The 111,808-nt window shown below is 73.6% G+C and carries 97 protein-coding genes (1 of these 97 cut by a window edge); 37 read left to right on the forward strand and 60 right to left on the reverse strand.

Translation table 11 applies throughout. The features are described 5' to 3' along the window. Positions 1–1,828, reverse strand: a 1,828-nt coding sequence (locus ABFY07_RS20005; protein ID WP_346175804.1) for a type I polyketide synthase, incomplete at its 3' end; no start/stop codon positions are given. 96 nt (positions 1,829–1,924) lie between these two features. Next, positions 1,925–3,121 carry a cytochrome P450 gene (locus ABFY07_RS20010; RefSeq protein WP_346175805.1) on the reverse strand — a complete coding sequence of 399 codons (1,197 nt, stop codon included), beginning with the start codon at positions 3,119–3,121 and terminating at the stop codon, positions 1,925–1,927. Between the two features lie 199 nt (positions 3,122–3,320). Here ABFY07_RS20010 and ABFY07_RS20015 point away from each other — a divergent pair, with 199 nt between their 5' ends. Further along, positions 3,321–4,262, forward strand: a complete 942-nt coding sequence (locus ABFY07_RS20015) for an AraC family transcriptional regulator (protein WP_346175922.1) — start codon at positions 3,321–3,323, stop codon at positions 4,260–4,262. On the opposite strand, the gene ABFY07_RS20020 is transcribed toward ABFY07_RS20015, so the two are convergent. After that, positions 4,222–5,406 (reverse strand): glycosyltransferase, encoded by a 1,185-nt coding sequence (locus tag ABFY07_RS20020; protein WP_346175806.1) that lies wholly within the window; start codon positions 5,404–5,406, stop codon positions 4,222–4,224. The genes ABFY07_RS20015 and ABFY07_RS20020 overlap by 41 nt on opposite strands. Before the next feature lie 365 nt (positions 5,407–5,771). On the opposite strand from ABFY07_RS20020, the gene ABFY07_RS20025 reads away from it, so the two are divergent. Beyond that, positions 5,772–7,628: a glycosyltransferase family 2 protein gene (locus tag ABFY07_RS20025; protein ID WP_346175807.1), complete on the forward strand. Its 1,857-nt coding sequence runs from the start codon at positions 5,772–5,774 to the stop codon at positions 7,626–7,628. Positions 7,629–7,692: 64 nt separating this feature from the next. Here the strand turns inward: ABFY07_RS20025 and ABFY07_RS20030 are convergent, their stop codons facing one another. The 4 genes from ABFY07_RS20030 to ABFY07_RS20045 all read right to left on the reverse strand — a co-directional run bounded on the left by ABFY07_RS20030 (position 7,693) and on the right by ABFY07_RS20045 (position 12,028). Beyond that, positions 7,693–8,739, reverse strand: coding sequence for a glycoside hydrolase family 6 protein (locus ABFY07_RS20030; RefSeq protein WP_346175808.1), 1,047 nt, complete (start codon positions 8,737–8,739; stop codon positions 7,693–7,695). Positions 8,740–8,823: 84 nt separating this feature from the next. Continuing rightward, on the reverse strand, positions 8,824–9,513 hold the full coding sequence (locus tag ABFY07_RS20035) for a cytochrome b/b6 domain-containing protein (protein WP_079150710.1): 690 nt from the start codon (positions 9,511–9,513) through the stop codon (positions 8,824–8,826). Further along, the gene (locus ABFY07_RS20040; RefSeq protein ID WP_428836966.1) at positions 9,497–10,285 is read right to left on the reverse strand and encodes a molybdopterin-dependent oxidoreductase; all 789 of its coding nucleotides are present in this window, start codon (positions 10,283–10,285) and stop codon (positions 9,497–9,499) included. The genes ABFY07_RS20035 and ABFY07_RS20040 overlap by 17 nt, the downstream gene beginning before the upstream one ends. Positions 10,286–10,372: 87 nt before the next feature. Continuing rightward, on the reverse strand, positions 10,373–12,028 hold the full coding sequence (locus ABFY07_RS20045) for an FAD-binding dehydrogenase (protein ID WP_346175809.1): 1,656 nt from the start codon (positions 12,026–12,028) through the stop codon (positions 10,373–10,375). Positions 12,029–12,236: 208 nt separating this feature from the next. Here ABFY07_RS20045 and ABFY07_RS20050 point away from each other — a divergent pair, with 208 nt between their 5' ends. The 4 genes from ABFY07_RS20050 to ABFY07_RS20065 are packed head-to-tail and all read left to right on the forward strand — an operon-like array spanning position 12,237 to position 14,335. Beyond that, complete coding sequence (locus ABFY07_RS20050; protein ID WP_346175810.1) at positions 12,237–12,998, forward strand: hypothetical protein; 762 nt, start codon at positions 12,237–12,239, stop codon at positions 12,996–12,998. Positions 12,999–13,029: 31 nt separating this feature from the next. Beyond that, positions 13,030–13,566: an NUDIX domain-containing protein gene (locus ABFY07_RS20055; protein ID WP_346175811.1), complete on the forward strand. Its 537-nt coding sequence runs from the start codon at positions 13,030–13,032 to the stop codon at positions 13,564–13,566. 9 nt (positions 13,567–13,575) lie between these two features. Continuing rightward, on the forward strand, positions 13,576–14,004 hold the full coding sequence (locus ABFY07_RS20060; RefSeq protein WP_346175812.1) for a YidH family protein: 429 nt from the start codon (positions 13,576–13,578) through the stop codon (positions 14,002–14,004). A gap of 4 nt (positions 14,005–14,008) precedes the next feature. Then, on the forward strand, positions 14,009–14,335 hold the full coding sequence (locus ABFY07_RS20065) for a DUF202 domain-containing protein (RefSeq protein WP_346175813.1): 327 nt from the start codon (positions 14,009–14,011) through the stop codon (positions 14,333–14,335). A gap of 103 nt (positions 14,336–14,438) precedes the next feature. Here the strand turns inward: ABFY07_RS20065 and ABFY07_RS20070 are convergent, their stop codons facing one another. Further along, positions 14,439–15,374, reverse strand: a complete 936-nt coding sequence (locus ABFY07_RS20070) for an NADP-dependent oxidoreductase (protein ID WP_346175814.1) — start codon at positions 15,372–15,374, stop codon at positions 14,439–14,441. A gap of 274 nt (positions 15,375–15,648) precedes the next feature. On the opposite strand from ABFY07_RS20070, the gene ABFY07_RS20075 reads away from it, so the two are divergent. Continuing rightward, positions 15,649–16,671: a phosphotransferase family protein gene (locus ABFY07_RS20075; RefSeq protein ID WP_346175815.1), complete on the forward strand. Its 1,023-nt coding sequence runs from the start codon at positions 15,649–15,651 to the stop codon at positions 16,669–16,671. 7 nt (positions 16,672–16,678) lie between these two features. Beyond that, positions 16,679–17,893, forward strand: coding sequence for an acyl-CoA dehydrogenase family protein (locus ABFY07_RS20080; protein ID WP_346175816.1), 1,215 nt, complete (start codon positions 16,679–16,681; stop codon positions 17,891–17,893). Positions 17,894–17,984: 91 nt separating this feature from the next. Here ABFY07_RS20080 and ABFY07_RS20085 read toward each other — a convergent pair whose 3' ends face one another. The 5 genes from ABFY07_RS20085 to ABFY07_RS20105 form a co-directional block, all read right to left on the reverse strand. Continuing rightward, positions 17,985–18,578, reverse strand: coding sequence for a TetR/AcrR family transcriptional regulator (locus ABFY07_RS20085; protein WP_346175817.1), 594 nt, complete (start codon positions 18,576–18,578; stop codon positions 17,985–17,987). A 33-nt stretch (positions 18,579–18,611) separates the two neighbouring features. After that, positions 18,612–20,279, reverse strand: coding sequence for an AMP-binding protein (locus ABFY07_RS20090; protein ID WP_346175818.1), 1,668 nt, complete (start codon positions 20,277–20,279; stop codon positions 18,612–18,614). Positions 20,280–20,381: 102 nt separating this feature from the next. Further along, positions 20,382–21,146 carry an SDR family oxidoreductase gene (locus ABFY07_RS20095; protein WP_346175819.1) on the reverse strand — a complete coding sequence of 255 codons (765 nt, stop codon included), beginning with the start codon at positions 21,144–21,146 and terminating at the stop codon, positions 20,382–20,384. A 124-nt stretch (positions 21,147–21,270) separates the two neighbouring features. Next, the gene (locus tag ABFY07_RS20100; RefSeq protein WP_346175820.1) at positions 21,271–22,305 is read right to left on the reverse strand and encodes a LysR family transcriptional regulator; all 1,035 of its coding nucleotides are present in this window, start codon (positions 22,303–22,305) and stop codon (positions 21,271–21,273) included. A gap of 220 nt (positions 22,306–22,525) precedes the next feature. Further along, the gene (locus ABFY07_RS20105; RefSeq protein WP_346175821.1) at positions 22,526–25,342 is read right to left on the reverse strand and encodes a penicillin acylase family protein; all 2,817 of its coding nucleotides are present in this window, start codon (positions 25,340–25,342) and stop codon (positions 22,526–22,528) included. Between the two features lie 198 nt (positions 25,343–25,540). Between ABFY07_RS20105 and ABFY07_RS20110 the strand changes: the two genes are divergently transcribed. Together ABFY07_RS20110 and ABFY07_RS20115 are read left to right on the forward strand one after the other, a co-directional pair. After that, positions 25,541–26,200 carry a hypothetical protein gene (locus tag ABFY07_RS20110; protein ID WP_346175822.1) on the forward strand — a complete coding sequence of 220 codons (660 nt, stop codon included), beginning with the start codon at positions 25,541–25,543 and terminating at the stop codon, positions 26,198–26,200. 151 nt (positions 26,201–26,351) lie between these two features. Continuing rightward, positions 26,352–26,816: a MaoC family dehydratase gene (locus ABFY07_RS20115; protein WP_346175823.1), complete on the forward strand. Its 465-nt coding sequence runs from the start codon at positions 26,352–26,354 to the stop codon at positions 26,814–26,816. A 56-nt stretch (positions 26,817–26,872) separates the two neighbouring features. Here the strand turns inward: ABFY07_RS20115 and ABFY07_RS20120 are convergent, their stop codons facing one another. The 5 genes from ABFY07_RS20120 to ABFY07_RS20140 all read right to left on the reverse strand — a co-directional run bounded on the left by ABFY07_RS20120 (position 26,873) and on the right by ABFY07_RS20140 (position 33,401). Continuing rightward, positions 26,873–27,508 carry a TetR/AcrR family transcriptional regulator gene (locus tag ABFY07_RS20120; RefSeq protein WP_346175824.1) on the reverse strand — a complete coding sequence of 212 codons (636 nt, stop codon included), beginning with the start codon at positions 27,506–27,508 and terminating at the stop codon, positions 26,873–26,875. 51 nt (positions 27,509–27,559) lie between these two features. Beyond that, positions 27,560–28,756, reverse strand: a complete 1,197-nt coding sequence (locus tag ABFY07_RS20125; protein WP_428836971.1) for an MFS transporter — start codon at positions 28,754–28,756, stop codon at positions 27,560–27,562. 99 nt (positions 28,757–28,855) lie between these two features. Then, entirely contained in the window at positions 28,856–30,280 is a 1,425-nt protein-coding gene (locus ABFY07_RS20130; protein ID WP_346175826.1) for a CitMHS family transporter, read from the reverse strand. 141 nt (positions 30,281–30,421) lie between these two features. Further along, complete coding sequence (locus tag ABFY07_RS20135) at positions 30,422–32,659, reverse strand: molybdopterin oxidoreductase family protein (RefSeq protein WP_346175827.1); 2,238 nt, start codon at positions 32,657–32,659, stop codon at positions 30,422–30,424. Positions 32,660–32,747: 88 nt separating this feature from the next. Next, positions 32,748–33,401, reverse strand: coding sequence for a TetR/AcrR family transcriptional regulator (locus ABFY07_RS20140; RefSeq protein WP_346175828.1), 654 nt, complete (start codon positions 33,399–33,401; stop codon positions 32,748–32,750). Positions 33,402–33,518: 117 nt separating this feature from the next. Between ABFY07_RS20140 and hmgA the strand changes: the two genes are divergently transcribed. The 3 genes from hmgA to ABFY07_RS20155 all read left to right on the forward strand — a co-directional run bounded on the left by hmgA (position 33,519) and on the right by ABFY07_RS20155 (position 36,947). After that, positions 33,519–34,868: a homogentisate 1,2-dioxygenase gene (hmgA, locus tag ABFY07_RS20145; RefSeq protein WP_065957957.1), complete on the forward strand. Its 1,350-nt coding sequence runs from the start codon at positions 33,519–33,521 to the stop codon at positions 34,866–34,868. Continuing rightward, entirely contained in the window at positions 34,865–35,614 is a 750-nt protein-coding gene (locus ABFY07_RS20150) for a GntR family transcriptional regulator (protein ID WP_346175829.1), read from the forward strand. Before hmgA ends, ABFY07_RS20150 begins: the two co-directional genes overlap by 4 nt. Positions 35,615–35,705: 91 nt before the next feature. Continuing rightward, a complete protein-coding gene (locus ABFY07_RS20155) occupies positions 35,706–36,947 on the forward strand; it encodes a type ISP restriction/modification enzyme (protein WP_428836967.1) in 1,242 nt (413 codons plus the stop codon). 175 nt (positions 36,948–37,122) lie between these two features. Here ABFY07_RS20155 and ABFY07_RS20160 read toward each other — a convergent pair whose 3' ends face one another. The 3 genes from ABFY07_RS20160 to ABFY07_RS20170 all read right to left on the reverse strand — a co-directional run bounded on the left by ABFY07_RS20160 (position 37,123) and on the right by ABFY07_RS20170 (position 39,154). Beyond that, entirely contained in the window at positions 37,123–37,386 is a 264-nt protein-coding gene (locus ABFY07_RS20160; RefSeq protein WP_065957963.1) for a hypothetical protein, read from the reverse strand. Between the two features lie 128 nt (positions 37,387–37,514). Then, positions 37,515–38,570 (reverse strand): anti-sigma factor, encoded by a 1,056-nt coding sequence (locus ABFY07_RS20165; RefSeq protein ID WP_346175830.1) that lies wholly within the window; start codon positions 38,568–38,570, stop codon positions 37,515–37,517. Next, on the reverse strand, positions 38,567–39,154 hold the full coding sequence (locus ABFY07_RS20170) for a sigma-70 family RNA polymerase sigma factor (RefSeq protein WP_346175925.1): 588 nt from the start codon (positions 39,152–39,154) through the stop codon (positions 38,567–38,569). The genes ABFY07_RS20165 and ABFY07_RS20170 overlap by 4 nt, the downstream gene beginning before the upstream one ends. Positions 39,155–39,345: 191 nt before the next feature. Here ABFY07_RS20170 and ABFY07_RS20175 point away from each other — a divergent pair, with 191 nt between their 5' ends. The 3 genes from ABFY07_RS20175 (at position 39,346) to ABFY07_RS20185 (ending at position 43,995) form a co-directional block, all read left to right on the forward strand. After that, positions 39,346–40,890 carry a DUF4331 domain-containing protein gene (locus ABFY07_RS20175; RefSeq protein ID WP_346175831.1) on the forward strand — a complete coding sequence of 515 codons (1,545 nt, stop codon included), beginning with the start codon at positions 39,346–39,348 and terminating at the stop codon, positions 40,888–40,890. Positions 40,891–41,077: 187 nt separating this feature from the next. Continuing rightward, a complete protein-coding gene (locus ABFY07_RS20180; protein WP_346175832.1) occupies positions 41,078–42,424 on the forward strand; it encodes a tetratricopeptide repeat protein in 1,347 nt (448 codons plus the stop codon). 20 nt (positions 42,425–42,444) lie between these two features. Continuing rightward, entirely contained in the window at positions 42,445–43,995 is a 1,551-nt protein-coding gene (locus ABFY07_RS20185; protein WP_346175833.1) for an urease accessory protein UreH domain-containing protein, read from the forward strand. A gap of 96 nt (positions 43,996–44,091) precedes the next feature. On the opposite strand, the gene ABFY07_RS20190 is transcribed toward ABFY07_RS20185, so the two are convergent. Together ABFY07_RS20190 and ABFY07_RS20195 are read right to left on the reverse strand one after the other, a co-directional pair. Further along, positions 44,092–44,904, reverse strand: a complete 813-nt coding sequence (locus ABFY07_RS20190; protein WP_346175834.1) for an SGNH/GDSL hydrolase family protein — start codon at positions 44,902–44,904, stop codon at positions 44,092–44,094. Positions 44,905–45,132: 228 nt separating this feature from the next. Further along, positions 45,133–46,122, reverse strand: a complete 990-nt coding sequence (locus ABFY07_RS20195) for a BtrH N-terminal domain-containing protein (RefSeq protein WP_346175835.1) — start codon at positions 46,120–46,122, stop codon at positions 45,133–45,135. A gap of 217 nt (positions 46,123–46,339) precedes the next feature. On the opposite strand from ABFY07_RS20195, the gene ABFY07_RS20200 reads away from it, so the two are divergent. Further along, positions 46,340–47,515 carry a DUF5925 domain-containing protein gene (locus tag ABFY07_RS20200; protein WP_428836968.1) on the forward strand — a complete coding sequence of 392 codons (1,176 nt, stop codon included), beginning with the start codon at positions 46,340–46,342 and terminating at the stop codon, positions 47,513–47,515. 36 nt (positions 47,516–47,551) lie between these two features. Here ABFY07_RS20200 and ddaH read toward each other — a convergent pair whose 3' ends face one another. From ddaH to ABFY07_RS20225, 5 genes are all read right to left on the reverse strand, one after another. After that, the gene (ddaH, locus tag ABFY07_RS20205) at positions 47,552–48,358 is read right to left on the reverse strand and encodes a dimethylargininase (RefSeq protein WP_346175836.1); all 807 of its coding nucleotides are present in this window, start codon (positions 48,356–48,358) and stop codon (positions 47,552–47,554) included. A gap of 62 nt (positions 48,359–48,420) precedes the next feature. After that, positions 48,421–48,798: a GntR family transcriptional regulator gene (locus ABFY07_RS20210; protein ID WP_346175837.1), complete on the reverse strand. Its 378-nt coding sequence runs from the start codon at positions 48,796–48,798 to the stop codon at positions 48,421–48,423. A gap of 70 nt (positions 48,799–48,868) precedes the next feature. Then, positions 48,869–50,365, reverse strand: coding sequence for a tripartite tricarboxylate transporter permease (locus ABFY07_RS20215; RefSeq protein WP_346175838.1), 1,497 nt, complete (start codon positions 50,363–50,365; stop codon positions 48,869–48,871). A gap of 4 nt (positions 50,366–50,369) precedes the next feature. After that, entirely contained in the window at positions 50,370–51,002 is a 633-nt protein-coding gene (locus tag ABFY07_RS20220) for a tripartite tricarboxylate transporter TctB family protein (protein WP_428836969.1), read from the reverse strand. Beyond that, the gene (locus tag ABFY07_RS20225; RefSeq protein WP_346175839.1) at positions 50,999–51,994 is read right to left on the reverse strand and encodes a Bug family tripartite tricarboxylate transporter substrate binding protein; all 996 of its coding nucleotides are present in this window, start codon (positions 51,992–51,994) and stop codon (positions 50,999–51,001) included. Before ABFY07_RS20225 ends, ABFY07_RS20220 begins: the two co-directional genes overlap by 4 nt. Positions 51,995–52,141: 147 nt before the next feature. On the opposite strand from ABFY07_RS20225, the gene ABFY07_RS20230 reads away from it, so the two are divergent. Together ABFY07_RS20230 and ABFY07_RS20235 are read left to right on the forward strand one after the other, a co-directional pair. Next, complete coding sequence (locus ABFY07_RS20230; protein WP_346175840.1) at positions 52,142–52,822, forward strand: response regulator; 681 nt, start codon at positions 52,142–52,144, stop codon at positions 52,820–52,822. A 150-nt stretch (positions 52,823–52,972) separates the two neighbouring features. Further along, entirely contained in the window at positions 52,973–53,422 is a 450-nt protein-coding gene (locus tag ABFY07_RS20235) for a hypothetical protein (RefSeq protein ID WP_346175841.1), read from the forward strand. A 206-nt stretch (positions 53,423–53,628) separates the two neighbouring features. Here ABFY07_RS20235 and ABFY07_RS20240 read toward each other — a convergent pair whose 3' ends face one another. Then, positions 53,629–57,153, reverse strand: coding sequence for an AfsR/SARP family transcriptional regulator (locus tag ABFY07_RS20240; protein ID WP_346175842.1), 3,525 nt, complete (start codon positions 57,151–57,153; stop codon positions 53,629–53,631). Positions 57,154–57,517: 364 nt separating this feature from the next. Next, the gene (locus tag ABFY07_RS20245; RefSeq protein WP_346175843.1) at positions 57,518–58,315 is read right to left on the reverse strand and encodes a putative protein N(5)-glutamine methyltransferase; all 798 of its coding nucleotides are present in this window, start codon (positions 58,313–58,315) and stop codon (positions 57,518–57,520) included. 306 nt (positions 58,316–58,621) lie between these two features. Here ABFY07_RS20245 and ABFY07_RS20250 point away from each other — a divergent pair, with 306 nt between their 5' ends. The 3 genes from ABFY07_RS20250 to ABFY07_RS20260 all read left to right on the forward strand — a co-directional run bounded on the left by ABFY07_RS20250 (position 58,622) and on the right by ABFY07_RS20260 (position 61,610). After that, entirely contained in the window at positions 58,622–59,962 is a 1,341-nt protein-coding gene (locus ABFY07_RS20250) for an MFS transporter (RefSeq protein ID WP_346175844.1), read from the forward strand. A gap of 63 nt (positions 59,963–60,025) precedes the next feature. Next, positions 60,026–61,078 carry a LacI family DNA-binding transcriptional regulator gene (locus ABFY07_RS20255; RefSeq protein WP_346175845.1) on the forward strand — a complete coding sequence of 351 codons (1,053 nt, stop codon included), beginning with the start codon at positions 60,026–60,028 and terminating at the stop codon, positions 61,076–61,078. Positions 61,079–61,118: 40 nt separating this feature from the next. Then, the gene (locus tag ABFY07_RS20260) at positions 61,119–61,610 is read left to right on the forward strand and encodes a GNAT family N-acetyltransferase (RefSeq protein WP_346175846.1); all 492 of its coding nucleotides are present in this window, start codon (positions 61,119–61,121) and stop codon (positions 61,608–61,610) included. A 102-nt stretch (positions 61,611–61,712) separates the two neighbouring features. On the opposite strand, the gene ABFY07_RS20265 is transcribed toward ABFY07_RS20260, so the two are convergent. Then, positions 61,713–63,947, reverse strand: a complete 2,235-nt coding sequence (locus ABFY07_RS20265; RefSeq protein WP_346175928.1) for an ATP-binding cassette domain-containing protein — start codon at positions 63,945–63,947, stop codon at positions 61,713–61,715. A 137-nt stretch (positions 63,948–64,084) separates the two neighbouring features. On the opposite strand from ABFY07_RS20265, the gene ABFY07_RS20270 reads away from it, so the two are divergent. Beyond that, positions 64,085–64,864, forward strand: coding sequence for a TetR/AcrR family transcriptional regulator (locus ABFY07_RS20270; RefSeq protein WP_346175847.1), 780 nt, complete (start codon positions 64,085–64,087; stop codon positions 64,862–64,864). 75 nt (positions 64,865–64,939) lie between these two features. Here the strand turns inward: ABFY07_RS20270 and ABFY07_RS20275 are convergent, their stop codons facing one another. The 3 genes from ABFY07_RS20275 to ABFY07_RS20285 form a co-directional block, all read right to left on the reverse strand. After that, positions 64,940–65,878, reverse strand: coding sequence for a sigma-70 family RNA polymerase sigma factor (locus tag ABFY07_RS20275; RefSeq protein ID WP_346175848.1), 939 nt, complete (start codon positions 65,876–65,878; stop codon positions 64,940–64,942). A gap of 11 nt (positions 65,879–65,889) precedes the next feature. Continuing rightward, entirely contained in the window at positions 65,890–67,080 is a 1,191-nt protein-coding gene (locus ABFY07_RS20280) for an NAD(P)/FAD-dependent oxidoreductase (protein WP_346175849.1), read from the reverse strand. 157 nt (positions 67,081–67,237) lie between these two features. Then, the gene (locus ABFY07_RS20285) at positions 67,238–68,035 is read right to left on the reverse strand and encodes a sulfite exporter TauE/SafE family protein (protein WP_346175850.1); all 798 of its coding nucleotides are present in this window, start codon (positions 68,033–68,035) and stop codon (positions 67,238–67,240) included. 341 nt (positions 68,036–68,376) lie between these two features. Here ABFY07_RS20285 and ABFY07_RS20290 point away from each other — a divergent pair, with 341 nt between their 5' ends. Continuing rightward, entirely contained in the window at positions 68,377–70,077 is a 1,701-nt protein-coding gene (locus ABFY07_RS20290; RefSeq protein WP_346175851.1) for a TlrC/CarA/OleB/SrmB family ABC-F type ribosomal protection protein, read from the forward strand. A 1-nt stretch (position 70,078) separates the two neighbouring features. On the opposite strand, the gene ABFY07_RS20295 is transcribed toward ABFY07_RS20290, so the two are convergent. From ABFY07_RS20295 to ABFY07_RS20305, 3 genes are all read right to left on the reverse strand, one after another. After that, on the reverse strand, positions 70,079–70,975 hold the full coding sequence (locus ABFY07_RS20295) for a sigma-70 family RNA polymerase sigma factor (RefSeq protein ID WP_346175852.1): 897 nt from the start codon (positions 70,973–70,975) through the stop codon (positions 70,079–70,081). 101 nt (positions 70,976–71,076) lie between these two features. Beyond that, complete coding sequence (locus ABFY07_RS20300) at positions 71,077–71,658, reverse strand: Uma2 family endonuclease (RefSeq protein WP_346175853.1); 582 nt, start codon at positions 71,656–71,658, stop codon at positions 71,077–71,079. A 77-nt stretch (positions 71,659–71,735) separates the two neighbouring features. Continuing rightward, complete coding sequence (locus ABFY07_RS20305) at positions 71,736–72,284, reverse strand: MarR family winged helix-turn-helix transcriptional regulator (RefSeq protein ID WP_346175854.1); 549 nt, start codon at positions 72,282–72,284, stop codon at positions 71,736–71,738. 65 nt (positions 72,285–72,349) lie between these two features. Here ABFY07_RS20305 and ABFY07_RS20310 point away from each other — a divergent pair, with 65 nt between their 5' ends. After that, positions 72,350–73,078 carry an SDR family NAD(P)-dependent oxidoreductase gene (locus ABFY07_RS20310; protein WP_346175855.1) on the forward strand — a complete coding sequence of 243 codons (729 nt, stop codon included), beginning with the start codon at positions 72,350–72,352 and terminating at the stop codon, positions 73,076–73,078. A gap of 89 nt (positions 73,079–73,167) precedes the next feature. Beyond that, entirely contained in the window at positions 73,168–74,391 is a 1,224-nt protein-coding gene (locus tag ABFY07_RS20315) for an acyltransferase family protein (RefSeq protein ID WP_346175856.1), read from the forward strand. Here ABFY07_RS20315 and ABFY07_RS20320 read toward each other — a convergent pair. Continuing rightward, complete coding sequence (locus ABFY07_RS20320; protein ID WP_346175857.1) at positions 74,373–74,810, reverse strand: pyridoxamine 5'-phosphate oxidase family protein; 438 nt, start codon at positions 74,808–74,810, stop codon at positions 74,373–74,375. The two genes, ABFY07_RS20315 and ABFY07_RS20320, sit on opposite strands and share 19 nt — an antisense overlap. Positions 74,811–74,930: 120 nt before the next feature. After that, a complete protein-coding gene (locus ABFY07_RS20325; RefSeq protein WP_346175858.1) occupies positions 74,931–75,500 on the reverse strand; it encodes a GNAT family N-acetyltransferase in 570 nt (189 codons plus the stop codon). A gap of 845 nt (positions 75,501–76,345) precedes the next feature. Between ABFY07_RS20325 and ABFY07_RS20330 the strand changes: the two genes are divergently transcribed. Beyond that, on the forward strand, positions 76,346–76,921 hold the full coding sequence (locus ABFY07_RS20330) for a hypothetical protein (protein WP_346175859.1): 576 nt from the start codon (positions 76,346–76,348) through the stop codon (positions 76,919–76,921). A 403-nt stretch (positions 76,922–77,324) separates the two neighbouring features. Here ABFY07_RS20330 and ABFY07_RS20335 read toward each other — a convergent pair whose 3' ends face one another. Then, positions 77,325–77,573: a hypothetical protein gene (locus ABFY07_RS20335; RefSeq protein WP_346175860.1), complete on the reverse strand. Its 249-nt coding sequence runs from the start codon at positions 77,571–77,573 to the stop codon at positions 77,325–77,327. Between the two features lie 175 nt (positions 77,574–77,748). Here ABFY07_RS20335 and ABFY07_RS20340 point away from each other — a divergent pair, with 175 nt between their 5' ends. Further along, positions 77,749–78,597, forward strand: coding sequence for a helix-turn-helix domain-containing protein (locus ABFY07_RS20340; RefSeq protein ID WP_346175861.1), 849 nt, complete (start codon positions 77,749–77,751; stop codon positions 78,595–78,597). Further along, positions 78,576–78,782 (forward strand): DUF397 domain-containing protein, encoded by a 207-nt coding sequence (locus ABFY07_RS20345; RefSeq protein WP_346175862.1) that lies wholly within the window; start codon positions 78,576–78,578, stop codon positions 78,780–78,782. The genes ABFY07_RS20340 and ABFY07_RS20345 overlap by 22 nt, the downstream gene beginning before the upstream one ends. A gap of 11 nt (positions 78,783–78,793) precedes the next feature. Here the strand turns inward: ABFY07_RS20345 and ABFY07_RS20350 are convergent, their stop codons facing one another. The 7 genes from ABFY07_RS20350 to ABFY07_RS20380 all read right to left on the reverse strand — a co-directional run bounded on the left by ABFY07_RS20350 (position 78,794) and on the right by ABFY07_RS20380 (position 89,917). After that, positions 78,794–80,227 carry an SMI1/KNR4 family protein gene (locus ABFY07_RS20350; protein ID WP_346175863.1) on the reverse strand — a complete coding sequence of 478 codons (1,434 nt, stop codon included), beginning with the start codon at positions 80,225–80,227 and terminating at the stop codon, positions 78,794–78,796. 115 nt (positions 80,228–80,342) lie between these two features. Beyond that, entirely contained in the window at positions 80,343–81,584 is a 1,242-nt protein-coding gene (locus tag ABFY07_RS20355; protein WP_346175864.1) for a serine/threonine-protein kinase, read from the reverse strand. 97 nt (positions 81,585–81,681) lie between these two features. Continuing rightward, complete coding sequence (locus ABFY07_RS20360; protein WP_346175865.1) at positions 81,682–82,944, reverse strand: type III PLP-dependent enzyme; 1,263 nt, start codon at positions 82,942–82,944, stop codon at positions 81,682–81,684. Then, complete coding sequence (locus ABFY07_RS20365; protein WP_346175866.1) at positions 82,941–84,791, reverse strand: IucA/IucC family protein; 1,851 nt, start codon at positions 84,789–84,791, stop codon at positions 82,941–82,943. Before ABFY07_RS20365 ends, ABFY07_RS20360 begins: the two co-directional genes overlap by 4 nt. 55 nt (positions 84,792–84,846) lie before the next feature. Further along, positions 84,847–86,772, reverse strand: a complete 1,926-nt coding sequence (locus ABFY07_RS20370; RefSeq protein WP_346175867.1) for an IucA/IucC family protein — start codon at positions 86,770–86,772, stop codon at positions 84,847–84,849. Continuing rightward, on the reverse strand, positions 86,769–88,109 hold the full coding sequence (locus ABFY07_RS20375; protein WP_346175868.1) for an ATP-grasp domain-containing protein: 1,341 nt from the start codon (positions 88,107–88,109) through the stop codon (positions 86,769–86,771). The genes ABFY07_RS20370 and ABFY07_RS20375 overlap by 4 nt, the downstream gene beginning before the upstream one ends. A 119-nt stretch (positions 88,110–88,228) precedes the next feature. Continuing rightward, positions 88,229–89,917 (reverse strand): carboxyl transferase domain-containing protein, encoded by a 1,689-nt coding sequence (locus tag ABFY07_RS20380; RefSeq protein WP_346175869.1) that lies wholly within the window; start codon positions 89,915–89,917, stop codon positions 88,229–88,231. 82 nt (positions 89,918–89,999) lie between these two features. Between ABFY07_RS20380 and ABFY07_RS20385 the strand changes: the two genes are divergently transcribed. From ABFY07_RS20385 to ABFY07_RS20400, 4 genes are all read left to right on the forward strand, one after another. Further along, positions 90,000–90,380 carry an ArsR/SmtB family transcription factor gene (locus tag ABFY07_RS20385; protein ID WP_346175870.1) on the forward strand — a complete coding sequence of 127 codons (381 nt, stop codon included), beginning with the start codon at positions 90,000–90,002 and terminating at the stop codon, positions 90,378–90,380. Continuing rightward, positions 90,380–90,649: a hypothetical protein gene (locus ABFY07_RS20390; RefSeq protein ID WP_346175871.1), complete on the forward strand. Its 270-nt coding sequence runs from the start codon at positions 90,380–90,382 to the stop codon at positions 90,647–90,649. Before ABFY07_RS20385 ends, ABFY07_RS20390 begins: the two co-directional genes overlap by 1 nt. Before the next feature lie 286 nt (positions 90,650–90,935). Continuing rightward, on the forward strand, positions 90,936–93,113 hold the full coding sequence (locus ABFY07_RS20395; protein ID WP_346175872.1) for an MMPL family transporter: 2,178 nt from the start codon (positions 90,936–90,938) through the stop codon (positions 93,111–93,113). Beyond that, positions 93,100–93,459 (forward strand): hypothetical protein, encoded by a 360-nt coding sequence (locus tag ABFY07_RS20400; protein ID WP_346175873.1) that lies wholly within the window; start codon positions 93,100–93,102, stop codon positions 93,457–93,459. Before ABFY07_RS20395 ends, ABFY07_RS20400 begins: the two co-directional genes overlap by 14 nt. A 79-nt stretch (positions 93,460–93,538) precedes the next feature. On the opposite strand, the gene ABFY07_RS20405 is transcribed toward ABFY07_RS20400, so the two are convergent. Beyond that, positions 93,539–94,030, reverse strand: a complete 492-nt coding sequence (locus tag ABFY07_RS20405) for a MarR family winged helix-turn-helix transcriptional regulator (protein WP_346175874.1) — start codon at positions 94,028–94,030, stop codon at positions 93,539–93,541. A gap of 106 nt (positions 94,031–94,136) precedes the next feature. On the opposite strand from ABFY07_RS20405, the gene ABFY07_RS20410 reads away from it, so the two are divergent. Beyond that, on the forward strand, positions 94,137–94,553 hold the full coding sequence (locus ABFY07_RS20410; RefSeq protein WP_346175875.1) for an organic hydroperoxide resistance protein: 417 nt from the start codon (positions 94,137–94,139) through the stop codon (positions 94,551–94,553). A gap of 89 nt (positions 94,554–94,642) precedes the next feature. Here ABFY07_RS20410 and ABFY07_RS20415 read toward each other — a convergent pair whose 3' ends face one another. Together ABFY07_RS20415 and ABFY07_RS20420 are read right to left on the reverse strand one after the other, a co-directional pair. Beyond that, on the reverse strand, positions 94,643–95,284 hold the full coding sequence (locus ABFY07_RS20415) for a LysE family translocator (protein ID WP_065958108.1): 642 nt from the start codon (positions 95,282–95,284) through the stop codon (positions 94,643–94,645). Positions 95,285–95,326: 42 nt separating this feature from the next. Continuing rightward, a complete protein-coding gene (locus ABFY07_RS20420; RefSeq protein ID WP_346175876.1) occupies positions 95,327–95,758 on the reverse strand; it encodes a MarR family transcriptional regulator in 432 nt (143 codons plus the stop codon). Positions 95,759–95,828: 70 nt separating this feature from the next. Between ABFY07_RS20420 and ABFY07_RS20425 the strand changes: the two genes are divergently transcribed. Next, entirely contained in the window at positions 95,829–96,332 is a 504-nt protein-coding gene (locus ABFY07_RS20425) for a MarR family winged helix-turn-helix transcriptional regulator (RefSeq protein ID WP_346175877.1), read from the forward strand. A 100-nt stretch (positions 96,333–96,432) separates the two neighbouring features. Here ABFY07_RS20425 and ABFY07_RS20430 read toward each other — a convergent pair whose 3' ends face one another. From ABFY07_RS20430 to ABFY07_RS20445, 4 genes are all read right to left on the reverse strand, one after another. Continuing rightward, on the reverse strand, positions 96,433–97,323 hold the full coding sequence (locus ABFY07_RS20430) for an esterase/lipase family protein (RefSeq protein WP_346175878.1): 891 nt from the start codon (positions 97,321–97,323) through the stop codon (positions 96,433–96,435). A 229-nt stretch (positions 97,324–97,552) separates the two neighbouring features. Beyond that, complete coding sequence (locus ABFY07_RS20435) at positions 97,553–98,680, reverse strand: DNA polymerase Y family protein (RefSeq protein WP_346175879.1); 1,128 nt, start codon at positions 98,678–98,680, stop codon at positions 97,553–97,555. Beyond that, positions 98,677–102,264, reverse strand: coding sequence for a DNA polymerase III subunit alpha (locus tag ABFY07_RS20440; protein ID WP_346175880.1), 3,588 nt, complete (start codon positions 102,262–102,264; stop codon positions 98,677–98,679). The genes ABFY07_RS20435 and ABFY07_RS20440 overlap by 4 nt, the downstream gene beginning before the upstream one ends. 187 nt (positions 102,265–102,451) lie before the next feature. After that, positions 102,452–103,303 carry a helix-turn-helix domain-containing protein gene (locus tag ABFY07_RS20445; RefSeq protein WP_346175881.1) on the reverse strand — a complete coding sequence of 284 codons (852 nt, stop codon included), beginning with the start codon at positions 103,301–103,303 and terminating at the stop codon, positions 102,452–102,454. 158 nt (positions 103,304–103,461) lie between these two features. Here ABFY07_RS20445 and ABFY07_RS20450 point away from each other — a divergent pair, with 158 nt between their 5' ends. Both ABFY07_RS20450 and ABFY07_RS20455 read left to right on the forward strand, forming a co-directional pair. Next, complete coding sequence (locus ABFY07_RS20450; RefSeq protein ID WP_346175882.1) at positions 103,462–104,175, forward strand: alpha/beta fold hydrolase; 714 nt, start codon at positions 103,462–103,464, stop codon at positions 104,173–104,175. A 247-nt stretch (positions 104,176–104,422) separates the two neighbouring features. Continuing rightward, positions 104,423–104,866, forward strand: a complete 444-nt coding sequence (locus ABFY07_RS20455) for an SSI family serine proteinase inhibitor (protein WP_346175883.1) — start codon at positions 104,423–104,425, stop codon at positions 104,864–104,866. A 96-nt stretch (positions 104,867–104,962) separates the two neighbouring features. Here the strand turns inward: ABFY07_RS20455 and ABFY07_RS20460 are convergent, their stop codons facing one another. The 6 genes from ABFY07_RS20460 to ABFY07_RS20485 form a co-directional block, all read right to left on the reverse strand. Next, positions 104,963–106,039 (reverse strand): S1 family peptidase, encoded by a 1,077-nt coding sequence (locus ABFY07_RS20460; RefSeq protein WP_346175884.1) that lies wholly within the window; start codon positions 106,037–106,039, stop codon positions 104,963–104,965. Between the two features lie 318 nt (positions 106,040–106,357). Continuing rightward, entirely contained in the window at positions 106,358–107,281 is a 924-nt protein-coding gene (locus tag ABFY07_RS20465; RefSeq protein ID WP_346175885.1) for a slipin family protein, read from the reverse strand. A 216-nt stretch (positions 107,282–107,497) separates the two neighbouring features. Then, positions 107,498–108,403: a S1 family peptidase gene (locus ABFY07_RS20470; protein ID WP_065958096.1), complete on the reverse strand. Its 906-nt coding sequence runs from the start codon at positions 108,401–108,403 to the stop codon at positions 107,498–107,500. Between the two features lie 276 nt (positions 108,404–108,679). Then, positions 108,680–110,005 carry an LLM class flavin-dependent oxidoreductase gene (locus ABFY07_RS20475; RefSeq protein WP_346175886.1) on the reverse strand — a complete coding sequence of 442 codons (1,326 nt, stop codon included), beginning with the start codon at positions 110,003–110,005 and terminating at the stop codon, positions 108,680–108,682. Further along, complete coding sequence (locus ABFY07_RS20480; protein ID WP_346175887.1) at positions 110,002–111,204, reverse strand: LLM class flavin-dependent oxidoreductase; 1,203 nt, start codon at positions 111,202–111,204, stop codon at positions 110,002–110,004. Before ABFY07_RS20480 ends, ABFY07_RS20475 begins: the two co-directional genes overlap by 4 nt. Before the next feature lie 88 nt (positions 111,205–111,292). After that, positions 111,293–111,808, reverse strand: the 3' end of a protein-coding gene (locus ABFY07_RS20485; RefSeq protein WP_346175888.1) for an FAD/NAD(P)-binding protein. It continues 1,371 nt past the right edge of the window; the window shows 516 of its 1,887 coding nt (coding positions 1,372–1,887); its start codon lies beyond the right edge, outside the window — the gene reads right to left on this strand; its stop codon occupies positions 111,293–111,295.

Here is a 111,808-nt window from a genome sequence, read left to right on the forward strand (position 1 = left end):
ACGACCAGTCCACAAACGGCGCCAACGCCGCCTCACACTCCGCGATCCGCCCCGCGAACACCGAAGACACATCCAGCAACTCCACCCCCATGCCACGCCACTGACCCCCCTGCCCGGGAAACACCAGGACGGGGCCCGCGCCTCCGGCCACCGGCTCCGCGCTCACGAGACCGCCGAACGGCACACCCTCGGCCAGTGCCGTCAGCCCCGCGAGCAGCTCGTCCCGGTCCTGGCCGACCACCACCGCGCGGTGGTCGTGCACCGCCCGGCCGGCCACCAGCGACCAGCCGACCTCCGCCGCCTCGCCCACGGTCTCCTGGACGAACTCCGCCAACCGCCCGGCCTGGGCACGCAACCCCGCGCCCGACCGCCCCGACACCACCCACGGCACCACCCCGCCCACCGGCGCCGGCTCGGTGGTTTCCTCCTCCGTGGACGGTTCGGGCGCCTCTTCGAGAATCACATGCGCGTTGGTGCCGGAGATGCCGAACGCCGAGACACCCGCCCGCCGCGGACGCTCCGTCTCCGGCCAGTCGGTCGCCTCGCTGAGCAGTGCGACCGCCCCGCTGTCCCAGTCGACATGAGGCGTCGGCTCGTCCACGTGCAGCGTCCGGGGGAGCAGGCCATGCCGCATGGCCATCACCATCTTGATCACACCGGCCACACCGGCGGCGGCCTGAGTGTGGGCGATGTTGGACTTCACCGACCCCAGCCACAGGGGCCGCTCCGCCGAGCGCCCCTGGCCGTAGGTGGCCAGCACCGCCTGCGCCTCGATCGGATCACCCAGCGTCGTCCCCGTACCGTGCGCCTCCACCACATCCACATCCGCCGGCGACAACCGCGCATTCGCCAACGCCTGCCGGATCACCCGCTGCTGCGACGGACCGTTCGGCGCCGTCAAACCATTGCTCGCACCGTCCTGATTGATCGCCGAACCCCGCACCACCGCCCACACCCTGTGACCATTGCGCCGCGCATCCGACAACCGCTCCAGCAACAGCAGACCGACACCCTCACCCCACCCCGTCCCGTCCGCCGCCGCCGCGAACGCCTTGCAACGACCGTCCCCCGCCAGCCCGCGCTGCCGCGAGAACTCCACGAAGGCACCAGGGGTGGCCATCACCGTGACCCCGCCCGCCAACGCCAGCGAGCACTCACCGCCACGCAAGGCCTGAACCGCCGAGTGGAGCGCCACCAGCGACGACGAACACCCCGTGTCCACCGTCACCGCCGGACCCTCCAGCCCCAGCACATACGACACCCGCCCCGACAGCACACACGCGAGGTTGCCGGTAGCGGCGTACCCCTCCACGTCACTGCCGGCCAAGGCGGTGAGCATCATGTATTCCTGCGAAGTCACCCCGGCGTAGACGCCCGTGCTGCTGCCCACGAGACCGTGCGGGTCGATTCCGGCGTGTTCGAACGTCTCCCAGGCGACCTCCAGCAGCAGCCGCTGCTGGGGGTCCATCGCCACCGCCTCTCGCGGTGAGATACCGAAGAATTCCGCGTCGAAGCCCCCCGCGCCGGACAGAAAGGCACCCCGGCGCACATAACTCGTACCCGCTGTGTCCGGATCGGGATCGAACAGGTTCTCCAGGTCCCAGCCGCGGTCGTCCGGAAAGTCGGTCAGCCCCTCGCCTCCGGCCGCCACCAGCTGCCACAAACCGTCCGGATTCTCGACCCCGCCGGGAAAGCGGCACCCCATTCCGACGATGGCGATCGGCTGGGGTTCCGTGGACTCCGCTTCATGCAGACGCCGACGAGTGTCACGCAGTTCCGCCGTGACCCACTTCAGGTGGTCGAGAAGCTTCGCCTCGTCCTTCGCCATTGCTGGCGCCTCCTCTTTGCGGGGCCGAGATAAGATCATTCTTGACGGTTTCTCTTAAGCTGTCCTAACCGACCTCCCGCTTTCCCCAGGAGTGGTTCAGAAGGTGCAGCTCAGCTCTTTGAAGCCCTCAATGAAGGTCGACGCCAGCCGGACCGGTTCGCCCTCCACACGGATGTCCGGCAGTGAGGCGAGGAGTTCGCGGAGCATGGCGATGATCTCGATCCGGGCGAGATGAGCACCGAGGCAGAAGTGCGGCCCCACCGCGCCGAACGACAGATGCGGATTGGGGTCCCGGGTGATGTCGAACCGGTACGGATCCGCGAAGACCTTCTCGTCGTGGTTCGCGGACCAGTAGAAGAGGAAGATCTCGTCGCCCTTGCGGAACCGATGGCCGTTCATCTCGCAGTCTCCGGTCGCGGTCCGGCGCATCCAGTTGATGGGCGTGCCCACCCGGAGGATCTCCTCGACGGCGCCCTTCGCGTGGAGTTCGAAGTCCGACAGCAGGAGTTGCCGCTGTTCGGGATGGCCGGTCAGCAGAACCAGGGCCTGGGCGATGGCGTTGCGGGTCGTCTCCATGCCCGCGTTGATGAGGAGGATGAAGAACGAGACCAGCTCCTGGTTGGTCAGTTGCTCTCCGTCCTCCTGCACCTGGACCAGCTTGGTGATCACATCGGTGCCGGGGCGGGCGAGCCGGTCGTCGCGGAGCCGTCCGATGTAGTCTCCGAGGTCCCGCAGCGCTCCCAGCACCGCCGCCGCCATCTTCTCGGGGTCGGCGGCGAGTTCGGGGTCGGCCCCTCCCATGATGGTGTTCGTCCGCTCGAAGAGGAATTCGTAGTCCTCACCCGGAATTCCCATCATGGTGCTGAGGACGGCGATCGGCATCTCCGCCGCCGGGCGGATGAAGTCGCCGGGTCCGCGCTCGATGAGCTCGTCCACGATGCGCCGGGCCACCTGCCGCGACATGGTGTCGAATCTGGGCGCCATTCCACGGCCGAACGACCGCGCGACGATGCGCCGTAGTCTGGAGTGCTCAGGATTGTCCATGTTGATCATGGAGCCGTAGAACTCGTCCATCTCCGGCGGCAGGATCGCCGTGGCGCCCTCCGAGGAGAAGTCCTGAGGGCGGCGGCTCACCTCGCAGATGTCGGCGTGTTTCGACAGCGCGTAATAGCCGGATGCCAACGGACCCCAGGGCAGGCGCGGCGGTACGAATTCCGGGCCCGGCAGCGCGCGCAGTCTCTCGAACACCTCGGCCCGCTCGGCATGCGGCCGCAACCAGAAGGAGGGATCCATGAAGTCGGGAGGCCTGGTGGCTTTGGCGGACGACGCGGGGGTGGCTTCCGTGGGAGACACAACGCCTCGATTCAAGCTCGGACAGGTACAAAAACCGGTCCGCGCAAGTCTCGCAACCGCCTCTTAAGAGTTCCTAACACAACAACGGGCGCCGCCTTGTTTGACGCCGGGCGGAACGGGGTGCCAACCTCGGGGCGTGATGGACCCACTCGCCGGCCTGCTGGACGGGCCGCGGGCCCGGGGCGCGTTTCTGCTGCGGATGGTGATGGAGCCGCCCTGGTCCGTACGGATCGAGGACCGCGCCCCCCTGTGTGTGATGACCATGGCGCGCGGCGAGGCATGGGTGGTCCCGGAGCGGGGCGCGGCGCGGCGGCTGGTGCCGGGGGACGTGGCGGTCGCACGCGGCCCGGACCCGTACACGGTCGCCGGCGATCCGGCCACCGCGCCGCAGGCCTGGATCCTGCCCGGCGAGGTGTGCCGCACCGCGGCGGGCGAGGACCTGGCCGAGCGGATGGCGCTGGGTGTGCGCACCTGGGGCAACAGCGAGCAGGGCTCGGCGACGATGCTGATCGGCACCTACCGGATGGACGGGGAGATCGGCCGGCGGCTGCTGGACGCGCTGCCCCCGCTGCTGGTGCTGGGGCGTGAGGCGTGCGACTCGCCGTTGCTGCCGTGGCTGGGCGAGGAGATCGTCAAGGACGAGGCGGGTCAGACGGCCGTCCTGGACCGGCTGCTCGACCTGCTGCTGATCTCGGTCCTGCGGTCGTGGTTCGCCCGGCCGGAGGCGGGGGCCCCGGCCTGGTACCGGGCGCTGGGCGACCCGGTGGTCGGCCGGGCCCTGCGGCTGCTGCAGAACAACCCGGGCCATCCGTGGACGGTGGCCCTGCTGGCCGAGCGGACCGGTGTCTCCCGCGCGGCGCTGGCCCGCCGCTTCACCGAGCTGGTCGGCGAGCCGCCGATGGCGTATCTGACCGGCTGGCGGCTGGATCTGGCCGCCGATCTGCTGCGGGAGCCGGAGGCGACCCTCGGGGCGGTGGCCCGCCGGGTCGGCTACGGCAGCCCCTTCGCGCTGAGCGCCGCCTTCAAGCGGGTGCGGGGGGTCAGCCCGCGGGAGCACCGCTCCGCGGCCAGCGCGGGGTGACCGCGGGGCCTCGGGCGCAGCCGTCGGGGCCGCAGCTGACGGAGCGTTCGTACAGCAGCGCCAGGCGGCGGGCGGTGCGGGCGATGTCGTAGCGCTCGACCGCGGCGGGCACCGGGAACCGCGCGGGTCCGGCGGCGGCCCGTTCGTGCAGGGCGGCGGCCAGCGCGGCCGCGCCGGGGCCGATGCGGCGGGCACCGGGGGCCGTGCCGGGCGGCAGTTCGTCGAGGGCCGGGCAGGCGGTGTGGAGCACCGGCAGCCCGGCCGCGAGGGCCTCGACGGCGGCGAGCCCGAACCCCTCCTGGGAGGAGGGCGACACCAGGACGTCCATGGCGGCCAGCAGTCCGGGGAGGTCGGCGGGCCGGTCCCCCGTCCCGGCCACCGCCCCGCCGCGCTCGCCGAGCAGCCGGACCCGGTCGGCCACTTTGAGCCAGGCGGCCAGGTCCCGCAGCGCGGTGCGCTCGGGGCCGTCCCCGACCAGCAGCAGCCGGGCCTGGGGCACCTCGGCGACCGCCCGCAGCGCCACGTCGAAGCGCTTGGCCGCCACCAGCCGGCCGACGCCGCCGGCGACGAAGGCGTGGGCGGGGATGCCGAGGCGGGCGCGGGCGGCGGCCCGGGCGGCCGGGGTGAAGCGGAAGCGGCCGGCGTCCAGGCCGTTGGGCACCAGGTGGATACGGTGGTTGGCGACGCCCCAGGCGCGGAGCCGGTCGGCGACGGCGGCCGAGACGGCGACGGTCGCCGACCCGAGGCGCTCGGTGGCGAGGTAGCGGGCGCGGACGCCGACGGTGAGGGGCCGGCCGTCGATGTGCCGCTCGCCCAGGCTGTGTTCGGTGGCGATCACCGCTCCGACGCCCGCGAGCCGGGCGGCGATCCGCCCGTGGACACAGGCCCGGTAGAGGTGGGTGTGCACCAGGTCGTAGCCGCCGCCGCGGATGAACCGCGCCAGCCGGGCCGGTGCCATGGGGTCGCGGCCGCCCACGGGCAGATGGGTGACGGGCACGCCGTCGGCGCGGATGCCGTGGCCGGCGGCTCCGGGGGCGGCGAGGGTGAGGACGTCGCAGCGGGCGGGCAAGTGACGCAGCAGCAGTCTGAGTTGCTGTTCGGCGCCGCCGGCACCGAGGCGCGAGATGATGTGCAGCACTCTCATCGGGCGTCCGGGCCCCATCTTCCGTGTGCCGCGCGCCGGGTGGCGCGCGCTGCCTCGCGCAGGCCGAAACCGCCGCTCCGGCGCATGCCGAAAGCCACGGCCGAAACGCGCGGTCGAAACGTGCACGCTGAATCGCTTCCGACCATCGCAGACGACGGGATGTAAATCACGTAAGACGCGCGGTTATGGGCCGTCGGGGTGGTGGCCCGCTCAGGACATCGGCGGGGCGCGCCGAAAATCCGATTTGCACAGTCATTCCTCATGGGATTGTTACCTTCTCATCTCGCGCGATGACATGACGAATGTAGGCCGTCCGGGTCATCGCCGCGCGATATTGCGTCCCGACGACCCGCGGGAGTGCCCAGATGTCCGCACCCACCCCCGTCAGAGACACGGCCGAGAAGGCCGCCGCACCCTGCGCCGCACCCCCTCCCGCACGGCCCGCGCACCACGAGAACTCCCCTTTCCGCCGGGGCCCGGCCGCACGGTACGAGTACAACCGGTACAGCCAGCTGGCGGGCCCGCTGACCCAGCCCCCGCCGGGCCGCCCGTACCGGGTGCGCTGCCGCAGCCTGCTGGCGCAGGAGCCGCACCGGGTCCGCGCGGCGCTGCTGCTGTGCGCGGCGCCGGTGTGTTCGGCGCTGCTGCTGGTGTGGCTGCTGCAGCCGCAGCACTGGGTGCACCGCGACTATGTGACGGCCTGGGAGAGGGCCGCGGACTGGACGATGCTGGTGTCGATCGCGCTGATCGAGGCGTTCCGCCTGTTCACCGTGGTCTCCAACGCGCATGCCACGCTGGTGGCCCGCGACCCGGTGCCGGTGGTGGCCGAGCCGGGGACCCGGGTGGCGTTCCTGACCAGCTTCGTGCCCGGCAAGGAGCCGATCGAGATGGTCCGGGCGACGCTGGAGGGCGCGAAGCGGGTCCGGCACGCGGGGTGGCTCGACGTATGGCTGCTGGACGAGGGGAACGACGAGGAGGCCCGGGAGCTGTGCGCGCGTCTGGGCGTGCGGCATTTCTCCCGCAAAGGCGTCGAGAAGTGGAATCAGCCGAAAGGATCCTTCCGGGCCAGGACCAAGCACGGGAATTACAATGCCTGGCTGGACGCCCATGGCGACGAGTATGAATTCATGGCCTGCGTGGACACCGACCATGTTCCGCTGCCCAACTTCCTCGAGCGCATGATGGGGTACTTCCGCGACCCGGACGTGGCCTTTGTGGTGGGCCCGCAGGTGTACGGAAACTACGACACCGCGGTCACCAAGGCCGCCGAGAGTCAGCAGTTCCTCTTCCACGCGCTGATCCAGCGGGCGGGAAACGCGTACGGCGGCCCCATGTTCGTCGGCACCAACAATGTGGTGCGCATCGCCGCGCTGCGGTCCATCGGCGGTCTCTACGACTCGATCACCGAGGACATGGCCACCGGCTTCGAGCTGCACCGCCGCCGCAACCCCGTCACCCGGAAGAAGTGGCGCTCGGTGTACACCCCGGACGTGCTGGCCGTCGGGGAGGGCCCGAGCACCTGGACGGACTTCTTCACCCAGCAGCTGCGCTGGAGCCGGGGCACCTACGAGACGGTGCTCAAGCAGTTCTGGAAGGGGCCGTTCACGCTGTCCCCGGGAAAGCTGCTCAACTACTCGCTGATGATCGCGTACTACCCGATGACCGCGCTCAACTGGATGCTGTCGGCGCTGTCCTGCACGCTGTTCCTGGTGCTGGGCGCCTCCGGGATCCACATCCCGGCGGAGATGTGGATGATGCTCTACGGCGACGCCGCCGCGCTGCAGATCGGCCTGTACGTCTGGAACCGGCGGCACAACGTGTCCCCGCACGAGCCGGAGGGCTCCGGCGGGCTGGCGGGGATGCTGCTCTCCGCCCTGTCCGCCCCGATCTACGCCAAGTCGCTGTGCGACGCGCTGCTGCGGCGCCGGAGCCGGTTCGTGGTCACGCCCAAGGGCGACTCCTCCAGCGCCGACCAGCTGTCCACCTTCCGCATCCATCTGGTGTGGGGCGCGGTCTTCGGCGGCTCGCTGATCGCCTCGCTGTTCCTGGGCCACACCCACGCGGCCATGCGCACCTGGGCGCTGCTGGCACTGGCGCTGTGCCTGACGCCGCTGGCCGTCTGGTCGGGCGGGCTGCTGCTGACGCGGCGCCGGAGACAGGCCGCCCTCGCGGTGCCGACGGCCCGCGCCGGCGCCCGGCGACGGGCGCGCGCCCGCGCGTGAGCCCGCGCCCGCTCCTGAGCCCGCGCCCTCCTCGGCCCGGCGCCCTCACCTCTCGCGCGCGCCCTCACCTCTCGCCCGCGCCGGCGTTGCGGGCCAGGTCGAGCGCGTACTCCGTCCACCATCGGCCCGCCGGTGGGCCGCCGTTGCAGGTGCCGTCGGACTCGCCGGGGCGCTTGATCCACAGATAGGCGTCGACGGCGGGGTCGCCGGTGCGGGTGCTCGGCGGCTCGCCCAGCGCCCGCCCCGGGGGGTTGCACCAGTTCTCCCCCGCGCCCCCGCCCTCCGGGCCGCCGCCCTTGCCGTCGTCCCCGCCCGCGCCGGGGGAGAGCGGGCCGTTGCCGTTGCGGCTGGTGTCGATGACGAAGTGGGTGCCGCCGAGGCGGGCGGACAGCCGACGGCCGTAGGCGCGGGTCGCCCGCGTCGGCTGGAAGTTCGAGACGTTCAGGGAGAAGCCGTCCGCCTGGTCGATGCCGGCCTCCCGGAGCGGCTCCACCAGCCGCTCCGGGTCCTTGATCCAGCCCGCGTTCCCGGCGTCCAGATACACCCGGGTGCGGGGCAGCGCGGAGAGCATGGCGACCGCGTCGCGCAGCAGGGCCAGCCGGGGGGCGCGCAGCCGCTCCGGGACACAGCCGTCCACCACCTGGGCCACCGCGTCGGGCTCCAGTACGACAATCGCCTTCCGCTCACCGATTCCGGCCACGACCTCCCGGATCCAGTCCAGGTATTCCGTGTCGTTCCTCGCCCCGCCCGCGGAGTAATTCCCGCAGTCCCGGTACGGAATCTGATAGGCGACCAGCACCGGCGTACGGCCCTGGCGCGCGGCCGATTCGGTGAGGAATACGACCCGCTCGCGCGGCTTCGGCCCCAGCCATTCGGCGATCGGCTCCCTGGCGATCCGCCGCATCAGCTCCGCCTCCGCGTACCGGCCCTGCCGCCGCTGCTCACGGGCGTGCCGGGCCGCCGGGTTGTCCGGGTTCACCCACAGCCCGCCCCGCGGGGCCGATCCCCCCGAGGTGCCGAGACATCCGCTCAGCGCGAGGAGCGCGGCGGCACATCCCGCGGCCCGCGCCCCGCACCGCGCGACGGCTCTCCCGGGATCTTTCACGGCCATTCATGCATTCCTTTTCCCCGGATTTCCCGGCCTCGGAATCGACGGCTCGTGTCGCATCATGGCATCGGGCGCGGGCGGCGGCTTTCAATTCGCGCGTGTGTCCTCGCCGTCCCCGTCGGTGCGCCACAGCGGGTGCTCGCGGGCCGCCCAGACGCGGTCGACCGTGCCGGTGCGCATGCCGCGCCTGGCCTCCGGGTCGCCGAGCGCCATGCCGATGTGGCCGAGCAGCAGCAGGACGACGGCCGGGGCCAGCCAGTCGTGGACGAACGTGGCGCTGGTCCGCCAGACCAGCGGGGCCAGCCCGGTGAACCACATCAGCAGCCCCGTGCCCGCCATCACCAGCACCGCGCCGCTGAGGGAGGCGGCGTAGAGCTTCTGCCCGGCGTTGAACTTGCCCGCCGGGCGCGCCCCGTCGCTCCGGTCGCGCCGCAGCGCGGAGCGCAGCCAGCGGCGGTCGTGCGGGCCGAAGCGGTTGAGGCGGGAGAGGTCGGCGCGGAAGGCGCGGGAGGCCAGGCCCAGCAGCGTCGGGGCCGGGGTGAGGAGGCCGGTCCACTCGTGCACCGTGGCCACCAGGGCGCGGCGGCCGACGAGTTCGGCGAGCTGCGGCAGGTACAGGCAGGCCGCGCTCACCACGCAGGCGCCCATCAGGGCGGCGGTGGTGCGGTGGATCCAGCGCTCGGCCCGGGTGAAGCGGGCCACCCGGGCGCGGGGCGTCCGGGGCCGGGGGCGCGCGGGGGCGGCGGCGCCGGGACGGGCGTCAGGCCGTGGGGGCATCGTCGCGTCCGTTCGAGGTGCCGACCCAGGCGTCCACGTCGTAGCCGCGGTGCTCCCAGTAGCCGGGCCGCACCTCGCGGGTGACCTCGATGCCGGAGAGCCATTTCGCCGACTTGTAGAAGTACATCGGGGCGACGTACAGCCGCACCGGGCCGCCGTGGGAGTGACCCAGCGGCTCGTCCCGCATCCGCAGGGCCACCAGGACGTCGTCCCGGCGGGCCTGTTCGAGGGTCAGGCTCTCGCTGTACGCCCCGTCGAAGCAGGTGAAGCGGACGGCCCCGGCCCCGGGGCGGACCCCGGCGGCCTCCAGCAGGGTCGCCAGGCGCACGCCCTCGAAGGAGGTGTGCGGTACGCGCCAGCCGGTGACGCACTGCACGTCGCGCACGATCCGGTGCTGGGGGAGCGCGCGGAGGTCGGCGAGCCGGTAGCCGGTGGGCCGGTCCACGAGCCCGCTGACGGTCAGGCGGTAGCTGTCCGCGTCCTTGTGGGGGACGGAGGAGGTCACCGAGTAGTAGCGGAACCCCCCGGCGCCCGGGAGCAGCCCGGTCACCCCGGTGGGGTCCTTGTCCGCGGCGGCGGCCAGGACGGTGTCCAGCCGGCGCTCCAGCCAGGGCGCGGCGGCCATGCCGGCCGCCCCGAGCCCGAGCATGCCCAGGATGACGCGGCGGCCGACGGGGCTGCCGGAGGCGTCGGCGCCTCGTTCCGTGGCCCCCGAATCGGCGGTGTCCGGGTCGGCGGAGGGGTGCTCCGCGGCGCCTGTGTTGCGATCCATGCCCTTGATGAGAGCACTCCCGGGGCGCTGGGTGCCAGGGTCTTCGGCCGTCCGTCACACTTCCGTCAGAGTTGGCGCCCCGCCGCCCTACCCCACCGCCTTCGCCGCCGCGCGGCCCGCCGTACGGCCGGAGAAGAGGCAGCCGCCGAGGAAGGTGCCTTCCAAGGAGCGGTAGCCGTGGAGCCCGCCGCCCCCGAAGCCGGCCGCCTCGCCCGCCGCGTACACGCCCGGCAGCGGCTCCCCGCCCTCGGTGAGCACCCGCGCGGACAGGTCGGTCTCCAGGCCGCCCAGCGTCTTGCGGGTCAGGATGTTCAGGCGCACCGCGATCAGCGGGCCCGCCTTGGGGTCGAGGATGCGGTGCGGGGCGGCGGTGCGGATGAGGCGGTCGGCGAGGTACTTGCGGGTGCCGCGCAGGGCCGTGATCTGGAGGTCCTTGGTGTAGGGGTTGGCGATCTCCCGGTCGCGGGCGAGGATCTGGCGGCGCAGCTCGGCCTCGTCGATCAGCGGTTCCTTGGTGAGCTCGTTCATCCGCCGGACGAGGCCGGTGAGGGAGCGCTCGACGATGAAGTCGGCTCCGTGGTCCAGGAACGCCTGGACCGGGCCCGGGGCCCCGCCCCGCCCGCGGTTCAGCACGTCGCGGACGCTCTTGCCGGTGAGGTCCGGGTTCTGTTCGGAGCCGGAGAGCGCGAACTCCTTTTCGATGATCTTCCGGGTGAGGACGAACCAGGTGTGGTCGTGGCCCGTCCGCATGATGTGTTCGAGGGTGCCGAGGGTGTCGAAGCCGGGGAAGAGCGGCACGGGGAGCCGGCGGCCGCGGGCGTCGAACCACAGCGAGGAGGGGCCGGGCAGGATGCGGATGGCGTGCCGGGGCCAGATGGGGTCCCAGTTCTCGATGCCCTCGGTGTAGTGCCACATCCGGTCGCGGTTGATCAGCCGGGCGCCCGCCGCCTCGGCGACGCCCAGCATCTCGCCGTCCACGTGCGCGGGGACGCCGGAGAGCATCCGCTCGGGCGGGGTGCCGAGCCGCTCCGGCCAGTTCCGGCGTACGAGGTCGTGGTTGCCGCCGATGCCGCCGGAGGTGATGACCACGGCCTGGGCGCGCAGTTCGAAGGCGCCGGTGACCTCGCGGCTGCTGGGGGTGCCGCGCTCGGCGTCGCTCGGCTCCAGGATCTCGCCGGTGACGGTGTCCACGGCGCCCGCGCTGCGGGACAGCCCGGTGACCCGGTGCCGGAAGCGCAGGTCGACCAGGCCGCGGGCGGCCGCGGCCCGCACCCGCCGCTCGAAGGGGGCGACGACGCCGGGGCCGGTGCCCCAGGTGATGTGGAAGCGGGGGACGGAGTTGCCGTGGCCGGTCGCGTCGTAGCCGCCGCGCTCGGCCCAGCCGACGAGCGGGAACAGCCGCAGCCCCTGGGCGTGCAGCCAGGCCCGTTTCTCGCCGGCCGCGAAGTCCACGTAGGCCTCGGCCCAGCGGCGCGGCCAGTGGTCCTCCTCGCGGTCGAAGCCGGCCGTGCCCAGCCAGTCCTGCCAGGCCAGTTCGCGGCTGTCGCGGATGCGCAGCCGGCGCTGCTCGGGCGAGTCGACGAGGAAGAGGCCGCCGAAGGACCAGTGGGCCTGGCCGCCGAGCGATTGTGCGGGCTCCTGGTCCAGCAGGATCACCGAGCGGCCCGCGTCGGCCAGTTCGGCGGTGGCCGCCAGCCCCGCGAGCCCCGCCCCGACCACGATCACATCCGCGTCGTACGCCATATCCGATGTCCCGTCTCGTCAGGAGCGTGCGAGGAAGGCCGACGGCCGGGCGGTGCCGGAACCGGCGGTGTCGGTCGATCCTGCCTACCGGCCGGTATGGCGTCAACCCGGGCGCGGCGGACGCCGCCGCACCACCTTGTGCCACATAACGGGCGCAATGCATCGGCGAGATGGACAGGGGTTCGGCGGGCGGGCATCATCAGGCGCCATGGCTGACCACCATCCTTCTCCCCCGCATCCGCGCAGCGCGGACAGGCGGGTGGTGAGTCCTACCCTGGTCACTCCGGGCCCCCAGCCGGTCGAGCTCGCCGGGTCCGCCGCCGCGGAGGAGCCGCAGGTGCTGCGGGGCGAGGTGGTCGGCCCCCGGCACGCCCGCCGCCGGCCGGTCAGCGACCGGCGCAAGGCCGCGGCCGGGGCGATCCTGCTCTCCGCCACCGGCGCCGCCACGGCGCTCTTCCTGATGCTCGGCAAGGACGGCCGGGAGGCCACCGCCGCGCCCCCGCAGGACGCGCCGTCCTCGGCGCCCGACGCGGGCGAGGACGACATCGTCCCGGTGGCCGACTCGGCGGCCGGCGCCAAGCCGCTGCCGGGCGCGTCGCGCACCGCTCCCCCGGCGGCCGCCGAGGCCCCGGCCGCACAGCCCCGGGCGCAGGCCCCGTCCCGGGCGCCCGCGCACACCTCGCCCCCGACCCGCACCGGACCCTCGCACCCGTCCTGGCCGTCCCGCTGGGGAGGTTCGGGCGACTGGCGGTGGGACTCGGAGGAGGCGGCCCGCTGGGCGCGGGAGTGGGCGGACCGGCACGGCTCCGGCGACGACGGCCACGACGGATCGGGCTACGGCGGATCGGGTTACGACGGATCGGGTTACCGCGGGTCGGGCTACGACGGGTCGGGGCACGACGGCTACGGGCGCGGGGGGCGCCACCACGGCGGGTCGGGCTACCCCGGCGGGGGCCCGGGGCGCCGCTGACCGCCCGCCGCCATTCTGCTTGGATGGCGGCATGCCGGACAACGAGTCGCCGCGACAGCCGCGTTCCGCCGACGAACTGCTGGACATCGTGGACGAGAACGACCAGGTCGTGGGGCGGGCCAGACGCGCCGACGCCATGGCCCGCCGGCTGCGCCACCGGACGGTCTTCGTGCTGGCGCGGGACGGCGCGGACCGGATCTTCGTGCACCGCCGCACCGCCGGCAAACTCGTCTTCCCCTCCCTGTACGACATGTTCGTCGGCGGCGTCGTGGGCGCCGGCGAGTCGTACGACGCGGCGGCGCTGCGCGAGGCCGAGGAGGAGCTGGGGGTGTCCGGGCTGCCCGCGCCGACGCCGCTGTTCTCCTTCCTCTACGACACGCCCGAGCACACCTGGTGGTCGCGCGTCTACGAGGTCCGCTGCGAGCCTCCGGTCTCCCCGCAGGCCGAGGAGATCGCCTGGCACGACTTTCTGACCGAGGAGGAGCTGGCGCGGCGGCTGGCGGAGTGGGAGTGGGTGCCGGACGGGGCGGAGGCCTACCGGCGGCTGCTGGAGTGGCGCCGCGAGTAGGCTTGTCCCATGATCGACGCCGACCGCACGCCCGACCGGGGCAGGCTCGCCTCCGTCGTCGCGGATGTGCGGCTGTGGTTCGCGCCTGAGCGGCTGCGCGCCGAGGGGGAGACCCCCGACTACCGCTTCTCCCTCGCCAACGAGCGCACCTTCCTGGCCTGGCTGCGCACCGCGATGGCGCTGGTGGGCGGGGGTTTCGCGATCGACCAGTTCCTGCCCGACACGGACCGGACGCTGCGGCTGGCGGCGGCGCTCACGCTGCTGGCGGGGGGCGCGGTGTGCGCGATACGGGCGCTCAACCACTGGATCCGCTGCGAGCGGGCGATGCGGCGCGGCGAGGACCTGCCGGCCTCCCGCTTCCCGGTGGTGCTGGGGCTGGCCGTCGGGGTGATCGCCCTGGTGATGGTGGCCCTCGTCGCGGTCCGCTGGGGCGGCTGAGCCGATGACCGGGCCCTCCTCGCCCGCCGCGCCGCGGGATCCCGGGCTGCAGCCCGAGCGGACCCGGCTGGCCTGGCGGCGTACGACGCTGGCCTGCGCCGTCGCCACCTCGCTGGCCGCCCGGCAGGCCCTGCGCGCCGGGACCGGGCCGGTCTCCCTGCTCTGCGTGGCGCTCGCCGCGCTGGCCTGGCTGTGCTTCCTGGGTGTGGCGGCCCGCCGCATCCGGGCGGTGTCCGTGCCGCGGCCGCCCGCACTGTCCCCGCGGGCGGCCGCGGCGGCGGCAGGCTGCACGCTGGCGCTCGCGGCCTTCGGCGCCGCGCTGACGCGTTGACCGCGCCGCCCCGCGCTCCGGCGGCCGTGTGCCGGCCCGTGTGCCGGCCGGCCCGTCAGCTCGCCTGCCGGCCCCTCCGCCGGCCCCTCCGCCGGTCCGCCCGTCAGCTTCCCTGTCCGACCGTGACGACGATCTTGCCGCGGGTGTGGCCCTCCTCGTTGAGGCGTTGCGCGTCGGCCGCCTTCTCCAGCGGGAAGGTGGCCGAGACCTCGACGCCGAGGGCGCCGCGCTCGGCGATGTCGGTGAGGTCCTGGAGGTCGTCGGGGTCGGGGCGGACGAAGACGTAGCGGCCGCCGTGGGTGAGGACCGCCTGGTCGGTGATGGAGGCCAGCCGCCCGCCGGCGGCCAGCAGCGGCACGGACTCGGTGAGCGCGTCGCCGCCGACCGTGTCGAAGACGGCGTGCACCCCGTCCGGCGCCAGCGCCCGCACCCGCTCGCCCAGCCCGTCCCCGTAGGTGACCGGCTCGGCCCCCAGCGAGCGCAGGTACGCGTGGTTGCGTTCACTGGCGGTGCCGATGACGCGGGCGCCGAGGTGCCTGGCCAGCTGGACGGCCATGGATCCCACGCCGCCCGCGGCCGCGTGCACCAGGACGGTGTCGCCCTCGGTGACCTTCAGCGCCTTGACCAGCGTCTGGTAGGCCGTGAGGCCCGCCAGCGGAATGCCCGCGGCCTGCGTGAACGTCAGGTTCCGTGGCTTGCGGGCGAGGGTGCGCACGGGAGCGGCGACGTACTCGGCGAAGGTGCCCCGGGAGAGGAAGTCCTCGCGCACGTATCCGATCACCTCGTCGCCCGCCGCGAACTCGGTCACCGCCGCGCCGGGCCGCTCGACGACGCCCGCGACGTCCCAGCCGGGGATGACCGGGAAGACGGCGTCCAGGACGGGGTCGAGATAGCCCTGCCGCGCCTTCCAGTCGACCGGGTTGACGGCGGCGGCGACGACCTTGACGAGGACGGAGTCGGGGCCGACCTTGGGCTCGCCGACCTCCCCGTACTCCAGGACCTCGGGGCCGCCGTAGCGGCGGTAGGTGATGGCCTTCATGGGGCGCTCCCTTGCGTTCCTTCGCGTTCCTTCGCGTTCCTTCGCGTTCCTTCGCGTTCCTTCGCGGTGTGCGGGCGGGGCGGTGGGCGCGGCCGGCCGCCACGCCTCCGTCCTTCGACGCTCCTGCTCCGGCGGGCCCGCCGCAAACCGACCTGGCCACTCACCCGGGCCGGCCCGGCACTGGACTCCATACCGACTGGTCGGCATCATGATGCGGGGCTGTCCGTCCGGTCCCGTGCCCGTCCGCGCGTCCCCCGATGGAGGCCAAGGCCCGATGAACTCAGGCAATCCGCCAGGACTCGACCTCGCGCGGCTCCGCGCCCACCTGGACCGCGAGCGGCCGGGGCTGGTGCGCGGGCCGCTGAGCGGCGCGCTGATCGAGGGCGGCCGGTCGAACCTCACCTACGCGGTCACCGACGGCGCGGCCCGCTGGGTGGTGCGCCGCCCGCCGCTGGGGCATGTGCTCGCCACCGCCCACGACATGCGGCGCGAGCACCGGGTGATCGGCGCGCTGCACCCGGCCGGCGTGCCCGTTCCGGAGCCGGTGCTGCTGTGCGAGGACGAGTCGGTGCTCGGGGCGCCCTTCTACGTCATGGAGTTCGTCGAGGGCACCCCGTACCGCACGGCCGGGCAGCTCGCCGCCCTCGGCCCCGAGCGCACCCGCCGCGTCGTCCTCGGTCTGGTCGACACCCTGGTGGAGCTGCACACCGTCGATCCGGCCGCCGTGGGCCTCGCCGACTTCGGGCGGCCCGAGGGGTTCCTGGAGCGGCAGCTGCGCCGCTGGGGCAAGCAGCTCGCCGCCTCCCGCAGCCGGGAGCTGCCCGGCGTGGACGAGCTGCACGAGTCGCTCGCCAAGGCCCTGCCCGCCTCTCCCGCCCCCGCCGTCGTGCACGGCGACTACCGGCTGGACAACGTGCTCGTGGGCGCCGATGACACGATCAAGGCGATTCTCGACTGGGAGATGTCCACGCTCGGCGATCCGCTGACCGATCTGGGCCTGCTGGTGATGTACAGCGAGCAGGAGGGGGCGGCAGACTCGCCGATCACCACGACCAGCGGCGCGCCCGGCCACCCCGCGCCGCGCGAGCTGATCGAGCGGTACGCGGCGGGCTCGGGGCGCGATGTCGGCGGCGTCGCCTGGTATACCGCCTTCGCCTACTTCAAACTCGCCGTGATCCTCGAAGGCATCCACTACCGGTTCACCCTCGGTCAGACCGTCGGCGCGGGCTTCGACCGCATCGGCGAGATCGTCCCGCTGTTCGTCGAGAGCGGCCTCACCACGCTACGGAAGGGCTGACCCAGCCATGGACTTCGCATTCGACGCCCGCACCGAGGAGCTGCGGGCCAAGCTGCTCGCCTTCATGGCGGACCACGTCCACCCGGCCGAGGCGGTGGCCGAGGAGCAGCGCGCCCGGCTGGACTCCCCCTGGCTCACCCCGCCGGTCGTCAAGGAGCTGCAGGCGAAGGCCCGGGCAGAGGGCCTGTGGAACCTCTTCCTGCCCGACGTGAAGTACGGGGCGGGGCTGACGAATCTCCAGTACGCGCCGCTCGCCGAGATCACCGGCCACAGCCCGCAGCTCGCCCCCACGGCCCTGAACTGCGCCGCGCCCGACACCGGGAACATGGAGGTGCTCGCCCAGTTCGGCACCGAGGAGCAGCGGAAGCGGTGGCTGGAGCCGCTGCTCGCGGGCGAGATCCGGTCCGCCTTCGCGATGACCGAGCCCGAGGTCGCCTCGTCCGACGCGACCAACATCGAGACGCGGATCGAGCGGGACGGCGACGACTACGTCATCACCGGCCGCAAGTGGTACATCTCCGGGGCGATGAACCCGGACTGCAAGATCTTCATCGTCATGGGCAAGACCGATCCCGGGAACCCCGACGTCCGCCGTCAGCAGTCGATGGTGCTGGTGGAGCGCGACACCGAGGGCGTCGAGGTGCGCCGGGCCATGCGGGTCTACGGCTACGAGGACCACTACCACGGCGGCCACGCCGAGGTGGTCTTCGACGGCGTGCGCGTCCCGGCCGCCAACCTGATCGGGGAGGAGGGCGGCGGCTTCGCCATCGCCCAGGCCCGCCTCGGCCCCGGCCGCATCCACCACTGCATGCGACTGATCGGCATGGCCGAGCGCGCGATCGAGCTGATGTGCCGCCGGGCCGTGTCCCGTACGGCCTTCGGGCGGCCGCTCGCCCATCAGGGCCAGGTCCACGCGTGGATCGCCGACGCGCGGGTGGCCGTGGAGCAGCTGAGGCTGCTGGTCCTCAAGACGGCCTGGCTGATGGACACCGTCGGGAACCGGGCGGCGCACACCGAGATCCAGGCCATCAAGATCGCCACCCCGCGCACGGTCGTGGACATCCTGGACCGGGCGGTGCAGCTGCACGGGGCGGGCGGCGTCAGCCAGGACTTCCCGCTGGCCGAGCTGTGGGCCGCGGCGCGGACGCTGCGGCTCGCGGACGGGCCGGACGAGGTGCACCAGCGGTCGCTCGCCCGGCGGGAGCTGGCGAACTACCGGTGACGGGCCCCGGGTGACTTCGCGGTGAGTATGGGACAGCGACACACCGTGGCGTCGGCGTGTCGCTGTCCCATACTCACCGCAAGTTCAGGCGTCACGGCCGCAGGGCGCGCAGCAGCAGGTCGGCGAGGTGGTCGGCGACCTGCTGGGGGGTGAGCGGCCCGTCGGGGCGGTACCAGGTGCCCAGGTGGTGGACCGATCCGAAGTGGTAGTCCACCACCAGGTCGGCCGGGGTGTCCGAGCTGAACACCCCGGACCGCTGGCCCTCCTCCACCAGGGCGCGGAACCGCTCGTGGTAGCGGCGCCGCTCGGCCCGCACCTGCTTGTGCTTCTCCGGGCTCAGCTGGTGCATGGACCGGAAGAAGATCGTCGCGTCGTCGAGGTTCTCGATGGTGGTGACGACCACGTCGGCCGCCGCGTCGCGCAGCCGCCGCTCGACCGGGGCGTCGGCGTCCGCGAAGGCGTCCAGGCGCTCCTGCTGGAGCCTCAGCACCCGCCCGTAGATCTCGTGCAGCAGATCGTCCTTGGAGCCGAAGTAGTGGTAGAGGGCGCCCTTGGTGACGCCCGCCGCCTCGACGATCTCCTGGACGGAGGTCCGGTCGAAGCCGCGCTCGGCGAACAGGCGGGTGGCCGCGGCCAGCAAGCGCTGGGGCACCGGTGTTCCGTCGTCCTCCCTCGTCCTGGCCATCTGGTCGCTCCCTCTCGCTCGTGCCCGGTCGCCCTACTCCCGGGGGCGCGGCGCCTGCCGCAGTTCCCGTCGAAGGATCTTGCCACTCGCCGTCTTCGGCAGCTCGGGCAGGATCTCTATCCGACGCGGATACTTGTACGCCGCCAGCCGCTCCGCGCAGTACGCGGCCAGCTCCTCCGGCGCCGCCTCGGCGCCCGGCCGCAGGCTGATGTACGCCTTGACCGTCTCGCCGCGGTACGGGTCGGGCACGCCGACGACGGCCGCCTCGCGCACGGCGGGGTGGGTGTACAGCACGTCCTCGACCTCGCGCGGCCACACCTTGAAGCCGGACGCGTTGATCATGTCCTTCTTGCGGTCGACGACGTACAGCCAGCCGTCCGGGTCCATGAAGCCGATGTCCCCGGTGCGCAGTTCCCCGTCGGGCAGGGCGGTGGCGCCGGCCTCGGGCTGCCGCCAGTAGCCGGGCACCACCATGGGGCCGCGCACCGCGATCTCGCCGTGCTGCCCGAAGGGCACGTCCCGGCCCTCGTCGTCGATGATCCGCACCACGGCGTCCGGGCCGGGCACGCCGACCGCCAGGGTGCCCGAGTCCGGGTCCACGGGGGCCCGGGTGCCGGGCGGGACGCTGGCGCAGGGGGCGGTGCACTCGGTCAGGCCGTAGCCGTTGCGGATGTACGGGCCGAAGGCCGCCTCGAAGCGCTCGACCAGCGCGGGCGGCAGCGGGGCGCCGCCCGAGGAGATGAGCCGGAAGGACGCGAAGTGGTCCCGGGTCGCCGCCGGGTGGGCCATCAGCGCCATGAAGGCGGTGGAGGGCCCGACGGTGTAGGCGGGGCGGTGCTCGGCGAAGGCGTCCAGGACCACGCCCGGCTCGAAGCGGCAGGCCAGGGCGAGGGTCCCGGCTTCGGCGAGGGAGGTGGCCAGCTCGCAGACCATGCCGGTGATGTGGAACAGGGGCGCCAGCGCGAAGATGACCGAGCCGTCGGGCAGCGCGTGGACGACGCACTGCCGCTCGGCGTTGTAGGCGATGTTGCCGTGGGTGTTCATGGCGCCCTTGGGGGTGCCGCTGGTCCCCGAGGTGTAGCTGATGAGGGCGATGTCGTCGCGGCCCGGCTCGGGCACGGCCGGCGGCCGCGCGCCGCCGCGGGCGGCGGCCAGCAGGTCGTCGGTGTCCTCGGGGGCCAGGGCGCGCCCGCCGCTCAGCACCCGCGGGTCGTCGCGGGTCTGGAAGTCGTACGGGTCGGCGGTGAGCGCGATGCGCGCGGGCGAGGCGGCGGCGGTGGCGCGGACGTACCCCTCCCAGGCCGGGGCGGCGCACACCAGGGCGCTCACCTCGGCGTCGGCCAGGATGTGGCCCAGCTCGCCCGCCTTGTACATGGGGTTGACCGGCACCACCGTGCCGCCCGCCTTCCAGGCGCCGAGCAGGGCGAGCACGAAGTGCGGGGTGTTCTGGAGCATGATCGCGAGCCGGTCGCCGGGGCGGAAGCCGCGGGCGGCCAGGTGGCCGGCGAGGCCGTCGGAGAGTTCGTCGGCCTCACGGTAGGTCAGCCGCCCGTCGAAGTAGACGATCGCGGGCCGGTCGGGCCTGGTCCGCACGGCGTCCCGGAAGGCGTGCAGCACGCTCGGCCGCGGCCGGATCGGCGCGCGCTGCGCCTCGGTGAGCCGGCCGAGCCATGGCTGGTCCTGGTACGAGGTCGAGGTCATGGGTGCGGCCCTGTCTGCTCGGGGGAGGTGGTGGGCGGCGGAGGTGCGGCGGGGACGCGCCGGGGTACGGCGGGGAGGTCGCGGCGGGGTGCGGCGGAGGGGTCAGCCGGTGGCCTTCTCGACCTTGCGCTGGATGTGGTTCATCCGTTCCAGCCAGCGGTCGGGGTCGGTCGCGCGGGCCGCGTAGTGCTCGGCGACCTCGGGGTGCGGCAGGATCAGGAAGCGGTCCCGCTCGATTCCCTCGAAGAGCGCGTCGGCGACCCGCTCCGGCTCGATCGCGCTGGGCACGAGGACGAGTTCGCCGACGGACCCGGTGGCGCGCAGCATGTCCGTGCGCACGCCCTGCGGGCAGATCGCGTGCACGCTGACACCCCGGTGGCGGTAGGTCGTGGAGAGCCACTCGGCGAAGGCGAACGCGGCGTGCTTGGACACGCTGTAGGGGGCCGAGCCGACCATGGTCAGCAGGCCGGCGGCGGAGACGGTGGCGACGAAGCGGCCGCTGCCGCGCTCCAGCCACTCGGGCAGCAGCTCGCGGGCCGCCCGCACATGCGCCATGACGTTGACGTCCCAGGCGTCCGCCCACAGTTCCTCGTCCGCCTCGGGGCCGCCGATGGGGGCGACCCCCGCGTTGGCGCAGTAGATGTCCACGGCCCCGCCGAGCGCGGCCCGCGCCTCGGGCACCACCTGGGAGGCGTCGCCCGGCACGGCCACCGCGCCGATCTCCTCGGCGACCGCCTTCACCTTGGCGGCGTCGAGGTCGTTGACCACGACGCGGGCGCCCTCGGCGGCGAATCGGCGGGCGAGCGCGGCGCCGATGCCGCCTCCCGCCCCGGTGACCACGGTTCGCGCTCCCCGCACGGTATCCACGCATGCTCCTTCGGCCGGGGTCGACTGCGTCGCTCAGCGGCGTCGCTCAGCTGCTCGGCAGACTAACCAGTCGGTATGTGGGAACGGAAGGGGCGCGACGGGGGCCGGTGGCCCCGGCGGAGCGCTACTCGTCCCGGCTCCCCATGACGCGGCGCCAGCGCGCGTTCTCGCCCGCCAGGGCGCCCCACAGGACATTGAGCGGGTGGTCGGCGTCCCACGCGGCCCGCTCCCCGCCGCGTACGAACACCCCGACCAGCACCGCCAGATCCGGTCCGAGGTCGTCGGCGAGCTGGAGCGTCCGCAGCCCCGAGCCGCCCTGCAGCCGCCCGTCGGCGACCGCCTCGCCGATGCCCTGGGTCACCAGCACACAGCCGCGCAGCACCCCCGAGGAGAGCAGTTCGAGGCCGTACTGGACGGTGTCGATCTCGGCCGCGATGTTCAGCTCCTGGCGGTAGCGGCCGCCGAACCAGCCGCGCAGGAAGCCGGGTATCAGCCCGTCGGCGGAGACCGCGAGCGGCAGCCCGGGGAGGTCGCGGACCGACAGCCCGGGGCCCGGCAGCTCGTGCTCGGGGAGGTTGGTGACCAGCGACAGGCCGCTGCGCCGCCACTCCATCACCTCGAACCCGTCCAGCCGGCCGTCCCCGTCCCCGGTGGTCAGCACGGAGCCGCAGACCAGGTCGAGCTCCTTGGAGCCAAGCCGGTCCAGCAGGTCGCGGGTGCGCACGTGCTCGACCTTGAGCTCCACGCCACGGCGGTCGAAGTCCTCGGTGACCAGCTCCACGGCGCTGAGAAGGAAGCCGAGGGTGTAGCGGGTGGAGCCCACGTTCAGCCGGCTGCCGAGTCGGCGGCGGCAGCCGTGCACCGACTCCAGCCAGTCCTTCAGCGTGTCGCGCGCGAGTTCGGCCAGGGTCTCCCCCGTCGGGGTGAACAGCACGTTCTGGCTCCGGCCGCGCTTGAGCACGAGCGGCTCACCGCACATCGCACCGAAGTTCCGGTTCATCGTGTCGAGTTGTTTCTGGACGCTGGACTGCTCCCGCCCCAGCAGCCGGGCCGCGCCCAGTGCGGTACCCGCCTCGTGGACCGCGAGCAGCGTGCGGAGCTGGTCCATCGTGGTGTCCAGCAGTGCCGTGGGGTACTGCCAGCGGGGGTTTAAGGGCATACCGGCCTTCCGCGTCAACATTACCTGAGAATTCCGGCTCCGCAGCATAGCCCCCCGGCCTCCGGCAAACTGATCCGCAGAACAGCGGCGATATTCTCGAGATTTGTATTCGGTAATTCGACCGACCGTTCCTTCGCGCTTTTCCCGGCCGCTCCGGACAGCAACGCGCCCGCGCGCGGGCCGTGTTCGGCCCGGCGCGGGCGCGGCGTGCGCGCCGCCCTCAGCGGTGCGCGGGGAACTCCACGACCTGCTGGAAGGTCGGCCGGTTCTGCCAGTGCGCCTTGTCGTGGGTGATGCCGCCCAGCGGCCGCTGGATCAGGGCGTCCGCGCACCACTGGTCGCCGGCCGAGCAGTTGGCGTCGCCGGGGTAGACCTCCGCGGCGGACTTGGCCGCGGCCTGCCGGAGGCTGGTCAGGAGGGCGTCCCGGCACGCGGACAGGTCACCGCCGCCGCAGTACTCGCGGGCGAGCGGGCCCTTGACGTCCTCGCCGAGGACCGCGCGCAGGTCCTTGTCGACGTAGGACCACCAGCCGTACTGGAAGGAGGACCCGGCGTGCGAGCCGGTGGGCCCGTGGCCGGCCGAGGGCGCCTCGTCGACGGTCAGGTTCGCGCGCAGCGCGTCGTACAGTTCACCGCCCAGCTGAGGTTTGAACTCGGCCTCGACCAGAAGCGGCCACCACGCGTCCATGATCCGTACGGCGTCGGCGTGCCCATAGGTGTGCGAGCCGGCGGACGTCTCGCGCCGCTGGGCGCCCGCCGCCTGCCAGGACTCGAGCTGCTGCACGGCCTTGGCCGTCTGCGGATCGGTGATCGGCGCGCTGCGCACCACCTTCAGCAGCTCCGGCAGCACGTCCTCGCCGCGCAGGTCGGTGACGGCCGCCTCGGCCATGGCGCGGGCGAGCGCGGCGCGGGTCACCCCGCCCTTCTCGACCAGGGCGCGCACCCTGTCGTCCAGGAGGTTCCCGCGGTGCACCGAGCCGTTGCCGAAGCCGGCCGCCGTGTAGCCCTTGGCCTGCCGGTTGTTCCAGCTGATGTAGTAGTCCTGGTCGATGGACCGGGGGTGCTGGGCGGGCGGGGCGTAGGCGGCGGTGTTGACCGTCGGGTCGAAGTCCCGCCACTCGTACGCCGGCTCGGCCTTGACGGGGAGCGAGGGGTCGACGTCGGCGGCGCGGACGAGGTTGAGCCCGCTGTTGTAGTAGGCGGTCTGCCGGGAGTCGGCGTAGAACCAGTTGAAGGTGTAGTTGATGTGCTGCGCCGCGCTCTGGAAGGACGTGGCGTCCTTCACATAGCCGGGGTCGTTCAGCATCTGGAAGCCGACGATGGAGTCGGCCTCGTGGCGGTAGCTGGCGCGCAGCAGGGTGTACGCGACGGGCTTGCCGCCGACCGTGGCGCGATGGGTCACCAGGCCGTATTTGGTCCGGTAGACCTGCATGCGGTACGAGCCCTCGGCGGTGGAGTCGGCGACCGTCGGCTTCCAGGCGTTGCGGCGCTCGATCTTCTCCATGGGCAGGCAGGAGCCGTGGTAGCGGTAGTACGTCGAGTCCTTGGCCGGGGCCGTGCCGTCCGGCGAGCACAGCTCGACGGCGAAGGTGTCGGTGACGTCCTGGGCCGAGGTGGTGGCGCTCCAGGCGTAGTCCTGGCCGCGGCCCAGCTGGACGTACATCCCCACGCCCGCGAAGGAGGCGCCGCGGGCGCTGATGCCCGGGCCCTGGAGCTCCTGGAGCATCAGCAGCTGCGGCGCGAAGTAGCCGGTCTGCGGGCCGAAGACGGCGACGGGGTGGCCGCCGGCGGTGTGCCTGCCGGAGACCAGGAGCGCGTTGGACATGCCGTGCTTGCGGCTGAACAGGTCGCGGGGCAGCACGCCGTCCTCGTAGAGGCCGCGCAGCGGCTCCAGCTTCTTCGGCGCCTCGACCTGTTTCGTGGCGCCGGTCTTCGCGCTGCCGGTCTTGTCGTAGACGAGCTGCTCGGGGGTGAGCGAGCCGGGGTCGGGCAGTGCGGTGCCCTTGGCGTCGGCCGGCTTGGCGGCGTACGGGAAGCTGGTGCCGTCGTGCACGGTCAGCGCGGCCTCGGGGTCGTCGCGCTCACGGAAGGACTCCCACACCTCGGTGCCCTCGGCGAGGCCGTACTTCCGCTGGGCGGCGAGCAGCGACAGCGCCGACTCGACCTCGCCCCCGCCGCCGTTGCCGAAGAGGGCGCCGACGACGGAGGCGAGGGCGATCAGGTCGGTGAGCTTGAAGGGCTCGATCTCGCCCGCGTTGGTGATCGCGTCGATCTTGCCGGTGAGGACGTACTCGCCGGGGAAGTAGCGGCCGTCCTTGGCCTGCTTGCGGTAGGCGTTGATGCCGTCGACGTACGCCTGGGCGTCCGCGAGCGCCTGCCGGCCGCGTTCGCCCTGGGAGGCGAGGATGTAGTCGATCTGGGCCTGGTAGTCCTCCTCCTTGTACGGCGCCTGGCCGAAGAAGCTCTGTTCCAGGCCCTGGTTGGCCTCGGCGCCGCCGGCGAAGGAGGTCAGCTCGCCGCGGCCGACGTGCCGGAAGAGGTCCATCAGCCACAGCCGGTCCTGCGCGGCGGCGTATCCGGCGCCGAACTCGGTGCCCTCGCGGGTGGTGCCCTGGATGTGGGGCACCCCGGTCTTCTTGTCGCGGGTGATCGTCACGTCGTCGCGGGGCTTGTCGACCTTGGCGACCTGGTCGGCGGGCACCCCGAAGGACGCGTCGTTGAAGAACTCGCTCAGCTTGTCGTCGGTGAGGGTCGGATATCCGGCGACCAGGTTGTTGTAGGGGCCGAGCTGGTCGGCGCTGTGCGCGGGACGGGTGCCGAACGCCTTGTTGGCCAGGATGTCGGCGAGCGTGGCGTTGCCGTTCTGGCCCGGCGGCAGGATGTCGGAGCACTGCCCCCGGCAGTAGTCGGTGACGGCCGCGGCGGCCGGCTCCGCCCGCGCCGGCTGCGGGAGCGGCCCCGCCAGCGCGGCGCCGAGGGCCAGTACGGCGGTGGTGGCGATGGCGGTACAGGTCAGCTTGCCGGTTCGTCGTCGCATTTACGCTCCTCCCGGGTGCCGTTGGGACGGAGGTTACCGACGGTATGACCTGCTCGGAAGATGAGTGGCCGTCACCTTTCGGGGAATCTGGACTTTTTCAGGTTCCTTCCGTTTTCCGGGCCCCGGAGGGATCCGGATCGCGCTCCGTTACGTCCATTCCACAACGAGTCGGGTCCGCACTCGCGGAGGTGGAAAGAGATGGCCGGTTTCAGAGCACTCGCACGAGACGTCCGCAACCCACGCAGGCACATCACCGCGCGCCGCACCTCGCTGCGCAAATGCCTCGAACGGTTCGCCCCGTACGGGCACCGGGCGACATGGCACCATCTGTGCTCCCGGGCGGGGATCGCCCTGGAGGACCGACACCCCGAACCGACACGACTGATCACGGCCCTGGAGGAGTTGGAGGAGGCGCGCGCCCTGTGGCTGGGGTACGAGGCCGACTTCGCGGCCCGGCGCCGGCGCGAGAAGCACCACGGCATCCGCCAGCCGAGCGCCGTGGACGACTGGCACCTGCACACCTGGGGCGGGTGCGACATCCTGCCCTGCGAGAGCCCGTCGGCCCACCCCGACGGCCGCCTGGCGGAGGTGCTGGCCCGCCTCATCCGCGCCATGGAGTCCGGGCCCGCGTCGTCCTGCCCGGTCTGCGCCCAGGACCGGCTGGCCTGGCACGACGACCTCGGCCGCTACCCCTGGGAGGGCCCGGTGTGCGGGGACTGCGGCATCGTGGTCCCGGTCCCGGTGCTCACCGCCGAGGCGCTGGCCGCCGTCCGGCACACCAGGTCCGGCCGGGCCGCCCACCCGGCCCGGCCGGCCGCCGCGCCGGTCCGGCACCACCGGCGGTACGCCACCGTGTGACCGACCCATGACCGGGGCCGGGACGCGCCCGCCGGCCCGCCCGGCGGGCGCGCCGCCGCGCGGGCCGGCGTGGCGGGGCTCGTTGACAGGCGGCCCGCACCCGTCCATGCTGAGCAGTCGCTTAGTGATCGGACGCCCGGGAGGCCGTGAGATGGCAGAGCCAAGGATCTTCACCTCGCCCGACGAACTGCGGTCGGCGGTCGGGGAAGACCTCGGCCCCAGCGACTGGCTGGAGGTCGACCAGAAGCGGATCGACCTGTTCGCGGACGCCACCGGCGACCACCAGTGGATCCACGTGGACCCGGAGAAGGCGGCCACCGGCCCGTTCGGCACCACCATCGCCCACGGCTATCTGACGCTGTCCCTCCTCCCCGCCTTCACTCCCCAACTGCTGACCGTCGAGGGCGTGCGCATGGGGATCAACTACGGCGTGAACAAGGTCCGTTTCCCCTCCCCCGTCCCGGTCGGCTCCCGGCTGCGCGCCACGGGCCGGGTCGCCGAGGTCACCGAGGTGGCCGACGGCGGCTTCCAGGTCACGCTGGTGGTGACCGTCGAGCGCGAGGGCAGGGACAAGCCGGTGTGCGTGGCGGAATCCGTGGCCCGGTACTACCGGTGACGCGCACTCCTTCCGGATCGGGCCGCGCCCTGGCTCGCCGTGGCGCGCCGTGACGGTCAGCCCGCGCCCACCATGCGCAGCGCCAGCCCGGCGTAGAGGCTGCCGACCTCGTCGGGGGTGCTGCGGCCGCGGGGGTTGAACCAGCGGGCGACGTCGATGCACAGGGACAGGACGGCGACGGTGGTGCCGCGCGCGTCGGGGACGTCGAAGTCGCCCGCCTTGACCCCGTCCTCGACGATCGCGCGCACCGCGCCCTCCGAGGCTCGGCGCATCGCGGTGATCTCGGCGTAGTGGTCCTCGGCGAGCGCGCCGATCTCGTACTGGACCACGCGCGCTGTGGTGTGGTGCTCGGCGTGCCAGCGGACGAAGGAGCGCACGGCGTCGGCGAGCCGTTCGGCGGGGGTGCCGGCGGCGTCCCTGGCCTCTTCCAGGATGTCGAGGGCGGACCGGTGGCCGACCTTGCTGATCTGGTAGAGCAGCTCTTCCTTGGTCTTGTAGTGGATGTAGAGCGCGGCGGGGCTCATGCCGGCCCGGCCCGCGATGTCGCGGGTGGTGGTGGCGTGGTAGCCGCGCTCGGCGAAGGCGTGCACCGCGGCGGTCATCAGCCGCCGGGCGGCGTCGGGGATGATGTCGCGCCACGCCTCGGGGGTGCCCTCCGGGGTGCCCTCGGTGTTCTTCGCCTCCGCGTCCATGGCGGACACCCTACATGCCGGTGAGCAAGCGCTTAGGGGGTGTCTCGCGGATCATCCTGGGCCCGTTCTCCGCTCGGCCGGGCGGGGCTCGGCCGAGGGTTCCGTGCGGCGGCCGGGCGCCTCGGGTGGGGCGCCGTGCCTGGCCGGGCGCAGGGCCACGCCCGCGGAGAGGAGCAGCAGCACGCCGAGCATCACGAAGGGCGCGGCCGTCCCGGCGAGGCCCGCGAGGAGGCCCGCGGAGGCGGGCGCCGCGACCTGGCCGAGGCGGTTGCCCGTCAGCCGCAGCGCCAGCGCGGTGGAGCCGGCCCCGTCCGGGGCGGCCTGGACGACGGTGGTCATGGACAGCGGCTGGCCGACGCCGAGGCAGAAGCCGAGCGCGGCCAGCAGGAGGCCGAGCGCCCACGCGGGCAGCGGCAGGGCGAGCGCCGCGCACAGCAGCCCGGCGCCCAGGCAGCTGGTGGCCATCAGGGCGGTGCGGCCCATGAGGCGGATCATCGGGGTCATGACGAGCCGGCAGGCGACGGTGGCGGCGGCGCGCAGGCTCAGCAGCAGTCCGATGACCGCCGGCGCGATGGACCGCTGCTCGCCGACGACGGGGAGGTAGGCGGTGAGGATGTCGGTGGCGGAGAGCACGGCGAGGCTGATGAAGATGCCGGAGGCCACGCCCCGGGTGCGCAGGATGCCGCCGACGGAGACCCGCCCGGGGCGCGCGCCGTCGGCGGAGGACGGGCGCGGCCCCTTCGCGGGGGCGCGGTGCTCGACACACCACAGGGAGGTGACCGCGAAGGCGGCGACGGCGGCGGACCCGAAGAGCGCGGCGGCGCTGGTGCGGGCCAGCGCGTCCGCGTGCTCGGAGACCACCAGGCCGGCGGCGACGGGGCCGATGAGCTGGCCGAGGGAGGCGCCGATGGTGAAGTGGCCGAAGTTGCGGTCCTGGTCCTCGGGGGCGCTCTGGCGGGCCACCAGGGACTGCGCCCCGATCACGAAGGACAGGTGGCCCAGGCCCATCACCCCGCTCCAGACGGCCATCTCCACCAGCGACCCGGCCCGGCCGCTGAGCGCGCAGCCGGTCGCGATGAGCGCGACGCCGACGGGCAGCAGCGGGGCGCAGCGCCCGTGGTCGGTGCGCCGCCCCAGCGGTACGGCGGCGAACAGCGGCAGCAGGGCGTAGACGCCGGCGATCACGCCGACCGCCCGGGCGTCCGCGCCCAGCGCGAGAGCCCGGTAGGAGACGGCCGGGCGGGCCATGCTCACCGCCGCCTGCGCGAACGTGAAGGCGATGACCAGCCGCAGCAGCCAGCCCCTACCGGGCTCTCGTATGTCCACAGGTCCCACCGGTTCCACAGGTCAGATGATGCCGAACAACAGGCCCGCGCCGAGCACCACCAGCGAGGTGAGCGCCGCCCACTTCACCACGAAGCGGGTGTGGTCGCCGAACTCGACCTTCGCCATGCCCACCAGGACGTAGACGGCCGGGACCAGCGGGCTGGACATGTGCAGGGCCTGTCCGACCAGGGAGGCGCGGGCGATCTCCACCGGCTCGACGCCGTGCGCGGCCCCGGCCTCGGCGAGGATCGGCACGATGCCGAAGTAGAAGCCGTCGTTGGACATGAAGTAGGTCAGCGGGATGGACAGGATGCCGGTGACCAGGCCCATGTGCGGGCCCATGCCGTCCGGGACGCCGTCGACCAGCCAGCGGGCCATGTGCTCGACCATGCCGGTGCCGGTGAGGACGCCGGTGAAGACGGCGGCGGCGAAGACCATGCCGGCGACGTTGACGACGTTCTCGGAGTGGGCGGCGACGCGGGCCTTCTGGTCGGCGACGCTGGGGAAGTTGACGGTGAGCGCGATGGCGGCGCCGAGCAGGAACAGGACCGGGATGGGCAGGTCCTCGCGGATCATCATGGTCAGCAGCGCGATGGTGAGGGCCGCGTTGAACCAGTACAGCTTGGGGCGCAGGGTGGCCCGGTTCGGGTCAAGGCCCTGGTGCTCCTCGGCGCCGTCCACGGCACCGCCCGCGGGCGCCTCGGCGTCGGTGCCGCCGCCCGCGCCGCCGGTGGCCTTCTTGCCCGTACGGCCCTTGGCGCCGCGGCCGGTGCCGGAACTGGCGCCGACGAGCACGGTCTCGGGCTCGGCGGTGACCTCCTCCAGGGTCAGCGTGCCCAGGCGCTTGCGCTCGCGCAGCCCGAGGCCGTAGGCGAGGGCGAAGACGAAGACCAGGCCGCAGGCGAGGGCCGGGATCATCGGGACGAAGATGTCGCTGGCGTCGAGCTTGAGCGCGGCGGCGGCGCGGGCGGTGGGGCCGCCCCAGGGGAGCGTGTTCATCACGCCGTTGGCCATGGCCGCGACCCCCGTCATGACCACCAGGCTCATCTTCAGCCGCCGATACAGCGGCACCATGGCCGAGACGGTGATCATGAAGGTGGTGGAGCCGTCGCCGTCGAGCGAGACGATCGCGGCGAGCACGGCGGTGCCGACGACCACCCGCATCGGGTCGGCCTTGCAGAACCGCAGGATGAGCCGGACGATCGGGTCGAAGAGGCCGACGTCGATCATCACCCCGAAGTAGATGATGGCGAACATCAGCATCGCCGCGGTGGGCGCGAGGTCACCGACGCCCTTGATGACGTAGTCCCCCAGGTGCGCCCCCTTCCCGACGAGGACGCAGAAAAGCGCCGGGATGAGCACCAGCGCGCCCATCGGGGTCATCTTCTTCATCATGATCAGCACCAGGAAGGTGGCAATCATGACAAATCCGAGGATTGTCAGCATATTTGGCTACCTCACGTTCACCCTTGAACTCCCCCAGAACTGGCGGTCGAGGTGACGTTAGGTGCCGCAACTTTGCGTTAACAAGGTCTTGACACGTGAGCAATAAGCGCAAAACCCCAGGTCAACCCGGTGAGCGAAAAGTCAGCCGGCGGGCGTGACCACCGTGAGCTGTACCGGGCAGCCGTTGAGGACCGCCGTGCCCGAGAGGGGGTCGAGCCGGGAGCCGTCGATCAGCTGGTTGACGTTGACCCCGGGGTGCGCCGCGGCGACCGACATCCGGGTGCCGGGGCGGTCGTGCCCCCAGCCGTGCGGCAGGCTGACCACCCCGGTCCGCACCGCGTCGGTCACCTCCGCCTCGACCTCCAGCTCGCCGCCGTCGCCCTTGACCCGCACCAGGGCGCCGTCGGCCACGCCGAGCCGGGCCGCGTCCTCCGGGTGCACCTGGAGGGTGCAGCGGTTGCTGCCGCCGACGAGGGCGGGGATGTTGTGCATCCAGCTGTTGTTGGAGCGCAGATGGCGGCGGCCGACCAGCAGCAGCGCGTCGGCACGGCTGTCCAGCGTCCGGCGCAGCCGCTCCGCCTCGGCGGCCAGCGGCTCGGGGCACAGCTCGACGGTGCCGCTGCGGGTCTTGAGCAGGCCGGGCAGCCGGGGCCGCAGCGGCCCCAGGTCGATGCCGTGGGGGTGGGCCAGGACCTTGGCGAGGGTCAGGCCCTCGGGGTCGGCGCCGAAGCCGTCGCCGTACGGGCCGAGCCGCAGCATCAGGTCCAGCCGCCGCTCGACGCCGTCGACGCCGGTGAGGTGGGCGGCCAGCTCACCGCGGTCGCGGCCGTGCACCGGCGACTCGGGGTCGGCCACGGCCTTTCCGAGGGCCGCGTCGATCGCCATGGCGTCCACGGCCGCCGGGTCGGCGCCGCCGCGGCCGCTCACGCACAGCACCAGCCGCGCCAGGATCTCGGCCTCGCCGAGCCGGCCGGCCTCCAGCGGGAGGGCGGGGCGGGAGTAGCGGACCTGGTTGCGGACGGCGAAGGCGTTGAAGGCGAAGTCGAAGTGCGGGCTCTGGCCGGGCGGGGGCGGCGGCAGCAGGACGTGCGCGTGGCGGGAGGTCTCGTTGAGGTACGGGTCGACGCTCACCATGAAGTCGAGCCCGGCCAGCGCCCGGTCCAGCCGGTCGCCGTCCGGCGCGGAGAGCACCGGATTGCCCGCTATCACGATCAGCGCCCTGACCCGCCCCTCGCCCGGGGTCTCGATCTCCTCGGCCAGCGCGGCGGCGGGCAGCTCGCCCTTCGCCTCGGGGTGCCCGCCGACCCTGCTGCGCCAGCGGCCGAGCGCGAACCCCTTGCCGGGGCGCGGCGGGCGCGGCGCCCTGGCGGTGGCGGACAGCGGGAACATGGCCCCGCCGGGCCGGTCGAGGTTGCCGGTCAGGGCGTTGAGGACGTCGACCAGCCAGCTGGTGAGGGTGCCGAACTCGACGGAGGTGGAGCCGATCCGCCCGTAGACCACGGCCCGGGGCGCGGCGGCGAGCTCGCGGGCGAGCGTACGGATCTCCTCGGCGGGCAGGTCGCAGGCCCCGGCCACCGCCTCGGGCGGGAAGTCGGCCGCCAGGCGCCGCACCTCGTCCACACCCGTCAGGTGCTCGCCGACCGCCCCGGGCGCCACCAGGTCCTCGGCGAACAGCACCTGCACCAGGGCGAACAGCAGCAGCGCGTCCGTGCCGGGCCGGATGGCCAGGTGCCGGTCGGCGGCCTCGGCGGTGCGGGTGCGGCGCGGATCGACCACGGTGAGCCGCCCGCCGCGGCGGCGCAGGGCCCGCAGCCGCCCGGGGAAGTCGGGGGCGGTGCACAGGCTGCCGCCGGAGTCCAGCGGGTTGGCGCCGATGATCAGCAGGTGGTCGGTGCGGTCGAGGTCGGGCACGGGGATCGCGTTGGCGTCGCCGTAGAGGAGGCCGCTGGAGACGTGCTTGGGCATCTGGTCGAGCGTGCTGGCGGTGAAGAGGTTGGGGGTGCGGAGCGCGCCGAGCAGCAGCGGCGGATACAGCCCGCCCGCCATGGTGTGGACGTTGGGGTTGCCGAGGAACACGGCCGTCGCCCGCGGCCCGTGCTCCGCCAACAGGGGGGCGAGGCCCGCCTCGACGGCGGCGAAGGCCTCGTCCCAGCTCGCCGGCTCCAGCCTGCCGCCGCGCCGCACCCAGGGCTGCCGCAGCCGGTCGGGGTCGGCGTCCACCTGGCCGAACGACGCCCCCTTGGGGCAGATGAAGCCCCGGCTGAAGACGTCGTCCCCGTCGCCGCGGGCCCCGGTGACCCGCCCCTCCTCCCCGATGGTCAGGGTCAGCCCGCAGGTGGCCTCGCACAGCGGGCAGATACGCAGGGCGGTACGGCTCATCGGTCCCTCCCGGGGACGGCGGCGGCGGTGACGCGATGGCCCCTCACCCTACCGACTGGTAGGCATGTGGGGGGAGGGTGGCGGGTGTTCAGTCCAGCACGCCGGCCAGATACGCGCGCAGCAGCTCCTTCGTCTCCGCCACGATCACCGGGTCGCCCTCCGGGTGGACGCGGAAGGCGAGCCGCAGCAGCGCGTCCGCGGCCTCGACGGCGAGCAGGAAGGCCACCCGCACCCGCTCCCCCGCCTCGCCCGACTCCTCCAGGCCGAGCCGCTCGCCGAGGAGCTCCCGCAGCCGGTCCGCGACCAGGTGGTTGGGCTGGTCGGGCGTCGCGGTCACGGGCACCGGCATGCCGAACTCGACCAGCGCGAAGCCCGGCGCCCCGCGCTTCATGGCCAGGTACTCGTCGACCACCACGTCCATCGCCTCCCGCCAGCCGCCGCCGTCCGCGCCGGACGCGGCGGACGCGGCGAGCCGCTCGGTGACGCGCGCGGCGTACTCGTCGAGATTGCGGTGGGCCAGGGCCTCGGCCATGGCGCGCTTGTTGGAGAAGAAGCGGTAGACGGACCCGATGGGCACGCCGGCGCGCTCGGCGACCGCACGGGTACTCAGGTCCTCGTAACCGGTCTCGTCGAGGAGTTCGGCGCAGGCGTCGAGGATCCGGCCGAGGCGTTCTGCGCTGCGGCGCTGGACCGGGGCGCGGCGGAGGGGCGGTATGGGCACGCCACCATCCTGCCCGATCATTGACTCACCCCGCTTTCGATTCCTATGGTCGTACATAGGAATCACGACATGGAATCACTGCGCCGAAAGACGAGTGAGCCGAGTGAGACGAGTGGGCCGAGTGGCGGGAGCCGGACGATGAGCGGCGGAACGGACAGCGGCGGGACGGACATCGAGCGGGCGCGCAAGACGGCCGAAGGGCTGGCCCACTCCCCCGGGTTCGGCAATGAACACAGCAGCGAGGCCGTCGCCGGCGCCCTGCCGGTCGGCCGGAACTCCCCCCAGCGCGCCCCCCTCGGGCTGTACGCGGAGCAGCTGAGCGGCACCGCGTTCACCGAGCCGCGCGCCCACAACCGCCGCTCCTGGCTGTACCGCATCCGCCCCTCCGCGGCGCACCCGCCCTTCGTCCGGGTCGCGGGCGGCGCACTGCGCGGCGCGCCGTTCACCGAGTGCGCCCCGGACCCGAACCGGCTGCGCTGGGATCCACTGCCCGAGCCCGCCCCCGGCACCGACTTCCTGGCCGGCCTGTGGACGCTCGGCGGCAACGGCGACCCCGCCCGCCGGGAGGGCATGGCGATCCACCTCTACGCGGCGAACGCGCCCATGACCGACCGGGTGTTCAGCGACTCCGACGGCGAGCTGCTGATCGTGCCCGAGCGGGGCGGGCTGCTGCTGTGCACCGAGTTCGGGCGGCTGCGCGCCGAGCCGGGCCATGTGGCGCTGGTGCCGCGCGGGGTGCGCTTCCGCGTCGAGCCGCTCGACCCCGAGGTGCGCGGCTACGTCTGCGAGAACCACGGCCGCCCCTTCACCCTCCCCGACCTGGGCCCGATCGGCGCCAACGGGCTGGCCAACCCGCGGGACTTCCTGGCCCCGGTCGCGGCGTACGAGGACGTCGAGGGCCCGGTGGAGGTGGTCAACAAGTTCTGCGGCGAGCTGTGGTCGGCGACCTACGACCACTCCCCGCTGGACGTCGTCGCCTGGCACGGCAACCACGTCCCGTACGTCTACGACCTGCGCCGCTTCAATGTGCTCGGCACCATCAGCTACGACCACCCCGACCCGTCGATCTTCACGGTCCTGACCTCGCCCTCGGACACCCCTGGCCTGGCCAACGTGGACTTCGTCGTCTTCGCGCCGCGCTGGCTGGTGGGCGAGGACACCTTCCGGCCGCCGTACTTCCACCGCAATGTGATGAGCGAGTACATGGGCCTGATCGAGGGCGCGTACGACGCGAAGCGCGCCGGCGCGGGCGGCTTCGTGCCCGGCGGCGGCTCGCTGCACAACATGATGTCCGCGCACGGCCCGGACCGGGAGACCTTCGAGCGGGCGAGCGCCGCCGAGCTGGCGCCGCACAAGGTCGACGACGGGCTGGCCTTCATGTTCGAGACCCGCTGGCCGGTGGCGGCCACTCGGCAGGCGCTGGAGGCGGACCACCTCCAGCAGGGGTACGACGACGTGTGGCGGGGCCTGGAGCGGCACTTCCGGTGACCTCCTTCGCCCCCGACTCCCTCACCCTCAACCGCAAACTGCCGCTGTGGTACCAGGTCTCGCAGTCCCTGCGGGCCTCGATACTCGGGCGCGGCCCCCACGAGCCGCTGCGGCTGCCCCCCGAGGACCGCCTGGCCGAGCACTACGGCGTCAGTGTCCTGACCATGCGCCAGGCGCTCAAGGAGCTGGAGTCGGAGGGGCTGATCAGCCGCCACCGGCGGCGCGGCACCTTCATCGAGCCCAGCGCCCGGCGCGGCGCGCCGGTGCGGCTGCTGGGCTCGGTGGACGCGATCGTGGCCCAGCAGTCCGGCGAGCGGACGACCGTGCTCGGCCACGGGCCCGCCGCCGTACCGGCGGAGCTGGCGGAGCACTTCCCGGGGCTGCGCGAGGCCATGGCCTACCGGCGGCTGCGGCGCGACGCGGCGGGCGGCGAGCCGACCAACTGGGCCGAGAACTTCGTCCGCCCGGAGGTCGCGGAGCGCATCGACGTGGACGACCTGGCGCGCTGGCCGATGACGAAGGTGCTGCGGGACGCCGTGGGCGTGCGGATCAGCCGCATCACGGACACCGTCGAGGCCCGGCTGGCCGACCCGGAGACGGCCCGGCTGCTCCAGGTGCCCCTGCTCAGCCCGATCCTGCACTACACCGGGGTGACCTACGACGAGGCGGGCCGGGCGGTCGACGTGGCCCGCATCCACTACCGGGGCGACCGCTTCTCGTTCACGGTCACCCTCGACGCGGAGTGACCGCCGCCGGGCGGCGGCCCCTTCGCGCCGCGCGGGCGTGGATACGATGCGGGGTGGGAGCGGGAGCAAGTGCCGGGGGAAGGGCTGCGGCGTGACGGCGACACGGGCCACAGGGGCGGCCGACCGGGCCGTATGGGCCGACGCGCCGCTGCTGGCGGACCTGATGCCCTGGTCGGTGGGGCCGCTGCGGCTCGGCCGGGCGTGGGTGCTGGGCCCGGACCCGGCGGTGCTCAAGGCGCGCTGGGAGCGGCTGGTCGCCGCCGGTGACGAGGGCGGGCGGGCGGCGCTGTTCCGCCCGAGCCGCTCCCGGACGCTGCGCAGCGCGGTGCCCCAGCTGCCCGGGCAGCGAACCTCCACCGCCCCGCTGGCACTGGAGAGCGGGCGGTGCCCGGAGCCGGTGCGGGTGGCCCACGGGCCGTACGACCAGCAGTGGCTGATCCCCGATCACCGGCTGATCGACGCCGCCCGGCCGGAGCTGTGGCGGGTGGCCGACGACCGGCAGATCCACGCCGTCGAGGGGGCCGGCCCCGACCCGGCCCCGACGCTGACGTTCTCGGCGCTGCTGCCGGACGGCCACTCCCCCGCCGGCCGCCCCGGACGCATCCGGCCGCTCTACCGCCGCCCCGGCGGGCGCGAGCCCAACCTGGCGCCGGGGCTGCTCGGCCTTCTCGCCGCCCGGCTGGCCCGGCCGGTGGGCGCCGAGGACTTCCTGGCCTGGGTCGCCGCCTGCGCCGGTCACCGCCCGGAGGGCTGGGCGGTGCCACTGGCCGCCGACCCGGAGACCTGGGAGGCGGGCGTGGAGCTGGGCCGCCGGGCGCTGTGGCTGCATACGCGCGGGGCGCGCAGCGGCGAACGCCCGCGCCTGCCGGGCGGTCAGCGCCCCTACGTACGCGCCGCGCTCCCCGAGCGTGGTCTGCCCGGGACCCTCGCGTACGACCCGGAGGAGGCGGCCCTGCACCTCGGCGCGGGCCGCGTCGCACCGGTGCCGCGCGCCGCGTGGGAGTTCCACGCGGGCGGGGTGCGGGTGCTGGAGAGCTGGTTCGAGCGCCGTACGGCCCGGGGCGAGCCCGGCACGCTGGAGGCCGTCGTCCCGGCCGCCTGGCCGCGCGAGTGGACGTCCGAGCTGCTGGAGCTGATCACCGTGCTGGCGCTGCTCGCCGAACTGCGCCCGGCGCGGCGGGCGCTGGCCGAGCGGCTGGCCGCCGGGCCGCGCATCGGTCCGGCGGAGCTGGGCGAGGCGGGCGTGCTGCCGGTGCCCGGCGCGGCCCGCCACCCGGCGTCCGTACTGGATCATCACGAGGAGGGGCCGGGCGGGCAGTTCGCGCTGGTGTGAGCGCCGCTCCCCGGTTCGCGGTGGTGGGTCGTCCCTGATACAGGGTTGTCGATACAGGGTTGTGGGGGAACGCAGGACACCGACACGCCTGGTCATGGCGTGTCGGTGTCCTGTATGCACCACAAAGTCACTGCACGGCCTCACCGGCTGGAGCGGGCCGGACGGGCCGCACGGGTCAGTGGCGGCTGCCGAACAGCGAACGGCGCAGTCGGCGCAGCGGCGCGAACAGCGAGACCCTGGCGCCCCTGTTCCGCTCCGTGCGCGCGTGGTCCCGCGCGGTCAGCTCCTGCATCAGCACCGCCGCACCCTCCGCCTCCCGCTGCGGCACGGCAGGGCCGGCCAGCACCGCGAGATGGCGGTCGAGGCGGGCGCTGGTCGAACCGCTCCCGCAGGTGATGGCAGGCACGCGCGGCCTGCTGCGTACTGTTATCTGCTCCATTGTCACTCCCCACCCGTACGAGGGCACCCGCCCCGGGCAGAGTAACCCTACCTCGGCGAGCCGTCACCCACGCACCCCCGGTCGCTGATTCACCTTCACGTCAAGGGCGTTGACGCGTTCACCGCGAATCATGGATCACCCAGGGCGAGTTGCACGACCGGATTCGTGGTCGGCCGGGGCGAGCCGCCGGCCGGTTCCAAGGTCACCGCCAGGCGCTCGGTGTCCGCCCCGAAGCCGCCCGTGACCAGCGGGTCCCCCTCCCCGCTGCCCTTGAGGAGACCGGCCGGGCGGGGCGCGGCGGACCCGCCAGGACCCGCGTCGATCAGCCAGAGCTGATAGGCGCGCCCCTCGGGCGGCGCGGGCAGCCCGGAGACGGTGACCACGGCCGCGCCGAGCCGGCGGGAGGTGACGGCGTTGATGCCGCGGCCCCGCGCGTCCCGCCCGCTCACGCCGCGGGCGTCCGGCGCCGACAGCACCTGCTCGACGGCGCGTGTCGCGCCCCGCGCGCGGTCCAGCTCCTCGCGGGTGCGGGCCAGTTCGACCCCGAGCACGACCGCGGCGGCCAGGGACAGCGCGGCGGCGGCCGCGGAGAGCCGCAGGCCGAACGCGGGGCGCCGGAAGGACGGGGACGGGCCCGCGGCGCGCGCCCGTCGCCCGCCGGGCCCGGGGCGGCCCGCGCGGGCGGCGCGGGCCGGCTGGCCGGCGGGTCCGCCGGCGGCGGCCGAGGGCGCCTCCTGAGGGGTGGTCCGGGCGGCCGCCAGCACCCGGTCCCGCATCCCGGGCGGGGCCGGGGCCGTGACCGCCCGCGCCAGCCGCACCGCGCCCTGCGCCAGTTCCCGCACGTCCCGGGCGCACCCCGGGCAGCGGGCCAGATGCCGCTCGTACCGGCGCCGTTCCCGGGGCTCCAGCGCGTCGAGGGCGTACGCGGCGGCCGACGTGTGCGCCTTGCGCCCCCTGCCGCCCCGGTACGCCGGGGCCCGCTCGGCCGCCCGGGCGAAGATCCAGTCGGCCGCCCGGTCGCCGGACCCGCCAGGGGCCCGGCCAGGGGTCCCGCCGGGGGCCCGGCCAGGGGTCCCGCCGGGGGCCCGGCCAGGGGTCCCGCCGGGGGCCGGGGCTGGGGTCCCGCCGGGGGTCGGGCCGGGGGTCGGGCCGGGGGCCCCGCCGGGGGTCCCGTCGGTGCTCATACCGCCGCTCCCAGGCACTCGCGCAGCCGCGTCAGCCCGTCCCGCATCCGCGTCTTGACCGTCCCCAGCGGTATGGCCAGCCGATGCGCGACCTCCCGGTAGGAGTACCCCTCGTAGTAGGCGAGGGTGACCGACTGCCGCTGCAACTCGGTGAGCCGGGCCAGACAGCCGCGCACCCACTCCCGCTCGAGCCGCCCCTCGACCGCCTCCGCGACCTGGTCGAAGGCCGGGCCCTCGGCCTGACCGCCGACGCGCGCCTCGCGGTCGGCCGCCGAGCGGGCCGAGCGCACCCGGTCCACGGCCCGGCGGTGGGCGAGGGTGAGGATCCAGGCGAGCGCGGAGCCGCGGCGCGGGTCGAAGCGCGCGGCGGTGCGCCAGACCTCGAGCAGCGCCTCCTGGGCGACCTCCTCGGACTGCGCCGGGTCCCGCAGTACGCGGCGCACCAGCCCGTACACGGGGCCCGAGACCATCCCGTACAGCTCCTCGAAGGCGCGGTGGTCGCCGCGGACGACCAGCGGCAGCAGGTCGTCGGGGCCGCGCCCGCGCGCTCCCGCGCGCTCCTGTCCGCCCGCCCACCCGCGCACCGGGTCCCGCTCTCCCGCCTGCTCCACACTCACGCGGCAAACCCCGCTTCCTGCCATCCGTCTCGGTGCCCCGTCTTCGATCGCTTCGCGACGCCCGCCGAAAAAATCCGCCGCCCGACCAATCCGGTCGGCCGGCCGCTCCGAATAGCCGGCATCAGCCTGTCCACCACACGTACGAAGGACCGACCCAGATGACCTCAATCACCAAGAGGAGTGTGGCCGCGCTCGTGTGCGGAACGCTGGTCGCGGGAGGGCTCGCGGTGGCCGGTGTCGCCGCGCTCGGGCCCGGGGCGGCGGAGGCCTCCAGCCACCGCGAGGCGCCCCTGATCTCGGGCCAACCGGAGTACGACACCACGGACGTGTACGCGTTCGTCAGCCCCGACAAGGCGGACACGACGACCCTGCTCGCGAACTTCCTGCCGTTCCAGGACCCGTCGGGCGGCCCGAACTTCTACAAGTTCGCCGAGGACGCCCAGTACGACCTGCGCGTCGACAACGACGGCGACGCCCGGGAAGACCTCATCTACCGCTGGACCTTCAAGGACCACGTCCGCGACGAGGACACCTTCCTCTACAACACCGGCCCGGTCACCTCCCTCGACGACCACGACCTGAACTTCTTCCAGACGTACGACATCGAGCTCATCAAGCTGCGCCACGGAAGGGCCGTCCACCGCGCCAAGGTGGCCGACGACCTGGTCGTGGCCCCCTCGAACGTGGGCAAGGCGTCCATGCCGGACTACCGGGCCCTGCGCGACCAGGCGGTGCGGAAGGTGTACGGCGGGGCCACGGCCTTCGCCGGCCAGGCCGACGACCCGTTCTTCGCCGATCTGCGGGTCTTCGACCTCCTCTACGGCGGCGATCTGTCCGAGGTCGGCAACGACACGCTGGGGGGCTACAACGTCCAGTCCCTCGCCCTCCAGGTGCCGAGCGACCAGCTGCGGGAGTCCCACGAACAGCCGGTGATCGGCGTGTGGTCCACCACCCAGCGCGCGAACGCCTACGGCGACTACACACAGGTCTCACGGCTCGGGATGCCGCTCGTCAACGAGGTTGTCAATCCCCGTAAGGACAAGGACAGGTTCAACGCGTCCAAGCCGAAGGACGACGGGCAGTTCCTGGACAACGTGGACGACCCCGAGCTGGCCGAGCTGATCGAGCAGATCTTCAAGCTCAAGGCGCCGGCCGCGCCGCGCAAGGACCTCGAACAGGTCTTCCTCACCGGGGTGCCCGAGCTCAACCAGGCCCCGGGGGTCAAGGCCTCGGAGATGCTGCGGCTGAACACCTCCGTCAAGCCGACGGCCAAGCCCAAGCGCCTCGGCGTCCTGGACGGCGACAACGCCGGCTTCCCGAATGGCCGCCGGCTCACCGACGACGTCCTGGACATCGCGCTCCAGGTCGTCGAGGGCGAGCTGCTCGGGCAGAAGAACGACCTGGGCGACGCGGTGGACGCCAACGACCAGCGGTTCGGCGGCTCCTTCCCGTACGTCGGGCTGCCCAACTCCGGCTCGGACGTCAAGAACGCCACCAAGAGCGCCACAACCGCGACGAACGGCCGCACCCTACTGAACGGCGGTTCCGGCGTCGTCACCGCCACCGCCGCCGGCAAGGACGACAACACCCTGCTGGCCACGTCCGCCGCCGCGGGCGGCGCGGCGGTGCTGCTGCTGGCCGCCGGGCTGACCTGGCGCCGACGCCGCCGGGGGCCGGTGCGGGTGCACACGCGCAGGCACTGAGCGGACCGGCGGGGCGGGCCGGAGTCCCCCACCCACCACGACCGGCGAGCACCGGCCCGCTTCCGTACGTACTCCCCGACGACACCACGCCCGCCCGTATCGCCCCGCCCGCCTCCCGCCCGCCCGTCTCGCCCCGCCCGCCCGTCCCTCGCGTCCCCGCCCGCCGCGTACCCGAAAGGCAGCCACCATGCCCATGAGGCACCTCGTCCGCACCACCGCCGTCGTCGTCACCCTCGCGACGGGCCTCACGGCCGCCGCGTTCGCGGTCGGCGGACAGCACGGCGACGGCCCGTCCGGAGGAGGGCGGACCGGGGCCGTGCTGCCCGCCGGGCGGGCGGCGCTCGACCGGGTCGGCTCCGCGGACCTGGACAAGAGCATCGGCACGCTCCAGGCCCATCTGCGCGCCCGGCCCGGGGACGCGGCCGGCTGGGCCACCCTCGGCGCGGCCTACGTCGAGCAGGCCCGCACCACCGGGGACCCCACCCGCTACCCCCAGGCGCAGAAGGCCCTGGCCCGCTCCCTGTCGGCCCAGCCGCGCGACAACGACCCGGCCCTCGCCGGGCGCGCCGCGCTCGCCGCCGCCCGCCACGACTTCCGGGGCGCGCTGCGCGACGCGGACCGGGCGCTGGAGGTCAACCCCTACAACGAACGGGCGCTGGCCGTCCGGGTGGACGCGCTCGTCGAACTCGGCCGGTACGACGACGCGTACGCGGCCGCGAAGCGCGCCGACGCGCGGCGCCCCGGCATCCCCGCCTTCACCCGCCTCGCCTACGTACTGGAGCTGCGCGGCGACCCGGCCGGGGCGCGGCGGGTGCTGCTGCGGGCGCGGAAGTCGGCGACCGCGCCCGGCGACGTGGCGTACGTGGCCACGGCGCTCGGGCAGCTCGCCTGGAGCCAGGGCCGGTTCCCCCGGGCGCGCGCCCACTACGCCGACGCGCTGCGCGCCGATCCCCGTCACCTCCCCGCCCTGGAGGGCCGCGGCCGCACCCGCGCCGCGACCGGCGACCTCGCCGGCGCGGCCCGCGACCTGGAGGAGGTCGTACGGCGCTACCCGCTGCCCGCCGAACTCGCCGCCCTGGGCGAGGTGTACGAGGCCCTCGGGGACCGGGCGCGGGCCCGCGAGCAGTACGACGTGGCCGCCACCTGGATCGACCTGGCGCGCGCCAACGGTGTGGCCACGGACCTCGACAGCGCGCTGATCGCCGCGGACCACGGCGACCGGACGGAGGCGCTGCGGGCGGCCCGCGCCGAGTGGGGCCGACGCCACAGCGTGCACACCGCCGACGCCCTCGCCTGGGCGCTCCACCGGGCCGGCCGCGACCGCGAGGCGCTGCGTTACGCCAAGTCCGCCGCGGCGCCCGGCTACCGCGGCGCGGCGTTCCTCTACCACCGCGGCGTCATCGAGAAGTCCCTCGACGACCCCGCCGCCGCCCGCCGCCACCTCACCGCGGCCCTCGACCTCAACCCGGCCTTCTCCCCCACGGCGGCCCGCGCGGCGAAGGCGGCGCTGAAGGCGCTGGACGCCGCCCGATGACCGCCAGGAGGTATCCGTCCATGAATCGGCTGATCCGGCGCGCCCGCCGCGTCGGCGCCGTCGTGTCCGTGCTCTTGGGGGCGGCGGCCGTCGTGGTGTCGCCCGCGACGGATGCCGTGGCGCATCCGTTGGGGAACTTCACCGTCAACCGTTACGACGGGCTGGTGGTCGCGCCGGGTGAGTTGCGGGTGGACCATGTCGAGGACCTGGCGGAGATCCCGGCCGCGCAGGCGAAACCTCGGATCGACCGGAACGGCGACGACGAGCTGTCGCGCCGTGAGCTGGACGCCTGGGCGGACCGGCGGTGCGCGGGCGCGGCGCGGCGGGCGCGGTTGGCGCTGCGGGGGCGGGAGGTGTCCGTACGGAGCCGGGGCGCGAAGGCGCTGGCGCGGGCGGGGCAGGCCGGGCTGCCGACGCTGCGCGTCGAGTGCCGGCTGACGGCGGCGCTGCCGCGCGGCGGGCGCGCCTCGCTCGCGTACCGCCCGGCGGACATCGGCACGGGGCCCGGCTGGCGGGAGATGACCGCTCAGGGGGACCGTATGACGCTGGTGGCCTCCGATGTGCCCAGGTCCTCGCCCTCCCGGCGGCTGACCCGCTATCCGCAGGGCCGGCTCTCCTCTCCGCCCGACGAACGGGCCGCCGCGCTGCGCACCGCGCCGGGCGGCCCGCCGCTCGCCGACTCGCGGGCGGCCGGGGCGTCAGAGGTCGCGGAGGGGGCGGAGGGGGCGGAGGAGGCGCCCGGCGGCGGGGTGTTGCCGCGCGGCGTGGACCGCTGGACCCAGGCGCTCACCGCGCTGGTGGCGCGGCACGACATCACTCCGTTCTTCGCCGTGACCGCCTTCGCCACCGCGATGCTGCTCGGCGCGGTGCACGCGCTCGCCCCGGGCCACGGCAAGACGCTCATGGCGGCGGCCGCGGCGGCGGGCGGGCGCACCGCGATGCGCGACGTGCTGGCGCTCGGGGCTTCGGTGACGGTGACCCATACGCTCGGCGTGTTCGCGCTGGGCCTGTTGGTCACGGCGGGGTCGGCCGCCGCCCCGGCCGTGATCGCGTGGCTGGGCGTGGCGAGCGGGGTGCTCGTGGCGCTGGCGGGAGCGGGACTGCTGCGCACGGCGCTGCGGGTGCGTCGCGGTTCCGTACACCATCACCACCACCATCAACCGCATCACCACCACCACCATCAGCCTCATCACCATCACCACTCACATCCCTCCGGCCGTCCCACGCTGCGCGGCACCCTCCTCCTCGGCTTCGCCGGCGGGCTCGTGCCCAGCCCGTCCGCCGTGGTGGTCCTGGTGGGCGCGGCGGCGCTGGGGCAGGCGTGGTTCGGGTTCCTGCTGGTGCTGGCCTACGGGGCGGGGCTGGCGCTGACGCTGACGCTGGCCGGGGTCGCGGTGGTGCGCCTGGGGCACCGGGCCACGCGGCGGCTGGCCGCCCGGGCCGGGGACGGCGGCCCCGGTCGACGGGTGCTGCGGCTCCTGCACCGCGCCTCGCCCGTCGGCACGGCCGCCGTGGTGCTGGCGCTGGGCTGCGGGCTGGTGCTCAGGGGGGCGGCGTCCGCCATGGGCTGACCCATGCGAGGAGGCCCCGGACGGACGTCCGGGGCCTCCCGCTCTCACATGACGCGACATTTCGCGTTTGGTGGCGTACTACAAGCAAACAGCTGATCAGATCCCGTCGGCCGCGTTCAGGACGGGGAGGTAGCCGCCGGACTGACCCGCGGCGGTCGGGTGGTAGGACTCGTCGATGGGCCAGGTGACGCTGTGCAGCCACTCGCTGCCGGAGCAGATCTCGTGACCGGTGAACGGGGTGGCGACGTCACCGAAGGAGAAGCCGTGGGCGGTGGCGCGCCCCTTGATGACGGAGTTCAGGAAGTCGGAGGCGTTGTTGATCGCGGAGCGCTCGCTCTCGGTGAGCCCCGCGAGGCAGTCGCCGTTGAGCTTGTAGAAGCGCGGGTAGCCGAGGACGACGACACGGGCGGACGGCGCCCTGGAGCTGATCGCGTTGTACACCTGGTCCAGCTTGCCGGGCAGGGTGTTCTGGGCGTAGCTGCGGGCGTTGGCGACGGCGGTGAGGCAGTTGTCCTCCCCGGGCAGCACACAGGTGGTCATGACGTCGGCGAAGCCGGCGTCGTTGCCGCCGATGGAGATGGAGACCAGGCCGGTGCCGGAGTTGAGCGGGCCGAGCTGGTTGTTGAGGACGTCGCCGGTCTTGGCGCCGGAGCAGGCGGTGAAGGTGAAGCTGGAGGGGGCGTGCGCATTGGCCCAGAGGCGGGGGTAGGCCTTGGTGCTGCGCTTGCAACTGCCGCTGGCGGAGTCGTAGCTGCCGGAGCCGACGCCGGACGAGTAGGAGTCGCCGAGCGCCACATAGGCGGGCGCCGCGGCGCTCTCCGCGGCCTGGGCCGCGCCGGCGCCGGTGAGGGCGAGCACGGCGCCGACCACGAAGGAACAGGCGGTGGCCGTGAGTCTGGACAGTTTCATTCAGTCTCCCTTAGCAGGACTGCTGCCGATGCTGGTGCGACACGACCGCCCACTAAGGGGGCAATCGTGTTCGAAACCGTCTGTCACGTCGCTCGCGGTATCGCCTGCGCCCGGCGTGACATGGATATGTCATCCCGCCGAAACGAAGGGTCTATGCGTGTAGTTGGGAAAATCTTCTGGTCGTATCGATGAACTTCGCTCAGGACTGCGCGTCAGGAACGGTGCGGCTCACCGCTCCAGGCGGCTCAGGGCCCGCATGGCCTCGCGCTCGATGCGTGAAAGCTCGCCCAGGACGGTGCCCGCCTGGGCGAGGCACCGCTCATCGCCCGACTCACCGGCCTTCGTGATCAGCGCCGCGACTTCCGTCCACAGCAGGGCCGCCTCGGCGTACAGCCCGTGGCCGGTGCGCAGGTGGCCGCTGTCGAGCAGCGGGGCGCATTCGGCGAGGAAGTCACGGTAGAGGTTGCGGAACAGGGCCCCGCCGGTGCCGGCCTTCTCCATCAGGAGGGCGGCCTGCGGCAGGTCCCGGCGCGGGTCGTCGGTGCGCTGGAGCCAGGTGCGGACCAGCTTCCCGGCCTTCTCGATGCCCCGGTGGCCGAGGTTGGCGATGGGCGGGTGGAGGAAGGCGTCGGCGCAGGCGGTGATGGCGTCGACGACCTGACTCCGGAGGGACGGCAGGCTCCTCGGGGCGGTGAGGGTGAACGACCGGTGCTTGGCGCTCATCGGCCCGCGCGCGGCCCTGGCCCGGGCGAGGCCGGCCAGGCTGGTGGAGACCGCCCCGCCTTGCTGATCGGTGTCCACCAGGTAGGCGTCCTGGTCGTCATAGCCGTACATGGCGACGATATGGCCGCCGAAGTGCGCCTTCGAGGTGAAGTAGTCCAGGTGGTAGCTGTCGAGCTGCAGTCCGGCAGGGCGGCCGGCGTCGATGGCCGCCACCACGTTCTCCCATCCCCTGCGGGGCGAGGTGGTTTCCCGGACCACCAGTTCCAGGTCGAGCCTCGCGGCCAGGTTCCGGGTGAGTTCGAAGGGCTTGACCCGTCCCCCGAGGAAGGGGAAGCCCATGTTCTTGCTGTCCCAGTAGACGAAGGACAGGCCGGAGCCGAGGCCGAACAGCATGGGCTCGGACAGATCGAGCCCTTGGTGGCGCAGCAGCACCCCCGAGGCTGTGGTCTCGCAGTGCCGCGTACCGCGGGCGTCGATGTCTGTCACCGTGGTCATGCCGTGCTCTCCTGGACGGGGACGATCCGCCCTCATGGTGGACTCTCCCACGGTGGGAGAGTCCACCCGCATGACGCCCACCCGTATGACACCCGCTGTATGACGCCCTGTATCGGGTAAGAACTATCCATGAACGCCCCCATTCGGCGGGCTTCTTCGAGAACAGCTCGGTAAACGCCCGTAAACCCGGGTGCGCGACGGCCCTTCGTGCTGAATCATGGCTCGGGAGTGCGCTGACCGACGCACCGCCCCGCTCCTCCCGTCTCGTCCCGTCCCGTCTTCCAGGAGGCAGGCCCTGCCCACCACACCCCCGGAGCAGTCGCTCCCCATCCGGCTGAACGTCGATGACAGCGACTCCCCGTCCGACGTCGTGGACGCGCTCTTCCTCGGGCGGTTCGCGACCGGCGAGCAGCCGTACGCCCGCAGCCACTCCGTGGACCGGGTCAAGTCCGGCAAGACGCTGCTGCCGCCCGCCGCGCGGGTGCTGCGCGCCGCCCGCGACGACGACCGCAGCGCCACCCTCGCCGAGGGCGACGGGTGGACGCTGCTGGTGTCCCGGTGGAACCAGGGCGCTGACGTGACCGTCACGGCCGTCGCGGAGGAACTCGCCGAGAAGGTGCTGCGCCAGGCGGTCGACGGCGCGGAGGACGAGCCGGAGCCCCAGCCGGAGAACGTGTCGATGGGCTTTTGGTACGTCTCCCCGCGGCGCGGCCCGCACCGCACCACCCGGCAGATCTCCGCCGGGACGTGGGAGGAGATCCGGGGCAACTACACCGCCCCGGTCGCCGAGGCCATGGACGGGCTGATGAAGGTCACCCCGGACGACATCGCGGGCCGGCTCCTGCTGCTCCACGGCCCGCCCGGCACCGGCAAGACCTCCGCGCTGCGCACCCTGGCCCGCTCGTGGCGGGACTGGTGCCAGGTGGACTGCGTGCTCGACCCGGAGCGGCTGTTCTCCGACGTCGGCTATCTGATGGACATCGCCATCGGCGAGGACGAGGGCTCGGCCAAGGGCCGCTGGCGGCTGCTGCTGCTCGAGGACTGCGACGAGCTGATCCGCGGCGAGGCCAGGCATACGGCCGGTCAGGCCCTGTCCCGGCTGCTGAACCTGACGGACGGGCTGCTCGGCCAGGGCCGGAACGTGCTCGTCGGGGTGACCACCAACGAGGACCTGGAGCGGCTGCACCCGGCCGTGGTCCGCCCGGGTCGCTGTCTGGCCAGGATCGAGGTGGGCCGGCTCACCCGGGCGGAGGCCGTCGGCTGGCTGGGCAGCGAGGAGGGCATCGCGCGGGACGGCGCGACGCTCGCCGAGCTGTTCGCGCTGCGCCGCGGCACCCGGCCCGCGTCGGTGCCCGCGCAGCCGGCCGAGGCGGACGCGGGGCTGTACCTGTAGGGGCCGTACCGCCCTGTCAGGCGTGCAGACGCCCTGTCAGGCGTACAGGTCCCGCAGGCGCACCGACAGGCAGGTCACACAGCCCTCCATCTTCTCGAACTCGCTGATGTCCACGGGCACCGGCTCGTACCCGAGGTCCGCGAACAGCTCGGCGCTCCTCGGCGCGCTCGCGGCCATCAGCAGTTTGCCGCCGCCGAGCAGCACGACGTGGGCGCCGGACGCCTCGGGGACCGCGAGGAAGCGCGGGAACGCCCGCACGTCGTCGACCAGCGCCGGATAGCCGATGACCGTGCCGTCGGGGAGGGCGGTGACCGCCGACTTGAGATGGAGCACCTTGCTGACCGGGACGGCCACCACCCGGGCGCCGAGCGGCTCGAAGACGGCGCGCAGCTGCCGTACGCCGCCGGCGTCGGTGCGGCCGCCGCGCCCCACGTAGAGGGTGTCACCGATCTTGAGGACGTCGCCGCCGTCCAGGGTGCCGGGCTCGCGGATCCGGTTCACCGAGCAGCCGAGCGCGGTGACCGCCTCCTCGGCACTGGCGATCTCGGCGCGCCGGGCGGCGGCACCGGGGCGGGCGATCAGGGCGACGTTCTTGTAGACGACCATGGTGTCCTCGACGAACACGCCGTCCGGGCAGTCGTCCGCCGGGGGCACCTCCACCGGCTCCCAGCCGTGGGCGCGCAGCGCCACGACGTAGACCTCCCACTGCCGCAGCGCCAGCGCGGCGTCCACCGGCTCGCGGTCGATGTGGGTGACGAGCCCTTCGGCGAGCCGGGGGCTGGGGCGCCGGACGACGGCTTTGGCGCCGATGGCTGTGGCACCGGTGACTGTGGCAGGGGGCACGGTGTCTCCTCGACTCCATACTGTGCGGCCTTGACGCTCTGACACACCTTTGGTTCCTCGGCTCACCCGTCGGCGTAAGCCGCCCGCAGCGCCTCCTCGACGGCGGTGAGGGCGACGGCCCGGTCCAGGCCGAGCCGCCGGACCCGCTGGGCGTAGGCCGCCGCCGCGCTCGCGGCCTCGCGGGCGGCCGCGTCGCCCGCGGCGGCGACGAAGGTGCCGTGGCGGCCACGGGTCTCGATCACCCCGTCCGACTCCAGCGCGCGGTAGGCCTTGGCCACGGTGTTCGCGGCGAGCCCCAGCTCCCCGGCGAAGCCGCGTACGGTGGGCAGCTTGTAGCCCACCGGCAGGGTCCCGGAGCGCACCTGGTCGGCGATCTGGGCACGGATCTGTTCGAAGGGGGCCGTCGCCGAATCCGGGTCGACGGTGATCTGCAGGGCCACGGGCCGGTCTCCAGGGCGTGCGGGCGGTTTTGTGGCATCCATTGTGTGCCACGGCCCGCCGTGAGGACGATCAGGACGCCTTCGCGCGCCCGCGCGGCACCAGCCGCTTGGCCCAGGGCCAGCACAGGATCAGCGCGATCACCACGTACACGGTCACCGCGAAGGGCGTGTTGACCAGGCCCGATACGCTGCCGTCGCTGATCTGGAGGGCCCGCCGGAGCTGTTGTTCGGCCGCCGGGCCGAGGATGACGCCGATCACCGCCGGCAGGACCGGCAGGCCGTAACGCCGCATCAGCAGCCCCAGCAGACCGATGATCAGCAGGATCACCAGGTCCAGCGGCTCGCCGCCCACCGCGTACGCGCCGATCGCCGCGAAGAAGAGGATGCCCGCGTACAGGTACGGCCTCGGGATCCGCAGCAGCTTGGCCCACACCGGAGCCAGCGGCAGGTTGAGCACCAGGAGCATCGCCATGGCGATGAACAGGGAGGCGATCAGCCCCCACACCAGGTCGGGTTCGCGTTCGAAGAGCAGCGGGCCGGGCTGGATGCCGTACTGCTGGAAGGCGGCCAGCATCACGGCGGCGACCGCGGTGGTGGGCAGGCCGAGGGTGAGCATGGACACCAGCGTGCCCGCGGCGGACGCGGAGGCGGCGGACTCCGGACCGGCCACGCCCTCGATCGCGCCCTTGCCGAACTCGTCGCGGTGCTTGGAGAGCCGCTTCTCGGTCACGTACGACAGGAAGGTGGGGATCTCCGCGCCGCCCGCCGGGATCGCGCCGAACGGGAAGCCGATCGCCGGGCCTCGCAGCCAGGGCTTCCAGGTGCGGCGCAGCTCTGCCTTGCCGAGCCAGGGGCGGCCGACCGGGATGGGCTCGTCGGGGCGGCGGCGCAGGTGCAGGGCCACCCACAGCGCCTCGCCGATGGCGAAGAGCCCGACGGCGACGATGACGACGTCGATGCCGTCGGCGAGTTCGAGGGAACCGAAGGTGAGCCGCTGCTGGCCGGTCATCTGGTCCAGCCCCACCAGGCCGATGGTGAGCCCGATGAGGAGGGAGGCGAAGCCGCGGACGCGGGAGCTGCCGAGCACGGAGGTCACCGCGATGAAGGCCAGCACCATGATGGCGAAGTAGTCGGGCGCGCCGATGTCGACGGCGAGGTCGGCGACGGTCGGGGCGAGGAAGACCAGCAGACAGGTGCCGATCATGCCGCCCGCGAAGTGCCCGATCGCGGCGGCCGCGAGGGCCTGGGCGCCGCGTCCGGAGCGGGCCATGGGATGGCCTTCCATGGCGGCGACGACGGCGGCGGTCTCGCCGGGGGTGTTCAGCAGGATGGAGGTGGTGGAGCCGCCGAACATGCCGCCGTAGTAGATGCCCGCGAACATGATGAACGCGGCGGTGGGGTCGAGCCCGTAGGTGACGGGCAGCAGCAGCGCGACCGCCATGGCCGGGCCGATGCCGGGCAGCACCCCGATGGCGGTGCCCAGCAGCACGCCGACCGCCGCCCACAGCAGGTTGACCGGGCTCAGGGCGGTGCCGAAGCCGTCGAGGAGGGAGGAGAGGGAATCCATCGCGTTACAGCACCTCCATCAGCGGGCCGCCGGGCAGCGGCACCGCGAGCAGACGGTCGAAGACGAAGAAGGTGAGCGTGGACAGGACGGCCGCGATCAGCGGGTCGCGGTGGAAGGCGCGGCTGCCGAGGGCGTACGCCGAGCCCCAGAAGAGCAGCGCGCCGGAGATGGGGAAGCCCAGCGGCTCGATGAGGATGGCGTTGGCGAGGAAGACCCCGGACAGCAGCAGGACGGTGCGCCAGTCGCCGGGGGCGCTCAGGTCGATGTCCTCGCCGCCCTCGGCCTCGCCCTTGCCGCCGCGCAGCACGTCCACGGCCAGCAGGACGGCGACGACCAGCAGGGCGACGCCGACGACGATCGGCACGGTCCTCGGGCCGACGGGGCCGCGCTGGGCGAAGTCGGTGTCCATGGTGAGGGCGTCGGTGAGGACGAGGACGCCGATGGCCAGCAGCAGGGCGCACACGCCGAGTTCGGAGCGGCCGCGCAGGAACGCCCTGAGACCGCTGCCGGGGGCGTTGACGGTGTCGGCGGTGCCGGTGGTGCCGGTCGGGTCGGCGGTCCCGTCGGTGCCGGCCGTCGCGTCGGTGTCGGCCGTCGCGTCGGTGTCGGCGGTCGCGTCGGTGTGGTGGTCCGTCACAATCCCAGCTCCTTCAGCACCGTGTCCACGCGCCTGTCCTGGGCGGTCAGGAAGCGTCCGAAGTCCTCCCCCGTCATGAAGGCGTCGGTCCAGCGGTTGCGCCGGACCGCCTCCTTCCACTGCTTGGAGGCGTGCATCTTGGTGATCAGGTCGATCAGCTTGTCGCGCTCGGTGTCCGTCAGACCGGGCGGGGCGACGATGCCGCGCCAGTTGGTGAAGGACACGTCCAGCCCGGATTCCCTCAGCGTCGGCGCGTCCAGGCCCGGCAGCCGCTTCTCGCTGGTCACCGCGAGCACCCGCAGCTCGCCCGCCTCGATCTGGTCGAGGTACTCGCCGACCCCGGAGACGCCGAAGGCCACCTTGCCGCCGAGCACGGAGGCGAGCAGTTCGCCGCCGCCGTCGTAGGGGATGTAGTTGACCTTCTTCGGGGCGATCCCGGCGGCCTTGGCCATCAGCATGGGGGCCAGGTGGTCGGGACCGCCGGGCGAGGAGCCGCCGCCCACCGGCAGCGAGCCGGGCTTCTCGCGCCAGTCCGCCACCAGCTGCCCGAAGTCCTGGTACTTGGACCCCTTGGCCACGACCACGATGTCCGGCTCCTGGGTGAGCCGCGCGATGGGCGTCGTGTCGGCGAGCGTGGACGGGGCGTGGTTGGTGTGCACCGCGCCCACCACGCCCAGGCCCATGGACATCGCGAGCTTGCCGTTTCCGCGCTCGGCCACCAGGCGGCTCAGCCCGACCGTGCCGCCCGCGCCGGGCAGGTTGAAGACTTCGATGTTGCGGCTCAGGTCGGCGTCCTCGGCTGCCTTGGCCGCCGTACGGGCCGTGATGTCGTAGCCGCCGCCGGGGGTGTTGGGCACCATCAGGCGCAGTCCGGGGATGTGGGTGCCGCTGGCGGAGCCGCTGCCGGAGCTGAGCAGCGGGGGCCCGAGGAGCACGATCAGCGCCGCCGAGAATATGGCGAGCGGGGTGCGCAGACGCGGACTGGAGAGCACGGTGACACCGCCTTTCTGTCCTTGCGTGGGTGTCGGTGTGAGGCGCGCCACATGTTGCCCGCGGGTTAACGCGCTGTCTCTCTTTCGGTATTAAGAGACCTTGTGGTCGTTGCGTACACGGGGAAGGCAACGGGGAAGGCGCGTTCGATGACGAGAGTGCTGGTGGTCGACGACGACTTCATGGTGGCCAAGCTGCACAGCCGCTATGTGGCGGCGCTGGACGGCTTCACGGTCGCCGGGGTGGCCCACACGGGCGCCGAGGCGCTGCGCGCCGCCGACGCGCTCCGCCCCGACCTGGTCCTGCTGGATGTGTATCTGCCGGACATGGACGGCATCAGTGTGCTGCGCCGGATGCGGGCCCGGGAGGAACACCGCCATGTGGACGCGCTGTTCATCACCGCCGCCAAGGACCCGCACGCCGTGCGCGAGGCGCTGCGCGCGGGTGCGCTGCACTACCTCATCAAGCCCTTCGACCGCACCGCCCTTCAGGAGCAGCTGCGGCACGCGGCCGCCCTGCGGGCCCGCCTGGACACGCTGGACGAGGCCAGCCAGGAGGACGTGGACCAGATCTTCGGCACCCGGCCGCGCGGCTCCCGGTCCCGGGGGCTCCCCAAGGGTCTGGCGGCGCACACCGCGAGCCTCGTCGAGCGCACCCTGCGCGAGCACTCCGAGGGGCTGTCGGCGGCGGAGTGCGCGGAGGCGGGCGCCTTCTCCCGGGTGAGCGCGCGCCGCTACCTGGAGTACTTCGCGGAGACGGGGCGGGCCGAGGTCACCTTGCGCTACGGCGGCACGGGGCGGCCGGAGCGCCGCTACCGCTGGATCGCGTGACGGGGCCGTCGCCCGACGCGCCCGACGCCCGACAGCCATTGCTTGCCGGGCAACTTGCTCGCCGGGCACTCGCCCGACGTGGCCGTCGCGTGCCTGGGCCCGGGGCGGCCCGGCCCCATCGGAGCCCCGCTGACCAGCTATCTTGACCGCATGTCGTCACAGCAGCCTGCTCCCGGCCCGATACCGCCATCCGACGCCCCGCTGTCGCCGCCGCCGCGCCGGGGCCGCGGTCCCCTGGTCGCCGCGCTGCTCGTGGGGGTGCTGCTCGGCGGCGCCGGTGTCGGCGTGGCCTGGGCGGTCAGCGGCGACGACGTCTCCGCCAACGACGCCGCGGGCGACGCGCGGGACGCGTGCCGCGCGCTGAGCGGGTTCGACGGGTCCAAGTACACCGCCAAGGGGGCGGACGGCGAGATCGCGCTCAATCGCTTCGGCGCGGCCCTCACGCTGTCCGCCGCGGCGGCCGCGGGCGACGACCGGTACAAGCCGCTGGCCGACACCATGCTCCGGCTCCAGAGCCAGCACGCCATGACCTACGACTTCGGCGACAGCAAGGTCAAGAAGAGCCTCGCCGAGGCCCGCCGGCTCTGCCAGGACATCTGACCGCGCCGCCTTCGCCCGGGGCGGCGGCGCGGCACGGGGCGGCGCGGCGCGCGGCGGCCCTGCGCGGGGTGGCCCTGCGCGGCCCGGCCCGGCGTCCCGCCTTCGCCCGGCGCGGCGTCAGGAGCCCTCCCCGGCACCGGTGTCGGCTTAGACCTCCCAAGCGCGGCGCGGCCCGGGGCGGCGGCGCGGCACGGGGCGGCGCGGCGTCAGGAGCCCTCCGCCGCGCCGGTGTCGGCGTAGATCTCCCGGGCGCGGCGCCTGGCCGCGTGCGCCCGGCCCCTCTCGCCCGAGGTCAGGTCCGGCCCGGCCCCCGGCGCGTCTCCCCCCACCGCTCCCGGCACCGTGTCCGGGACGCGGCCGATGATGTCGAGGGCCCGGGCCTCGCCCAGCCGGTGGCCCGTCTCGCGCTGCACGGACACCGCCTCGGCCGCGCGGGCCAGCGCCTCCCCGTACCTCCCGGCGGCGGCGTGGAGCGCACCGAGTTCGGTGAGGGCCTGCCCCTCGACCAGCCGGAAGCCGCAGCGCCGCGCCAACTGCCGGGCCTCTTCCGCCCGGGCCAGCGCGGCGTCGGCGTGGCCGAGGCCCCGGTAGGCGGCGGCCAGGCCCAGGAGGCTGTCCGCCTCCGCGCGCCGGTTGTGCGCGGCGCGCGCCGCGAGCAGCGCGCGTTCGTGGCTCTCGGCCGCCCGCTCGCCGCGCCCGGCGCGCCGGTGCGCCTCGCCGATGGTGTTGAGTGCGTCGGCCTGGATCCGGCGGTTGCCGGTGTCCAGGGCGAGCCGCAGCGCGCGCTCGCCGTGGTCGAGACCCTCCTCGTGGCGCCCGCACTCCAGGTGGATCCGGCCGGTGACCTGGAGCGCGACCGCGTGGCCGTTGCGGTAGCCCACGGCCTCGTTGATGGCCAGGGCCTCGGCGAGGATGTCCAGGCCCTCGCGCAGCCGGCCGGCCTCCCAGTAGGCGATGCCGAGGTTGTCCAGGTGGTTGGCCTCGTAACGGACTCCGGCCTTGCGCCGGATGCTCAGGGCCGCCTCCAGGTCGCCCACGGCCTCGGGCAGCCGGCCCATGTCCCGGTGGACCAGCCCCACGCCGATGAGCGCCAACGCCTCGGCGTCGCTCTGCCCCAGCTCGCGCAGGATGGCCAGCGCCGCGTCGAAGTGCCGGAGCGCGTCGTCCAGCCGGGCCTGTTCCCACTCCACATAGGCCAGGCCGCCGAGGGCCGCCGCCTCGCCGGGACGCCAGCCGAGGGCCCGGTGCAGCTCGATGGCGCGGTTGTGGTGGAGCGCGGACTCGCCGAGCACGCCGAGGTCCCACAGGGCGAAGCCGATGTTGTAGTACATGGCGGCCTCGCCGCGCCGGTCGCCCTCGGCGACCGCGGCGTCCAGCGCGCTCCGCGCGGTGACGTGCCAGGTCCCTCGGGGCAGGCACAGCCAGAAATAGCCGAGCAGCGCGTCGGTCAGGTGCCAGGACACCGCTCGCGGCCCCTGCCGTGCGGTGCGCTCGACCGCGGCCAGCAGGTTGGCCCGCTCGGTCTCCAGCCACACGATGGCCTCGATCTCGTCGGCCGGCCGCACGGGTTCCCGCACCGGCGGGATGCGCAGGGTCTCGGAGCCCGCGGCGAACGGGGCGCTGGGCGCATCCGAGCCACCAGAGCCACCCGAGTTCGCACGGGACGGCCAGGACGCGGGGACCGCCAGGGACGTGGGGTCCGCCGGGGCCGCCCCGGCCACCCCGACCATCTTGCGCGGCAGCCGGGGGATCTGCGGATAGAGGATCCGCCCCGCCGTGTCCGCGGCGAGCAGGTACCACGCGTACAGCCGGTCCCGCGCCGCCGCCGACTCCTCCGCCGGGTCGTCGGCCTCGCCCCGCTCGCAGGCGTACTCGCGCAGCAGGTCGTGCAGGCCGTAACGGCCCTCGCCGCGCTGCTCGACGAGGTGCGCCCCGGCGAGAGTGGTCAGCAGCCCCGCGGCCTGCCGCCCGGTGTCGTCCAGCAGCGCCGCCGCGGCGCCGGCGTCGAACTCCAGCCCCGGCACCAGCCCGAGACGGCGGAACAGCAACCGGGCCCGGGGGTCGAGGGCGCGGTACGACAGATCGAAGGCGGCCCGGACGGCGGACCGCTCGTCGTCCTCCAGCTCCAGCACCGCCAGCCTGCTGCCCTCGGCCAGCTCGGCCGCCAGGTCGGCGATGCTCCGGCCGGGCTCGCAGGCCAGCTGGGCCGCGGCCACCCGCAGCGCGAGCGGGAGGCAGCCGCACAGCCGGGCGAGTTCGGCCGCGGCGTCCGGCTCCGCCGCCACGCGCGGCTCCCCGAGGACGGCGATCAGCAGGGCGTGGGCCTCGCCGGGGGCCAGCACATCGAGCACGAGGGGGTGCGCGCCCTCCCGCGCGACCAGGCCGCCGAGCCGGTTGCGGCTGGTCACCAGGGTCAGGCAGGAGGCCCCGCCGGGCAGCAGCGGACGCACCTGCTCGGCGGAGACCGCGTCGTCCAGGAGGATCAGCATCCGCCGGTCCACCAGCAGGGACCGGTAGCGGCGGAGCATCTCGTCCTCGTCGGCGGGGATCTCCTGCGGGGTCAGGCCCAGGCCGCGCAGCAGCTGCCCGAGGGCGTCGCGCGGGCGGAGCGGTTCGCGGTTGCCGTCGAAGCCGCGCAGATCGACGTAGAGCTGGCCGTCGGGGAACCGCTCGCGGACCTGGTGGGCCCAGTGGACGGCCAGGGCGGTCTTGCCCACGCCCGCGGAGCCGCCGATCGCGGAGATCACCACCGTGCCGGTGTCCGGGGCCGGGTCGCCGGCGGGTAAGAGCGCGTGCAGCCGGGCGACCGCCTCGACGCGGCCGGTGAAGCCGGGGACCGCGCGCGGCAGTTCGGCGGGGACCAGCCGCGGTCCGCTGTGGTCCAGCGGCGCGGGTGGCGGTGGGGCGGCGGAAGCGGCCGGGGCGGGGGCCGAAGAGTGCGGCGGTGGGGGCGGTGCCGGCGCGGGGGCGCGCACATCGAGGTCGCCCACCAGGATCCGCTGGTGCAGCGCCTGGAGTTCGGGGCCGGGATCGACCCCCAGCTCCTCGGCCAGCCGCTCGCGGGTGCGGGTGTACACCTCCAGCGCCTCGGCCTGCCGCTCGCACCGGTAGAGGGTCACGATGAGCTGTCGTACGACCCGCTCGTCCAGCGGGTGGGCGGCGGACAGGCCGCGCAGGTCGGCCAGTAACTCGGCGTGCCGGCCCAGCGCCAGCTCGGTGTCGCCCAGGGCCAGCCGCGCCGCGATGTGCTCGCTGCCCAGCCGCTCCCGGGTGTTCCCGGCCCAGTCGCCGGACAGCCCGGAGAGGGCCTCCCCGCGCCACAGGCCGAGCGCGCCGCGCAGCAGTTCCGCGGCGCGGGCCTGGTCCTCCTCGATGGCCGCGGCCTCGGCGACCAGGGCGCGGAACCGGTGGAGGTCCACCAGCTCGGGCGCCACCTCCAGCACATAGCCGCCCGCGCGCCGCGCCAGCCGGGCCGGCCCCGCCGCCGTGCCCCCGCCCTCTTCGAGGGCGCGCAGCGCCGCCCGCAGCCGCGCCACGTACCCGTACAGCACACTGCGGACGGACGCCGGGGGCTCCTCCCCCCACACCCGGTCGATCAGCTGCCCGGCGGGTACCACCCGGTTCGCTTCCACCAGCAGCACCGCGATCACACAACGCTGCTTGGCGTGCCCGAGGTCGATGTGCCGGTCGCCGGCCCACGCCTCGACCGGGCCGAGGACCCGGAATTCCATACGAGACTCCCACCCCATGCCCTGCTTGTCCCCCGACCTCCCTGATCTTCTCGCGAATCCGGGGGCCCGCGTGCCGGACGGTCCAAGGTTTCTTCAAGATTTGGTGCAAGTCCGCTGCGGCAGAGTGTTCTCAGCGGCTCCGGCCGAGCACCGGAGCGGCGCCTCGGGGGCCGGCCGCCGACCTGCTCGACGGGGGATGGCAGGTCGGCGCCCGTCGCACGTCGGCGCGCGGGGGGACGCGCCGACGTGCACCACCCGGAGCCGGGCCAGGCCGGGCGGGCCAGGCCGTGACGGGCGGGCCGGGCCGGGAGGGGCGGGCCAGGCCGTGACGGGCCGGGTTGTGGCGTTTCCGAGCCGGGCCGGGTCAGTCCGCGGCGGGGCGGGCGCCGATGACCACGGTCGCGCCCCGCTCCTCGTCCCCGGTCACCCGTGGGGTCAGTCCGTGCCGGGCGAAGGCCCGCGCGGTGCCCGGCGCCTGACGCTCGCTCGTCTCGACCAGCAGATGGCCGCCCGGCGCCAGCCAGCGGGCCGCCTCGGCGAGCACCCGCCGCTGGACGTCCAGCCCGTCCGCGCCGCCGTCGAGCGCCACCCTCGGCTCGTGGTCGCGGGCCTCGGGCGGCAGCAGCCGGATGGCGTCGGTGGGGACGTACGGGGCGTTGGCGACCAGTACGTCGACGCGGCCGCACAGCGCGGCGGGCAGCGGCTCGTAGAGGTCGCCCTCGTAGACCCGGCCCTGGCCGGCGGGGATGTTGCGCCGCGCGCAGCGCACCGCGGCGGGCTCGATGTCCACCGCGTACAGCTCGATCCGGCCCAGGGCCGCGAGCAGCGCGGCGCCCACCGCGCCCGAGCCACAGCACAGGTCGACCACCACCGCCCCGGGCCGGGCGAGGCCGACGGCCTGGTCGACGAGGAACTCGGTGCGCCTGCGGGGGACGAAGACACCGGGGTCCACGGCCATCCGCCGGCCGTGGAACTCCGCCCAGCCGAGGACGTGTTCCAGGGGCAGGCCCGCGACGCGCCGGTCGAGCATGGTGGCGAGTTCGTCAGCGGTGCGCGCGGTGCCGACCAGCAGCCGCGCCTCGTCCTCGGCGAAGACACAGCCGACGGCCCGGAGCCTGGTGACGATGGTGGAGAGGGGCAGAAGTGACGGTGAGACCGACATGTGAGCCTTTCGGAACGCCTGAGGGCGCTCCCGCGGTCACCTATGCCTTGAGGGACCGCACGGCCGCGAGAGGGGAGCACCCGACCTGACAAGCGGTAATGGGTCTCACCTCCTCGGTCGTTCACTGCTGGAGCCGCGAACACTGTACCCGAGGCGGGCGGGGGCGCAAGCGTGTGCGAGGGCCGTCCCGCCGGACTCCCGCCGGACTCCCGCCGGCCGCGGAGAGGGCGTGGCGGATGTCTCGAGGGTGTCTTGACGCATGGAATGTTAGCGGTAACACTCCGGGTCGTGGACACGCCTCCGAGCATGCGCTCGCTCCCTGGGCCCGACGACCGGACCCCGCTGTTCAGCCGAGCCGCGGTGGTCGCGTCGTGTGTGGGCTTCATCCTGATCGGCGCCCTCCAGGCGCTCTACGGCCCGGCGATCCCCGCCTTCCGCGACGAGTTCGGCCTGACGCCCTCCACCGCCGGCCTGGGTCTGAGCGCGCACTTCGTCGGGGGCGTCGCGGGCGTCCTCGTCTTCGACCGGCTCTTCGGCCGGGCCGACGCCGCCGGCCGCATCGGCAACCGCAAGCTCCTGGGTGGTTCGTATCTGCTCATGGCCGTCGGCGCGGCCGGTTTCGCCCTGGCCCCCGCGTGGCCCGCCGCCCTCGCCATGGCGCTGGTGGCCGGCCTCGGCTTCGGCGGCATCGACTACGGCCTGAACCAGCTGTTCGCCGTCGGCTTCGGGCGCCGCAGCACCGCCATGCTCAACGTCCTCAACGCCCACTTCGGCATCGGCGCGATCCTCGGGCCCGCGCTGATCGGGCTGGTGGGGGCGGACCGGTACACCGCCGTCTTCCTCGGCTTCGCCGCGCTGACCCTGCCGCTGCTGCTGTGCCTGGCGGGCGTGCGCGACGAGGCCCCGCCGCGCACGGCGGACGGCAGGGACGGCCAGGCCGGCGGGGACGACGCGGCACGGGACGGCGGAGGCGACGGGAGCGGCGCGGACGGCGGGGCCGACGCCGAGGCGCGGCGGGCGCGGGCGCGGTCCCGCGGCCTGGCCACCGTGCTGGGTGCCTTCGTCCTGCTCTACGTCCTCCACGTCGGCATCGAGGCGGGGGTCGGCGGCTGGGAACCCACCCACCTGGAGACCGTCGGCTACGGCGCCACCGCCGCCGCCTCCGCGACCTCCGTGTACTGGCTGATGATGACGGTCGGCCGCTTCCTGGTCGTGCCCCTCGCGCTGCGCTGGCCCGCCCGGTCCATCATCGTGGTGAGCTGCGCGGGCATGACCGCCTGCCTGCTGCTCGCCGCGGTGCCCGGGCCGGCGCCGTACGCGTACGCGGGCGTCGGCCTGTTCATCGCGCCGATCTTCCCGACCGGCCTGCCGTGGCTGAACGACGCGGCACCGCGCGCCCGCCGGGCCGGGGCGCTGGTCATCGCGGCCTCCATGGTCGGCGGCGTGGCGGCGGGCCCCGCGCTGGGCAAGGCCATCGAGCTGTCGGGTATCCGCGCCGTACCCCTGATCCTGGCCGCCGTGTCGGCGGTCTGCCTGACCACGACGGTCTGGCTGATCCGCGCCACCGCGCCGCGCCCGGCCGCCGCCACCCGCCCGGCGGCCTCCGCCGGGCCGTCCCCGGCACGGGCGCGGGGGCCTAGGGTGTAGGCACGCGAACACAACCAGGCAGGCGCGGCAGGCAGGCGTCGGCAGCAGGAGGGAAGACCCGGTATGGCGGAGCCCGCCCGGACCAGGCGGCGCCGGGGCACGGCCGGCTCCGGGGTCCGAATGGCGGATGTGGCCCGGCTCGCGGGGGTGTCCGGGCAGACCGTGTCGCGGGTGCTCAACGACCATCCGAAGGTCCGGGCGGAGACCCGGGAGCGGGTGCGGGCCGCGATGCGGGAGCTGGGCTACCGGCCGACCGCGAGCGCCCGCACGCTGGCCAGCGGGCGCAGCCGGATGCTCGGTGTGATCTCCTTCGACGCGACCCGCTTCGGCCCGGCCGCCACCCTGGCGGGGATCAACGAGGCGGCGCAGTCGGCCGGTTACCTGGTCAGTACGATCGCGCTGACCGCCGCCGACCAGGCGTCCGTGGCGGGCGCGCTGGACCGGCTGCTGGGCGAGGGCGCGGACGGGGTGATCGCCATCGCGCCGCAGCGCTCGGTGAGCCAGGCCCTGGTGGAGGCGGGCCACGACATCCCGCTGGTCACCCTCGACAAGAGCTTCGGGGAGCGGGTCCCGGTCGTCGCCGGGGACTCGGCGTCCGGCGCCCGCCAGGCCACCGAGCACCTGCTTGCCCTCGGCCACCGCACGGTCTGGCACATCGCGGGCCCGGTGGGCTGGATCGCGGCGGAGGCCCGGGTGGACGGCTGGCGGGCGGCGCTGAAGGACGCGGGGGCCGCCGCGCCCGAGCCGCTGTTCGGGGACTGGAGCGCGGACTCGGGCTATGAGCTGGGCCGCCGGGTGGCCGAGCGGCCGGAGGTCACGGCGGTGTTCGTGTCGAACGACCAGATGGCGGTGGGTGTGCTGCGCGCCCTGCACGAGGCCGGGCGCCGGGTGCCCGAGGACGTCAGCGTGGTCGGCTACGACGACATCCCCGAGGCCGCGCATCTGCTGCCGCCGCTGACCACCGTCCGTACGGACTTCGCCGAGGTGGGCCGCCGGTGTCTGGCGCTGATGCTGGACCAGCTCCGCCGCGCGCCCGAGCCGGGGGTCCGGGTGGACATCCCCACCGAGCTGGTCGTCCGCCGCAGCACCGCCCCCGCACCCGCGCCCGGGATTTAACGGGCGGCGCGCGGCTCGGGCCGGGCCGTATGCTCCTGGCATGGTGAGACTGGAGCGGCTCCGTGCGGACCACGCGCCCGCCCTGCTGGCTTTCGAACGGGAGAACCGGGAGTACTTCGCGCGGTCCGTCCCGGACCGCGGCGACGCGTACTTCGCGGACTTCGCCGCCCTCCACCGCCTGCGGCTGGCCGAGCAGGAGGCCGGGGTGTGCCACTTCCATGTGGTCCTGGACGAGGCGGGAGACCTGATCGGCCGGGTCAATCTGATGGATGCCGTGGAGGGCTCGGCGGATCTCGGCTATCGCGTGGGCGAGCGGGCCGCCGGCCGGGGTGTCGCGAAGGCCGCCGTCGCGGAGGTGTGCCGCCTGGCCGTCGGGTCGTACGGGCTGACCACGCTCATGGCGTCCGCCACCCGCGACAATCCGGCCTCCATGGCCGTGCTCCGGGGCAGCGGGTTCACGGCCGTGGAGGACATCACGCTCGAGGGGAAGCCCGCGGTCCGCTACCGGCGCCGGCTCACCGCCACCGGCTGACGCGCCGGCTGCCCCAAGCGGCCGACTGCCCCAAGCGGCCGACTGCCCCAAGCGGCCGGCCGACACACCGGCCGGCGACACGTGGACCGACCGCCCGGAGAGTCACGCCCCCACGTACTCCCGCAGGTGGCGGGCCGTCAGCGTGTCGCCGTGGGCGACCAGGTCGGCGGGGGTGCCGGTGAACACCACCCGGCCGCCGTCGTGGCCGCCGCCGGGGCCGAGGTCGACGAGCCAGTCGGCGTGTGCCATCACGGCCTGGTGGTGTTCGATGACGACGACCGTGTTTCCGTCGTCGACGAGCCGGTCCAGCAGGGCCAGCAGCTTGTCCACGTCGGCCAGGTGCAGTCCGGTGGTCGGCTCGTCCAGGATGTACGTCGAGGACTTCTCGGCCATGTGGATGGCCAGCTTGATGCGCTGGCGCTCGCCGCCGGAGAGGGTGTTCAGCGGCTGGCCGAGCCGCAGATAGCTCAGCCCGACGTCCACCAGCCGCCCCAGGACGGCGTGTGCCTGCCCGGAGGGGAAGAACTCGTGGGCCTCGGCCACCGACATGGCCAGCACCTCGCTGATGTTCTTGCCACGCAGCGTGTAGGTCAGCACCTCGGGCGTGAACCGCTTGCCCTCGCACTGCTCGCACACCGAGGCCACCCCGGCCATCATCGCCAGGTCGGTGTAGATCAGCCCGATGCCGTTGCAGTGGGGGCAGGCCCCTTCCGAATTGGCGCTGAAGAGAGCGGCCTTGACGCCGTTGGCCTTGGCGAAGGCGGTACGGATCGGGCCCAGCAGCCCGGTGTACGTGGCCGGGTTGGAGCGGCGTGAGCCGCGGATGGGAGACTGGTCGGCCACCACCACCCCGTCCCGTCCGGCGAGGTATCCGTGGATCAGCGAGCTCTTGCCCGACCCGGCGACGCCGGTGACCACGGTCAGCACGCCGGTGGGGATGTCCACGTCGACGCCCTTGAGGTTGTGCAGGTCGGCGCCCTTGATGGACAGCTGCCCGCGCGGGGTGCGGACCGTCTCGCGCAGCCGCGCCCGGTGTTCCAGGTGGCGCCCGGTGAGGGTGCCGGAGGCGCGCAGCCCGCTGACGTCGCCGGTGAAGCAGATCTCGCCGCCGCTCGTGCCCGCGCCGGGGCCGAGGTCCACCACGTGGTCGGCGATGGCGATCACCTCGGGCTTGTGCTCGACGACCAGCACCGTGTTGCCCTTGTCGCGCAGTCGCAGCAGCAGGTCGTTCATCCGCCGGATGTCGTGCGGGTGCAGGCCGACGGTCGGCTCGTCGAAGACGTACGTCACATCGGTCAGGCTGGAGCCCAGGTGTCGCACCATCTTGACGCGCTGCGCCTCGCCGCCGGAGAGGGTGGCGGAAGGGCGGTCCAGGCTCAGATAGCCGAGCCCGATCTCGACCAGTGATTCGAGCAGTTGCCGCAGATTGGCGAGCAGCGGCGCCACCGAGGCGTCGTCGATGCCCCGTACGAACTCGGCGAGTTCGCTGATCTGCATGGCCGAGCACTGGGCGATGTTGACCCCGTCGATGGTCGAGGAGAGCGCGGCGGCGCTCAGCCTGGTGCCGCCGCAGTCCGGGCAGTCGGCGAAGACGACGGCCCGGTCCACGAAGGCGCGGATGTGGGGCTGCATGGATTCGCGGTCCTTGGAGAGGTAGAGCCGCTGGATCTTGGGGATGAGCCCCTCGTAGTTGATGTTGTGGGAGCCGATCTTGATCTTGGTGGACTCCTTGTGGAGGAAGTCCGCCCACTCCCCCTCGGTGTAGTCCGCGAGCTTCTTGTCCGGGTCGAAGAGGCCGGAGTGGGCCATCACCTGCCAGTACCAGGAGTCCACGGCGAAGGTGGGAACGGTGATGGCGCCCTCGTTCAGGGACAGTCCGCGGTCCACCAGCTGATCGACGTCGATCTTGGAGACCTGGCCGAGCCCCTCGCACGCCGGGCACATGCCCTCGGGGCTGTTGAAGCTGAAGGCGGTCGAGGTGCCGATGTGCGGGACGCCGAGCCGGCTGAAGACAATCCGCAGCATGGTGTAGGCGTCGGTGGCGGTGCCCACGGTGGAGCGGGAGTTGGCGCCGATCCGCTCCTGGTCGACGACGATCGCGGCGCTCAGATTGTGCAGCCCGTCCACGTCGGGGCGGCTCAGGCTCGGCATGAACGACTGGACGAAGGCCGTGTACGTTTCGTTGATCAGCCGCTGCGACTCGGCGGCGATGGTGCCGAACACCAGCGAGGACTTCCCGGATCCCGACACCCCGGTGAAGACCGTGAGCCTACGCTTGGGGATGTCCAGGGAGACGTCCTTGAGATTGTTCGCCCGTGCTCCGCGGACCTGGATCACATGGTGGCTGTCGGCCGGGCGGGGTCCGGACGTGGCGTTCACGGCTTCTCCTCCTGGAACACGATCTATGTACGCTGTACTCTATACGACGTACAGAATAGCCGCGGAGGAGCGCGGCCGGGCGAGGAACGGTGGGCATGGCCAAGGAACGCAGCGGCGCGGGAGACCCGGCCCGCACCCTGGAACTGCTGTGGCGCGAGCCCGCGCCCCAGGACGCGCCACCCCGCCGCGGCCCCAGACAGGGCCTGAGCGTCGACGCCGTCGTCCGGGCCGCCATCGCGCTCGCCGACTCCGGCGGCCTGGAGGCGCTGACCATGCGCGGGGTCGCCCAGCGCCTCGGCGTCACGCCGATGACCCTCTACACCTACGTCCCCGGCAAGGCCGAGCTGCTGGACCTGATGATGGACGCCGTCTGCCTGGACATGCCGCGCACCGGCCGGCCGGACGGCCCCTGGCGCGCCCGGGCCGAGGCCCTGGCGCGCGAGAACCTGGAGCTGTGCCGCCGCCACCCCTGGGTGGCGACCCTGCCCGCCATCCGCCCGCCGCTCGGCCCGGGCATCATGGCCAGGTACGAGCACGAACTGGCCGTGTTCGAGGGCCTGGGCCTGGACGACGTCGAGATGGACGCCGCGGTCAGCCTCCTGTTCGACTTCGTCCGCTCCGTGGCCCGCTCCGAGTCGGACGCCCAGGCCGCAGCCCGGGACAGCGCCATGTCCGACGCCCAGTGGTGGGAGGCCCACGCGCCCCTGCTGGCCAAGGTCTTCGACGCCGAGCGCTACCCCCTCGCCGCCCGGGTGGGCGCCGCCGCGGGCCAGGCCCACCAGAGCCCGTACAACCCCGACTACGTCTTCCGCTTCGGCCTGGAGCGGATCCTGGACGGCCTCGCCGCGCTCATCGCGTCCCGGGGCGGCGCCTAGGTCACCCGGCGCCTGAACCACCCCGCGCCCAGGTCACCCGGCGGCGCCTGGGCCACTGGATTCCGGCGGCTCCGGTCACCATGCGGTGACGACCGGCGCGCCGGGTGCGTGCCGCCGCCAGGCCTCGTCGAGGCGCGCGAGCCGGCCCGCGGCGGCGATGCCGCGCAGGGACGCGACCTTGCCGTCGGCGACCTCGAACGCCACGACGCCCACGACCCGGCCGTCGACCACGGCGACGACCGCCGGCGAGCCGTTGACCAGCGCGATGTGGAGCGCCGGGGAGCCGCCGGCCAGCCGCCGCTTCGCCGGGGTGGGCTTGAAGCCGGCCCGCACGTAGGAGGCGATGCGCTCCCGTGTCGTGTGCCGCAGCAGCCGCCTGGCCAGTCCGGCGCCGTCCGAGACCGCGGTCGCGTCGGCGGTGAGCATCGCCACCAGCCGTTCCGTGCGCCCCGACGTGGCCGCGGCGAGGAACTCCTCGACGATCCGGCGTGCGGACGCGGGGTCCACCTCGCCGCCGCCGCGGCGCTCGGCGGTGACCCGGCGCCGGGCCCGGTGGACATGCTGCTGGCTCGCGGACTCGGTGATGTCGAGGATCCCGGCGATCTCGGCATGGGAGTACGAGAAGGCCTCACGCAGGACGTAAGCGGCACGCTCGACCGGCGAGAGGCGCTCCATGAGGGTCAGTACCGCCAACGACACCGATTCGCGCTGCTCGAAGGTGTCGGCGGGGCCGAGCATCGGGTCGCCCTCGAGGAGTGGCTCGGGCAGCCAGTCTCCGACGGCCCGCTCGTGGCGCGCCTGCGCCGAGCGGAGCCGGTCGAGGCAGAGATTGGTGACGACCTTGGTCAGCCACGCCTCCGGCGCCTCGATGCGTCCCCGGTCCGCCGCCTGCCAGCGCAGGAACGCGTCCTGCACGGCGTCCTCGGCGTCGGCGGCCGAGCCGAGCAGACGGTACGCGAGCGAGGCCAGCCGACCCCGGCCGGCCTCGAATCGATCGATGGCTGCGCTGTCCATGCTCAAGGAGCCTATGCGGCGGCCTTCACACCGGCCCGGCCGGGCGCGGTGGCCAGGCGGCGCTTGCGCTTCGGCATGCCGAAGGTCGGGTGGGCGATGCTCCACCCGGCCCCCTTGAGCACGCCCGCCTTGAGCCGCGCGGCGGCCCGGCCGCCCAGGTACCAGGACTTCGACCGGACGTCGTCGTCCACCATCTGGAAGATCGCGTCCCGCCGCCCCAGGCTGATGTGGTTGCCGTAGTACTTCAGCCCGACGGTCGGGACCTCGCCGCCCGTCAGGCGCGCGATGATGGCGGCGGTCGCCTGCATGGTGGTGGAGCCGGCCGACGCGCAGGACATCGGCAGCGGCCGGCCGTTGTCGCCGATCGCGTAGGCGCAGTCACCGGCGGCGTAGACATCCGGGTGCGAGACCGAGCGCATGGTCCGGTCGACGACGATCCGGCCGGCCTCGGTGACCTCCAGGCCGGCGGCGGCCGCGAGGGGGTCCACGGCGAACCCGGCCGACCACACGGTCACGTCGGCCGGGATGGACGTACCGCCGGCGGCGATCGCCCGTGTCGGCTCGACGGCTTCGATGCCGGTGTGCTCGTGGACGGTGATGCCGAGCCGGGCGAAGGTCTGGCGCAGATGGCGGCGGGCCTTCGGGGAGAGCCAGGCGCCCAGCTCGCCGCGGGCGGCGAGCGCGACCGACAGGTCGGGCCGGGACTCGGCGAACTCGGTGGCGGTCTCGATGCCGGTCAGCCCCTCCCCGACGACCAGCACGGCACCCCCCTCGCCCAGGCCGGCCAGGCGCTCGCGCAGCCGCAGCGCCGAGGACCGGCCGGTCACGTCGAAGGCGTACTCGGCCACGCCGGGCACGCCATGGCGGGCGACCGAGCTGCCGAGCGCGTAGAGAAGGGTGTCGTACGTCAGCTCGCCGTCGCCGTCCTCGCCGGTCACGGCGACCGTCCTGCGCTCGGGGTCGACGCCGGTGACACGCGCCAGGCGCAGCCGCACCCCGGTGCCCGCGAACACGTCGGCGAGCTTGGGGAACGCCAGGTCCTGGCCGATCGCGAGCTGGTGCAGCCGCATCCGCTCGACGAAATCGGGCACGGCGTTGACGACGGTGATCTCGGTGTCGGCGGGGGACAGCCGGCGGGCCAGGTTTCCGGCGGCGAAGGCCCCGGCGTATCCGGCGCCGAGTACGACGATGCGGTGCTTCATGGCGATGCTCCTGTCTCATGCGCGTGCCCCTTGAACGAGACGGCGCCCCGATTGCTGACAGGAGCCGGGTGTGACGCGGGTCACCGCATCACCTCGCCGAGTACGACGAGGCCGAGGCGAACGAGGAGAGCGAGGGCGGCGGAGCCCGGGAGGAGCCTCAGCGCAGGAGCAGCTGAAGCCCGCCCACCACGGTGGCCGCGATCACCAGCCGCTCGAAGAGCCGCTGATTGATCCGGTCCACCACCGCCCTGCCCAGGAACGCCCCGGGGACCACGCACAGCGCCAGGCCCGCGTCCAGCAGCAGCGAGTGTCCGTCGATCAGGCCGAGGCCGACGCTGAAGGGCACCTTGGCGACGTTGACGACCAGGAAGAACCACGCCGAGGTGCCCAGGAAGCCGAGCTTCCGGAAGCCCGCGGAAAGCAGATACATCGACATGACCGGCCCGCCCGCGTTGGCCACCATCGTGGTGAACCCGCCGAGCACCCCGTACGACCCGGCCTTGAGCCGCGCGCGGCTCCGCCCCTCCCCCGCCGGCTCGCCCCGCCCCTCCTCTTCCCCCTGTCCCTTCTGCTCTCTCGCCTGTTGTCCGGCCGTCCGCCGGCGCCAGACCGTGACCGAGGCCATCACCAGCAGGATCACCCCGATGGAGGTGCGCACCGCGGCGTCGTCGGCCCACAGCATGAACACCGTGCCCGCCACCACCCCGGCGGCCACGGCGGGAAACAGCCGCACGAGCGTCGCCCAGTCGGCGTGGCGCCGATAGGCGCGGACGGCGAACACGTCGCCGACGATGAGCAGCGGGAGCAGTATCCCGGTCGACTCGCGGGCCGGGAGTACGGCCGCGAAGATCGCGAGGCTGACCGTGTTGGCGCCGCTGACCGCTGTTTTCGAGAACCCGACGAGGGTCGCGGCCCCGGCGAGCGCGACGAGTTCCCAGAGAGTGATGGTGTCCATGCCAGGGGCTTATGCTAAGCCCCCGCCTTCCGGACCCCTCAGGCGGCCGAAAATGACCTGCGTGGTCGCCGACCCCCGGTGTACGGTGCTGCGCATGGGTTCTCTGTGACAGTCCCCGCGCGACCGCGTCGAGCTCGGCTCCGCCGTCGCGCGTTCTCCTCCGCGCCGCCGCTCCCTCTTGACGCGAGCTGACGCCTTGACGCTGACGCCTTGACGCGAGCTGACGCCACCCGCCTCGGCGGGGGCGCCATGGGGTGTCCCGGTGTCCCGGTGTCCCGGTGTGCGCGGACGCGCCCATCCGCCCGTTCTGATCGGCACGGCCGAGAACAGGGGACCCTCCCATGGTTGCCGCACAACTCTCTCTTCAGCACGTCACCCGCCGCTACGACGACCACATGGTGCTGGACGACGTGTCCTTCACCGTCAGGCCGGGCGAGAAGGCCGGCATCATCGGCGACAACGGGGCGGGGAAATCCACGCTCCTCAGGCTGGTCGCCGGGCGGGACCTGCCCGACAACGGCGAGCTGACCGTGGTCGCGCCCGGCGGCGTCGGCTATCTCGCCCAGTCCCTCGAGCTGCCGCCCGACGCCAGTGTCCAGGACGCCGTCGATCTGGCCCTGGCCGATCTGCGTGACCTCGAATCGCGGATGCGCCACGCCGAGTCGGGGCTGCGCGGCCTGACGGGGGCCGAGCTCACGGCGGCGCTCGACACGTATGCGGGCCTGGTCGCCCGGTACGAGGCGCGCGGCGGCTACGAGGCGGACGCCCGCGTGGACATCGCCCTGCACGGGCTCGGCCTGCCGGGCCTGGACCGCGCCCGGGTGCTGGGCTCGCTGTCCGGTGGCGAGCGGTCGCGGCTGGCGCTCGCCGCCACCCTCGCGTCCCGGCCGGAGCTGCTGCTGCTGGACGAGCCGACCAACGACCTGGACGACCAGGCGGTGGCCTGGCTGGAGGCGCACCTGCGGGCGCATCGCGGCACCGTGCTCGCGGTCACCCACGACCGGGTGTTCCTGGAGAAGGTCACCACCACGATCCTGGAAGTCGGCGAGGGGAAGGTGGCGCGCTACGGCGACGGCTACGACGGGTATCTCGCCGCCAAGGCCGCCGAGCGCCGGCGCCGGCTGCGGGAGTACGAGGACTGGTGCGCCGAGCTGGCGCGCAACCGGAAGCTGGCCGCCACGAACGTGGCCCGGCTGGACGCCATCCCGCAGAAGGCGTCGCTGGCCGTGTTCGGCCATGGCGCCTTCCGCGCCCGGGGCCGTGGCCACGGTGCGATGGCCCGTATCCGCAACGCCAAGGAACGCGTCGAGCGCCTCACCGACCACCCTGTCGCCCCACCACCGGAGCCGCTGGTCTTCGCCGCCCGCATCACCACCGCCGCCGGCAGCGACGGTGGCGGCGGCAATGACGACGGCGGCGACGGCGACCGGGCGCCGCAGGTCACGGCCGAACTCACCGGCGTCCGCGTCGGGGACCGGCTGCGGGTGCCCGCGCTGCGGATCGCGGGCGGCGAGCGGCTGCTGATCACCGGGCCCAACGGGGCGGGCAAGACCACGCTCCTGCGGGTCCTGGCCGGTGAACTGCCGCCGGACGAGGGCACGGCGCGGGTCCACGGCCGGGTGGCGCACCTGCGGCAGGAGGCCACCCCCTGGCCATCCGGCCTGACGCTGCCGCAGGCCTTCGCCCACGGCCGCGCGGGCGACCTGGACGAGCACACCGACGCCCTGCTCTCCCTGGGCCTGTTCACCCCGGCGGACCTGCGGCTGACCGTGGGCGAACTGTCCTACGGGCAGCGGCGCCGGATCGAGCTGGCCCGCCTGGTCAGCGAGCCGGCCGACCTGCTGCTGCTGGACGAGCCCACCAACCACCTCTCTCCCGCCCTCGTCGAAGAGCTGGAAGAAGCCCTGGTGGGCTACTCGGGCGCGCTCGTCGTCGTCACCCACGACCGCCGCATGCGCGCCCGCTTCACCGGACGCCACCTGGAGATGCGGGCCGGACACGTGGACGCCGACGTCACCGCGACAGCGGGCCGGCGGACGTAGCTCAGCCGGGCAGCACGCTCCCCAGGTCGAGTCGCGCGAGGCGCTCGGGGTCGGTGAGGATGTCGATCGCCGCGATCCTGCCGCCCCGGATCGTGAAGGCCATGACCGACGCCGCCCGGCCCTCCGCGACGGACACCACCCCGGGCGAGCCGTTGACCAGGACCGCGTGTCCGGTCTCCGCGAACCGGGCGAAGGTGATCGCCTGCGAGGCCACGTCCGCCGCGCCGCGCCGCAGCAGGCTCGGGCGGAGGGTGCCGCCGTCGGAGCGCGCCACGACGTCGGGGTCGAGGACGGCGAGGAGGGCGTCGAAGTCGCCGCCGCGCGAGGCGGCGAGGAAGGCGTCCACCACCTCGCGCTTGCGGACGGCGTCGGTGTCCGCCGCCGGCGCGGCCCCCTCGACCCGGCGGCGGGCGCGGCTGGCGAGCTGACGGGTGGAGGCGGGGGTGCGGCCCAGGATGGGCGCGATCTCGTCGAAGGGCACCGAGAACAGGTCGTGCAGGACGAACGCCAGCCGCTCGGCGGGCGCGAGGGTCTGCAACACGATCATGAGGGCGATCCCCACCGAGTCGGCGACCATGATCTCCTGCTCGGGATCCACCCCACCCGGGCCGCTCACCACCGGATCGGGCAGCCGGATCAGCCCGTCCTGGTCCTCCAGCGGCTCCTCACGGCGCGTGCCACGGGAGCGCAGCATGTCCAGGCACACCCGGCCGGCCACGGTGGTGAGCCAGCCGCCCAGGTTGCGCACGTCGGAGACGTTGGAGCGGCTCAGCTTCAGCCAGGTCTCCTGCACGGCGTCGTCGGCCTCGTTCAGCGAGCCCAGCATGCGGTAGGCCACGGCACGCAGATGGGAGCGGTGCTCCTCGAATCGCTCGGCCAGGACTTCTCTGTCGCTCACCCGTCACGTCCTCGTGCTGCGGTCCGTCAGTACAGCGACGGACGCTACCGGCCCGGCGCGAGCACAGCGCGGTGAGCCCACCCCTGTCGGGAAGAGCCCTCTCAGCGCACCCAGCCCTTGAGCGGCTCGGTGTCGAGCACGATTCCCACGGGCGGGGGCAGCGCGACCGACTTGCCGAAGGGAACGGTCTTGGCGTTCTCGTACCGGACGCCGTCAGGCTCGCTGAAGACGGTGACCTCCCCGGCCTCCCGATCGATGAGCAGATACACGGGGATGCCGGTCTCGGCGTAAGCGCGAGGCTTCTCCACCCGGTCCCGACGGTCGGTGTCCGAGTCGTACGACGTGACCTCGACGACCATCAGGACGTCAGCCGCGTCAGCCCACTCCCCCTGCCCGACGAACGCGTCACTGTGGGCCAGGGTGCCGTCCGGGCGGGCGTGGCCGTTGCGGTAGGTCTCCACCTTCAGGCCTTGGTCGTGCAGCCACAGGTCGGGGCTCGCCTGCATGCAGATCCGTGCCAGCCACTGAATGATCCGGCCGTGGTCGCCATCCGGCACCGGCGTAACCCCGATCTTCCCGTTGATGAACTCCCATCGCACGCCTTCCGCCACGCGCGCCGCCAGCCGCGCGTACTCCTCGAACTCCTCCGGCAGCATTTGCGGGCGGTCTTGAGTCGCGGTCATGACCGGGCCTCCTTGGGGTGTGCGGCACTCTCAGCGTATCCCTGACGCCCCCTGACAGGGTTCGGGGAACCTCCCCGTCACTCCTCCGAGTCCCCGATCCGCCGCCTGACGTCGGCCGTCAGCTTGGCGAGCAGGCCGGTCAGCAGCTCCCGCTCCTGTGCCGAGAGCCCCGCCACCAGCCGGGCCTCGCGCCCCAGCACCTCGTCCACGGAGCGCTCGATGAGGGCGTGTCCCTCGTCCGTCAGGGACACCAGCACGCTGCGCCGCCCCGTGCCGCCCGGGGCGCGGCGGACCAGCCCCTCGCGTTCGGCGCGCGCCACGCGCTGGGAGATGGCGCCGGCGGTGACCAGGGTCCGGCGGCTGATCTCGCGGGTGGTGAGGGCGTACGGGGGGCCGGAGCGGCGGATGACCGAGAGCAGGTCGAGGGTGGCGGCGTCGATGCCCGCGGCACGCAGCGCCCTGGCGCGGTCGTCGTCGAAGAGCTTGGCCAGCCGCCAGATCGGGGTGACGATCTCGATCGACTCGGTGGGCGCGCTGGGGCGTTCGCGCCGCCAGGCGGCGGCGATCTCGGCCACCGGATAGGGCTCGGTCGGCTGCTCCGGGGGTGCGGTCTCGTCGTCGGCCATTTGCGTACTCCCCTGCGAGACATCTACGTTTAGATCTAAACGTAGCAGCTGGGAGGAGCTTACCCATGCCCCGTACCGTGCTCATCACCGGAGGAACCAGCGGCATCGGCCGGGCCACCGCCGCGCGGTTCGCCGCCGACGGCGCGGATGTCACCGTCACCGGGCGCCGCCAGGAAACCGTCGAGCGGGCGGCCAAGGAGCTGGGCGTCCGCGGTGTCGTCTGCGACGCGACCGAGACCGGCCAGGTCGAGGCACTGGCCGCCCGCCTCGGCGACACGCTCGACACCCTCGACGTCCTCGTCAACGCAGCGGGCGGCCTGCCGCCTGCCGTCACCGGCGACGGTTCGCCCCTCGACGCGGTCAGGGCCCAGTGGGAGACCAACTGGGCGCAGAACCTGATGACGGCCGTCCTGACCACCACCGCCGTGCGGGAGAAGCTGGCGCCGGGCGGGACGGTCATCAGCATCGGCTCCATCGGCGCCGAGCGGGGCGGCGGCGCCTACGGCGCGGCGAAGGCCGCGCTCGCCGCCTGGAACGCCTTCCTGTCCGCCGAACTGGGCCCGCGCGGGGTCACGGCCAACGTGATCGCGTCCGGGTATGTGGAGAACACCAACTTCTTCGGCGACGGGATGACCCGCGAGCGCCACGACGCCCTCGTCGCCGAGACCCACAACAAGCGCGCCGGCCGGCCCGAGGAGATCGCCGAGACCGCCTTCTTCCTCGCCTCCCCGGGCGCCCGGCACATCACGGGCCAGACGATCCACGTCAACGGAGGCGCCTTCACGACTCGTTAGCCACCCGCAGGAGGATCGGCAGCGAACTCGTCGACCGCTACGCTGACGAGCGGGGTTGATCCGGCCGACGGCCGCAGGCGGGGGGACAGATGGACAACAGCGAGTCCGAGCGGCCCGCCTCCGCTCGCCGGCGCGGTGAGCTGGACACGCTGCGCACGCTCGTCGTGCTCGGCCTGGTCTTCTTCCACGCCGCGCTCGTCTTCGACCCGGACGACGACTTCTACGTCAAGAACGCCGAGACCACCGGCGCCATCACCGTCCTGGCCGGGTTCGGGGTGGTGTGGGCGATGCCCATGCTGTTCCTCGTCGCGGGCCTGGGCGCCCGGCACTCGATCCGCCGCCGGGGCCCCGGCGGCTTCGCCCGGGAGCGGCTGCTGCGCCTCGGTGTCCCGCTGGTCCTCGCGACGCTCACGCTGCTCCCGCTCCCCCAGTGGCTGCGGCTGCGCGCCGCCGACCCCGGCTACCACGAGTCGTACGGGCGCTTCTGGCTGCGCTTCCTCACCGTCCACCCGGACCCGGCCGACTTCCCCTTCGTCCTCGAAGGGCGCCACTTCGAGACCGGCCACCTGTGGTTCGTCGTGCTCCTGCTCGCCTTCTGCCTGCTGCTCGCGCCGGTGGCGGCGGTGCTCGGGACCGGCTCCGGGCGCGCCGCCACCGCGCTGGGGCGCAGGCCCGGTCTGCTGCTCCTGCCCGCGCTGCCGCTCGCCGCGATCAACGCGCTGCTGGGCATGGAGGAGGGCTTCGCGGGCTGGAACCGCTGGGCGTACCTGCTGTTCTTCCTCTACGGCTACGCGCTGGCCGACGACGAGCGGATCCGTGCCGCGATGCGCCGCCTCGCCGTACCGGTCGGGATGCTCGGGCTGGCCCTGTTCGCGGGGACCGCGCCGGGGTTCGTGGCGGGGGACGACCCGTTCACTGCCTGGACCCCGTTCGCGCTGTCCACCCGCGCGATGTTCGGGGCGGCGGGGTGGTGCTGGGTGGTGGCGATCCTCGGCCTGCTGGACCGCCCCCGCGCCCGCGCCCACCCCCGCGCCCACCCGGGGCCCCGGCCCGCGCGCCCTGGCCAGCCGGTCCGGGACTACCTCGCGGTCGCCGCGCTGCCGCTGTATGTGCTGCACCAGCCGGTGGTGGTCGCCTTCGCGTACGGGGTGGTGGGCTGGTCCGCGCCGATCGCGGTCAAGTACGCGGCCATCGTGGCGGGTTCGCTCGCGGTGATCCTGGTGGTGTACGAGTTCGCGATCCGCCGGACGCGGGTGACGCGCTTCCTGTTCGGAATGCGCTCCCGCGAGGGCCGTCAGGGCACGACGGTGTAGCTCAGGTCCTTCGCCGTCAGTGAGCTGGGCTCCAGACGGAGCCATGTCGTGCCGCGCCGCGCCGGATCGTCGTGCAGATAGTGAGTGAAGCGTGCGTCCCATCGCGATTCGTCCGCGCCCAAGTAGCGAGTGAGCTTGCGCCGGCCTCGCCCGACATCGAAAGGCACGAGTTCCGCGCGGCCCCGGGCGATGACCTGTCGGACAAGGCCCGTCGCCAGCTCGCATTCGTCCACCACGAGCGCGACGGCCGGGTCGGCCCTGACCCGCTCGTACAACCTGGCCCATGGTCCGGTCAGGATCCAGAAGGCGCCCTCTTCCCACAGGAACCACACCGGGCGCACCGTGGGCCCGTGGGTCGCCACGCGCGCGGTGAGCGGCTTGTGCAGGAAGGTATCCACATCGAACGGATGAACTGCCATGGCCTCATCTTCCGGGGCCGGGGGCCTCTTGCACACCGCCCTTCGACCTAGGTCGAAGGCCGGTGTGTCCGCACGGCGGCGCGAGGGGCCGGTGGCGGCAGGCGCCACCGGCCCTGAGGGTCACCGCTCGGAGGCGTCCGGCCCGGCGCTCCGGGTGATCCGGTACCGGGCGGTGTTCTCCGCGCCGTCCGCCGCGTGTTCGGCCTCGCCGGTGGTCCACCGCCGGAAGCCCGCCTTCTCCAGGACGCGGACGGAGGCGGGGTTCGACAGCTCCACGCCGGCGCTCACGGTGTGCACCTCGGGCGCGGTGAGGGCGAACTCCGCCAGGGCCCGGGCGGCCTCGGTGGCGTAGCCGCGGCCGCGGCGGGACGCCACGATGCCGTATCCGAGTTCCACGACGCCCTCGCTGGGCGGCCAGAACAGCCCGAGCGAGCCGACCACCAGGCCGGTGTCGCGCTCGACCACCAGCCGGTGGCCGTACGCGCCGAGCCACTGCGGGTTGTGCTCGAAGAGGCCCGCGATCACCCGGTCGCCCTCGGCGGGGAAGTCGTCCGCCCAGCCCTCGGGCCGGTCGCCACCGAGGACCGCGGTGGCCTCGGCGGTGGTCCAGGGCCGGAGGATCAGACGCTCGGTGATCAGATCGGCGGGGGGTGGTGTGGAGGGTGCGGACGCGGAGGGCGTCGAAGGCACGGAAGGTACGGAAGAAGAAGACACGTGTCACTCCTGGTCGTTGAACGACCGGACCGCGCTGAGCTGTCAGGCGGACCGGACAAGGGCATGCCGATGAGGGCCGACGGCGGCCATAGTCATCAACCTCCCTGATCCGGTGATCACGCGCACTCGCGCCGGGGTGACCCTAGCAACCCCTCCCCGTCATGACAACGGGCTTACCGACTTCGGCTCGTCAGGGTGCCAGTGCAGCGCGCAGTCTTTCGTACGTGGGAGCCAATCGGCGCAGACCGGCTGCGAGCGCCTTGTCGTCGCCCGACACGAGCGGCCCTTGCAGGCCAACCGACGATACGGGACTGCTCTGCGGCGACGGCCGCGCCCGCGTCGAACCGCAGCTACGCGCGGAAGGCGGAACACTTCCTCGCTTCGCCGGCTTCGCCGCAGCCTTCATCGACCAACGCGAACGCACCGGGCGACGGAGTTCGGGTAAATCAATGGAGTCTCACTCCCGTGTCCCGCTACCGTGCTCCCGCCCACAGCCCTCCAGTCAAGGACATGCCGGTGTACAGCAAGTGAGACTCCCCAAGCGCTGATCCGTCGCGCGTCGCCCCTGTGCGCCGTGCTCCTTTCCGCTGCGGTCTTCTCACTGGAACTGGTGTATCTCTGTGTCCGAAAACTGGATGATCCTGCCCACCCACCTGCCGGTCGTTCGCCGTCGAACCGACCGCCCGGCCTGGCAGTCGCCGTACGGTCCGCCGCCGCACCGGACACATCGCGGCCGGTGGGCGCCCGTGCCGGGGTGGTCCGGGTCTCGGCCCGCTTCGCGGGGTGGAAACCTGTGCGGCCGCCGCTGACAGGATGAGGCCATGGCGAAATCTCAACCGATCAACTACGTACGGGTCGCTGAAGTCCTCACCGAGCTGGGCCTGATCACCTCGGAGACGGCTCAAGGCGTCATAGACCGGTTCGGCGACCTCGCGTACGGCGCACTGAAACCGGGCCATGAGATCGCCGGCTCGCTGGAAGACTTCGGCGTGGCCGTGTCCATCCACGCCGAAGACGTCGACTTCGCCGACCACCACTACGAATGGCTCCTGGCAGAAGCCGCAGCCCTCACCGGAGGCAAGGTCACCGTCGACAACTACCGCTTCGAGAAGGAGGACCCGGACGACGAGGACGCCGGTCGCGGGACGATGTACTTCGAGCGCAATGGCAAGGAGCTTTCCTTCTCCGTAGAGCAGGAGTCGAACGACTACCTCGACATGGGCGCCGCCCAGGCCGCCATCGAGGCGCTCAGCCCCGACGACGACCCCCGCTCCTTCCGCTGCGTCGACAGCGGCCCCTACACCCTCGGGTACGACGACGTCATGGTCCTGGCCACCGCCGAACAGCGCGAAGGGCTCACCCGGCACCTCGGCATCACCTTCCGCGAACCGTGGTGAGACGACTCCCCGGTGGGACAAGTCACCGCGCACTGAAGCCGTGAACGGTGCCTACGCGTGGTCCAGCAGCCGGCCGGTGTAGTGACGGATGTCGTCCGGGTCGCCGCCGAGCCCCCCGCCCACTCGGCCGGCGCCTGCGGCGAGGCGGCGGCCAGGGCGGGCGCGGCTCCCCTGCGGTTGCTCGGTCCGGCAGGCGTACCTCCGCGCCTTCCGCACTCTGCTCCACAGCGGAAACCCGGCGGCCGTGGGAATCGCGCTCGACTACTTCGAGAGCTGGCAGGGGCTGGACCACTGTTGCGGTGAGTATGGGACAACGACACGCCATGCCATCGGCGTGTCGTTGTCTCGTACTCACCGCAAACCGGAGCGGACCCACACCCCAGACACCAAGCAGTACGGCACCTCAGCGGGACCAGGGAGCTGAGCGGTCGCGGTGCAGCGGACACTCGCAGGGCGGGAACTGCCTGGACTGCAAGGGGGCGAGCTTGTCCTTGACCATCACGATCACCTTGCCCAGCTCTTGGGTGACCTCGCCGGTCTCCGGGGACACGCGGTAGACCCGCATCGTCATCCGGGGACCGTCGGGCTCGGCCTGCGTACGGCGGGAAATCCCCTTGCGGCGGGCGGAGGCGCGCTCGGTAGGTTGGTCCATGTCGACCTGTGTCCTTCCTTCAGGTTGGCCCGCCCCGGGACCGCGCGCACGGTCGCCGGGGCTTACTTCTCCCAGGGCCAATTACGTTGCGTGCGCTCATCGTTGCGCTCCGAGACGTAAGCTGGAAAGAGGCCAGTGGTCCCGGTCACACCGCGGGACCAGGAGGGATGGACCCATGACGTTCCAGCCACGCGAACTCTTCCCCGACCGCTCCGCGCGCGACCTGTTCGGCGCGGAGATCCGCCGCCACCGCGAGAAGGCGGACATGTCGCTGCGGCGGCTGTCGGAGGTGCTGAACTACAGCAAGTCGCACCTCGCGCGAATCGAGGCGGCGGAGTGCCTTCCGTACGACGACCTTCCGGCGAAACTGGACGCGTGTTTCGGGACGGACGGGATGTTCGCGAGACTGTACGCGCTCGCGAAGAACGAGCCGTTTCCCCGCAAGTATCGGCGGATGATCGAGCTTGAGAGCCGAGCGGCCATCATCGAACAGTACGTCGGCGCCACCTTCCCGGGCCTGCTGCAAACCGCTGAACTCGCCGAGCACTCGTTGCGCTCTGGATTCCCCCACGCCCCCGACGCGGAGATCCAGGCCATGGTCAAGGCTCGCATCGATCGACAGGTGTTGCTGGCGCGGGCCAAGCCGCCGCGTTGCTGGTTCGTTCTCGACGAGGCCGTACTGCGCCGCCCGGTCGGCGGACCAGCGGTGATGCGTGACCAGCTGTCGTCTCTACTTGAGCGCGGGACGCAGTCCCACGTCACCATTCAGGTGTTGCCCTTCACTGCGGGCGGGCACGCCGAGGCAGGCGGTTCACTGACCCTCTTCACGACCCCCGGCGAGCCGCCGGTGGCATACGACGAGAGCAGCCAGTCCGGATTGATCGTCGAGGATCAGGGGGATGTCGCACAACGCAGGGAGAACTACGATCTGCTCAGGGCCATGGCCCTCTCGCCCCGCGACTCCGAGGCGATGATCCGAGCCGTGATGGAGGACTGGACCCCATGCCAACCACCCCGGACCTGAGCGTTGCCGCGTGGCGTAAGAGCAGCTACAGCAACAACAACGGTGGCAACTGCGTCGAGGTCGCCGACAACCTCCCCGGCCTCGTCCCCGTCCGCGACTCCAAGGACCCCGACGGCCCCGCCCTCATATTCCCCGCGGGATCCTGGAGCGCGTTCATAGCCACCCTCAAAGCGCCGACCGCTTGACGCGGCTGGCATCAACCTCCAGACCGACACATCGAAAGGATCTCCCGGCCCCGCTCCTCGGTGATCATCTCGGCGAGCGCGGGGTCGGCGAACAGCACCACGGGGGCGATGTGGTCCTCATGCAGCGGACGCCATAGCCGTATCGCCTCCTTCAGTTCGGGCCAGGCCTCGTCAATGAGCTGTTGCTGGCGCTCGCGTGTCCGGTCGTATGCCCCGAAGGGGTCATGCGCTTCGAAGTCGGTCGGCACGCCGTCCTCCGATTCCTCGCTCATGAGGACCGCGGAGGCGGTCAGGGTCGGCATCGTCACGCGCATGGCCGGCTGGCCGTCCACCCAGACCTCCTCGTAGGTGGCGTTCTGCCGCTGCTGCTCGTACGGGTCCGGGACCTGGAACGCGGGGTCGGCGGCCAGCCGGTCCAGGATGTGGTGGACAGCGGCGTCGAATTCCGGGTTGCCGAAGGAGAGCCGGAAGTCAGGGGCGGCGCGGCGGGCCTCATGGTCGGCGAGGAGTGACTGAAGCCATTCCGGGCCGTTCTCCTTGGAGAAGCGCAGCGTCGACCAGCCGTGTGGCAGATCGCGCGTGCGGTCCTCCTCGAAGACAAGGGGCAACAACTCGGGGACGAACAGGACGTGTTGCAGGATGTCGGGGTGGTGTGCGTAGTCCACGACACGACTGATCTCGGCCTGCTGCTCGCCGCCGCCGAGCATGGTCAGCATCTGGAACCGCAGAAGCAGAGCCCGTTCGTTGCCGAATTCCTCCGCATCGTCCAGCACCTTCAGCGGGCCCTCAATCTCACCACCGAGGACGGCGAGCCGGGCCTCTTCCACCTTGGTGTCCCAGCGGTCCTTGGTCTCCCCTTCCGGCTGCCGCAGAGCGTGGAACGACTTGTACTGGTCGTACATCAACTCGTAGAAGGACTCGTACGGCTCCAGCCCCTCCCCCGACCAGGAAGCGAGCCAGTAGGCGGTCCACTCCCCGCGCTCATTCACATCCTCGGGGTCGAGGAAGACATCCGCCGCGTCACCCTCCAGTGAGACGAGCAGAGAACGCCGCAGCACCTCCGCCTCGTTGATCACATCGGGGTCCTCTTCCTCCTCCTCCCCGTCCGCGTTGTCCTCCGCGAGTTCGTCATAGATCTCGATCAGGTACGACCGGTCGGTATCGGCCAGCCACTCCAGCTCAGCCGTTCCGGCCAGCCGGTAGAGGAAACAGCCCGCGTCCCGCCACCCGTTGGTCACCGCCAGGAATTCGCGAAGCGACGGCGGCAGGGTGCGGCCCAGACGGGCCTCGGCCGCCGCGATCTCCTCCTCGCTCGCCGGGGCGAAGCCGAGCCAGCGGTCACGCACCACGGCCTCGTCCAGCTCGCCGTCCTTCTCGGGGTCATGGCTGTCGATCCACTCCTCGCTCCACTGCCGGAGGAACGGACGCCACTGCTCGCGGTTCACCGATGTGCTCCCTCATCTCGAGGCCACTGCGACGGAACAAGAACAGCACAGGGCTACGACAACGAGGCGTGCCCGCTGCGCCGCCGCCGACGTCACACGGTGACGGTGCGCACCATCACCGCGGACGCTCTCTGCGGGTCCGGACGTCGCGGTAGACGTACGTGGCCACGGTCAACGCCGCCGCCAGGTAGAAGAGCCACATCCCGAAGCGGAGCGCGTCGGTGTCGCCGTAGAAGTAGGAGCTGGACGAGACCGGGCTGACCAGCAGGACGCAGCCGGCGGTGACCACCACGCCCGCGTAGCCGGTGAGCCGCGTCACGGCCCTGGAGCCCGGCGTGAGCACTGCGGCCATCGCCAGGACGGTGACCAGTCCCACGAAGACACCGAAGGCCGGGCCGCGGCCCTGCGCGCCGAATGACTGGATGACGGTCGCATCTCCCCCGCAGGCGACTTCCGCCGCCAGCGCCGCCAGTGCGTAGTTCCCGCAGGAGGAGTAGCCGGGAAGGAACATGACGAGCGCCAGCAGCGTGAACAGCGCCGAGGGGCCTGCCAGCCGTTCCAGCGTGCCACCCCGCGTCGGACGCGGAGGCTTCGGCGGCTTCGAGGGCACCGCGGACGCGCGCAGCAGTGTGGCGCACTCGGCCGCCGTGGGCCGCTGGTCGGGAAACGGGGAGGTCATGCGGGTGAGCAGGTTCAGCAGCGGCTCGGGGACGGCGGCCCGGGCCTGGGGGGTGAGCTGCGCGGCGGGGAGGCGGTGGCCGGTGAGTTTCTCGGCCAGGACGAGGCCGAGCGCGTAGATGTCCGAGGCGGGCGTGGCGGCGCGGCCCTGGAGCTGCTCGGGGGCCAGGTAGGCGGGGGTGCCGAAGATCTTGCCGGTGGTGGTGGCGGTACGGGTGAGGGAGTTGTCGTCGCGGGCGATGCCGAAGTCCATCAGCACGGTGCGCCCGTCCGCGCAGATCATGATGTTGGCGGGCTTGACGTCCCGGTGGACGATGTTCGCCTCATGGATGTGCGCGAGCACGTCCGCAAGGCGCGCCCCGGTCTCGGCGACCGAGTCCACCTGCGCCGTCTCCCAGGTGGCGCCGTTCAGCAGCTCCATCACGAGGTAGGGCAGGATGTGGCCCTCGTGGTCGATCGTTCCGGCGTCATGCACGGTGACGATGCTGCCGTGGTGGAGCGAGGCGAGCGTCCGTGCTTCGCGGGCGAACCGCTTGGCCGCCTCCGGGTATCGCATGACGCCGGTGACGAACTTGATGGCGACCCGCCGGCCGAGAGTGTGGTCCAACGCCTCCCAGACCTCGGCGAACCCGCCCGTTCCCAGCATCTCCTGTACGTGGTAGCGGCCCCCGACAGTCATGCCCCCGCGCACCTGATGCCTCCACAAGCCGCCGTGATGCCACCTCAGTCGATGTGTTCGGCCAAATCTAGCCGTTCCTCCCGGTCTCCGCGGGCGGTCACCGGAGCGAAGGGTCGGTGGAGCCGCCGTCCAGGTAGTGGAAGCCGGGGCGCGGGTGCATCAGGAAGTCGTGGTGCGAGATGTTCCACGCGTACGCGCCCGCCAGCGCGAAGGCCACCCGGTCCCCCACCCGCAGCCGCGCGACCGGCACGCGCCGGGCGAGGACGTCTTTGGGGGTGCACAGCTGGCCGACGAGGGTCACCGGCTCGTCCCGGACGCCGGGGCGTGGCCAGGGGCGGGTCCAGGGGGCGGCGGGGAGCACGGTGAAGGGGTGGTTGTGGCCCTTGGCGGCGGGGGTGCGCAGGTGGTGGGTGCCGCCGCGCAGGACCGCGAAGGCCTCGCCGCCGCTGTGCTTGAGGTCGAGGACTTCGGTGAGGTACCAGCCGCAGTAGACGGTCAGCGCCCGGCCGGGCTCGATCCGCAGGGTGAGGTCCGGGTTCCGCCGGGCGATGCCGGCCATGCCCGTGCCGTACGCCGCCCAGTCGAAGCGGGTGTCGGGGCGGGAGTAGTCGACGCCCATGCCGCCGCCGACGTTGACCTCGGTGAGCCGCAGGCCGTGGCGGGTGGCCAGGTGGCGCGTCCAGTCGGTGACTCGGCCGGCGACCGCGAGGAGGGCGGGGGCGTCGAGGCCGCTGGCGAGGTGGGCGTGGATGCCGCGCAGCCGGAGGGGGCCGCCGCCGGGGGCGAGCAGGGGGAGGCAGCGTTCGGCGATCAGGTCGGGGTCGAGGCCGAAGGGGCTGGGGCGGCCGCCCATGGCGAGGGCGGCGGCGCCCAGGGCCTCGTCGGCGAGCGGGAGATTGACGCGCAGCAGGACGTCGGCCGTGCGGCCCGCTTCCTCGGCGAGGGCGGCCAGGTGGCGCAGCTCGTGCTCGCTCTCGACGTGGAAGCGCGCCACGCCCGGCTTCAGCGCGCGACGCAGCTCGGCCTCGGTCTTGCCCGGCCCCCCGAACGCCAGCGGCGGGCCGGGGACGGCCTCGCGGACGTGCCTCAGCTCGCCGCCGGAGGCGACCTCGTAGCCGGTGACGTGGGGGGCGAGGGCGCGCAGGATCTCCGGGGCCGGGTTGGCCTTCGCGGCGTAGTACAGCTCGACGGCGGGCGGCAGGGCGGCCCGTACGGCCCGCGCGTGTTCGGCGAGGGCGGGGAGGTCGTAGACGTAGGCGGGGAGGTCGTCGCCGGTGAGGGTGTCGGCGAAGGCGGCCACGCGGGGGGTGAGCGTGGTGAGGGCAGTGTCGGCGGGGGTGGTGGCGGGCTGGGTGGTCATCGGGGGCTCCCGGGGGCGATGACGCGGGCCGCCTCGGACAGCAGGTCGGAGGCGAGCGGGCTGGCGACGCGGACGTACCCCGCGTGGCGGTCGGCCTGGCGGGCCCAGCGGGTGAGGAGGTTGGCCTTGGCGGGCAGCGGGACCCCCGCGAGCAGGGCGCGCAGGGCGGGCGGGTGGTCGTGTGCCGCGCCCCGCTCGGCCAGGACGCGGCGGACCGCCGACCACAGCTGGGGCTCCAGGCGGGGGTGGCGGTCGGCGAGGGCGGCCAGCGTCTCGGCGACGTGGTTGACCAGCAGGCAGTACACGACGCGGTCCCAGCCGCGCTCGCGATCGTAGGTGAGTGGCCCGGCCACGGCGGGGGGCAGCGCGGCGAGGGCCGCCGCGTGGTGTTCCGGCAGCAGCTTGGTGCCTTCGAGGTCGCGGAAGAGGACCTGGCGCGGCAGCCCGGAGGGATCGACGCCGACGACGACGTTCTGGAGGTGGGGTTCGAGGACCACGCCGTGGTCGAAGTACGCGGCCAGGACGGGCGGCACGAGCAGCTCCAGATACGCCTCCCACCAGGCGAGCGCGTGTGCGGGCCCGGTGTCGCCGAGGAGCTGGGCGACCCGCGCCCCGCCGGGCGCCGGGTACTCGTCGGCGACGGCGGCCGCGAGCAGCCCGGTGAGTCCGGGGCGCAGCCGGGCGGCGAGGCCCTCGCGCACGATCACCCCGAAGCCCTCGGTCAGCTCCCGCTCGCCGCCGAGGTCCAGGGTCCGGTAGGCGGGTTCGCGCAGCAGCGCGGCGCCCGGGAAGCGGGCGGCCAGGTCGGCGGCGACGGGCTCCAGCAGCCGGGTCAGGGCGACCGCGCCGGACAGCTCGTATTCGGCGTTCTTGCGCAGGCAGTTGGTGATCCGGACGTTGAGGCTGAACTTCAGGAAGTCCCGGCCGTCGTAGAGCGTGCGGACGGAGGCGGTGGGCGCGAAGTCCCGGCCGCCGGGGCCGAGGTCCAGCACATCGCCGCGTGCGATCGCCGCCCGCAGGGCGGGGTGGTCGCGCAGCAGGGCGTACTGCCAGGGGTGCACGGGCAGCAGGCGGTAGCCGTCGGGCACGGGACGCTGCCGGTCCAGCGGCGCGAGGGCGCCGTCGGACGCCGACTCCTCGCGTACGTGCGCCCGCCGTACGGCGAGGTGGTGCAGCGGGAAGCGGGCGCCGGTCTCGGGCGCGAAGCGGGCCCACGAGTCGGCGTCGCCGGAGCGGGCCTTGGGGGTGGGGTGAAAGCGGTGGCCGAAGAGCAGCGACTGCTCGGAGGCCAGGTAGGCCTGGTCGGGGTGGGAGGCCTGGTCGGGGGCGTCGGCCTGGTCGGGGGTGTCGGCCTGGTCGGGGGTGTCGGGGGTGTCGGGGGTGTTCGCAACGCCGTGGGGGACGGCGCGCTCGCGGCTCTCCAGAGCCGCCGTGACGCCCGCGTGGCTGGAGGCCACCTGCTCCAGGAACTCGTCGTTACGCACACCGGTGCGCAGCCGCAGCTCCCGGTGGATGTACTCGGCGAGCGCGCGCCAGGACACCTCGGCCCACGCGCCGTCCCGCTCCTCGGTGACCGGCCCGGTGAACCGGTGCGCCCCGATGAGGGAGGTGCGGCGCAGGGCGACCCGCAGCAGCACGCCGCAGCGGGGCAGCCGCAGCCGCAGGTGGCCGTCGGCCACGACGGTCTGGTGCTCCGGCCCGGACACCTCGCGGAGCAGGCAGTTGAGGAGGGTGTGGGCGACGACCCGGTCGGCGAGGCGGACCACGGCGGCGGTGGTAGCGGCAGCGGTGGCGGTATCGGCGGAGGTGTCGGTGGCGGCGCCGGTATCGGCGGCGGAGGTGGTCATGAGGCGGCTCCAGCGGGTGCGGAGGAGGGTACGGGGCGGGCTGGGCGCGGGGCGCTCACCGGCCGCCGTCCGGCAGGAGGTAGTTGGGCCCGGTGACGTAGTGCTTGTTGATGTCGGCGGCCCCGGAGCGCTGCTTGGTGAGCAGACTGCCCGCGGTGACCATGGCCTTGACCGGCAGCCGGTCCGCGTCCAGGACCCGGGCCCGCAGCACGGCGCCGGGCGCGTCGGGCCGGTCCCCCAGCCGGTCGATGGCTTCGGCGAGCCGGTCGCGTATCAGCCGCAGCAGCGTGGCGAGCGGGGCCCGGCCGAGCCGGGCGAGTTCGAAGGCGAGGGCGCCGGCGCACAGGTGCACGGTGATGGTGGCGAAGACGTCGGCGACCGGGCCGTCGCCGTCGGTGCGGATCCGGGGGTCGTCGAATCCGGCGAGGAGGCGTGCGGCTTCGGCACCGCCGAGGGCGTCGGCCAGCCGGGCGGGGTGGACGCGCGGGCCGTCGTGGTCCTTGAGGAGCAGCCGCAGCCGGGGGCGGCCGTGCGCCTCGTCGAGGACGAGAGAGGTGTTCTGCTGGTGGGACTCCAGGGCGAGGCCGTACGCGAAGAGGGTGGTGTGCGCCTCGAACAGGACCGTCAGATAGGCGTCGAGGAGCGCGAGCAGGTCGCCGCCGTAGTAGCGGGCGGCGAGGGCGTCGGCGACGAGGGCGCGGGGGTCCGCGCCGGGCGCGGGGGCGAGCAGCGCCGCCAGGGGCACGACCTGGCAGCCGTCGAGGCCGGGCGGACAGCGCCGCACCAGCGTGGCCAGGAACTCGTGCCCGGCGTGCAGATACGTGCGCTCGTCGGCGAGCAGCACGGTCCGGGACACGCGCGGCTCGCGGCCGAGCACCGCCGCCGTGAGCCGCTGCCCCGCCGCGCCGTCGGCCAGCGTGCCGGGCTTGATGGTGCGGCGGTTGCGCGCGCCCAGGGTGGCGGTGGCGAGCGGGAGTTTGAGGTGGGTGAGCGGGTCGTCGGTGACGGCGACGGTACGCATGGACAGGGTGGGCCGTACGTCGAGCCAAGGGGCCTCGGCGAGGCGGGCCCGGCCGGTGAGGTGGGTGGCGCGCAGGGCCAGCGCCAGCGGGCGGCCCGCGCTCAGCGGGTGGACGGGCAGCGCCAGATGGCTGTCGTCCAGCCCGGCCGGCAGGCCGAGCGCCCCGGGCGTGGGCCACCAGTCGGGCAGCCCGTCCGGGTCCCCGGCGACCGCCTCGCGCGGGAGGGCGACCCAGCGCAGCGCGAAGGAGGGGTGGAACTCGGGGGCGTGGCCGCGCTGTTCGGCGTCGCTCAGCGCGATGCGGGTGCGGCCGGTGGGGTAGACGGGGTGATCGCGGAAGGCGGCCAGTGTGTCGTACGCGAGCGAACCGCGCACCCCCGCCCACTGCTCGGCGGGCCTGTCGCCGTACGCGGCGACCAGCCTCTCCACGACGCCCGGCCGGACGCGGGCGTGCAGCCGCATGGCGTCCAGCGCGCGGCGGCACTCGACGGCGAAGGCGTCGTAGAGCCCCCGGTCGGCGGGGTCGGCGGCGTGGCGGAGCCGGGCGAGGACGGCGTCGAGGCGGGTGAGAACGGTGGCGCCCGGCGGGGCATACGACCTGGCGTCGGCCGCGCCCGGCGGCCGGGCGCCGGACGCGGCCCCCTCCGAAGCGCGGGCCGGCGCGTCGCCACCGCGAGCGGCCGGGGGGCCGGGGCGGTGGGCCTCCGGGAGCAGCCGCGCCGGGCGGCGGGTTCGGATCTCGCACTGGAAGCCGTCCGGTTCGACGGGGAGCGCCACTGTCGTGCCGTCCGTGAGGGGCATCCGCAGCCAGTCGCCGTCGGGACTGCGTACGGTCCGGGCGCGGCTGCGCAGCCCGTACGCGTCCTCCCTCAGCAGCGCGTCGAGCACCCGCGCCAGCAACTCCTCCTCGAAGGCGTCCGCGTCCCCGTTCCCGTTCCCTTCGCCGCCCGTGTGGCTCATGGCGCGATCACCCACCGATTGGCCGCCAGGAACCCGGCGACCGCCTGGTCGATCCGCCGCTGGTCGGTCCCGGTGGCGCGGAGCACGCCGAGGAAGTCGCGGTTGGTGCCGTAGAGCGGGTGTTCCTCGCCGATGGCGCGCAGCGGGCGGTAGTCCAGCCGTACGCCGTCGCGGTCGCTGACGCTCGCGGCGGGGGCGTCGGTGAGGCGGCCGCCGCGGTCCGCCATGACGTATTCCATGCGCACCCTGCCGTCGGTGCGGGCGCCGAGGTCGGCGGGGAGGGGCTCGCCGAGGTGGGTGCGGAGGATGTGGTCGAAGAGCGGGATGTCGAGGAGGTCGGCGAGGACGAGGTCGCACTGGTCGCCGATGGCGCGGTAGTTGACCTCGATGATGCGGGCCCGTTCGCCCTGGACGACGTACTCGGTGTGGCAGGCCCCGAAGCCCACGCCGAGCGCCCGCAACTGCTCCAGCACCTGGCCGGTGTGGGGCTCGGGCGGGGCGGGGAGCAGTTCGAGGCGTTCCTCGATGAAGTGCGGGGGCGGGGAGATCTCGGTGCGGAAGGCGGCGAGCGCGTGCAGGGTGTGGCCGTCGCCGAGGGTTTCCAGGGTCTGCAGCGGCCCGTCGAGGAACTCCTCGACGACCAGGTGCGCCTCCGGCCGACGGGCGCGTATCTCGCGGCAGCGCCGGTCGAGTTCGCGGGCGTCGGCGACAAGCACGACGTCCTCGCTGGCCACGCCCTCGCGAGGCTTGAGGACGCAGGGGTAGGGCACGCCGGGTGCGGCGAGGCGGGGGTGGTCGGAGGGGTCCTGGCCGGGGGCCAGCTCGGCGCACCAGAGGGTGTCGGCGCGGGTGGCGGCGAGGCTTCGGCGCAGCTCGGCCTTGTTCTTGGTGCGCAGGGCCGCCCGCCAGTCCTTGCCGGGGAGGCCGAAGTAGTCGGCGGCGAGGGCGGCCTGGACCTGGAGGTGGTCGCTGTTGGTGAAGATCGCGGCGGGGCGGCTCGCCGGGTGGTCCGGGGCGCGGGCCGAGATACGGCCGATGACCTCGCGGAAGTCCCGTACGTCGCAGTGCGCGATGTCCAGTTCGGGCAGCTCGCCACCCGCCGCGGCGTGCCGGTCGTAGGCGCGCCGGTGTGCGTCGGGCTGGTCGGTGAGGAGGGTGACGGCGAGGCCGAGCCGGGCCGCGGCGGGGAGGAAGCCCTCGGTGACGGAGTCGGTGGGGTTGAGGGCGAGGAGCTGGAGGTTTCCCCGCCGCCCGCGGGTGGATGGGCCGGGTGCGGTGCGCCCGGCAGCGGCCCGTGCGGGCAGGCCGAATGCCCCGTCTGGATCATTCTCGTTCACGGGCTGAGATTAGGTTAGGCATGCCTTACATCGCCAATTCGCCTCACCCGTCTGCCCGTTTGTGCCTGATTCGCCGTCAACCTCAGTTGGCGGCCAACGCCCGGCCCGGCGGCCCGCGCTCAGCCCGGCAGGCCGATGCGGCGGTGGCGGGCACGGCGGGCGGCCAGCCGCTCCGCCTGGTCCTGGGCGCGCAGCGTGGCGAGCTCGGCGCCGAGGGTGGCGCCGAGGCGGGCGAGGAAGGCGTCGTCGCGCGAAGGGTATTCGGGGTGCTCGGGGCCCTCCGCCGCCGCGTCCTGGGGCTCCTCCTCCACGATGCGGTCCACGATGCCGTGGGCGAGCAGGTCGGCGGAGCGCACACCCTGCCGGTCCGCCGTCTCGTACGCCCGCTCGGTGGTCCGGTAGAGGATCGCGGAGGCCCCCTCCGGGGGCAGCGGGGACAGCCAGGCGTGGCGCGCCGCGAGCACCCGGTCGGCGGGGAGCAGTGCGAGCGCGGCGCCGCCCGCGCCCTGGCCGAGCAGCAGACAGAGGGTGGGCGCGGGCAGGGTCACCATGTCGGCCAGGCAGCGGGCGATCTCGCCGGCCAGACCGCCCTCCTCGGCCTCGCGGTTCAGGGCCGCGCCCGCGGTGTCGACGACGGTGAGGAGCGGGAGGCCGAGTTCGGCGGCGATGCGCATGCCGCGGCGCGCGGTGCGCAGCCCCGCCGGGCCGAGCGGCTGCCCTTCGCCGGGCCCGTCGGCCGCCGCGCCGCCGTGGCGCGCGGCCCGGTCGTGTCCGAGGACCACGCACGGCGTCCCGCCGACGCGGGCGAGCGCGAGCAGCAGCCCGGGGTCGTGCTCGCCCGCGCCCGTACCGCTCAGGGGGCTCACGTCCGCGGCGGCGGCGCGCAACAGGTCCCGCAAGCCGGGCCGCTCGGCCCGCCGCGACCGCCGGATCGAAACCTCGGCCCCTGGCCCGCCCCGCCCGGAACCGCTCCCCACGGAGGCCGCCCCCGCGCCGCCCGGGGCCGCGCCGGGGGCGGGGCCCTCCGGCCCCGTTCCCGGGGCCGTTCCCGGGGTTGCCCCGGCGGGAGGGCCGGGCGGCGCTGCCGCCGGGCCGGCCCCGTCCTCACGCGTCACAGGGGCAGCGCCCCCGCACAGCACCCTGAGCACCCGCGCCGCCACCTCCGACAGCCGCTCGGCCGGGAGGACCGCGTCGACCAGGCCGTGGGCCATCAGGTTCTCCGCGACCTGGACGCCCGCCGGGAACTCCTCCCCGTACAGCGCCTCGTGGACGCGGGGGCCCATGAAGCCGATGAGCGCGCCCGGTTCGGCGGCGGTGACGTGGCCCAGGGAGCCCCAGGACGCGAGTACGCCGCCCGTCGTCGGGTGGCGCAGGTGGACGAGGTAGGGCAGGCCGGCGGCCTTGTGGTCGGTGATCGCCGCGGCCACCTTCACCATCTGCAGGAAGGCGACCGTGCCCTCCTGCATCCGCGTCCCGCCGGACGCGGGGGCCGCGAGCAGCGGCAGGCGCTCCGCCGTCGCCCGCTCCACGGCGCGCACCAGCCGCTCCCCCGAGGCCACGCCGATCGAGCCGGCGAGGAAGCGGAACTCGCAGGCCACGACGGCCACCCGCCGCCCCTCGACACGGCCCTCGCCCGTGACGACGGACTCGTCGAGGCCGGTGCGCTCGCGGGCCCGCTCCAGGTCGGCCCGGTAGGCGGGGTCGTCCGTCGTGATGGCGACCGGCTCGTCCCAGCGGTGCCAGCTGCCGGGATCCACGACGGCCTCGATCAGCTGGAGGGCTGACGTGCGGGGGTGCGCTGCGCTCATGCTGACACCCTGCCACGACACACAGTCGATTCAATCCAACTCGGCATGTGCTAACTTTTCTTGGCATGTGCAGGGTTTCGCTATGACCACCTCGCCGCCGGGCAACGGGCCCGGCGACCTCGGCGACCTCAGCGGCGACGAACTGGTGCGGGTCCTGGCGACGCTGGCCAATCCGCACCGGCTGCGGGTCGTCGCGGCGCTCGCCCGGGAGCGGATGTACGTGAGCGAGCTGGCCCGCGCGCTGGGCATCAGCCGGGCGCTGCTCCAGGTCCACTTGCGCAAGCTGGAGGCGGCCGGGCTGGTGACGGCCCGGGTGGAGGTGTCCCAGGACGGCAAGGCCATGAAGTTCTACGAGGTCAACAGGTTCGCGATCGAGCTGACACCGGAGGCCGTCGAGGCCGCGGAGCGGACGCTGACCCCGCCGGGTGACGGCCCGGGCGGGGAGACGAAGGGATCGAAGTGATGGACGTACGCGAGTGGACCGAGGTGGTGGGGGCCTTCGGCCTCTTCGCCCTGGTCATCACCCTGCCCACGGTGATCATCTGGCAGTTCGCGGCGACCCGGCGCGCCAGGATCCAGGTGGTGCGGGAGCAGGAGTACCGCAAGCTCGCCGAGAGCGCGGCCGCCGCGCAGCAGGGCACGGAGGACCGGCTGAAGGAGATCAGCGAGCGCCTGGCGGAGATGCAGGGCCGGATGGAGTCGCTGGAGCGGATCCTCCAGACCGTCGAATAGACGTCAACAGACCTCAACGGACGTCGGACAGACGTCGCATAGGCGTCGGACAGACCGTCGAAACAGGCGGTCGCGCACCACACAGGCCCTGGGCCGTCGAGCGGCAACTCGACGGCCCAGATGAAGGAAGAAGCATCACCTCGCCCATGGGCGAGTTCTCACGGATACGTCCCCTACAGGGAAAGGACAGCAGCTCATGCTGCGCGAAAGCAAGTCGCGACAGAGAACGGACCGGCAAGAAACGGACGGTCCGAGTCCGGGCCCGGGAGGCGGCCGGGCCGCGCTCGTGGAGCGCGTCGCCGGCTGGTCCGTCCGCCATCGCGCCCTGGCCATCGTGGGCTGGTTCGCGCTGGTGGTCGTGGCGGTCCTGGCGAGCGCGGTCATCCCGGGCGAGATGGCGAGCAGCACCGACCCCGGCGGTTCCGGCCGCGCGGAGCGGGTGCTGGACGCGCAGCAGAAGTATCCGCGGCCTCAGGAGAACGTGCTCGTCCAGGCCCGGACGCCGGACGCGGCAGGGCGTTTCACGAGGAGTCCGGAGCTGCGGCGGGCCACCGAGGACCTGGTCGCGGCGCTGCGCCGCACCCCCGGCGCGGTGACCGCCGTCCGCTCCTCGCTGGAGCGCGACGGAAGCCGGCTGGTGTCGAAGGACGGCCGCTCCGGTCTGGTCACCTTCGAGGTCGCGGGGCCCGACGAGCGGACGGCCGAGCACTACGACGCGGCGACCGAGGCGGTGAGGGCCGTCCAGGCCCGTCACCCCGGGGTGCGGCTGGCGCAGGCGGGCGACAGGAGCCTGTCGAGCGTGGTGGACGAGGGCATCAAGGACGACTTCAAGCGGGCCGAGTTCTTCTCGCTGCCGCTCACCGTGGTCATCCTGCTGGTGGTGTTCGGCTCGCTGATCGCCGCCGCGATCCCGCTGCTGCTGGCGGCCACCACCGTCGTCGGCACCTTCGGCTTCCTCCAGGTGCTGGCCCACTGGGTGCCGGTGAACAGCGCCACGTCCTCCATGGTGCTGCTGATCGGCGTGGCGGTGGGCGTCGACTACTCGCTGTTCCATCTGCGCCGGGCCCGCGAGGAGCGCGCGGCCGGGCACGGGGTCGCGGAGGCGCTGCGGACCACGGCGCGCACCTCGGGGCGGGTGGTGGTGGTCTCGGGTCTGACGGTGATGCTGTGCCTGGGCGGGCTGCTGCTCACCGGTCTCGACAACTTCAAGGGCCTGACGACCGGCGCGGTGCTGGTGGTGGGGGTGGCGATGGTCGGTTCGGTGACCGTACTGCCCGCCCTGCTGGCCCTGTTGGGGCACCGGGTGGACAAGGCGCGGATCCCGTGGGTGGGCCGCCGCCGGACCGCGGCGGACCGGTCCCGGGTCTGGGCCGCGGTGGCCCGCGCGGTGGTGCGGCGGCCACTGGTGTGGGGCGGCTCGGCGGCGCTGGCGCTGCTGCTGCTCGCGCTGCCCGCGCTGGGGATGCGGCTCCAGGACGCGGCGGTCACCGACAGCCTGTCGCGGTCGGTGCCGACGGTGGACGCGGCGGCCCGGATGCAGGAGGCGTTCCCGGGCACCCCGGCCCCGGCGAGGGTGGTGATCTGGGGGAAGGATCCGGACGCCGTGGCCGCCCCGGCGGTACGGAAGGCCGTGGAGAGCCTGCACGGGCGGGCCGCGGCGAGCGGCGGGGCGCTGAACGAGCCGATCTCGACCGCGAGGGTCGGCCGGGCGCTGGTGGTGCGGGTGCCGCTGGCGAGCTTCGGCACCGACGAGACGGCGAACCGGGCGCTGGAGACGCTGCGGGAGCGGACGCTGCCCGCCGCCCTCGGCGACCTGCCCGGGATCGACTACGCGGTCTCCGGCAAGACGGCCTTCGCCTACGACTTCACCCAGCGGGTGACCGACCGCACGCCGTACGTCTTCGCGTTCGTGCTGGTGCTGGCCTTCGTGCTGCTGGTCGTCGCGTTCCGCTCGCCGGCCGTCGCACTGGTGTCGATCGTGCTGAACCTGCTGTCGCTCGGGGCCGCTTACGGGGTGCTGACCTGGGTGTTCCAGGACGGTCACCTGAGTTCGGCGCTCGGCTTCACCTCGTACGGCGGGGTGGTCGGCTGGCTGCCGCTGTTCATGTTCGTCATCCTCTTCGGGCTGAGCATGGACTACCACATCTTCGTGCTCAGCCGGATCCGCGAGCGCCGGCTCGCCGGGGCCCAGCTGCGCGAGGCGGTGGTGGGCGGCGTCGCGTCCGGCGCGGGCGTGGTCACCAGCGCGGCGGTGATCATGACGGCGGCGTTCAGCGTCTTCGTCGTCCTGTCCGCGATCGAGTACAAGATGATGGGCGTCGGGCTGGCGGTGGCCGTCCTCATCGACGCGACGCTGGTGCGCGGGGTGCTGCTGCCCGCCGCGATCACACTGCTCGGGCGCACCGCGTTCCCCGGCCTCACTCCAGGGGAGCGATCGCCTCGCCCGCGACGTGCTGGTAGATGATCGAGCTGCGGAAGTCGACGACCTCCCGGCGCCGCTGGAGGGCACGGACCGCTTCCTGGCGGTGCGCGGCGACGCGGACCGCATCCTCACCTGCTTCCTCGAATACCTCGACGCGGACACCGTGCGCGTCCACGACCTGCTGCATCTGCGCACGCCCGACGGCTGGACGCTGCACACCGGGTCGTACCCGAAGCTGCGCCTCGCGGCCGACTGGCTCGCGGACCGCTGCCGGGAGGCGGGTCTCGAGGTGTCCACGACGGGGTGGGGCCGCGCGGCATGCGGGTGCTGGTGGCGACGCGCCCCGCGTGAGGTAGTCCACCGGGCTGAGCCGGGATCCCGGGGCTGAGCGGGTGGCGCCCGCTCAGCCCCCAGCCGCTTCCGTCCTCAGCCCTCCGCGCCGAGCACCACCGTCCAGCCCTCCGCGCTCAGCCCTCCGCGTCCGCCTGCGCGGCGTCGAGCGCCGCCGTCAGCCGCCGCAGGCGGGCCCGCAGATCGACCGCTTCCTCCGGGTCCAGCCCGCTGGCCTTGATCACCTGGAGTGGCACGGCCCGGGCGGTCTCCCGCAGGGCCTCCCCCTCCGCCGTCGGCCGGACCGTCACCGAGCGCTCGTCGTGGAGGCTGCGCTCGCGCTGGACGAGGCCCGCCGACTGCAGCCGCTTGAGGAGCGGCGAGAGGGTACCCGAGTCCAGGCGCAGGAACTCCCCGAGCTTCTTGACCGGCATCTCGCCGTGTTCCCACAGCACCAGCATCACCAGGTACTGCGGATAGGTCAGCTCGGTGTCGCGCAGGACCCGCCGGTAGACGCCGTTGAAGGCGCGGGAGGCGGCGTGCAGGGCGAAGCAGAGCTGGGCGTCGAGGCGGAGCAGGTCGTCAGCCGCTTCGCCGGGGGACGGGGCCGGGCCGGTCTGGTGTGACATACGCCTAGGGTACCTCTTAGTTGTGCACAATTAAGTTGTGTGCTCTACTTCTGCTACGGCGGAGCGCACGACGGCGCGCCGCAGGACCCGGAAAGGGATGGTCTTCATGGACGCGCTCTACACCGCGGTGGCCACGGCCAGCGGACGCGACGGCCGGGCGGTGAGCTCCGACGGGCAGCTCGACCTGGCCCTGGCCATGCCGCCGGAGCTGGGCGGCAGCGGCAAGGGCACCAACCCGGAGCAGCTCTTCGCCGCGGGCTACGCGGCGTGCTTCGCGAGCGCGCTGGGGCTCGTCGGCCGTCAGGCGAAGGTCGACACCAAGGACATCTCGGTCACCGCCGAGGTCGGCATCGGCAAGGACGAGTCGGACGGCGGCTTCGGGCTGAAGGTCACGCTGCGCGTGGAGCTGCCCGAGGAGCTGGAGGGCGAGACCGGCCGCAGCCTGGTCGAGCAGGCCCACCAGGTGTGCCCGTACTCGAAGGCGACCCGGGGCAACATCGCCGTCGAGCTGGTCGCCGAGTAATCAGCCGCACAGTCAGCCGAGCGGTCAGCCGCGCAGTCATACGGCCGGATCGGCCGGCCGTACGGCCATCTCAGCCGGGTCGGGGTCCGTCACTCCGTGGCCACGCGCACCCCGAGGCCGACCAGGGTCGCGCCGAGGAGGGCGTCCTGAGCGCGCCGCGCGCGACGGGAGCGCAGGAGATGACGGACCCGGTGGACGCCCAGCGCGGTCAGGCCGAGCCCGGTGATGCTGAACAGCACGGTGATCGCCGCGAGCCCCAGCGCGATCGGCACCGCCTGGCCGGGGCGGTCGGCGGGCACGAACTGGGGCAGGACCGCGACGAAGAAGAGCGTCGCCTTGGGGTTGGTGAGATTCGTCAGCAGCCCCTGGACGAAGGGCGTGCCGCGGGAGGGCGCCCCGGCACCGTCGCCCGGCTCACCGGCGGGCCCACCGGCCGGCTCGGCGGGTGCCCGCCAGGCCGCCCACAGTGAACGGCCGCCGAGGACCAGCAGCACCAGCGCGCCCGCCAGCTTGACCGCCTCGAAGGCCGCCTCGCTGCGCAGCAGCAGCTCCGCCAGCCCGACCGCCACGGCCACGGCGTGGACGAAGAGCCCGGCCGCGCAGCCGAGCGCGGTGCGCAGACCCGCCGCCCGCCCGCCCCGGAGCACGCTGCGGATGACCACGGCGGTGTCGAGTCCGGGCGTGATGGTGATCAGGAAGCACAGGCCCAGGAAGGACGCGAGTTCGGTCATGGCGCCCATTGTGTACGGGCGCGGCTCGTCGGGGCCGGGGTTTCACGCGACCCGTGCCGGTCGCGCCGCGCCCTCCAGGTTTTCCGCCATGCGGCGGAGCACTCCGACGGTGGCGAGGTATTCGTCGTCCGTCACCCCGTCGGTGATCCGCCGCCGGGCCGCCCCGATCCGTTCGGCCGCCGCGGCGTGGCCCTCGACGCCGAGCGGCGTGAGCGCGTACGGCCCCCCGGAGCCGTCGCGGGCGACCCAGCCCCGGCGCTCCAACTCGCCCAGGACCTCGTCGAGCGTGATCGCGCCCTCGCCCCAGAAGGGGCGCAGCGCCTCGGCGAGTCGATCCGGGGTCCTCGGGCTCGCCGACAGCGAGTTCAGGGTCTGCCAGTGGCGGCGGGCGAGGCCGCTGTCGTCCAGGGCGCGGGCGAAGTCGGCCTCGATGAGCCCGTCCAGGTGCTTGAGCCAGTAGCCGATCGGCTTCATGGTGGGTCCCCTCCCCAAGGAATGCATGTAATCTAGCAACTAGATGTTTTTGATTATGCATGGAGGGGTGATGGACGACAACCGGGCACCCGTCGGCAACCGGGAACCCGTCGACGACATCGAGCGGGCCATGGTCGCCATCCGGCGCAGCCAGAGCAGGCGTTCGCTGGCGCGGCTCGCCGACCGGGACTCCCCCAAGGGCGCGATGGCGAAGGGCGCCGCCTTCGACGTGGTGGACGCGATCGAGGCGGCGGAGCAGAGCGGGGCGCCGGCCACCGTCTCCGGGGTCGCCGCCGCCCTGGCCGTCGACCAGCCCCGCGCCAGCAAGCTGGTCGCGGGGGCGGTCGAGGCGGGGCTGGTGCGGCGGGAGGCGGACCAGGCGGACGGGCGGCGCGCCCTGCTGGTGATGACGGAGGCGGGGCGCGCCCTGACGGAAGAGGTCCGGCGGTTCCGGCGGTCCGTGTTCGCGGAGGCGATGGCCGACTGGCCGGAGGCGGACCGCGCCGAGTTCGCCCGGCTGCTCACGGATTTCGTCGGGGCTCTCGACCGGAGCGGGGGCCGGGCGCCCCGGTGACGGGCGGCCGCGCTCCCGCAGTGCCGCGCTCCCGCAGTGCCGCGCTCCCGCAGCGCTGCGGTGCCGGGCCGGGCCGCGGTGCCGGGCGGCGCCTCGTACGTCAGCAGGTCGTCGGAGTGGCGTGTTCCGGATCGAGGGCGTTGACCGCCTCGTGGAAGGCGACCTTGTCGGTCATGGCGATGGTGACGTGCTCCGACAGGTCGCCCGGGCACAGGTCCTGGACCACGACGTTCTTGACGTCGGGCCCGCTGAGGAACTGCGCGCGGTAGGGCGTGGCGACCTCGTCGTACTTGGTGGAGATGACGGTGTAGCGCACCCCGGGGACGGTGTCGCCGCCCTCGTTGAGCCGGGTGAGGAAGTCGGACCCGACCACCTGGTCCGTGAGACCCGGCGTGTGCCTGGCCAGGATGTCGGCCGCGGCCGGGAAGTAGTCGAGCAGCGCGGTGAGCCCGGACAGGGTGGTCCCATGGTTGGTGGGGGCGAACGCGACCAGCGCGTTCACCTTGGCCGCGCCGCCGAGGAACTTCAGGTAGTAACGGGGCATCATCCCGCCCTGGGAGTGGCCGACCACGTCCACCTTGGCGGCGCCGGTGGCGGCGCGCACCCGGTCCACGTAGGCGGACAGCTGCTTCGCCGACTCGCTGATCGGGCCGAGGCCGTGGAAGACCGGCACGCCGGGCAGCCGGCCGTAGTCGAGGGAGAAGACGCAGTACCCGCGGCGGACCAGATAGGGCGCGAACCCCAGCCAGTTGTCGACCGAGTTGCCGAGGGTGCCGTGGACGAGGACGACGGGGCGGGGGTGTCGGTCGGACTTGCACGCATAGTCGTTCCACCCGCCGCCCGACGCGCCCTGCGCGGCGGCGGTGTCGGGCGCGGCGGCGGTGTCGGCGGGCGCGGCGCTCGCGGCGGCGGGCGCCATGACCGCCGCGACCGCCAGGGCCAGGGCGGACAGTGACCTGCGGAGCGGGCGGATACGCCTCCAGTGCGGCATCACATGGACTCCTCGCTGGTGAGGGGGTGCGCTTGGCCGTGCGCTCTGCGATCCGGATCACAGGAGTTGTCGCGTTCGCCTCAAATTACGCGTGAGTAGCAAGCGCATCCAGCCATCCGCCGGTGAAGAAACGCTCACCCGTCCCTCACCGCACGTCCAGGAACACCACGCGGAGCCCGGGGTGTTGGGCGTGCCCCGCGTACCGGGCCGCCAGGCGATCCAGCGCCCCTCACCAGGTGTCGAATCCCCCGGCCGGGCGCACCGCCCGGTCGCCGAAGCGGGCCCGGGCCCGGTCGACGGCGGCCTCGATCCGGCGGGCCTTGTCGTCGGCGGGGTCGAAGGTCAGCTGGTGGGAGGCCTGGTCGGCGGCGGTCAGCCCCTCGGCGCGCAGCGCGAGGGACCGCACCCGCGCCCGCTGCAGGCCGAGCGCGGCGTGCAGGGCGTAGGCGGTGGCGGTCAGGGTCGGGGTGTGGGCGGTCGGCTCGGGCAGGGTCCTGCTACGGGTGGTCGTGGAGCGGTCGGCGTAGCGGACGGTGAGGGTGAGGACGCGGGCGACCTGTCCGCTGGTGCGCAGCCGGGAGCCGAGCCGGTCGGCGAGGGTGAGCAGCGCGCGGCACCTGCGCTCCGGGTCCAGCTCGTCGTGGCCGAAGCGGTGTTCGGCGCCCATGGAGCGGGCCGGGGCGTTCGGGGTGACGGGGACCGGGTCGATGCCGCGGGCCCAGTCGTGCACCCGGCGCGCGGTGGCCGGGCCGAGGATCCGGCGCAGGGTGGGCAGCGGTACGGCGGCGATCCGGGCGGCGCTGTCGAGGCCGTACGAGTGCAGGGCGCGGGCGGTCGCCTGGCCGACGCCGGGCAGGGCGGTGGGGGGCTTGTCGGCGAGGAAGGCGGCGACCGCGTCCGGGTCGCCGGAGACGGTGCGGACCGCGGACCGGGCGTCCTGGGCGGCGGCCATGCGGGCGAGCAGCGGGTTGGCGGCGACGCCGACGGAGCAGTCGACGCCGTACCGGGCCAGCGCCCGGACCCGTACGATCTCCGCGAGTCCGGCCGCGTCCCGGTCGAAGTAGCGCAGCGCGCCGGCGACATCGGCGAGCGCGGCGTCGGGCGGGATCGCCTCGACGACCGGGGTCACCTCGGTGAGCAGGGCGAGCAGGCCCTCGTAGGTGTCCGCGTCGATGCCGGGGCCGGGGCCGGCGCCAGGAGCACGGCCGGGGCCGGGGCCGGTGCGGGGTGCGCCGGAGGGCGCCTCCGCCGCCCGCTCGGCGGAGTGCCCGGCGGAGTACTCGACGGGGTGGAAGCGCACGTACAGCACATGCGGTTGCTCGCCGCTTCGGGCCGGAGGGGTCTGCCGGGGAGTCATCCCGCGCTCCCCGGGCTCGAATGCCACAGCTTGCGGCCGGTGGCGGCCTGTTCGCCCGCGGGTTGGAGGTCGGCCCACGGGTGCATGGCGTAACCGGTGGACAGGTGGATGCGGCGCCCGGAGTCGCTCCCGGCCCCGGCGTCCGCTCCGGCGGGGGCCCCGGCGGCCGCGCCGGCCGGGGCGCCGGCCCCGGCCGGCGCCGCCCGGCCGGCGCCCGCGCCCGCGCCCGCGAGTGCGGCGGCGACGGCCTCCAGGCCACCCTCACGCCGGAGTTCGACCAGGTCGGCGAGGTTCCAGACCGCCGAGCCGACGACGCTGAGGCTGCGCGGCCCGCGCCGCTGGACCACGCCCCGCACCAGCAGCAGCCAGGAGTGGAAGACGGTGTGCGCGCAGGCGGCGTGGCTGTCGTCGAAGAAGGCGCAGTCGACCAGCCCCGTGCCGTCGTCGAGCGTGGTGAAGATGACGCGCCGCCCGGAGCGGATCGGCGGCGTCTGGGTGGCGGCCTTGGCCCCGGCGACCAGCACGGTCTCGCCGTGCCGCGCGTCGCGCAGCCGCTTCGCCGGGACCGCGCCCAGCTCCTCCAGGAAGGCCCGGTGGTCGCCCATGAGGTGCCGGGAGACGTCCATGCCGAGGATGCCGAGTTCGGCGCCGAGGCGTTCCTCCGCGTCCAGGTCGGGCAGGCCGGCGGGGGCGGGCGGGGCGGTCTCGGTCAGCGGGAGCTGGCCCTCGCCGGTGCCGTCGCGCCGGGCGCCCCGCTGCTGCCGGTGCAGTTCGGCGATCCGCAGCAGCAGGTCGCGGCGGCCGGCGCCGAAGGCGTCCAACGCGCCCACCTGGGCGAGCCGTTCGGCGACCGGCCGCCCGGGGTGGGCGCGCCGCCACAGGTCCTGGAGCGAGGAGTACGGCTGGCCGGCCACGATCCGCGCGGTCTCGGCCTCGCTGATGCCGTGGACTTCGCTCAGCGCGAGCCGGATCCCGAAGGCGGCGTCGCCACCGCCCCCTGACCGGCCGCCACCCGACCCCCCGTCACCAGACACCAGTTCGATTCGATAGGCGGCCCCCGACCGGTTCACGTCCAGCGGCAGGATCGGCACCCCGCGGCGCCGCGCGTCCGCCAGCAGCAGCCGCTTCGGGTACATCCCGGGGTCGTGGGTGAGCACCCCGGCGTAGAAGGCCGCCGGGTGGTGGGCCTTGAGCCAGGCCGACTGGTAGGTCGGCACCGCGAAGGCCACGGCGTGGGCCTTGCAGAAGCCGTACGAGCCGAACGCCTCGACGATCTCCCAGGTGCGCGCCAGTACCTCCGGCCGGTAGCCGCGGTTCGCCGCCTCCGCGTGGAACCAGGCCCGCACCCGCCCCTGCCGCTCGGGGTCGGAGAGCGCGCGCCGCGCCTCGTCGGCGAGGTCCCGCTCACAGCCGGTCATGATCGACAGGATCTTGATGATCTGCTCGTGGAAGACGACCACCCCATAGGTCTCGCGCAGCGCGTCCTCCAGGTCCGGATGCGGATAGCGGGGCGCCTTGCGGCCGTGCCGCGCGTCGATGAAGGGGCGCACCATGTCGGCCGCGACCGGGCCGGGCCGGAAGAGCGATATGTCGACCACGAGGTCGTGGAAGGAGGTGGGCTGGAGCCGCCCGAGGAGGTCGCGCTGGCCGGGCGACTCGATCTGGAAGCAGCCGAGCGTCTCGGTGGAGCGGATCAGGTCGTAGGTCGCCGGGTCGTTCGGCCGCACGACCTCGGGGTCGTCCAGGTCCAGCGGCCGGCCCGTGACCCGCGCCACCTCGGCGGCCGCGTGCGCCATCGAGGACTGCATCCGCACCCCGAGGACATCCAGCTTGAGCAGCCCGAGGTCCTCGACGTCGTCCTTGTCGAACTGCGACATGGGGAAGCCCTCGCCGCTGGTGGGCACGACGGGCGTACGGGCCCGCAGCGCGGCGTCGGAGAGCAGCACCCCGCACGGGTGCATGGCGATGCCGCGGGGCAGCCCGTCCAGCGCCTCGACCAGCTCCCACAGCCTGCCGTGGCGCTCCCGCTCGGCGGCGACCTGGCGCAGCTCGGGCAGTTCGGCGAGCGCGGCGCGGGCGTCGCGGGCGCGGATGTGCGGGAAGGACTTGGCGAGCCGGTCCACCTCGGCCGGGTCCATGCCGAGGGCCGCGCCCACGTCCCGTACGGCGTGGCGCACCCGGTAGGTCTCCGGCATGGAGACGGTCGCGACCCGCTCCGACCCGAAGCGGTCGAAGATCGTGCGGTAGACCTCCAGGCGGCGCGCGGACTCCACGTCGATGTCGATGTCGGGCAGGGCGGCCCGCCGCACCGACAGGAAGCGCTCCATCAGCAGGCCGTTCGCGACGGGGTCGGCGTGCGCGATGCCGAGGAGGTGGTTGACGAAGGAGCCCGCCCCGGAGCCGCGGGCGGCCACCCGGATGCCGAGCGCGCGGGTGTCGTCGACGACCTGGGCGACGGTGAGGAAGTACGAGGCGAAGCCGAGCCGCTCGATGGTGCGCAGCTCGTCCTCCAGCCGCCCCCACCGCTCCCGGTCGCGGTCGTAGCCGCGCAGCACCATGGCGGCGGCGCAGCGCGAGCGCAGCACCCGCTCGGCGCTGCGGTGCCCGGCTCCGACCAGGTGCGGCTCGGGGAAGTGGATGCTGCCGAGGCCGATGTGGTCCTCGGGGTCGACGAGGCACGCGGCGGCGGTGCGCTCGGTCTCCTCCAGCAGCCGGCGCGCGGCGTCCCGCCGCCCTCCCGCGGCCTCCGCGATCCGCTCGGCGATCCGCGCCATGTCCCGCGGGCCCTTGAGCCAGCGCTCGCCGCTGTCGAGCGCGGCGGGGTCGCGCGGGTCGATCGGCACCAGCCTGCGGGCGGCGTCCAGCACATCGGCGACCGGGCCCTGCCCCGGTTCGGCGTACCGCACGGCGTTGCTCAGGACGGCCCGTACGCCCTGGTCGGCGGCGAAGCCGACGGTCCGGGCGGCGAGCCGCAGCGAGCCGGGTCCGGTGCCGGTGCGGCCGTGCCACACGGCCGTAAGGCGCAGCGCGTCGCCGAACAGTTCGCGCCAGGGGGCGATCAGCCGCTCGGCCCGGTCGGGGCGCCCGGCGGCCAGGGCCCGGCCGACGTCGGAGTCCGGTCCGAGGAGGACGGTCAGCGGGGCGAGGGCGGGGGCGCCGCCGCGTTCGAGGTCCTCCCAGTGCAGCAGGGGCCGGGGGTCGTCATGGGCCGACTCGGCGTGGGCGGCGGAGACCAGCCCGCACAGCGCGGCCCAGCCGGCCGCGCCGCCCCGCGCCAGGAAGACCGCGCGGGGCGTGGACTCGTCGATGAACGCCCCACCGCGCACCGGCGTGCGCCGCCGGGCCGTACGCCCCGGCTCCGGGGACCGCTCCCGTACGGCGAGGTCCACCCCGAACAGCGGCCGCACCCCCGCGGCCGCGCTCGCCCGGGCGAACCGGACCGCCCCGGCGAGGCTGTCGCGGTCGGTCAGCGCGAGCGCGTCCATGCCGCGCTCGGCGGCGCACTGGGCCAGCCGCTCCGGGTGGACGGCTCCGTAGCGCATCGAGAACCCGGAGGCGGTGTGCAGATGCGTGAAGCCTGGCATCCACACCTCCCGCTGCTCGTCACACCCCCTGACCGTCCCTGCTCGCCACGCGGCGGTGCCGCCTACCGACTACAGCCCCCGGCCTCACTGTAAACCAATCCTCGAACAGTCGTGCGAACGGACCCGCCTGCCCCGGTGACCTGCGGGAATTGCACCTCCCCTTCCTTCACCATAAAGGACTAATGGCTTAATACTCCTCATAACGCCCGACAGTCGTCGGGGTTTGGGATGCGGGGGCGCCAGTGCGGCGGCCGGCTCGGTAGCGGCCCGGGGTCGTTCCGATGATGTGGGTGAAAGCCGTGATGAAGCTGCTGGGGTTGGCCCATCCGCAGGCGTGTGCGGTGTGGATGGTGTCGTGGCCGTCGGCCAGGAGCACGAGCGCGTGGTGGATGCGCAGCTGCGTGCGCCACTCGTAGAAGGTCATGCCGAGCTCGTCGCGGAACAGCCGGCTGAGGGTGCGGGTGCTCGCCCCGATCGCCTTCCCGAGTTCGGCCAGCGTGGCGTTGTCCCCGGGCGTCTCGTACAGCTTCCGGGCGATGGCTCGCAGCCGGTCGTCCCGTGGCTCGGGGAGGTGCAGTGGCTGTTCGGGTGCTTCGCGGAGTTCGTCGACGAGGACGCGGAGGAGGCGAGCGCGCGCGGAGCGGCTGTAGCCGGGCGCCGCGTCGTCGTAGTTGCGGGGGCCGGTCAGGGCGAGCAGGACCTCGCGGGCGAGGCCGGAGGCCAGGAACACGGCCGGATGGTCCGGGACGAGCCGGGCGAGGGAGGGCGCGAGAAAGACGATCCGCATGTCGGTGTCACCGTGGGCGCGGTGGTAGTGCGTGAACCCGGCGGGGGTCCAGGCGACCCGGTTGGCGGGGACGATCGAGGTGCCGCGCTCGGTGTGCACCGCCAGGACGCCGCCGGCCGCGTACACCAGGTGTCCCCGTGCGTGCGACTGCGCCGCGCTCGTTTCGCCGGACGGCCAGAGGTGACGCCCGCCGGACGGCCACACATGGGACGTCACACCGGCGTTCAGGCGACCTTGGCGGCGAACGGGCATCGGTTGGCATTCTATCGGTGGCAAGCCATGTCTCGATCTCGTGAGACTGCCTCCATGCGGAGAGGCTTTCGGTCGCGCGGAGCGCCCGGCGTCCGACCGCACCGCAGGGCATCGAGGCAGCGGGCCTCGGTGCCGCGGCTTCGGAGAGGGAGAGACGCATGGCGACGTTCGTCCTTGTGCCCGGCGGCTGGAAGGGATCCTGGGCGTTCGAGGCGGTGGTTCCGCTGCTGGAGCGTGCCGGTCACACCGTTCACGCCCTGACCCTGACCGGTCTGCGGCCGGACGACGACGACGCGACGGTCGCGGCCGCCAATCTCGACACCCACGCCGAGGACGTACTGCGGCTCCTCGATCGCCACCACATCACCGACGCGACGCTGGTCGGCCACAGTTACGCCGGGATGGTGATCGCCGCCGCGGCCGACCGCGCGGACGGCCGGATCTCCCGGCTGGTGCATCTCGACGCCTACGTACCGCGCGACGGCGAGTCCTGCTGGTCCGCCACGAACGAGCACTTCCGGAAGGTGTTCGCCGCCGGCGCGGCGGCCACCGGCTACGCCGTCCGACCGCCGGGCGGCGGCGATCCCCGCCGCCGTCCCCATCCCCTGGCCTCGTTCCTCCAGACGATCCGGCTCACCGGCGCGCTCGCCCGGGTCCCCCGCCGGGAGTTCGTCTACTGCTCGGGGTGGGAGGACCGGACGCCGTTCGCCGGACTCCGCGCCCGGCTGCAGGCCGATCCCGAGTGGCAGGTCCACGACCTGCCGACCGGCCACGACGCGATGCGGGAGGCCCCGGAGGCGGTCGCCGCGCTGTTGCTCGGCGACCGCGTCGCGGAGGGTGCGCCCGGGCTCGCGGCCAGGGGCGCCGGATGATCTTGCCGCGGGTGTGACGGGGCGGGGGATTCCGGTCGAGCCGGTCCGGCCGAGGCGGCACCGGCGCCTTTCGGCCCGGGGCAGGTCGTCCTCGTGTGCTCCGCGGGAACGCGCTCTCCTCGCGCAACAATGAGCCACCGAATGATTACATGTTGCGACCGGAAGTGATCGATCGAAGTGCGTTCTTGACCTGCATCGCGTAAGACTCCGTCCGGTATCTGCAACCACGAGCAAGGGAGTGTTCGACATGCGGAAAACCGCAGGGGTGATCGCTCTGGGCGCCGCCCTCACCTTGAGCAGCGTGGTGGGAACGGGGGCCGCCGGCGTGGCGAACGCCGAGCCCACGCAGCCGAGGAGTCTGTACCCGGCCTCGGCGCTGGTGCTCACCTACGGGGAGGGCGAGGACTCGGGCTCCACCCCGGTGCGGCGCGCGGTGACGCTGAGCTGCAAGCCCACCCCGACCGGTACCCATCCGACGCCGGATCAGGCGTGCGCGGAACTGCGCTCCGTCGACGGCGCGTTCCGGGAGCTGACGGCCAGGACGGAGCCCGGCCGGGCCTGCACCCGGGAGTGGCGCCCGGTCACCGTCACCGCGCAGGGCGTCTGGGACGGCAGGCGGGTCTGGTACGAGCACACCTTCGCCAACCCGTGCTTCAAGAACGCCGTCGAGGGCCAGGTGTTCGACTTCTGAGCGGCTGAGCCGAGAGGCGGGCCGGGCACGAGCGGGCCCCCGGACACCGAGCGCGGTGTCCGGGGGCCCGTCCCGTACGCCCGGGCGCCCTGCCCGTCAGCCGATCTCCGCGCCGAACGCCTGGAGCGCCTCCGGCACCGGCTGGAAGAAGGTCTCACCGCCCGAGGAGCAGTCGCCGCTGCCGCCCGAGGTCAGCCCCAGCGCGGTGTCGCCCGCGAAGAGCGAGCCGCCGCTGTCGCCCGGCTCGGCGCACACCGTGGTCTGGATCAGCCCTTCGACTGAGCCCTCCTGGTAGTTGACGGTCGCGTCGAGAGCCGTCACCTCGCCGTCGTGCACCCGGGTGGTGCTGCCGCTGCGCCGCACCTTCTGGCCGACCGTCGCCTCGCCGGCCTTGGTGATGGCCTGGGGGGCGCCGCCGTAGAGGTTGACCTCGCTCGGGTGCGCGGTGCCGCCGGTGTACTTGACCAGCCCGTAGTCATGGCCGGGGAACTCGCTGCCCGCGTTCTTGCCGATCTCCTGGCCGCCCTGCGCGTCGGACCAGCTGCTGATCGCCTCGGTGCAGTGCCCGGCGGTCAGGAAGTACGGCTGGCCGTCCTTGACCACGTTGAAGCCCAGCGAGCAGCGCCCGCCCTGGCCCCAGATGGCGTCGCCGCCCGCGAGGAAGGTCCGGTACGTGCCCGCCGAGCGCTTCACCTCGACCTTGTCGCCGAGCCCGTCGGCCACCTTCTTGAGCCGGTCCAGCCGGGCGCCCTTGACCGTGCTGTCCGCCGTGACGACGACCTTGTCGCTCCTCGGGTCGACCGACCACGCGGTGCCGGGGATGGTCGCCTTGTCCTTCAGGACCGCGCGCGCCTCGCCGAGCTGCGCCAGCGAGTACTTGACCACCCTGGCCTCGGCGCCCGCCGCGCGCACCTGGTCCACGGCGGACCGGTCCAGGACGTTGACCACCAGCTTCGCGGCCTCGGCGTCGTAGTACGCCCCGGCCGCGTCGCCCCTGAGGGCGGCGGTCAGCGCGGCGGCCGTCTCCCCGGCCTCGGCGGCCGAGAGGGTGGGGGGCGGCGGCGGGGCGGGCGCGGCATGGGCGGCGGGCAGGGACAGGGCCCCGGCGGTCAGGGCCACGGCGGCCGCGCCGGTGACGACGAGATGCCGCCGGGATATGCGTCGGTGCTTCAACTCAGGCCTCCTGTGGGGGGTTGGGCCCGGCGGTGAAGTGCGCCGGGCCCGGAGGACTCATGACGTGGACGCACCCGCGCATGCGCAGGCGCGTCCATGCCAAATCGCGCCGACGAGTATTCCGGGGTACGCGGGGCGCGCACAAGGTCGCGTACGCGTCGCGCGGTGGATCAAGAAAACGCGCCCCTGGCGCCGGGCACAGCTGTACGGACGTACAGCAGTTCACGGTCCGAAGGCCAGGGCGCCGTCCGGGGCTCCCCCCAAGACGTCAGCCGACCCCGCCCCGCGGCATTGCGGGGCGGGGTCAGCTGCGGCCGGTCAGCTCCGGCGGGTCGTGGTCTGGGGGCCCGCCTCCGCCCGTGGCTCCCGCCGGAGGCCGCGCTCCGCCTCCTCGGGTTCGGTGACCGCGGGCATGCCTCTGGGCTGGGGTTCGGGGGCCACCACGGGGCCGTCGCGGTGGCCGGTCTCCTCGAGCTGGGGGGACTCCTGGCCCTTTTCGAGGAAGCGCAGCAGCTCCACGGGGATGGGCAGCACCAGCGTGGAGTTCTTCTCGGCGGCCACCGCCATCACGGTCTGCAGCAGCCGCAGCTGCAGCGCGGACGGCGTGTCGGACATCTGCGCGGCCGCCTCCGCCAGCTTCTTCGAGGCCTGCAGCTCCGCGTCCGCGTTGATCACGCGGGCCCGCCGCTCGCGGTCGGCCTCGGCCTGGCGGGCCATCGACCGCTTCATGGTCTCCGGCAGGGAGACGTCCTTGATCTCCACCCGGTCGATGTGCACACCCCACCCCACGGCCGGGCTGTCGATCATCAGCTCCAGGCCCTGGTTGAGCTTCTCCCGGTTGGACAGCAGATCGTCCAGGTCGCTCTTGCCGATGATCGAGCGCAGCGAGGTCTGGGCCATCTGGGAGACGGCGAAGCGGTAGTCCTCGACCTGGATGATCGCGTCGGCGGGGTCCACGACCTTGAAGTAGACGACCGCGTCCACGCGCACGGTCACATTGTCGCGGGTGATGCCCTCCTGGGCGGGCACGGGCATGGTCACGATCTGCATGTTCACCTTGCGGAGCCGGTCGAAGCCCGGAGCGATCATCGTGAAGCCGGGCGGACGGATCGCCGACCGCAGCCGGCCGAGCCGGAAGACCACGCCCCGCTCGTACTGCTTGACCACGCGCGCGGCGGCCATCGCGTAGACCGCCCCGCACGAGGCCACGACCGCGCCTGCTGTCACAAGCTCGTCGATCATCACGGCCACCTGCCGTCCGTATCGCGAGGAGTGCCCCACTTGGGGCGCTGTTCTCCACGATAGTCCTGCCCCACCGCACCGGGCAGGGCCGGGAAGGGGAAGGGCCGGAGGAGGAGAGCGGCCGGGAGCCCGGGAATGCGGGAACCCCCGCCCGGGCACACCGGGCGGGGGTCACGGGGATCAGCCGGACGACCGGGGTCAGCCGGACGACCGGGATCAGTAGACGCTCACGCCGTACGCGTTCAGCGCCTCGACCACCGGCTGGAAGAAGGTCGTGCCGCCGGAGGTGCAGTTGCCGCTGCCGCCGGAGGTGAGGCCGAGGGCGGTGCTGCCGGCGTACAGCGGGCCGCCGCTGTCGCCGGGCTCGGCGCACACGGTGGTCTGGATCATGCCGTAGACGATGTCACCGCCGCCGTAGTTCACCGTGGCGTTCAGCGCGGTGACCCGGCCGCTGTGGATGCCGGTGGTGCTGCCGCGCCGGGTGACCGTCTGGCCGACAGTGGGGTTGGCGGCGCTGGTGATGTCCTGGCTGCCGACGGTGCCGGAGGGGGACACCGAGCCGCTGTACCGGACCAGGCCGTAGTCGTTGGTCGGGAAGCTGGAGCCGGCCGTCGGGCCGATGGTCGAGGTGTGACCGGAGTTCGACCACCAGGTGCCCGCGCCGTCGGTGCAGTGACCGGCGGTGACGAAGTAGTTGGTGCCGCTGCTGTTGCGGACGTTGAACCCGAGGGAGCAGCGCCAGCTATCCGCGTAGATGGCGTCTCCACCGGAGATCAGCTTCTTGATCTTGCCGGGGGTGCGCTTGACCTCGATCGCGTCGGCGTTGGCGCCGGCGGTCTTCTTGATCTTGGCTATCTCGGCCTGCGAGACGGTGCTGTCGGCGGTGACGACAAGGGTGTTGGTCGCCTTGTCGACATACCAGGCGGTGCCCGCGACATCGGCCTCGAGGACCGCGCTGCCGGCCGCCTTGGCCTCCGCGGCGGTGAACTTGGGAGTGGCGTCGGATCCGGCGTAGGCGCTGGGCGCGGCGAGGGCCGCGCCGACCACCATGGCCGAGGTGGCCGCGAGCAGTCCGAGGCGTCTCGCGTGCTTGTTGTGGGGGGTGGGGCGCTTCATCCTCAACTCTTCCTCCGCAGGAATCGGGGGTCCGCTTGGGTGGGCAGGCCCGTGAGGCGCAGCCGAAGGGCAGGTCCGACGGAAACGAGCGACTGACGCCGCGCGGGGATTTCCGTCGTGCCCCTGACAAGCGCTCCCGGAAGTATTCGCGGACTCAACGACAGCGCGCAAGAGGACAATTCGGAAAGGTATCGGCCCACGTCGCATGGCCCCGGCGGCTTCCGGCCACCGGGGCTGTGCACCCATCCCCTCGGGTACCTGGTACGACGAGCCGTCGGGCGATCAGGTTCCGTTCGCGGTCGAGGACTTCGCCACCGGCCGGGAGAGCCCGAGGTGTTCGCGCAGCGTGGTGCCCTCGTACCGGGTCCGGAACGCGCCGCGCTCCTGGAGCAGCGGGACGACCCGGTCGACGAACTCGTCGAGTCCGCCGGGGGTCAGATGCGGTATGAGGATGAAGCCGTCGGCCGCCTCGGCCCGTACGAACGCGGTCATCTCCTCGGCGACCGCCTCCGGGGTGCCGATGAAGGACTGCCGCCCGGTGGCCTCGATGACGGTCTGCCGGATGGACAGACCCTTCTCCTCCGACAGCGCCCGCCACGTGGCGGCCAGGGCGCGCGGGTCGCCGTGCCGCACCCGGCCCTGGGCGAGTTGGGAGTCGGGGTCCGGGTCGATGTCCGGAAGCGGCCCGTCCGGGTCGTATCCGGACAGGTCGACGCCCCAGATCTGCTCCAGGGTGAGGAGCGCGGTCTGCGGGGAGACCTGCTGCCGGCGGATCTCGGCGGCCTTCTCCTGGGCCTCGGCCGCGGTGTCCCCGAGCACGAAGGTCACCCCGGGCATGATCTTCAGGTCCCCGGGGGCGCGGCCGTGCTCGGCCAGCCGCCGTTTGACGTCGGCGTAGAAGGCGCGGCCCGCCTCCAGGGTGCCGTGCCGGGTGAAGATGATGTCGGCGGCGGAGGCGGCGAACTCGCGGCCCTCGTCGGAGTCACCGGCCTGGATGATCACGGGGTGTCCCTGCGGGCCCCGCGGCACGCCGAACCGACCGGAGATCCGGAACTGCGGGCCGGTGTGGTCGAAGGCGCCGGGGCCGCCGCCCTCCGGCCAGGAGTCCCACAGCTCGCACACCGTGGCGACGAACTCCGCGGCCCGGGTGTAGCGGTCGGCCCGGTCGAGATAGCCGCCGCGCCGGAAGTTCTCCCCGGTGAAGGCGTCGGAGGAGGTGACCACGTTCCAGGCCGCCCGGCCGCCGCTGAGGTGGTCGAGGGAGGCCAGCCGGCGGGCGAGTTCGTACGGCTCGTTGAAGGTCGTGTTGACGGTGGCGGCCAGGCCCAGCCGCTCGGTGACGGCGGCCAGCGCGTTGAGCACCGTGATCGACTCCGGCCGGCCGACCACGTCGAGGTCGTGGATCCGGCCGTTGTGCTCGCGCAGCCGCAGCCCCTCGGCGAGGAAGAAGAAGTCGAACAGGCCGCGTTCGGCGGTGCGCGCGAGGTGCTCGAAGGAGGAGAACTCGATCTGGCTCTTCGACCGGGGGTCCATCCAGACCGTGGTGTTGTTGACGCCGGGGAAGTGCGCCGCCAGGTGCATCGTCCGGGTCGTGTGGCCGTCGTTCATCGGGCCGCCTCCCTCGCCAGTGCGTATCGATTGGCCGGGCGCGCCAGGCCCAGGTGGTCGCGGAGTGTGGCGCCGGGGTAGAAGGTGCGGAAGAGCCCGCGGTGCTGCAGCAGGGCCACCGTGCCGTTGACGAACCGCTCCAGGTCGCGGCGCGGTACGACGGGGGTGATGTGGAAGCCGTCCACCGCCCCCGCCTGGTGCCAGCGCGCGATCAGCTCCGCGAGGTCCACCGGCCCCCCGTGGTACAGCGGCAGCCCGCCCGTTCTCGCCGCCAGCGGGCCGCTGGGCGGCGGGAGTTCGGAGGCCGGTTCGCCGTCGGAGAGGTCGGCCGCCACGGCGGCGAGCACGGTGAGCGCGTCCTCGTCACGGCCGTGGGCCACCGCGCGCCGCCGCAGCTCGTCGCGGATCGCGCCGGCCGCCTGGGGGGTGGCGGCCCTGACGTACGCCACATCGGCGTGGCGGGCCGCGGTCCGCCGGGTGACCGGGTCGGTGGCGTCGACCACGACGACCGGGTGGCCCTGGGGCGGCCTGGGCACGATGGACGGGCCGCGCACGCTGAACCGGGCGGACTCGAAGTCGACGTAGTGCAGCTTGTCGCGGTCGACGAAGCGGCCCGTGGCCACGTCGCGGATCTCGGCGTCGTCCTCCCAGCTGTCCCACAGCCGGGTGGCCACGTCCGCGACCTCCCCGGCCTCCTCCCACAGCTCCTCGGCGGGGGCCGCGGCGCGCCGGCCGACGAGCCGGGCCTCCGCCTCGGTGGTGGACACCTCGGCCCGCCAGCCCGCCCGGCCGCGGCTGACCCAGTCCAAGGTGGCCACGGCGCAGGAGAGGTGGAAGGGCTCGGTGTGGGTGGTGGTGACGGTCGGCACCAGGCCGATCCGCCCGGTCCCGGGGGCCACGCGGGAGAGCACCGCGAGCGCGTCGAGCCTGCCCCGCCCCTCCCCCGGCGGTCCCAGCGAGTCGTCCAGGGTGACGAAGCCGAGCATGCCGCGCTCGGCGAGGCGCGCCAGCTCGACGAAGTACGGCGCCCGGTACTGCCCGGCGCCGTCGACGGCGGCGGCCAGGTGGAGCAGCCGGGGCCGCGGGGCGGAGCGGGGCTCCGGGACGGCGTGAGGTCGCGGGCCGGAACGGGGCTGTGGGACGGAGCGGGGTTGCGGGACGGAGCGGGGCCGGGGGGCCGGCCGCTGGTATTCGGCCATGGTCAGGGGCCTTTCTCGGGGGTTCAGGGGCGGGTTCGGGGAAGCGCTGAGGGCGGGATTCAGGTGCGAAGGCAGCTGGTCGGCGGGCTCAGACGGTGAGCGGCGCGCGACAGGACAAGGGGCGGAGCAGGGCCAGCAGGGCGCGCGCCGTCGCGTCGTTCTGGCGGAAGGCGGGCGCGTTCGTTCGGGGCCGGGCGAAGCCGCCGGAGGCGCGGGCGTCGGTGTACGGGCCGAGCGCGAAGCGGCGCGGGTGGCGGCGGCCCGTCCGATCCAGGATCCGGGCGTCGTCGGGGCTGACGGCGAGCAGCCCGGCCGGGGTGGCGGCGGCCCCGTCCTCGTGGAGCGAGCGCAGCAGCGGGTCGCGGGTGCGGTGGACGGTCGGCTCGGGCAGCCGGGCCTCGACCAGCGCGCGGGCCTCCACCCCGGGGCCCGGCACTCCGGCGCCGCTCGCCCGGAAGACCCCGCGCAGCGGGTCGGCGACCACCCGCACGTCCGCGCCGAGGAAGCGCACCACGCCCGCGCGGGAGAGGGCGAGCAGTTGGCGCAGCCGGGGGCCGGGCGGGCCGGAGGCGAGATAGCTGAAGAAGTTGTGCCACGGTCCGCC

Origin of the sequence: Streptomyces sparsogenes subsp. cuspidosporus, assembly GCF_039532705.1 — a bacterium.
GTDB classification, from domain to species: domain Bacteria; phylum Actinomycetota; class Actinomycetes; order Streptomycetales; family Streptomycetaceae; genus Streptomyces; species Streptomyces sparsogenes.

What these genes read in the sequence shown, in the direction of transcription:
- ABFY07_RS20010 (WP_346175805.1), bottom strand. Translation starts at nt 3,121, where the DNA reads ATGGATCCCTCCTTCTGGTTGCGGCCGCATGCCGAGCGGGCCGAGGTG.
- ABFY07_RS20015 (WP_346175922.1), top strand. Translation starts at nt 3,321, where the DNA reads ATGGACCCACTCGCCGGCCTGCTGGACGGGCCGCGGGCCCGGGGCGCG.
- ABFY07_RS20020 (WP_346175806.1), bottom strand. Translation starts at nt 5,406, where the DNA reads ATGAGAGTGCTGCACATCATCTCGCGCCTCGGTGCCGGCGGCGCCGAA.
- ABFY07_RS20025 (WP_346175807.1), top strand. Translation starts at nt 5,772, where the DNA reads ATGTCCGCACCCACCCCCGTCAGAGACACGGCCGAGAAGGCCGCCGCA.
- ABFY07_RS20030 (WP_346175808.1), bottom strand. Translation starts at nt 8,739, where the DNA reads ATGGCCGTGAAAGATCCCGGGAGAGCCGTCGCGCGGTGCGGGGCGCGG.
- ABFY07_RS20035 (WP_079150710.1), bottom strand. Translation starts at nt 9,513, where the DNA reads ATGCCCCCACGGCCTGACGCCCGTCCCGGCGCCGCCGCCCCCGCGCGC.
- ABFY07_RS20040 (WP_428836966.1), bottom strand. Translation starts at nt 10,285, where the DNA reads ATGGATCGCAACACAGGCGCCGCGGAGCACCCCTCCGCCGACCCGGAC.
- ABFY07_RS20045 (WP_346175809.1), bottom strand. Translation starts at nt 12,028, where the DNA reads ATGGCGTACGACGCGGATGTGATCGTGGTCGGGGCGGGGCTCGCGGGG.
- ABFY07_RS20050 (WP_346175810.1), top strand. Translation starts at nt 12,237, where the DNA reads ATGGCTGACCACCATCCTTCTCCCCCGCATCCGCGCAGCGCGGACAGG.
- ABFY07_RS20055 (WP_346175811.1), top strand. Translation starts at nt 13,030, where the DNA reads ATGCCGGACAACGAGTCGCCGCGACAGCCGCGTTCCGCCGACGAACTG.
- ABFY07_RS20060 (WP_346175812.1), top strand. Translation starts at nt 13,576, where the DNA reads ATGATCGACGCCGACCGCACGCCCGACCGGGGCAGGCTCGCCTCCGTC.
- ABFY07_RS20065 (WP_346175813.1), top strand. Translation starts at nt 14,009, where the DNA reads ATGACCGGGCCCTCCTCGCCCGCCGCGCCGCGGGATCCCGGGCTGCAG.
- ABFY07_RS20070 (WP_346175814.1), bottom strand. Translation starts at nt 15,374, where the DNA reads ATGAAGGCCATCACCTACCGCCGCTACGGCGGCCCCGAGGTCCTGGAG.
- ABFY07_RS20075 (WP_346175815.1), top strand. Translation starts at nt 15,649, where the DNA reads ATGAACTCAGGCAATCCGCCAGGACTCGACCTCGCGCGGCTCCGCGCC.
- ABFY07_RS20080 (WP_346175816.1), top strand. Translation starts at nt 16,679, where the DNA reads ATGGACTTCGCATTCGACGCCCGCACCGAGGAGCTGCGGGCCAAGCTG.
- ABFY07_RS20085 (WP_346175817.1), bottom strand. Translation starts at nt 18,578, where the DNA reads ATGGCCAGGACGAGGGAGGACGACGGAACACCGGTGCCCCAGCGCTTG.
- ABFY07_RS20090 (WP_346175818.1), bottom strand. Translation starts at nt 20,279, where the DNA reads ATGACCTCGACCTCGTACCAGGACCAGCCATGGCTCGGCCGGCTCACC.
- ABFY07_RS20100 (WP_346175820.1), bottom strand. Translation starts at nt 22,305, where the DNA reads ATGCCCTTAAACCCCCGCTGGCAGTACCCCACGGCACTGCTGGACACC.
- ABFY07_RS20105 (WP_346175821.1), bottom strand. Translation starts at nt 25,342, where the DNA reads ATGCGACGACGAACCGGCAAGCTGACCTGTACCGCCATCGCCACCACC.
- ABFY07_RS20110 (WP_346175822.1), top strand. Translation starts at nt 25,541, where the DNA reads ATGGCCGGTTTCAGAGCACTCGCACGAGACGTCCGCAACCCACGCAGG.
- ABFY07_RS20115 (WP_346175823.1), top strand. Translation starts at nt 26,352, where the DNA reads ATGGCAGAGCCAAGGATCTTCACCTCGCCCGACGAACTGCGGTCGGCG.
- ABFY07_RS20120 (WP_346175824.1), bottom strand. Translation starts at nt 27,508, where the DNA reads ATGGACGCGGAGGCGAAGAACACCGAGGGCACCCCGGAGGGCACCCCC.
- ABFY07_RS20125 (WP_428836971.1), bottom strand. Translation starts at nt 28,756, where the DNA reads ATGGCCCGCCCGGCCGTCTCCTACCGGGCTCTCGCGCTGGGCGCGGAC.
- ABFY07_RS20130 (WP_346175826.1), bottom strand. Translation starts at nt 30,280, where the DNA reads ATGCTGACAATCCTCGGATTTGTCATGATTGCCACCTTCCTGGTGCTG.
- ABFY07_RS20135 (WP_346175827.1), bottom strand. Translation starts at nt 32,659, where the DNA reads ATGAGCCGTACCGCCCTGCGTATCTGCCCGCTGTGCGAGGCCACCTGC.
- ABFY07_RS20140 (WP_346175828.1), bottom strand. Translation starts at nt 33,401, where the DNA reads ATGATCGGGCAGGATGGTGGCGTGCCCATACCGCCCCTCCGCCGCGCC.
- hmgA (WP_065957957.1), top strand. Translation starts at nt 33,519, where the DNA reads ATGAGCGGCGGAACGGACAGCGGCGGGACGGACATCGAGCGGGCGCGC.
- ABFY07_RS20160 (WP_065957963.1), bottom strand. Translation starts at nt 37,386, where the DNA reads ATGGAGCAGATAACAGTACGCAGCAGGCCGCGCGTGCCTGCCATCACC.
- ABFY07_RS20165 (WP_346175830.1), bottom strand. Translation starts at nt 38,570, where the DNA reads ATGAGCACCGACGGGACCCCCGGCGGGGCCCCCGGCCCGACCCCCGGC.
- ABFY07_RS20175 (WP_346175831.1), top strand. Translation starts at nt 39,346, where the DNA reads ATGACCTCAATCACCAAGAGGAGTGTGGCCGCGCTCGTGTGCGGAACG.
- ABFY07_RS20180 (WP_346175832.1), top strand. Translation starts at nt 41,078, where the DNA reads ATGCCCATGAGGCACCTCGTCCGCACCACCGCCGTCGTCGTCACCCTC.
- ABFY07_RS20185 (WP_346175833.1), top strand. Translation starts at nt 42,445, where the DNA reads ATGAATCGGCTGATCCGGCGCGCCCGCCGCGTCGGCGCCGTCGTGTCC.
- ABFY07_RS20190 (WP_346175834.1), bottom strand. Translation starts at nt 44,904, where the DNA reads ATGAAACTGTCCAGACTCACGGCCACCGCCTGTTCCTTCGTGGTCGGC.
- ABFY07_RS20195 (WP_346175835.1), bottom strand. Translation starts at nt 46,122, where the DNA reads ATGACCACGGTGACAGACATCGACGCCCGCGGTACGCGGCACTGCGAG.
- ABFY07_RS20200 (WP_428836968.1), top strand. Translation starts at nt 46,340, where the DNA reads ATGGCTCGGGAGTGCGCTGACCGACGCACCGCCCCGCTCCTCCCGTCT.
- ABFY07_RS20215 (WP_346175838.1), bottom strand. Translation starts at nt 50,365, where the DNA reads ATGGATTCCCTCTCCTCCCTCCTCGACGGCTTCGGCACCGCCCTGAGC.
- ABFY07_RS20230 (WP_346175840.1), top strand. Translation starts at nt 52,142, where the DNA reads ATGACGAGAGTGCTGGTGGTCGACGACGACTTCATGGTGGCCAAGCTG.
- ABFY07_RS20235 (WP_346175841.1), top strand. Translation starts at nt 52,973, where the DNA reads ATGTCGTCACAGCAGCCTGCTCCCGGCCCGATACCGCCATCCGACGCC.
- ABFY07_RS20240 (WP_346175842.1), bottom strand. Translation starts at nt 57,153, where the DNA reads ATGGAATTCCGGGTCCTCGGCCCGGTCGAGGCGTGGGCCGGCGACCGG.
- ABFY07_RS20245 (WP_346175843.1), bottom strand. Translation starts at nt 58,315, where the DNA reads ATGTCGGTCTCACCGTCACTTCTGCCCCTCTCCACCATCGTCACCAGG.
- ABFY07_RS20250 (WP_346175844.1), top strand. Translation starts at nt 58,622, where the DNA reads ATGCGCTCGCTCCCTGGGCCCGACGACCGGACCCCGCTGTTCAGCCGA.
- ABFY07_RS20255 (WP_346175845.1), top strand. Translation starts at nt 60,026, where the DNA reads ATGGCGGAGCCCGCCCGGACCAGGCGGCGCCGGGGCACGGCCGGCTCC.
- ABFY07_RS20260 (WP_346175846.1), top strand. Translation starts at nt 61,119, where the DNA reads ATGGTGAGACTGGAGCGGCTCCGTGCGGACCACGCGCCCGCCCTGCTG.
- ABFY07_RS20270 (WP_346175847.1), top strand. Translation starts at nt 64,085, where the DNA reads ATGGCCAAGGAACGCAGCGGCGCGGGAGACCCGGCCCGCACCCTGGAA.
- ABFY07_RS20275 (WP_346175848.1), bottom strand. Translation starts at nt 65,878, where the DNA reads ATGGACAGCGCAGCCATCGATCGATTCGAGGCCGGCCGGGGTCGGCTG.
- ABFY07_RS20280 (WP_346175849.1), bottom strand. Translation starts at nt 67,080, where the DNA reads ATGAAGCACCGCATCGTCGTACTCGGCGCCGGATACGCCGGGGCCTTC.
- ABFY07_RS20285 (WP_346175850.1), bottom strand. Translation starts at nt 68,035, where the DNA reads ATGGACACCATCACTCTCTGGGAACTCGTCGCGCTCGCCGGGGCCGCG.
- ABFY07_RS20290 (WP_346175851.1), top strand. Translation starts at nt 68,377, where the DNA reads ATGGTTGCCGCACAACTCTCTCTTCAGCACGTCACCCGCCGCTACGAC.
- ABFY07_RS20300 (WP_346175853.1), bottom strand. Translation starts at nt 71,658, where the DNA reads ATGACCGCGACTCAAGACCGCCCGCAAATGCTGCCGGAGGAGTTCGAG.
- ABFY07_RS20305 (WP_346175854.1), bottom strand. Translation starts at nt 72,284, where the DNA reads ATGGCCGACGACGAGACCGCACCCCCGGAGCAGCCGACCGAGCCCTAT.
- ABFY07_RS20310 (WP_346175855.1), top strand. Translation starts at nt 72,350, where the DNA reads ATGCCCCGTACCGTGCTCATCACCGGAGGAACCAGCGGCATCGGCCGG.
- ABFY07_RS20315 (WP_346175856.1), top strand. Translation starts at nt 73,168, where the DNA reads ATGGACAACAGCGAGTCCGAGCGGCCCGCCTCCGCTCGCCGGCGCGGT.
- ABFY07_RS20320 (WP_346175857.1), bottom strand. Translation starts at nt 74,810, where the DNA reads ATGGCAGTTCATCCGTTCGATGTGGATACCTTCCTGCACAAGCCGCTC.
- ABFY07_RS20330 (WP_346175859.1), top strand. Translation starts at nt 76,346, where the DNA reads ATGGCGAAATCTCAACCGATCAACTACGTACGGGTCGCTGAAGTCCTC.
- ABFY07_RS20335 (WP_346175860.1), bottom strand. Translation starts at nt 77,573, where the DNA reads ATGGACCAACCTACCGAGCGCGCCTCCGCCCGCCGCAAGGGGATTTCC.
- ABFY07_RS20340 (WP_346175861.1), top strand. Translation starts at nt 77,749, where the DNA reads ATGACGTTCCAGCCACGCGAACTCTTCCCCGACCGCTCCGCGCGCGAC.
- ABFY07_RS20345 (WP_346175862.1), top strand. Translation starts at nt 78,576, where the DNA reads ATGCCAACCACCCCGGACCTGAGCGTTGCCGCGTGGCGTAAGAGCAGC.
- ABFY07_RS20355 (WP_346175864.1), bottom strand. Translation starts at nt 81,584, where the DNA reads ATGACTGTCGGGGGCCGCTACCACGTACAGGAGATGCTGGGAACGGGC.
- ABFY07_RS20360 (WP_346175865.1), bottom strand. Translation starts at nt 82,944, where the DNA reads ATGACCACCCAGCCCGCCACCACCCCCGCCGACACTGCCCTCACCACG.
- ABFY07_RS20365 (WP_346175866.1), bottom strand. Translation starts at nt 84,791, where the DNA reads ATGACCACCTCCGCCGCCGATACCGGCGCCGCCACCGACACCTCCGCC.
- ABFY07_RS20370 (WP_346175867.1), bottom strand. Translation starts at nt 86,772, where the DNA reads ATGAGCCACACGGGCGGCGAAGGGAACGGGAACGGGGACGCGGACGCC.
- ABFY07_RS20380 (WP_346175869.1), bottom strand. Translation starts at nt 89,917, where the DNA reads ATGAGCGCAGCGCACCCCCGCACGTCAGCCCTCCAGCTGATCGAGGCC.
- ABFY07_RS20385 (WP_346175870.1), top strand. Translation starts at nt 90,000, where the DNA reads ATGACCACCTCGCCGCCGGGCAACGGGCCCGGCGACCTCGGCGACCTC.
- ABFY07_RS20390 (WP_346175871.1), top strand. Translation starts at nt 90,380, where the DNA reads ATGGACGTACGCGAGTGGACCGAGGTGGTGGGGGCCTTCGGCCTCTTC.
- ABFY07_RS20405 (WP_346175874.1), bottom strand. Translation starts at nt 94,030, where the DNA reads ATGTCACACCAGACCGGCCCGGCCCCGTCCCCCGGCGAAGCGGCTGAC.
- ABFY07_RS20410 (WP_346175875.1), top strand. Translation starts at nt 94,137, where the DNA reads ATGGACGCGCTCTACACCGCGGTGGCCACGGCCAGCGGACGCGACGGC.
- ABFY07_RS20415 (WP_065958108.1), bottom strand. Translation starts at nt 95,284, where the DNA reads ATGACCGAACTCGCGTCCTTCCTGGGCCTGTGCTTCCTGATCACCATC.
- ABFY07_RS20420 (WP_346175876.1), bottom strand. Translation starts at nt 95,758, where the DNA reads ATGAAGCCGATCGGCTACTGGCTCAAGCACCTGGACGGGCTCATCGAG.
- ABFY07_RS20425 (WP_346175877.1), top strand. Translation starts at nt 95,829, where the DNA reads ATGGACGACAACCGGGCACCCGTCGGCAACCGGGAACCCGTCGACGAC.
- ABFY07_RS20430 (WP_346175878.1), bottom strand. Translation starts at nt 97,323, where the DNA reads ATGCCGCACTGGAGGCGTATCCGCCCGCTCCGCAGGTCACTGTCCGCC.
- ABFY07_RS20435 (WP_346175879.1), bottom strand. Translation starts at nt 98,680, where the DNA reads ATGACTCCCCGGCAGACCCCTCCGGCCCGAAGCGGCGAGCAACCGCAT.
- ABFY07_RS20440 (WP_346175880.1), bottom strand. Translation starts at nt 102,264, where the DNA reads ATGCCAGGCTTCACGCATCTGCACACCGCCTCCGGGTTCTCGATGCGC.
- ABFY07_RS20445 (WP_346175881.1), bottom strand. Translation starts at nt 103,303, where the DNA reads ATGCCCGTTCGCCGCCAAGGTCGCCTGAACGCCGGTGTGACGTCCCAT.
- ABFY07_RS20450 (WP_346175882.1), top strand. Translation starts at nt 103,462, where the DNA reads ATGGCGACGTTCGTCCTTGTGCCCGGCGGCTGGAAGGGATCCTGGGCG.
- ABFY07_RS20455 (WP_346175883.1), top strand. Translation starts at nt 104,423, where the DNA reads ATGCGGAAAACCGCAGGGGTGATCGCTCTGGGCGCCGCCCTCACCTTG.
- ABFY07_RS20465 (WP_346175885.1), bottom strand. Translation starts at nt 107,281, where the DNA reads ATGATCGACGAGCTTGTGACAGCAGGCGCGGTCGTGGCCTCGTGCGGG.
- ABFY07_RS20475 (WP_346175886.1), bottom strand. Translation starts at nt 110,005, where the DNA reads ATGAACGACGGCCACACGACCCGGACGATGCACCTGGCGGCGCACTTC.
- ABFY07_RS20480 (WP_346175887.1), bottom strand. Translation starts at nt 111,204, where the DNA reads ATGGCCGAATACCAGCGGCCGGCCCCCCGGCCCCGCTCCGTCCCGCAA.